The sequence below is a fragment of the Sphaerotilus natans genome (assembly GCF_900156335.1).
Classification (GTDB): domain Bacteria; phylum Pseudomonadota; class Gammaproteobacteria; order Burkholderiales; family Burkholderiaceae_C; genus Sphaerotilus; species Sphaerotilus natans.
The window spans coordinates 56459-168013 of record NZ_FTMZ01000006.1; the positions used below are offsets into that span (position 1 = coordinate 56459).

A 111555-nucleotide genomic window follows, 5' to 3' on the forward strand; every position below is an offset into this window, starting at 1 on the left:
CCGAGGTGATCCGCTGCGGCCAGGTCCCTGACGAGACGCTGCGCGGGCGCGCTCGCCTGGAGCTGGTCAACCGCACCTGCGCGCTGATGCTCGAGCAGCTGCACACGGTCGATCCGCAGGACACGCCGACGCTGGAGACGCTGGCCCGGCAGATTGGTACCAGCGCCCGCACGCTGGGCTATGCCTTCCAGTCGGTGCTGGGCCTGTCACCGATGCAGTACCTGCGCACGCTGCGCTTCAACCTGGTGCGCGGCGAGCTGCGCCGCAGCCGCCAGCGCGAGAGCATCTACGACATCGCCACCCGGCATGGCTTCTGGCACTTCGGCCATTTCTCGGTCGACTACCGGCGCCAGTTCGGCGAGCGGCCCTCGGACACGCTGGCACGGGTCAGGCCGATGGACAACTGAGCCGCGCCCGCCGGTGGGCGGGGCTCGGACTCACTCCGGCTCGATCCTGGCGGCGCGTACCACCCGGCCCCAGTGCTGGATCTCGTCGGCCAGCAGCTTCGCCTGCTCGGCAGGCTGGCTGGCACGGGCCTTGACACCCAGCTCGCGCAGCCGCTCGACCACCGCCGGCTGCGCCAGCGCCTGGGTGGCAGCAGCACGGAGGCGCTCGATCGCGGCCGCGGGCGTGCCTGCCGGCGCGGCCAGCGCGTTCCAGCTGTCGACGCTGTAGTCGGCCACGCCCTGCTCGATGACGGTGGGCACCTCGGGCAGGCTGGCGAAGCGCTGCGTGCCGGTCACCGCCAGCAGCCGGATCGTGCCGGCCTTGAGCTGCGGCAGCAGCGGGCTGAGGATCTCGAAGGCGACATCGATCTCGCCGGTGCGCAGCGCGTTGATCACCGCCGGCGAGCCCTTGTAGGGAACCACCAGCGCGTCGATGCCGGTGCGGGCCTTGAACAGCTCGGCGCTCAGGTGCTGGGTGCTGCCCACCGCGATCGTGCCGATGGTCAGCCGGCCCGGCTGGCTGCGGGCGTGGGCGAGCAGCTCCTTCAGCGTGCCCTGGCGCGAGTTCGCCGGCACCGCCAGCCCCAGCTCGAAGAAACCCAGCGTGGTGATCGGCAGCAGCTGACGCTGCACGTCGAAGGGCAGCTTGCGCACCAGATGCACGCTCACCGCGGTGGCGTTGCTCATCAGGAGCAGCGTGTGGCCGTCGGGCGGCGCGCCCAGCACCGCCTGGGTGGCGACGATGCCGCCCGCGCCGGGGCGGTTGTCGATCACCACCGGCTGGCCCAGCAGCGGCGCCATCGCCTGGCCGACGGTGCGCGCGGTGACATCGGCCACGCCGCCTGGGGCGAAGGGCAGGATCAGCGTGACCGGGCGCGAGGGAAAGTCGCTGGCGCGGGCGGCGGGGAGCCACGGCGCGAGCGCGCCGGCGGCCAGGATCTGGCGGCGGGAAAGGCGGTTCAAGGTCTGTCTCCGAAGAAGGAATGTTCTGTGCGGATCGATTGTCACCAGCCGCAGCCGGGCAGGCCAGCCGCGCCGCGCACTGTCAGCTATCGCATTCCGGCATGACCGGGCCGATCGCTCTGCGGGATCTCCCCGGGGCCTGTCCATCGCGAATCCTCGCGATGTCGCAGGCCAGCACCCGCGCCGGCGCTTGCAAGAACGGGATAACGCGCCGGGCAGGCGCTCCCTAGCATCGACCTCGTCGGGCTGCAAGCCTGCCCAGGAGATGATTCATGACCCTCGTCAGACCCCTCGCAAGAAGTCCGGTCGCCGCGCGCGCCGGCCAGGTGGCAGCCGCCGCGCTGCTGGCCTGCACCGGCCTGGCCCAGGCCGAGCTGCCGGTCGAGCAGCTGCGCACCGAGCCGCTCGCGCCGGCCACGGCCGAGCGCATCTACCTGACCGATCCGGTCATGCCGCACCTGGTCGACGGCCGGGTGCTGGTGATCGACGGCCAGAAGATGAAGAAGCTGGCGGTGATCGGCTCGGGCTTCTCGGGCCTGACCGCGCTCTCGCCCGACCGCCAGTGGCTGTATGTGGCCACGACCTACCACAGCCGGCTGCAGCGCGGCGAGCGCACCGACGTGGTCGAGGTCTACCGCACCGATGACCTGAGCTTCTCGCACGAGATCGTCATCCCGCCGAAGCATGTGCAGGGCTTGATGATCAGGGCGCTGATGCAGCCCAGCGCCGACGGCCGCTTCCTGCTGATCCAGAACGCCACGCCCGCGACCTCGGTCACGGTGCTGGACACCCAGACGCGCCAGGTGACGGCGGAGATCGCCAATCCGGGCTGCTGGGGCGCCATTCCATGGCCGACGGCCAGCCTGCGCTTCTCCAGCATCTGCGGCGACGGCACGGTGCAGACCTTCGACCTGGACGCAGCCGGCGCCAGCGCGGGGTCGAGCCGCAGCGTGCGCTTCTTCGACCCGGACAAGGACCCGGTCTTCATGCACTACAGCCTGAGCGGCAGCACCATGACGATGCTGAGCTTCCACGGCACGGTGCACCGCATCACGCTCGACGGAAACGCGCCCAGCTTCGCGCCGACCTGGAACTTCGTGTCCGACGCCGACCGCAAGCAGGGCTGGCGGCCGGGCGGCTTCCAGCTCTTCGAGGTGGTCGGCGAGCGGCTGGTCGTGGGCATGCACGCCAAGGGCTTCGAGGGCACGCACAAGAACCCGGCCGAGCAGCTCTGGACGGTCGATCTGGCCGCGAAGCAGCGCGTGGCGCGCACGCCGGGCTTCGGCACGCTGTCGATGACCCGCACCCGCGAGGCCGCGCCGAAGCTGGTGCTGCTCAGCGGCCTGGACAACACGCTGCGGGTGCTCGATCCGGCCCGTCCGGCCTCGATGCGCAAGCCGCTGAAGGCCTCCGAGCCGATGGGCGAGACGCCGGTCTACCTGGAGACGCACTGAGATGGGCGCAGACCTTCTTCCTGCGCTCGACCCGGTGATCGGCCACACCGCGGCGGCCAGCGTCGGCGCGCTGCTGCTGACCGGCGCGCTGGCCAAGCTGCGTGACGTGGCGCTGTTTCGCGCCACGCTCGACAACTACCGGCTGCTGCCCGATGCGGCGCTGGGCGCCGCCACCATCGCGCTGCCGCTGGCCGAGCTGGCCGCCGGCGCGCTGATCCTGCCCGCCGCCAGCCGCGCGGCCGGCGCGCTGCTGGCCCTGGCGCTGCTCGCGCTGGTGACCGGCGCGGTGGCCTGGCGGCTGACGCGCGGCGGCGGCCCGATCGACTGCGGCTGCGGCGGCAGCACCGAGGTGCCGCTCTCCGGCGGCCTGATCGCCCGCAACGCGGTGCTGATGCTGCTGACGCTGCTGGCCGCGCTGCCGGCGATGGATCGCCCCACCGTCTGGCTCGATGCGCTGGCCACCGTGCTGGCGACGCTGTTCTTCCTGGGCCTGTACCAGACCGCCAACCTCTGGCTGGCCCACCACCCCAAGCTGCTCGAACTGAGGAACGCCCCATGACCGACGCCCTCGTCATTTCCAACATCGTCCTGTGGGTAGCCGTGCTGGCCCTGCTGGTGGCGGTGATCGCCCTGTCGCGCCAGATCGGCATCCTGTACGAGCGCATCGCGCCGATGGGCGCGCTGATGATGGACACCGGCCCGAAGGTCGGCGAGGCCGCGCCGGTCTTCGACCTGCCCAGCCTGGGCGGCGGCCACGTCGCGGTCGGCGCGCCGGCCGCGCGGGCCACGCTGCTGTTCTTCCTGTCGCCGACCTGCCCGGTGTGCAAGAAGCTGCTGCCGGTGCTGCAGTCCATCCACGCCGCCGAGTCGCGCACGCTGGATCTCGTCTTCGCCTCCGACGGCGAGATGCCCGAGCATGCCGAGTTCCGCCAGCGCGCCGGCCTGGGCGCCTTCCCCTATGTGCTCTCGGCCGAGCTGGGCATGAGCTGGCGCATCAGCAAGCTGCCCTACGCGGTGCTGATCGACGAGCGCGGCATCGTGCGCGGCAAGGGCCTGGTCAATTCCCGCGAACAGATCGAGAGCCTGCTGACCGCCCGTGACCTGGGCCTGGTCTCGGTGCAGGACTACATGGACCGCAAGATCGCCAAGGAGATCGCATGACATCGCTCTGGAACTGGCTGGACCGCGCCGCCGAGCGCCGCGCCCGCCGCCTCGCTCAGACCACCTCGCGCCGCAGCGTGCTCGTCGGCGTCGGCCGGGCGCTGGTCGCCTCGGCCTTCACGCTGCCGGTGCTGCCCTTCGATCGCACCGGCCAGGCGCTGGCCGCCGGCGCCCACGGCGCTGGCGCCAAGAAGAAGGGCCCGCCCACCGACACCGACTGCGACTACTGGCGCTACTGCTCGGTCGACGGCTTCCTGTGCTCGTGCTGCGGCGGCTCGGCCACCAGCTGCCCGCCCGGCAGCACCGCCTCCAAGGTGGCCTGGGTCGGCACCTGCCTGAACCCGGCCGACGGCAAGAACTACCTCGTCAGCTACACCGACTGCTGCGGCCGCACGCCCTGCGGCTCGTGCTTCTGCAACACCAACCACGGCGACCGCCCCGGCTACCGCCTGGGCGTGCACAACGACGTGAACTGGTGCATGGCCAACGACAGCTCGGTCTATCACTGCACCGTCTCCGTCATCGTCGGGGTGGCGGACTGATGCGGGCGCGCGCTTTCCCTTGCGGATCCGGGCGCGCGCTGGCGGGCGCCGTGCTGGCCGCCGTGCTGGCCGGGCCCGTCGCGGCACAGACCGCCACGCCGGCCGCACGCGGCGCCGAGATCTTCGCCAGCGTCTGCTTCGCCTGCCACGGCGCGCAGGGCCAGGGCACCGCCGGCATCGCGCCGGCGCTGGCCGGGCCGCTCTCGCCGGCGCTGGCGCGCCCCGAAGGGCGTGGCTACGTGCTGCGGGTGCTGCTGCACGGCCTGAGCGGGCGCATCGTCTCGCAGGGCCAGACCTTCGTCGGTGCGATGCCCTCGCAGGCGGCGCTCTCCGATGCCGATCTGGTCGCCCTCGGCACCCATCTGACCGCGCTCAACGGCCAGACGGGCGCGCCCTTCGATGCCGCCGAGGTCGCCACGGCCCGGGCCGAATCGCCCGCCCCCTCGCACAAGGCGCTGCGCGAGCTGCGCGCCCGGGTGATGCCATGAAGCGGATGCTGCTGTGCTGCATGGCGCTGGTGCTGGCGGCCTCGGCCCGCGCCGGCTCGCCCGAGGCGCAGACGCGCCTGCAGTACCTGCAGCACTGCATGGGCTGCCATCTGGAGGATGGCAGCGGCGCGCCCGAGCGCGGCGTACCCTCGATGCGCGGCCAGCTCGGGCGCTTCCTGTCGGTGCCCGGCGGGCGCGAGTTCATCGTCCAGGTGCCGGGCGTGATGAACTCCGGCCTGTCGGACGCCGACATCGCCCGGCTGATGAACTGGCTGCTGCCGCGCCTCTCGGCCGAGACGCTGCCCGCCGGCACCGCGCCCTACACCGAGGCGGAGATCGCCCGGCTGCGCACCACCCGGCCGCTGGACGTGCCGGCGGCGCGCCAGGCGCTGGTCGATCTGCTGCAAACCCGGGCTGCGGCGCGCTGACACCCGCCCCTACACTGCGGGCATGATGTGCGCCGCCCCTGCCCCCGACGCTGCCGCCGACCTCGGAGCGGAGCTGCTGCGCCTGCAGCGGCTCTGGCGCGAGCGGCTGCTGGGCGGGGCGGGCGCGACCCGCTGGCGGCCCGGCCGCGAGATCGCCGCCGAGCTGCTGCTGCACCTCGACGACGAAGCCGCCTGCTGGCATCTGGCCGCCGACTGGCTGCGCGATCTGCTCGATGCCGACCGGGTCGATGCCGGTCCGGGCGGCTTCATCGATGCCGCGGGCAGCGCGCGCGGCTATCTGCCCCAGGCCGAGGTCCAGCGTGAGCCAGGACTGCTGCCGACGGTGATGGGGCTGCGCTTCGATGCCGCCGATCCCGGCCTGCAGGCGGTCTGGCGCTGCCCGGGCAGCCTGCCCATGCGCGAAGTCGCCCAGGAACGCACGATGAGCGCAGCGCTGCGCGAGCGCATGCTGGCGCAGGGCACACGCGCCAAGCTCGCGCTGCCGCTGCGCGCGGGCACGCAGGCGATAGGCCTGCTGTGCGCCGACTGGCGCCAGCCCGATCCGCGCTGGAGCGACAGCACCTGCCAGCAGCTCGGCGACTGGGCCGCGCAGGCGCTGGGCCCGCTGCTGGCCGAGGCGCGGCGCCTGGCCCGCCATCCCGTCGATGCGGAGCATCCGGCGCTGCCGGTGCTGACGCCCGCCGAGCTGCGGGTGGCGCGGCTGGTCGCACGCGGGCTGAGCTACAAGGAAATCGCCCGCCAGCTTGACCGCTCGGTGGCGACGATCGACCACCAGACCCGCCGGCTGCGCGAGAAGTTCGGCGTGCATTCCAACGCGCGGCTGATGCCGCTGCTGGATCGGGCCGGGTTTTCCCGCTGACGAATCCTCGCGATGGTCGCGCGGGGTGTGCGCTCCGACACTGCCGGCGATCCCGAACGACATCGCCGCAGGAGACTCCCGATGAGCACGCCCCCCCTGACCCGCCCGCCCCGCCAGATCGCCCCGACCCTGGCCAACCTCGTCGCCGGCCAGCCGGTCCACAGCCCCGAGACCTTCGCCTCCATCTCGCCCTCGACCGGGGAGGTGCTGGCGCAGGTGCCCGTTAGCACGCCCGAGCAGATCGATGCGGCGGTGGCGGCAGCCCGCGCGGCGCAGCCGGCCTGGGCGGCGCTGCCGGACGCCGAGCGGGCCGCGGTGCTGAACCGCGTCGCCGACCTGCTGAAGGAACATGCGGCGCTGCTGGCCGACTGGATCGCCCGCGAGCAGGGCAAGCCGCTGGGCGGCGTCGGCCCCGACCAGGTGCCGGGCGCGCGCTTCGAGGTCTGGGCCTGCGAGGGCTGGACCCGCGCCACCGCCGCGCTCTCGCTCGGCACCGAGGTGGTGTTCGAGGACGAGACGCGCCGCGACGAGCTGCAGCGCCTGCCCCACGGCGTCATCGCCGCGATCGCGCCGTGGAACTGGCCGCTGATGATCGCCATCTGGCAGATCGTGCCGGCGCTGCGCACCGGCAACACCGTCGTCATCAAGCCCTCGGAATACACGCCGGCGGGCACGCTGGAGATGGTGCGGCTGATCTCGGCGGCGCTGCCGCCGGGCGTGCTCAACACCGTCAGCGGCGCCGGCCCCGTCGGCGCGCGCCTGGCCGCGCATCCGCAGGTCGACAAGGTGCTGTTCACCGGCTCGGGCCCGACCGGCGAGCGCATCGCCGCCCAGGCCGCCACGCGGCTGATGCCCGTCACGCTGGAGCTGGGCGGCAACGACGCCGCCATCGTGCTGCCCGACGCCGACCCGGACACGATCGCGCCCGGCCTGTTCTGGGGCGCCTTCCTGAACATGGGCCAGACCTGCGCCTGCATCAAGCGGCTCTACGTGCCCGATTCCCTGCATGACGCGCTCGTCGAGCGGCTGCGCGCGCTGGCCGAGGCGCTGCCGATGGGCGACCCGCTGGCCGAGGGCACCGCGATGGGCCCGGTGCAGAACCGCATGCAGCTCGACAAGATCGGCCGGCTGCTGCGGCTGGCGCGCGAGGCCGGCGCCACGGTGGTCTGCGGCGGCGAGCCGCAGCCCGGCCCGGGCCTGTTCCATCCGCTGACGATCGTGACCGGCCTGAAGGACGGCGACGCGCTGGTCGACGAAGAGCAGTTCGGCCCGGTGCTGCCGGTGATCCGCTACCGCGACGGCGATCTGGACGGCGTGGTGGCCTCGGCCAACCGGCTCGACCTGGGGTTGGGCGCCTCGGTCTGGGGACGCGACGCGGCCACGCTGCGCGCGGTGGCCGAGCGGCTGGAGGCCGGCACCGTCTGGATCAACCAGCACGGCAGGGTCCACCCGATGGTGCCCTTCGGCGGGCACAAGCGTTCGGGCTCGGGCGTGGAGTTCGGCCTGGAGGGCCTGCGCTCGCTCACCCGCACCCGCGTGATCAGCCTGTGCAAGTGAAGCCCGCGGGCTGACCCGGCCCGCCCAGGCGCGCCGAGATCTCGGCCGCCGCCTCGCGCACCGCCCGCGCCGCGGCCGAACCCCAGTCGGCCGACAGCCGGTCCTGGTGGTCCAGCGCGGTGATGACCACCGCCGGCTGGCCCTCGTGGTCCAGCGCCGGCGCGCTGAAGGCGTTCACGCCCGGAATCGGCCGGCCGTGGGCGCGGCCCAGGCCGTGCTCGGCCATCTCGCGGCGCGCGCTGGCCAGCTCGGCCTCGACCTCGGCGGCGGGCGCCAGCGCCACCGCGCTCTCGCCCAGCGGCCCGACGCCGAAGGCCAGCACCTCGTGCACCCGCTCCGGCGGCAGCACGCCCGCGAAGGCCCGCCCGGTCGCGGTGCCCAGCACCGACATCACCGTGCCCACGCGCATCGCCACATGCAGCGGCTGGCGCGCCTCGTGCAGCCGCACCACCGTCGGCCCCAGATTGCCCCAGACCGCCAGCGCCACCGCGTGGCCGGTCGCGCGCGCCAGCTCCTCGGCCACCGGCTGCGCCGCGCGCAAGGGATCGAGCTGGTGCAGGCAGGCCAGGCCGAGCTGCAGCGCCGCTGGCCCCAGCGCATAGCGCCCGCTCAGCGCATCCTGCTCGATCAGCCGCAGCCGCCCGAAGCTGACCAGATACGGGTGCGCGCGCGAGGCCGGCAGCCCCGCCTGCGCCGCCAGATCCTTCAGCGACATCGGCCCGGGGCTGCGCGACAGGGCCAGCAGCAGCCGCCCGCCCACCTCGACCGACTGCACCGCACGCTGGCCGCGCTCCTCGTCGTCGCCGTCCTTGTCCTGTCTCGACATCGTGTCGTCTCTCCTTCGTCGGCATGGATTGGAACCGATGTGGGCCGTGGCCGGCATCGCATTCTCGTTTGTACCTAGGCAATTCATTTGCCAATGGCGAATCATCACCCTACACTGCCGCCCAGCGATTGCAAACAGCAAATCAGTTCGCCAATAGCAAACTTTCAGCCCCACAAGGTCCCCGCGATGAACACCCCGACGAAGAAGTTCGCCTCCCAGGCCGATCTCGAGGAGAAGAAGGTCACCTTCGAGCAGATCTCCGAGCACGCCTGGGCCTACACCGCCGAGGGCGACCCCAACACCGGCGTCATCATTGGCGATGACGCGGTGCTGGTGGCCGACACCCAGGCCACCCCGGCGATGGCCGCCGACGTGATCCGCCGCATCCGCGAGGTCACCGACAAGCCGATCAAGTACGTCGTCATGACGCACTACCACGCGGTGCGGGTGCTGGGCGCCAGCGCCTACATGGCCGAGGGCGGCCAGCAGATCCTCGCCAGCCAGGACACCTACGACCTGATCGTCGAGCGCGGCGAGTTCGACAAGGCCAGCGAGATCGGCCGCTTCCCGCGCCTGTTCCGCAATGTCGAGACGGTGCCCGCCGGCCTGACCTGGCCGACGATGACCTTCAGCGGCAAGATGACGCTGTGGCTGGGCAAGCTCGAAGTGCAGCTGCTGCAGCTCGGCCGCGGCCACACCAAGGGCGACACCGTGGTGTGGCTGCCGGGCGAGAAGACACTGCTGTCGGGCGATCTGGTCGAGTTCGATGCCACGCCCTACGCCGGCGACGCCTACTTCCAGGACTGGCCCGGCACGCTGGACAACATCGCGCGGCTGCAGCCCACGCAGCTCGTGCCCGGCCGCGGCCCGGCGCTGAAAGGCGCCGAGCAGGTGCAGCAGGGCCTGACGGTAACGCGCGACTTCATCCGCGACGTCTGGGCGAGCGTCAAGGCCGGGGCCGACGCGGGGCGCGACCTCAACGCGGTCTACCGCGAGACCTACGCCGCGCTGCAGCCCAAATACGGCCGCTGGGTCATCTTCGACCACTGCATGCCCTTCGACGTGACCCGCGCCTACGACGAGGCCACGCAATACCCCGATCCGCGCATCTGGACCGCCGAGCGCGACATCGAGATGTGGAAGACGCTGGAAGGCTGAGCGCCCGCACCGCTCGACGCCCCACGGAGGAGACCCCGACATGCACTCGACCTACAGCTATCCGAAGTTCGACGCGCCGCGCGCGCCCGAACTCGACGCCGCGCCCGGCACCGCCCACCGTCCGGTGGTGGTGGTCGGCGCCGGCCCCGTCGGCCTGAGCGTGGCCATCGACCTGGCGCAGCGCGGCCAGCCGGTGCTGCTGCTCGACGACGACGACACCGTCAGCGTCGGCTCGCGCGGCCTGTGCTACGCCAAGCGCACGCTGGAGATCCTCGACCGGCTCGGCTGCGGCCAGCCGGTGGTGGACAAGGGCGTGACCTGGAACGTCGGCCGCACCTTCCTCGACACCGAGGAGGTGTTCAACTTCGACCTGCTGCCCGAGGCCGGCCACGAACGCCCCGGCATGGTCAACCTGCAGCAGTACTACCTGGAGGAATACCTCGTGGCGCGCGCGCGCGAGCTGCCCGGCCTGGAAATGCGCTTTCGCCACAAGGTGACGCAGGTCGAGCCGCATGGCGCCGGCGCCACGCTGCAGGTCGAGACGCCGCATGGCGCCTTCACGCTGGCCTGCGACTGGCTGGTGGTGTGCGACGGCGCGCGCAGCCCGATCCGCTGCCTGCTCGGCCATGACATCGAGGGCCGCATCTTCCAGGACCGTTTCCTGATCGCCGACGTGGTGATGAAGGCCGACTTCCCCGCCGAGCGCTGGTTCTGGTTCGACCCGCCGTTCCACCGCGGCCAGAGCGTGCTGCTGCACCGCGAGGCCGACAACGTCTGGCGCATCGACTTCCAGCTCGGCTGGGACGCCGACCCGGACGAGGAGCGCAAGCCCGAGCGCGTGATCCCGCGCATCCGCGCGATGCTGGGCGACGAGCGGCCCTTCGAGCTGGAATGGGTCAGCGTCTACACCTTCCAGTGCCGGCGCATGACGAGCTTCCGCCACGGCCGGGTGCTGTTCGCCGGCGATTCGGCGCACCAGGTCAGCCCCTTCGGCGCGCGCGGCGCCAACTCGGGCATCCAGGACGCCGACAACCTGGGCTGGAAGCTCGCCGCCGTGCTGCGCGGCCACGCGCCCGATACGCTGCTCGACAGCTACCACGCCGAGCGCGCCTTCGCTGCCGACGAGAACCTGCTGAACTCGACCCGCTCGACCGACTTCATCACGCCCAAGAGCGCGATGTCCAGGCGCTTCCGAAACGCGGTGCTCGGGCTGGCGCGTGAGCATGCGTTTGCCCGCGCGCTGGTCAACTCGGGCCGGCTGTCGGTGCCGGCCACGCTGGGCAGCTCCGATCTGGTGACGCCGGACCGCCCGGGCGAGGACTTCGAGGGCTGGATGCTGCCGGGCGCGCCGATGGATGACGCGCCGGTGGCGGTGGACGGCCAGCCGACCTGGCTGCTGCGCCAGATCGCGGACGGCGACTTCACGCTGCTGGTCTTCGGCGACGCGCCGGTGGTGCTGCCGGACGATCTGCCGGTGCCGGTCGGCCTGCGCCGGGTGCAGCGCCCGGGCAGCGCCGCCGCGGCCGGCGACCTGATCGACACCGAAGGCCACCTGACTCGCCGCTACGACGGCCGCCCGGGCACGGTCTACCTGCTGCGCCCGGACCAGCATGTGGCCGCGCGCTGGCGCGCCTTCGACCTGGAGGCGCTGCGCGCGGCGCTGCGCCGCAGCCTGGCGCTGCAGTGAAACGCACGGAGAACGACACCATGAGCACGCTGATCACCCGTCCGAACTTCGGCGAACCCGGCCGCCGCGACCGCCACGCCTTCTCGCCCGGCGACGACTTCTACGAGTCGCTGATCGAGACCCACCGCGACCTCGACGACGAGCGCAGCCAGATGCTCAACGCCCGGCTGGTGCTGCTGCTGGCCAACCACATCGGCGACCTGCGCGTGCTGCGCGAGGCGCTGGCCGCCGCCCGCCAGGGCGTCTGAAGAAAGACCTCACCATGAAGATCGACCTGATTCGCCGCACGCTGCTGAGCAGTGCGCTGACCGTTGCTTCGCTGGGCGCGGCGCTGCTGCCCGCCGCCGCGCAGGCCCAGGACAGCAAGCCGCTGGAATGGGTGGTGGGCTACGCCGCCGGCGGCGGCTCCGACGCGGTGGCGCGCACCGTCGCCGAGGCGATGGGCAAGACCCTGGGCCGCAGCATCGTCGTCAGCAACAAGCCAGGCGCGGCCACCAACATCGCCGCGGACTACGTCGCCAAGTCGAAGGACTTCGGCCACATCATGCTGACGGCCGACTTCGCCACGCTGGCGGCCAACCCCTCGCTGTTCGCCAAGCTGCCCTACGACGCCGAGCGCGACTTCGTGCCGGTGGGCCTGCTGGCGCGCTTTCCGATGATCCTGGTGGTCAACCCGGCGCTGCCGGTGCGCAGCTACAAGGACTTCCTCGCCTGGGCGCGCGCCAACCCGGAGGCGCTCAACTACGCCTCGGCCGGTCCGGGCAGCCCGCACCATCTGGCCGGCGAGCTGCTGCGCGAGCGCACCGGGCTGAAGATGCAGCATGTGCCCTACCGGGGCGCCGCACCGGCGGTACAGGACCTGATCGGCGGGCGCGTGCCCTTCGCGCTGATGGACAGCGCGAGCGTGCAGCCGCATCTGCTCTCGGGCAAGCTGCGCGGCATCGGCGTGGCCTCGCCGGCGCGGCTGAAGACGATGGCCGACATTCCGACGCTGGCCGAGCAGGGCCTGGGCGGCTTCGAGGCCTACGCCTGGCAAGGGCTGGTGGTGCCCAGCGGCACGCCGCCGGAGACGGTCGCGCAGCTGCACCGCGCGCTGCAGCAGGCGCTGGACTCGACGATGGTCAAGGCGCGCTTCCAGACCCTGGCGCTGGAGGCGCTGCCCGGCACCCCGAAGCAGATGGCCGACTACGCCCGCGTCGAGCGCGAGCGCTGGGGCCGGCTGATCGCCGCCAACAACATCCGGCTGGACTGAAGCCCGGCCGCCCGAACACGCAAGGAGCAGGACATGAACACCCCCCGCCCGCTGAAGATCGACCGCATCCACCATGTGGCCTACCGCTGCAAGGATGCCAAGCAGACCGTCGAGTGGTACGGCCGCATGCTGAAGATGGACTTCATGCTCGCCATCGCCGAGGACCGCGTGCCCTCGACCAAGGCGCCCGACCCCTACATGCACATCTTCCTGGACGCCGGCAGCGGCAATGTGCTGGCCTTCTTCGAGCTGCCGACGCAGCCCGAGATGGGGCGCGACCCCAACACCCCGGCCTGGGTGCAGCACATCGCCTTCCGCGTCGCCGACCGCGAGACGCTGCTGGCCTACAAGGCGCATCTGGAGGCCGAGGGCGTCGAGGTGCTGGGCGTGACCGACCACGGCGCCTTCCACTCGATCTACATGTTCGACCCCAACGGCCACCGCGTCGAGCTGGCCTGCCCGGACCCCGAGGAGGCCGACATGCTGCGCCGCATGGACGAGGTGAAGTGGAAGATGCTCGAGGACTGGAGCCTGACCAAGCGCGCCCCGAAGCACGCCGCCTTCTTCCACGAGCGCGAGTTCAAGCCCGCCGCGGAGGCCACCCGATGAACGCCACGCCCCTCTGGCTGCAGATCGACGAGACGCACGACCCGGCGCTGCAGAGCTGGGTCGCCTCGGCCAACGATCCGGCCACCGATTTCCCGATCCAGAACCTGCCCTTTGGGCGCTTTCGCGAGCCGCGCGACGGCGACTGGCGCATCGGCGTGGCCATCGGCGACCAGGTGCTGGACCTGCGCCGCGCCCGCCTGATCGACAGCGCCGACATGAACCGGCTGATGCGGCTGGCCCCGGAGCCGCGCCACGCGCTGCGTCTGGCGCTGTCGCGCGGCCTGCGCGAGGGCAGCGCAAGCCAGGCGGCCTGGACCGAGGCGCTGGTGCCGATGAGCCAGGTCGAGCTGGGCCTGCCCTGCCAGGTCGGCGACTACACCGACTTCTACATCGGCATCCACCACGCCACCCGCGTCGGGCGCCTGTTCCGGCCAGACAATCCGCTGCTGCCCAACTACAAGTGGGTGCCGATCGGCTACCACGGCCGCGCCTCCTCGCTGATCCCCAGCGGCCAGGATTTCCGCCGGCCGAACGGCCAGTCGATGCCGCCGGGCGCCACCGAGCCGCGCTTCGGCCCCTGCCAGCGCCTGGACCACGAGCTGGAGCTGGGCGTGCTGATCGGCCGGCCGAACGTGATGGGCGAGCCCATCCCGATCGAGCGCGCCGAGGAGCATGTCTTCGGACTGACGCTGTTCAACGACTGGTCGGCGCGCGACGTGCAGGCCTGGGAATACCAGCCGCTCGGCCCCTTCCTGTCGAAGAACTTCGCCAGCACGCTCTCGCCGTGGGTGGTGACGCTGGAGGCGCTGGCGCCTTTCCGCCAGCCCTTCACCCGGCCCGAGGGCGACCCGGCGCCGCTGCCTTACCTCGACTCGGCGCAGCAGCGCGCCTCGGGCGCGATCGACATCGGCCTGGAGGTGCACCTGCAGACCGCCGCGATGGCCGAGCGCGGCCAGGCGCCGGCGCGCATCGCCCGCTCCAACTTCGCCTCGGCCGCCTACTGGACGATCGCGCAGCTGGTGGCGCACCACACGGTGGGCGGCTGCAACCTGCAGCCGGGCGATCTGTTCGGCACCGGCACGCTCTCCGGCCCCGGCGAGGGGGAGGGCGGCTCGATGCTGGAGCTGACCGAGGGCGGCAAGCGTGCCCTGGAGCTGCCCGGCGGCGAGACCCGCACCTTCCTGCAGGACGGCGACACCGTCATCCTGAAGGCGCGCTGCGAACGCGCGGGGGCCCGCGCCATCGGCTTCGGCGACTGCCGCAGCACCGTCCTGCCGGCGCCCGGCCTGGCCCCGGCCGCAGTTTGAACGTTCAAACTGGCGCTCGGCCCGGTGCGGCCGCCTGCTCGCGCAGGTGGTCGACGAACTGCCGCGCCGCCACCGACAGGCCGCGGTAGGAGCGCATGCACAGCACGAACTGGCGCCGCGCCCAGGCGTCGCTCAGCGGCCGGGTCACCAGCCCGAGCGACTGCACCTGCGTCGTCACCGCCTCGCGCGGCAGCAGCGCGATGCCCAGCCGCGCGGCCACAAGCCGGCAGGCCGCGTCCACGCCCGACACCCGGATGCGCTGGCGCAGCGTGCCGCCGGCCTCCTCGGCATAGCGCTGCATCCGCCGCTCCATCAGCGACGGCGCCACGCAGATCATCTCGTGGCCCAGCGTCTCGGCGAAGGCGATCGGCCCGGTCTCGCGCACCAGCGGATGCGAGGCCTCGGCCACCAGATGCACGCAGTCGCTGCGGTAGGGGTCGCTCTCCAGACCCTTGAGGTCGGCCACATCCCACAGCACGCCGAAGTCGGCCGCGCCCTCGTGCACCCCACGCACGATCTCGGCGCTGATCTTCTCCTCCAGCCCGACCCGCAGCTGCGGATGCCGCGCCAGGAAGTCGCCCAGGTCCTCGGCCAGGAATTCCGCCAGCGCCGACAGGCTGGCCAGCACCTGCACGCTGCCCTGCACGCCCGTGGTGAACTCGCCCAGCTCGGCGTGGGTGCGCTCCATGCGGCCGAGGATGTCGCGCGCCTGGCGCAGCAGCACCTCGCCCGCCGGCGTGGGCTCGAAGCGGCCGCGGCTGCGCATCAGCAGCGGCAGGCCGAGCTGATCCTCCAGCAAGGCCAGCCGCTTGCTGATCGCCGAGGGCACGATGGCCGCGCGCTCGGCGGCGCGCACCATGTTGCCCTCCTCGCAGACGATGGCGAACAGGTGCAGCGAGACCGGATCCAGCAGGCGCTTCATGGTGTCTCTCCGGATTCCGGGCAAACCCGGATAAAAAGTTCCAATTGGGAAATTATCACCTTCCCAAATACCGCCAAAGCACGAACAGGAATTCCATAGCATCGATGCCATTGCTGGAGATCGATGTCCATGAACTTTCCGTCTTCCCTGCCCGCGCGGGCCGTCATCCGAGAGGTCGGCCTGCGCGATGGCCTGCAGAGCATCCGCACCCTGGTGCCGACCGCGCACAAGATCGAATGGGTGCGCGCCGCACACGCCGCCGGCCAGCGCGAGATCGAGGTCGGCTCCTTCGTGCCGCCCAGGCTGCTGCCGCAGCTGGCCGACACCGCCGAGGTGCTGGCCTTCGCCAAGACACTGCCGGGCCTGCGGGCCTCGGTGCTGGTGCCCAATCTGAAGGGCGCCGAGCGGGCGATCGCGCAGGGCGCCGACCTGATGATCCTGCCGCTGTCGGCCAGCCATGCCCACAGCCTGGCCAATCTGCGCAAGACGCCCGACGAGGTGGTGGCCGAACTGGCGCGCATCCGCGCCGCGCGGGATGCCGCCGGCTCGTCCTGCCTGATCGAGGGCGGCGTCGGCACCGCCTTCGGCTGCACGATCCAGGGCGAAGTCAAGCCGGCCGAGGTGCTGCGGCTGATGCAGGCGCTGCTGGACGCCGGCGCCGACCGCGTCAGCCTGGCCGACACCGTCGGCTGGGCCGATCCGGCCGCCGTGGCGCGGCTGTGCGAGCAGGCGCTGCGCCTGGCGGGCGAGCGCTTCTGCTGCGGCCACTTCCACGACACCCGCGGCCTGGCGCTGGCCAATGTGCACGCGGCGCTGCAGCAGGGTGTCGCCCGCTTCGATGCCTCGCTGGCCGGCATCGGCGGCTGCCCGCACGCCCCCGGCGCCAGCGGCAACGCCACCACCGAGGATCTGGCCTTCATGCTGGAGTCGATGGGCATCGACACCGGCCTGGACCTGGAGGCGCTGCTCGCGCTGCGCCGGCAGGTCGCCGGCTGGATCGAGGGCGAGCCCACCCACGGCAGCCTCTGGCGCGCCGGCCTGCCGTCCACCTTCGCCCGCCGCGCCGCGCGCTGACGCCGCCCCCTCCCCCTTTTCACGAGCCGTCATGACCGACACAGCTTCCGCTTCCTCACTGCCGCTGGCCGGCATCCGCGTCATCGAATTCACCCACATGGTGATGGGCCCGACCTGCGGCATGATCCTGGCCGACCTCGGCGCCGAGGTCATCAAGGTCGAGCCGCCCGGCGGGGACAAGACCCGCCGCCTGCCCGGCCTGGGCATGGGCTTCTTCCGCACCTTCAACCGCAACAAGAAAAGTGTGGTGCTGGACGTGCAGACGCCCGCCGGGCTCGAATCGGCGCGTGCGCTGGTGGCCAGCGCCGACGTGGTGCTGGAGAACTTCCGCCCCGGCCTGATGGCGAAGCTGGGCCTGGACTACGCCACGCTCTCGGCCGAGCACCCGGCGCTGATCTACGCCTCGCACAAGGGCTTCCTGCCCGGCCCGTATGAAAAGCGCCTGGCGCTCGACGAGGTGGTGCAGAACATGGCCGGCCTCACCTACATGACCGGCCCCAAGGGCCGCCCGCTGCGCGCGGGCACCTCGGTCAACGACATCATGGGCGGCATGTTCGCCGCCATCGGCGTGCTGGCCGCGCTGCAGGAGCGCGCCCGCACCGGCCGTGGCCAGGAGATCCAGAGCGCGCTGTTCGAGAACTGCTGCCTGCTCGCCGCCCAGCACATGATGCAGTTCCAGATGTCGGGCGAGGTGCCGCCGCCCTTCCCCTCGCGCGTGTCGGCCTGGAGCGTCTACGACACCTTCACGCTGGCGGGCGACGAGCAGCTCTTCATCGGCGCCGTCAGCGACAAGCAGTTCGAGGCGCTGTGCCAGGTGCTCGGCCGCGACGACCTGCGGACTGACCCGCAGATGGCCACCAACGCGCTGCGTGTCGAGCGCCGGCCCGAGCTGGTGCGCACGCTGGGCGAGACGCTGGCCTCGGTGCAGGCCGAGGCGCTGGTGCCCCGGCTGGAGGCCGCCGGCATCCCCTACGCGCCGGTGGTTCGCCCGGATCAGCTGGTCGAGGACCCGCACCTGATCGCCAGCGGCGGCCTGGTCGACATGGTCAACGACGACGACAGCACCAGCCAGGTGGTGCTGCTGCCGCTGCTGCTGGGCGGACGCCGCCCCGGCGTGCGCATGAAGCTGCCGGCCATCGGCGAACACACCCAAGAAGTGCTCGGCAGCCTGCCGCGCTGAGCGCCGACCCCTGCACGACAACACCCGAAGACACGCATGCCCACCCGATTCCTGTCCCGCCGCCGCATCCACCGCCTCGTGCTGGGCGCGACGCTGGCCGCCGGCGCCGCCCTGCTGCCGCCCGGCGCCCAGGCCCAGTCTGCCGCCCCGCTGCGGGTGATCCTGCCGATCGGCCCCGGCGCGGGCGTCGACGTGATCATCCGCTCGGTCCAGGGCGCGCTCAGCCGGGCGCTCGGCGGCCAGCCGGTGATCATCGAGAACCTGCCTGGCGCGGGCGGCATCACCGGCACGCAGGCGCTGGTCAAGGCCGCGCCGGACGGCAACACCATCGCCTTCATCTCGAACAACCACGCGGTCAACCCCAGCGTCTTCCCGAAGCTGCCCTACGACAGCCTGAACGACATCACCCCGATCAGCATCGTCGGCGGCTCGCCCTTCGTGCTGGTGGTCAATCCGGCCAAGGTGCCGGCCAGGACCGCGAAGGAACTGCAGACCTTCCTGAAGGCCAAGCCCGACGCGCTGAACTACGCCTCCTCGGGCAACGGCACCATCATCCATCTGGCCGGCGAGATGTTCGTCGATGCCGCCGGCGTGAAGATCCGCCACATCCCGTACAAGGGCATGGGGCCGATGATCACCGACATCATCGCCGGCCAGGTCGAGATGGGCGTGGGCGCGCTGGGCGCGGTGCAGAACCACCTGCGCAGCGGCGCGCTGCGCGCCATCGGCGTGACGGGCCGGCAGCGTTCGGCCTCGCTGCCGGAGGTGCCCACGCTCGCCGAGCAGGGCTTCCCCGAGGTCGAGGTGTCGGGCTGGTTCGCCGCCATCGCCCCCAAGGGCCTGCCGCCCGCCCAGCTCAAGCGACTGCATGACGCGCTCGCCGTCGCCTTCAACGACCCCGAGGTCAAGGCCGGCTTCGCCAAGCGCGACGACCTGCTGATGCTGACCTCGCCCGAGGCCGCCGCCCAGTTCCTGCGCACCGAGCAGGAGCGCTACGGCCGCCTGGTGCGCAAGGCCGCCATCACCCTCGACTGAAACCCACCGCCAGGAATTTCCATGCCCGACCTCTTTGACAATCCCATGGGCCTCATGGGCTTCGAGTTCGTCGAGTTCGCCTCGCCCGTCGCGGGCGTGCTCGAGCCGCTGTTCGAGCGGATGGGCTTCTCGCTCGTCGCGCGCCACCGCTCGAAGGATGTGGTGCTCTATCGCCAGGGCGACATCAACTTCATCGTCAACCGCGAGCCGCGCAGCCTGGCGGGCTACTTCGCCGCCGAGCACGGGCCCTGCGCCTGCGCGATGGCCTTCCGGGTGAAGGACGCGCACCGGGCCTACGCCCGCGCGCTGGAGCTGGGCGCGCAGCCGGTGGACGTGCCCACCGGCCCGATGGAGCTGCGCCTGCCGGCCATCAAGGGCATCGGCGGCGCGCCGCTCTACCTGATCGACCGCTTCGAGGACGGCAAGAGCATCTACGACATCGACTTCGAGTTCCTGCCCGACTACCAGGCCTTCGAGCATCGCCATCCGGCTGGTCATGGCCTGCGCCTGATCGACCACCTGACGCACAACGTCTACCGCGGCCGCATGGCCTTCTGGGGCGGCTTCTACGAGAAGTTGTTCAACTTCCGCGAGATCCGCTACTTCGACATCCAGGGCGAATACACGGGCCTGACCAGCCGCGCGATGACCGCGCCCGACGGCCTGATCCGCATCCCGCTCAACGAGGACGCGGGGCGCGGCACCGGCCAGGGCGGCCAGATCGAGGAGTTCCTGATGCAGTTCAACGGCGAGGGCATCCAGCACATCGCCCTGCTGACGGACGATCTGGTGGCGACGGTGGACGCGCTGCAGCTGGCCGGCGTGCCGCTGATGACCGCGCCCAACGACGTGTACTACGAGATGCTGGGCGAGCGCCTGCCCGGCCACGGCGTGCCGGTGGCCGACCTGCAGGCACGCGGCATCCTGCTCGACGGCTCGACCGCCGGCGACTCGCCGCGCCTGCTGCTGCAGATCTTCAGCCAGACGCTGCTGGGCCCGGTGTTCTTCGAGTTCATCGAGCGCCGCGCCGACGAGGGCTTCGGCGAGGGCAACTTCAAGGCGCTGTTCGAGTCGCTCGAACGCGACCAGATCCGCCGCGGCGCGCTGGCGGCCGAGGAGCTCGCATGAGCGGCTCCTACCGCCTGAACGGACAGGCGCCCCGGCTGGCCGCCGAGGTCTTCGTCGCGCCCGGTGCGCACCTGGTCGGGCAGGTGGAGATCGGGCAGGCGTCGAGCGTCTGGTTCGGCGCGGTGCTGCGGGGCGACAACGCGCCGATCACGCTGGGCGCGCGCTGCAATGTGCAGGAAGGCGCGGTGCTGCACACCGATCCCGGCTTCGCGCTGCAGATCGGCGACGAGGTCACCATCGGCCACCAGGCCATGCTGCACGGCTGCCGCATCGGCGCGGGCTCGCTGATCGGCATCCAGGCGGTGGTGCTCAACGGCGCCGTCATCGGCGAGGAATGCCTGATCGGCGCCGGTGCGCTGGTGCCCGAGGGGCGCGAGTTCCCGCCGCGCTCGCTGATCCTGGGCACGCCGGCCAAGGTGGTGCGGCCGCTGACCGAGGCGGAAGTCGCCCGTCTGCGCCAGAGCGCGGCGCTCTACGCGGAGAAGGGCCGCCAGTTCGCCACCGGGCTGGAGCCGGAAGATGGACGGCTGGTTTGAACGTTCAAACTTCGCTCGCCAGGAACATCTCCCACCCACCTCGACCGCTGAAACAAATCGCTGGCTTGTGGTGCCGGCGGCCCGGCGCAAGAATGCCCGATCCTGTCCCTGACGATTTCCTTGTCCATGAAGACCTGCATTGTTGGCGCCGGCGCGATCGGCGGATTCCTCGGCGCGCGCCTGGCGGCGTCCGGCGTGCCCACCAGCGCCCTGGCGCGAGGCGCTACGCTGGCGGCCCTGAACGCCCACGGCTGGCGGCTCGACAGCGCCGACGCCAGCCTGCGCACCCAGGCCCCGGTAGCCGCCGCCAGCGACCGCGCCGAGGCGCTCGGCGTCCAGGATCTCGTCATCCTCGCGGTCAAGGCCCAGGCGCTGCCGGCCCTGGCGCCGCAGCTGGCCGCGCTGATCGGCCCCGACACGGTCGTGCTGACGATGATGAACGGCGTGCCCTGGTGGTTCTGCGCAGACCATCCGCAAGTGCCCGGCGGCCGGCTGGAAAGCGTCGATCCGGGCGGGGTGATCGCCGCGGCGCTGCCGGTGGCGCAGGTGCTCGGCGGCGTGGTCCATGCCAGCGCCGCCACCTCCGAGCCCGGCCGGGTGCAGCACCGCATGGGCCGCGGCCTGATCGTCGGCGAGCCCGCCGGCGGCCCGAGCGCGCGCGCCGAGGCGGTGGGCGCGCTGCTGCGCCAGGCCGGCTTCGACACCACCGTGTCGGCCGACCTGCGCCGCGAGCTCTGGTACAAGCTCTGGGGCAACCTGACGATGAACCCGGTCAGCGCCCTCACCGGCGCGACCATCGATCAGGTGCTGGCCGATCCGCTGGTGCGCGAGTTCTGCAGCCGCGCGATGCGCGAGGCCGCGCTGATCGGCGAGCGCATCGGCTGCCCCATCGACCAGGGGCCGGAGGAGCGCCACGCGGTCACCGCAAGGCTGGGGGCTTTCCGCACCTCGATGCTGCAGGACGTGGACGCAGGCCGGCCGATCGAGCTCGATGCCATCGTCGGCGCGGTGCGCGAGATCGGCGGCCATGTGGGCATGGCCACGCCGTCGATCGACGCGCTGCTGGGGCTGGCGCGGCTGTTCGCGCGTCAGCGCGGGCTGTATCCGGCGCAAGGTTGAGCACATGGCTGAGCCTCGTGCTGGGCACGCCTCAATCAGAAACGTCCAGGATTTACCCGGTTAAATCCTGGACACATTCGACTCCCTAGGAAAAACCCGGCAGGGGTGGAACGGTTCTACCCCTTGCGCTGGGCCTTCAGTCTCGTCAGACCGATCGATAGCAGATTCGCCAGATCTACCAAATCCGGCGTGCTTCCTAATCCCGCATCGGTGCCGATGCGGATCTCGATGCCACCGTCTTCCGCCACACGCACCCAGCCCACATCAAGATCATCCAGGCGGACAGGCTGCGTCTTCAGGGGGTGGAACCGTTCCACCCCCTGCCCCAGCCCGCGACTGTCCGAAGCCTTCGATGTCAGCCGCTCGAAGATCTGCCGGGCAGAGAAAGCATCAGGCGATGTTCTCAGCGACTGGGCTATCGATCGCACATGCTCCGGGTCGCTCGCCAGCGCATCGGCCAGGGGTTTGGCCCAGCGAAACTGCAGCTGCAGCGGCGAGGGAAAGGCCTCGATGACGAAGGCCGGCAATGCGGCCAGAGCCAGTGCCTTGCCCAGTGCGCTCAGATCAACGCCGATCGCCTCCGCCAGCTTGCGATTCGACGGGAAAAGCCCGCCGTCCAGCGCCCGGCGATACATCATGCCTTGCTCCCAGGCCGACAGATCCTTGCGCGACCGGTTCTCGCGCTCCATCTCGACGAAGAGCGTCTGGTCATCCAGATTGTCGATGACGGCCAGCACCGGCAGGCACAGCTCCCGGCAAGCCTGCAGACGACGATGGCCGAAGACCACTTCGTAGCGAGCGCCACCGTCGCCCTCCTCCCGACTGACCGGTCTGACCTTGATCGGCTGCACATTGCCGCCCGCATCCTGGATCTCGCTGCGCAGCTTCTGGAAGTCCGTGCCCGACAAGCTGTGGGGGTGCCGGTTGGCATACCGGCTGGGCCGGATCAACCCTGGCTCGATGAGCCGCGCGGCCTTGGCACCGTCCCATTGCTGCAGCTCTTCCAGGGCCTCGTCGAGCCGGCCACGCAGAACATCGGTCTGTCGGGCCCGCTCGCGCAAGGTCTCGTTCTCGCGCAGCAGCTCGGAGCGGGTGTCGTTGGCAAAAGCCATCAAGGCACCCGGCGCAGTCTTCGGCCGGGGCGTGAATGCGGGCAAGGTAGCCGGGCTTGTGTCGGTGCTGTCCGCGTTCGATCCTGGCAGCTTGCTGAAATCGAGGCGTGCCGCCTTGTCGAGCAACTTGCTGTTCTTCATCGCATCAGCTCCTCATCAAGGCTTCATCTGTTCCAGCTGAGCGGCCCAGACCGCGACGATCTGCTGCTCGATGAGTTCGCACATGCGGTCGAAGGCATCACGGGCCCGGGCGAAGGTACGTGCGTTGATCGACCCACGTGGCAGGTCATAGACTGTGCCGAACTCGGCCGAGGCCGTGGCCGCCACCGAGGTCTTCGGAATCTCGATGGGCAGCACCTTCTCGGTGTAAGCCTCCAGCACCCACTGGCGCACCACCGAGCTGGCCGCATCCGAAGGCTCCACCCGCGACAGCAGTACGTCGATGAACTCGAAGGTCTTGTCCTGGCCGCGGCTGCGGATCAACTGATTGCACAGGTCGCTGAACAGATCCCAGAACTGCGCCGACGAAGCGAAGTCCAGCGCGGACGGTGGCAGCGGCATGATCACGCCGTCAGCCGCCATCAGCGCATTGATGGTCACATAGGACAGTGCGGGCGGTGTGTCGATCAGGATGACGTCATAGTCCATGCGTGCCTTGTCGAGACCGCGGTCCAGGCAGCGCCAGAACTCGAAGCCCGGGTCGCGAGTCTGCCGAGCTGGCAGCGCGAATTCAGCGCCAAAGAGCAGGGGAGCCGCACAGACCAGATCGATGCCAGGCCAGTAGCTGCTGCGCACCGCGTAGTCCAGATCCTCCTGCTCGCCGGAGAACAGCAGCATCGCGGTATGCTCATGATCGACTTCCGCATCCGGCAGCACACCGAACAGCGTGGTGGCCGAGCCTTGCGGATCGAGATCGACCACCAGCACCCGGTGTCCTCGCATCGCCAGGCCTTGCGCCAAGGTCACTGTCGAAGTGGTCTTGGCGACGCCGCCCTTGAAGTTGGCCACCGTGATCGTTGTTCCTGCGGCCTCGGCAGGGCGCATGTGGTCCTGTCGAAAATCGCGCACCCAGGTGCGTGCGTCCTCCATCGACCATTCCCGGCGATTGCCAACCATGCTGCCGCCTGGAAGATCACCACGCGTCAGACGGTAGGCAATCCTGCTCTTGTCGACGCCACAGAGCTCGGCCAGCTGTGCCGCGCTCACAGGAGGGGCCTGCTTGATCGAGGCCGGTGGCAGCATTGCGGCCCTGATCTGGCCCATCATCGCTGCGATTCGTGCCGCCTGAGTCTCGATGTCTGCCAGCGACTGTCTCTTGATCGGTGAGCTGTGAATGCGAATGGCGTCTGCAGGAGAGGCGAGCTTGCTGTGCATCTTCCGTGTCCTCGTGTTGTGCATGCGGGATGTCTTCAGGGTCCATGACCAGGTCGTCTCGCAGGGAGATTAATAAAGATTCAATCTCTTCAAGAGATTAAGCCGGATTCATGATGGAAAAAGTCTTTTTCAATCAATGACTTGCTGATGCCGTTCGACGGCATGTGTCCAGGATCTTCCCGGATTTGTCCAGGATCTTCCCGTTTCCGTCCAGCTTTTTCCCGGGAAGTGTCCGGAAATCAACCGGATCGATCCTGATCGGATCCGATCGGGACGGACGCAAGCACCCTGTCTTTCGAATCGTGATCCGCGTCATGTGTCCGTACTTTACCCGCTCCGCTGCAGGCTATCCGGCATCCGACTGTCCAGTCTTTACCCGTATGCAGGATCAGCGCTGTCGCGACGGCATGGCCTCGACTGTCCAGTTTCTACCCGGATGATCTGATGTGGCTGGAGACCAGGAAACCGGGGCGGTGAAGGCGGTCGACGCGCCGCAGGCGTGGGTTTGTGTCCAAAGGGCTGCGGACATATGATGTCTGTCCCTCCGCCCCCGCACTCCATGAACCCGCTCGATCCCCGGGATCCGGCCGAAGGCCCGGAACTTCGCAAGCCGCACGAGATGATCGTGATGATCCCGCGATCGAAGCGGGTCACGCTCACCGGCCGTCGCCTGTACAACGCGATGCTGCAGGTGGCGCAGGCCCGGCTGGCGGCGATGGACGCGATGCCGCAGGCCGATTTCATGTTCGAGGCGCCGCTGCCGGCGCTGCTGCGCACCACCGGCTCCAGTGGCGAGGACCGCACCGCAGCCAAGCGCTATCTGCGCGAGATGCGCGGCCTGGAGGTCGACTGGGAGTCGACCGCGCCGGGCGACGGCGTGAAGTGGCGCGGCTTCTCGATGCTGTCGGAGGTGGCGATCGAGGTCAGGAATGGCGAGAACTGGGTGTCCTGGTCCTATCCCCCCTCGATCATGACGGTGCTGCGCGAGCCGCAGCGCTGGGCCTCGATCGATCTGGATGTGCTGGCGCGGCTGGGCACCTACACCGCGGTGGCGCTGTACGAGATCTGCGCGCGCTACCGCGACAACCCGTCTGGGCTGACCAGCCGCAAGCCGGCGGCCTGGTGGTCGGATGCGCTCAACCAGGCGCCGGGTGGCGCCGACCGGCGCGAGTGGCGCAAGTTCAAGTCCGAGCGGGTACGTCCGGCCATCGAAGAGATCAACCGCGAGACCGATCTCGAGGTCGAGCTGATCGAGCACAAGCAGGGCAGGGCGGTGGTGGAGGTGCAGTTCGCGGTGCGGCGGCGCCTGGCGGCATCGCGAACCGGCGCGGGCCTGCCCGAGCCGGTCGATGCGAATCTGGTGCTGCGGGCCGAGTCCCTGGGCATTCGCGAGATCAAGCTTGAAGGCCTGCTGACCGAGTTCAGCGACGAGCGCGTGCGCCAGCAGCTCGAGGTGCTGGAGCGGCGAGTGGCCAACAACCGGCTCTCGCCGCTGGACAACGCCTATTCCTATCTGCGCACGCTGCTGCGCACCGAGACGGTCGCCGCCACCGGCACATCAGCCCAGCCCGCGCAGCCGCTGCCTGCATCGCCCCCCCGGGTGGCCGAGCTGGTGCGGCCGGCTGGCGAGCGCGACATGCCGCCAGCGGCCGGGAGCGCACCGACGGCCGGTCGAGTCGAGATCGATCCCGAGGTCCAGGCACGATGGCTGAACGCTCGCATCGCCGAGGTCCGTCAGGAGCTGGTGATGCTCGCGCCCGAGGAGCGCAAGGTCTGGGTCGACCGGGCGATCCAGGAGCTCTCCGCCAAGGGCTCGCTGAGCGCGATCATCGTGCGCCGGGCCTCCCAGGGCGATGTGCTGCACGGCCTGCTCGGCTCGGTGGTGGTGCGGCTGTATGCCAGCGCGACGCACGGCGAGAACTGGAATCAGCCGCCGGCGTCGCTGCTGCTGCCCTTGCCTTGAGGCGGGCTGGGTTCAGCGCGCGGGGGTGGGGCGGGGCCGGCTTTCGATGAAGTTGCGGATCGACCAGATCTCGTCCGGACTCAGCCGGCCTTCCCAGGGCGGCATGTGCACGACACCGGCGCGGACCTTGCCCTCGTTGACCGAACGCAGGTAGTAGCGGTCGACATCGTCGCGGCAGTGGGTCTGCAGCGCGGGATCCTTCAGCCGACGGCAGAAGCTGTCAAGCCGGCGCAGGTCAGGCGCTTCGGCGATCGGGTTGACCGCCTCCTCGCCGTGGCATTCCGCGCAGTGCTGGCGGTAGCTTTGTCGCCCGGCCTCGATCACCCGGCTGTCTCCGCGCAGCAGGTTGACGCCGGGCGCCGGCTGCTCCTGGCCCAGCGCGCTGCCGAACGCGACCAGCAGCAGCCCCAGCGTCAGGCTCATGGGCATGAGGTGTCGCGGCATCTCACCAGCCCTCCGGGCAGCCCCGGCAGCCCTGCAGATGGGCGTCGGGAAAGATGGCGAAGCGCAGAACCGCGCCGTCCAGGTCCGCATCCTGCAGATTGCTGCCGACGAACTTGGTCTCCTGAAGATCGGCTCCGACCAGCTTCGCGCCGACCAGCCAGGTGAAGTTCATCCGCGCGGCCTCGAGGTTGACGGCCGAAAGGTCGGCACCGCTCATGTCGGCACGGAAGACGCGCCCCATTTCCAGGTTCGCGGCCACCAGCGTGGCACCGCGGAAAGAGGCCCCGGGCGCATTCAGCGCGTAGGCCTGCACGCCGGTGAGGTCGGCACCGTCGAGCTTGGCTCCGGCCAGATTGGCGCTGCGCAGCTTGGCACGGGCGAGCTTCGCGCCACTGAAGTTCACGCCACGCAGGTCCTTGCCCACCAGGTCGGCATGGCGCAGGTCCGCGCCGGGACAGTGCGCATAGGGCCAGAGGTGGCAGCCGTTGATGACGGTGACCACCGGCTCGGCCGACGGCTGTGACCGGGCCGGCGCGGGTGCCAGCCCGGCGCCGACCGCCAGCGTCACCGCCATCGGCAGCAGGGCGAGTCGACCCCGCGACCGCCGCAGCGACGCGGGCCTCACTTGGCGGCCACCTTCTGCGCCGCGCGCGGCAGCTTGAAGACCCAGTAGCTGCCGCCCTGGGTGACCTGGCGGGTCAGCTCGGCCATGTCGCCGCCCCACAGCGGCACCGCGCCGCCATAGCCCGAGGACAGGCCGATGTACTGCTCGCCGTCCTGCTCCCAGGTGATCGGCACCGAGACCACGCCCGAGCCGGTCTGGAACTTCCACAGCTCCTTGCCCGTCTTCGCGTCGAGGATCTTGATGTAGCCGTCCGACGTGCCGGTCACCAGCAGGCCGCCGGCGGTGGTCATCGTGCCGGCCCACAGCGGGAACTTCTCCTTGTGCTCCCAGGCGATCTTGCCGGTGACCGGATTGATCGCGCGCAGCGTGCCGACATGGTCGTCATACAGGCGCTTGATGCGGAAGCCCTGGCCGAGGTAGGCCGAGCCGGCCTTGTAGGTCAGGTTCTCGGTCCAGTAGTCCATCGCCCAGTGGTTGCCGGGAATGTAGAACAGGCCGGTGTCGGGCGAGTAGGACATCGGCATCCAGTTCGTGCCGCCCAGGAAGGGCGGCGAGACGAACACCGCCTTGCCCTTGTCGCCACCGGCGGTCGGCAGCGGCGGGCGCTGGCCGGCGACCTCGTTGGGTCGGCCGGTCTTCAGGTCGATGCCGGTGGCCCAGGTGATGCCGTCGACGAAGGGCCAGGCACCGATCAGCGCGGTCGGCTTGTTCGGGTAGCCGGCGCCGGTGGCCAGCTTCTCGCGGTCGGTGACATAGAAGAAGCCGTTGCGATCCGCGTGTGCGCTGGCCTTGACCTGCCGGCCGGTCTTCGGATCCTTGTAGTCGAACAGCACCACCGAGTTGTTGCCGGAGAAGTCCCAGGCGTCGTTCGGCGTGTGCTGGTAGAAGCCCTTGAGCTCGCCGGTGGTGGCGTCCACATAGGCTTGGCCGGAGGTGAACAGGCTGTCCCAGTTCTTCGGGTCGTCCCCTTCCTTCGTGCGCTTCCAGGTGTTCCACGGCGCGGGGTTGCCGGCACCGATGACGATGGTGTTGGTCTCCGGGTCGAATGCGGCCGACTGCCACGGCGCACCGCCGCCGTGGTGCCAGGCCTCGACCAGGTTGCCGTCCTTGTCGCGCGGCCAGCTCGGCGCCTTGGCGTCACCCGTGGTCGTGCTGTCCTTGCCGTTCAGGCGGCCGGTGTGGCCTTCGACGAACGGACGGGCCCAGACTTCCTCGCCGGTGTCGGGATCGCGGGCGTACAGGTAGCCGACCACGCCGAACTCGTCGCCCGACGAGCCGTGGATCAGCAGCACGCGCCCGTTCTTCTCCTTGACGATGTTGGGAGCGCCCGTCATCGTGTAGCCGACCTTGTGGTCGGCGAACTTCTCGTTCCAGACCACCTTGCCGGTCGCGCGGTCGAGCGCGATCATGCGTGCGTCCAGCGTGCCGAAGAAGACCTTGTCGCCATAGATGGCCGCGCCGCGGTTGACCACGTCGCAGCAGGGGCGGATGTCGTCGGGCAGACGGTGCTCGTACATCCAGAGCTGCTTGCCGGTCTTCGCATCCAGCGCGTGGAAGCGCGAATAGGAGCTGGTGACGTAGATCACGCCGTCATGCACCAGGGCCTGCGCTTCCTGGCCGCGCTGCTTCTCGCCGCCGAAGGAGAAGCTCCAGGCCGGCACCAGCTGGTCGACGTTGCGGGCGTTGATCTGCTTGAGCGGGCTGTGACGCTGCGTCTTCAGGCCCAGACCGTAGTTCAGCACGTCCTGGCCGGTCTTGTCGTCGTTGGCGATGTCGTTCCAGCTGACCGGCTTGACGGCAGCCGCAGGCAGGCTGGCCAGGCCGAGCATCAGCGCGGCGCTGGCAGCGGCCACGGCGTTCATGGCGGGAAAACGGGTCATGTTGTCTCTCCTCGTTGTCGGACCGGGCCAGTCTAGGAAGTGAGGAGCCTGCTTCCCCGGGAGCGCTTCCCGAGGCGGCCGGGAGATCTTCCCGAGGACGGTCGGCACCGAAGGCATGTGAATTGCTTGATTGACGATGACGGCATCAAGGCGGCACGAAGAGGTCGGATGCCAAACGAAGAAATCCGAAGAAACCCGAAGGAGACAAGCGATGATCCGAATCCTGCTGCTCGACGACCATGCGGTCGTGCGCGCTGGCTACCGCCAGCTGATCGATGCCGAGCCGGACATGCAGGTGCTGGCCGAGGCGGCCACCTCGCCCCAGGCCTGCGAGCTGCTCTCCCGCACCGGGGTGGATCTGGCGGTGGTCGACCTGAGCCTGCGCGGTGACAGCGGCATCGAGGCGATCCGTCGGCTGCGCGAGCGTCGGCGCGCCCTGCGGGTGCTGGTGTGCAGCATGCATGCGCATGAGGGCTACATCACCCAGGCGCTGCGGGCCGGTGCGTCGGGCTATCTGACCAAGGACAGCGAGCCCGAGGAGATGCTGCAGGCGATCCGCCGGGTGATGGCGGGCCGCACGGTGCTGCCCCCCGGCCTGGCGACGCTTTTGCCTTTGCCGGACGACGACCTGCCGACCCGGCGTCAGCTCGAGCAGCTCACCCCGCGCGAGTTCGAGATCCTGCGGCTGATGTCCGAGGGCCTGCTGATCGATCAGGTCGCCTCGGCGCTGCGCATCAGCGAGAAGACGGTCCACAACACCATGTCGCTGGTGCGCCAGAAGCTCGAGGAGCGCAGCGACTTTCGCCTCTGCCGTCTCGTTCTGGAGCAGGGTGTGGTGCGGCTGTGAGCACGTCCGGAGCCTTGCCGGAGCTGTCTCGGCTGGTGATGCGGCGTGCCGCGAAGGTCGGTCTGGTGGCGGTGCTGCTGGCCCTGCTGGTGGGGCTGCTGCGCATCGACGAGGCGATCGAGGAGGAAGTCGACGCGGCCATGCAGCTCGCCGAGATGAGCGCCCGCCTGGCCCGCCTCGAGCCGCTCGACGACGCCGGCGTGCTGGCTGCGCTGCGCGCCCAGCAGCAGGGCGGCCTGCGCCATCTGACGCTGACGATCCGCGACGAGTCCGGCCGTGCGCTGCTGGCCCCGGATCCGCCAGCCGCGCCCGAGGGGCCGCTTGACCTGCTGGCCGATCTGCACCGACGCTGGAGCGAGGAGGCGCCGGTGCGCAGCGTCAGCTGGACCCTGCCGCGACCGGATGGCCGCCTCTGGATGCTGACCCTGCAGGCCTCGCCCGAGGGCGAGCGCCGCGAGGCGCTGGCCGACATCGGCGGGGTGTTCCTGGTGCTGCTGGGCTGCATCGCCGGACTGCTGCTGGTGATGCGGCGCAATGTGCGCCGCTCGCTGGCGCCGCTGGACGATCTGCTGGCGGCGATCGATGGCATCGAGCATGGCCGGCTCGCGCCGGTGCGGGCGCTGACGGCGATGCCGACCCGCGAGCTCGACCAGATCGCCGCGGCGCTGCGTCAGCTCGCCGGTGCGCTCGACGAGGCGGAGTCGCGTCGCCGGCTGCTGAGCCAGAAGATGCAGACGCTGCAGGAAGACGAGCGTGCCCGCCTGGCGCGCGAACTGCACGACGAGTTCGGCCAGCATCTGACTGCGCTGCGCTTCGATGCCGCCTGGCTGGCGCGCCAGCTCGCCGACCAGCCCCGGCTGCTCGAGGTGGTGCAGGGCATCTCGCGCCACTGCGGCGAGGTGCAGCGCGACATTCGCGATCTGCTGGTGCAGCTGCGCCCGCTCGGCCCGGTGATGGACGGCCGTGAGGAGCGGGTGGCACCACAGCGCCTGCAGGAGCTGCTCGAGGCGCTGGTGCGTGGCTGGCAGGTGCTGCATGACGGCCGCGAGGGTCGGCCGGCACGGGATTTCCGCCTGGCCCTGCACATCGACGCGGCCGCGCCGGCGCTGCCGCGCGAGCTTGCGCTGGCGGTGTACCGGCTCAGCCAGGAGGCGCTGACCAATGCCGCCCGCCATGCCCAGGCGACGCGGGTGGCCTTGACGGTCGACATCGACGCGCAGGCGGTGTGCTGGTCGGTCGAGGATGACGGTGTCGGCCTGGGTGATCCGGCCGCGGCGATGCAGCGCGGCAACGGGCTGGGCGGCATGCAGGAGCGCGTCTGGGCGCTCGGTGGACAATGGCGGCTCGCGTCGGACGGCGGCACCTCGGGGCTGCTGCTGCAGGCGCGTCTTCCCCTGTTCCGTGCCGACGCCGATCCGCCCTCATGATCTCTTCCCGCCTGCATCTCGCGATCGCCGATGACCATGCCGTCGTCCGTCTGGGCTACCGGCGCCTGCTCGAGGGCGAGCCCGATCTCGAGGTGGTGGCCGAATACGCCGATGCCGACCAGGCCTGGGCCGACCTGGCGCTGCGCCACCCCGGCGAGGTCGACCTGCTGATTCTCGATCTGTCGATGCCCGGGCGCAGCGGCCTGGACCTGCTGCGCCAGCTCGCCGAGTCCTGTCGCTGGCTGAAGGTGCTGGTGTTCACGATGCATGACACGCCGGCGCTGCGTCAGCAGTGCCTGCGTGCGGGCGCGGCCGGCTTCCTGGGCAAGTCCAGCGATCCGGAGGCGCTGGTCGAGGCGGTGCGTCGCATCGCCCGCGGTCTGCCGCCGCCGGGCCAGCCCGAGCGGCCTGCGCCTTGCGGCCTGCCGCATGAGCAGCTGACGCCGCGCGAGCACGAGATGCTGCTGCTGATGCTGTCCGGCCATCCGCTCGAACGCATCGCGCGCGAGATGAATGTCAGCGACAAGACGGTTTCCAACTATCAGACGCTGATCCGCCAGAAGCTCGGCGTGGCCAGCGCGCTGGAGCTGATCCGCTACGGCCAGCAGCACGGCCTGATGCCCTGAGGGGGGCTGGACGCCTGGTGCTGGAGCACTGCTTCAGTTTGGAGCAGTCCGATCGGTGCCTTCCCTGTGTCGGGAATTTTTCCCTGTCCGCCATGCCGGCGCAGGCCTAACTTGTCGGGCATGTTCCACCCGAACGAGATGCTCGCGATGATTCAGCCGATCCGATTTTCCTCTTCCCGCCCGTTGGCCTTGAAGTCGCTGGGCTCTGCCCTGCTGCTGGCCACGCTGGCTGCGTTGCCTGCGCAGGCCCAGACGGCCTTCATTTCGAGCGAGAAGGACCACAAGCTGACGGTGCTGGACCTGAAGACGCAGGCGGTGACGGGCACGATCGCCACGTGCAAGCGGCCGCGCCACATGGTGCTGACCGACGGGGGCCGGCAGCTGCTGGTGGCGTGCGGGGACTCGGGCCAGGCCGATCTGATCGATCTGGCGACGCGCAAGTCGGTGAAGAAGATCGGGCTGGGGGATGACCCGGAGATCTTCGACCTGACGCCGGATGGCAAGACGCTGTATGTGTCGAACGAGGAAGACGGCGTGGTCGGGGTGATCGACGTGGTCAGCGGCAAGCGCAGCGCCGAGATCAAGGTGGGCGAGGAGCCGGAGGGCGTGCTGGTGAGCCGGGATGGGCGGACGGTGTACGTGACCTCGGAGGTGGCGAGCCTGGTGCATGTGATCGACGCGGCCAGTGGCAAGGTGACGAAGAACATCAAGGTGGGCAAGCGGCCGAGGCGCTTTGCGCTGACGCCGGACGGCAGCCAGCTGTGGGTGACGAACGAGCTGGGGGCAAGCGTGACGGTGATCGGGACGAAGGATCACGAGGTTGTGGACACGATCCGGTTCGAGGTGAAGGGCGCCCGCGCGGCGGACATCACGCCGGTGGGCATTGCCATGAGCGCGGACGGCAAGCGGGCGTTCGTGGGGCTGGGCAAGGCCAACCATGTGGCCTTCGTGGACGTGGGGAGCCGCAAGGTGACGGACCTGGTGCTGGCGGGCAAGCGGGCGTGGGGTCTGGGGCTGAACAAGGCGCAGGACCGGCTGCTGGTGGCCAACGGGCTGTCGGATGACCTGACGATCATCGACGTGGGCGCGGCCAAGGCGCTGAAGACGGTGGCGGTCGGGCGTGTGCCGCACAGCGTCGTCGTCGTGGAGTGACCGAGGGCGGCTGGCCGGTTTGAACGTTCAAACCGGATGGCTTGCACATGCGGTCAGCCAGGCTCGCCACCCGCCAAAGCGGGTGATGTCGGTCGCGCCCTCCAGCGCGGCCGGCTCACAGATGAAGCCGGGCACCACGCTGCCGTTGGCCAGCCGGGTCTTGCCGATGCCCAGCGGCGCGGGAATCGCGGCGACGAAGCTGCCGAACTCCCGGGCCGGCAGCTCCCACACTTCGACCTCGATCGCGCGGCTCAGCGGGTCGCCCGGGGCGTGGACGAGCGCGGGGCGCAGCAGGCGCTGGCCGGCGGGCGTGACGATCGGCGGCAGCGCGTACAGGCGGTGATCCGGCGTGGTGGTGGTGCGGGCGATCAGGCGCGCGCCGCGGCTGGTGAGCTGGCTGTTGAGCGGCTGGCCTTCGAGGTGGGCGCCGCAGACGGCCACGCGCAGCTGGCCCGAGGGCACGGCCGGCACAAGCGGCTGCGCAGGCGGCAGGGGCTGACCGGTGGCGCCGAGCGTCGCGGCACACCCCTGCAGCGAGGCCTGCCAGCGGCGCGCCAGATGCAGCAGCGGAACGTCCTGGTGGGCCGGCGCGCACAGCGTCACGCCGTGCGGCATCGGCACGGCGGCCCCGGGCCGCTCGACGAAGCCGGCCGGCACCGCGACCGCCGCCCAGTCCAGCAGGTTCATGAAGTTGGTGTACAGGCCCAGCTCGCTGTTGCGCGCGATGGGCTCGGCCAGCATGGCCTCGATCGTCGGGTGGGTTGGCGCGGTGGGCGTCATCAGCGCGTCGACCTGACGCCAGATCTGCGCGGCCTGGCGCTGCAAGGCTTTCAGCCGGTACTGGGCGGCGAAGGCGTCGGCGGCCAGCGGCCGGGCGCCGCCCAGCGTGATCTCGCGCGTGACGGGGAAGACGGCGTCCGGCTGCGCGTCGATGAAGGCGCGAATGGCCTGGTAGCGCTCGGCCACCCAGGGGCCGCCGTAGAGCAGGCGGGCGGTCTCCAGCAGCGGCGCGATGTCGAGCTCGACGATCTCGGCGCCCAGGCCGCGCGCGTGCTCGACCGCGTCGGCCCAGGCTCGGGCGTCGACCGCGCTGCCGCAGAAGTCGAGCTGGTCGGCGCGCGGCACGCCGATGCGCGGTGCGGCCAGTGCACCGAGGTCGACGCCGTGCGGCTCGGCCGGACGGGCGTAGGCGTCCTCGGTGTCGAAGGCGGCGGCCACCGAGAAGACGCGGTGCGCGTCGTCGGCTGTCAGCGCGAAGATCGAGACCGTGTCCAGCGTGCGGCAGGCCGGCACCACGCCGCGCGCGCTCAGCAGGCCCAGGCTGGGCTTGAGGCCGACCAGGTGGTTGAAGAAGGCCGGCACGCGGCCGGAGCCTGCCGTGTCGGTGCCGAGCGAGAAGCTGACCTGGCCGAGCGCCACCGACACCGCCGAGCCCGAGCTGCTGCCGCCCGAAACAAAGGCCGGATCATGGGCATTGCGGCAGGCACCGAACGGCGAACGCGTGCCGTTCAGCCCGGTGGCGAACTGGTCGAGGTTGGTCTTGCCGATGGGCAGGGCGCCAGCCTCGACCAGACGCTGCACGACGAAGGCCGAGGCCGCGGGCGTGTAGGCATAGGCCGGGCAGCCGGCGGTGGTGGGCACGCCGGCCAGGTCGATGTTGTCCTTGACGGCGAAGGGGATGCCGTAGAGCGGCTTGCCGGCGGGGCCCTGCGCCATCAGCGCGCGAGCCTGCTCGCGCAGCACGTCGACGTCGCGCACGGTGATCCAGGCGTGGTGCGGGTCGTCGCCGATGCGCCGCAGCACCTCGACGACCACGTCTTCGGGCGTGACGGCGCCGTCCTGCAGGGCCTGGCCCAGGCTCAGCAGGTCGAACGACAGGGTGGAGAGATCGGTCGGGCTCATGGCGGTGGCGGGCTCGTGGTTCATTGCAGGATGGCGACGGTCTGGCCGGCCTGCACGGCGCTGCCGGCCGGGCAGCTCAGGCGCAGCACGGTGCCGGCGCGCGGCGCGGTGATCGGGAATTCCATCTTCATCGACTCGACGACCAGCAGCGTCTGCCCGGCCGCCACCGTGTCGCCCTCGGCCACCAGCCGCTGCCAGACGCTGCCCTGCACCGCGCTGGCCACGGCCTGGGCACCCTCGGGCAGCATGTCTTCGGGCGGCGGCACGGCGGCCGCGCTGTCCTCGGCCAGGTACTCGGCCTGGCCGGCGGCGCGCCAGCGCTCGCGCTCGGCCTCGAAGGCGGCCTGCTGGCGGGCCTTGAAGGCGGCGATGCTGTCGGCCTCGCGGGCCAGGAAGGTGCGGTAGTCCTTCAGGCGGAAGGTGGTTTCCTCGATGCGCAGGCTCGCGCGGCCGAGCGGGAAGTCCTGCCGCAGCCGCAGCAGTTCCTCCTCGCTGACGGGGTGGAACTGCAGCTGGTCGAAGAAGCGCAGCAGCCAGGGCTGGGCGAACTCGGGCGCGGCGCCCTCGCCGTGGCGCCAGCGGTTCCACATCTGTACCGTGCGGCCGACGAACTGGTAGCCGCCCGGCCCTTCCATGCCGTAGACGCAGAGGTAGGCGCCGCCGATGCCCACCGCGTTCTCCGGCGTCCAGGTGCGCGCCGGGTTGTACTTGGTGGTGACCAGGCGCTGGCGCGGATCCAGCGGCGTGGCCACCGGTGCGCCGAGGTAGACGTCACCCAGGCCCATCACCAGGTAGCGGGTGTCGAAGAACATCCGCTGCACCGCGTCCACGCTGTCGAGGTCGTTGATGCGGCGGATGAACTCGATGTTGCTCGGGCACCAGGGCGCGTCCGGCCGCACCGACTGCATGTACTTCTCGATCGCCAGCCGGGTCTGGCTGTCGTTCCAGGCCAGCGGCAGGTGCACGATGCGGCTGGGCACGTCCATGTCGTCGACGGCCGGCAGCTGCGCCTCCTCGTCCTGCAGGATATGCAGCAGGGCGTCGCGGCTCAGCAGCGCCGGGTCGAAATGCAGCTGCAGCGAGCGGATGCCGGGCGTCAGGTCGATCAGGCCGGCCAGCTCGCCGCGGGCACGCCGGGTCTGCAGCGCCTGCATCAGCACGTGCACGCGCAGGCGCAGCTCGATGTCGAGCACCAGCGGGCCGAACTCGACCAGCAGGTAGCGGTCACCGGCCTGGCGGATGACCATGGCCGGCACGTCCTCGCGCGCCGGGTCGTTCAGCAGCACCGGGCTGCGGCAGGCCTGGGCATCGTCCTGAGGCGCCGCAGGCAGGCAGGGCGCGTCGTGCTGCGTCTCGGTCTCGGCCAGCCAGGCCAGTGCGGCCTCTTGCTGCGCGCTGCGCGCCTGGGCCTGCTGCAGGCTCAGACGGTGGAAGCGCACCGTGTCGCCCGGGCGCAGCTGGCCCAGCTTCCACAGCTCGGCGTCGACCACCACGCCGGGGCAGACGAAGCCGCCCAGGCTGGGACCGTCGGGGCCGAGGATGACCGGCATGTCGCCGGTGAAGTCGATGGCGCCGACCGCGTAGGCGTTGTCGTGGATGTTCGACGGATGCAGGCCGGCCTCGCCGCCGTCGGACCGCGCCCACCGCGGCTTTGGGCCGATCAGGCGCACGCCGGTGCGGCTGGAGTTGTAGTGCACCTGCCAGTCGGTGCCGAAGACCATGGCGATGTCTTCTGGCGTGAAGAAGTCCGGTGCGCCGTGCGGGCCGTAGAGCACGCCGATGTCCCAGTGGTGGCCGATGGCCGGGCGCAGCGCAGGTGGCGCACTGCGCCCGGCCACGCCCTGAGCGACGGCAGCCTGCGGCGCCAGCAGGTGCACCATGTCGCCCACCCGCAGCGCGCGGCCCGCATGGCCGCCGAACTGGCCGAGCGTGAAGGTGCTGCGGCTGCCGAGGTAACGGGGCACGTCGATGCCGCCACCCACCGCGATGGTCAGCCTGCAGCCGCTGTCGGCCAGTCGACCCACGGCCAGTACGCCGCCGGCCGGCACCGCCAGCGCCTGCCACATCGGCACGGGGCGGCCGTCGAGCGTGACGGGCGCCGGTGCGCCGGTCACGGCCACCACCGCCGCGGTGTGGAAGCGCAGCGTGGGGCCGGCCATCGTGCATTCCAGCGCCGCTGCGTCCGCTGCGTTGCCGACCAGTGCATTGGCCACGCGGTGGCCCCAGGCGTCCATCGGGCCGGAGGGCGGCACGCCCACGTCCCAGTGGCCCAGGCGTGCCGGCCAGTCCTGCACCGTGGTCTGCACGCCGCCGTCCAGCACCTCGAAGGCCTGTGGCCGGTGGCTGAGCGTCGACAGCCAGCGCGTGGTCTGGCGGCCGGCGGCGAAGACCGGGTCGGCGACGATCTGGCGCAGATAGGCCAGATTGGTCTCGAAGCCGGCCAGCCGGGTGTCGGCCAAGGCCTGGCGCAGGCAGACCAGCGCCTCGTCGCGCGTCGGTGCGGTCACGATGAGCTTGGCCAGCATCGGGTCGTAATGCGCGCTGACCTCGGTGCCGCGCTCGACCCAGCTGTCGACCCGCAGCACGGCGCCCGGTCCGGCCTGGGCGCCTTCGGGCCAGCGCAGTTCGGTCAGCACGCCGGTGGCGGGCTGGAATCCGCGAGCCGGATCCTCCGCATACAGCCGCACCTGAATGGCCGCGCCCTGCGGCCGCGGCTGCAGCGTGGCCAGCGGCGGCAGATCACCCGCGGCCAGGCGCACCATCCACTCGACCAGATCGACGCCGCAGACCTGCTCGGTCACGCCGTGCTCGACCTGCAGCCGGGTGTTGACCTCCAGGAACCAGAATTCGCCGCTGTCGGCGTCCAGCACGAACTCCACCGTGCCGGCGTTGCGGTAGCTGACCTGCTGCGCCAGGCGCACCGCGGTGGCCTGCAGTGCCTGGCGCTGCGCCTCGCTCAGGCCGGGCGCGGGCGTTTCCTCGATCACCTTCTGGTTGCGGCGCTGGGCCGAGCAGTCGCGCTCGCCCAGCGCGATCACGTCGCCGCGGCCGTCGCCGAAGATCTGCACCTCGACATGGCGGGCCCGCTCGACGAACTTCTCCAGGAACAGCCCCGCATCCTTGAAGTTGGCCTGGGCCAGGCGCTGCACCGCGCCGAAGGCTTCCGTCAGCTCGGCGTCGTCCCGCACCAGGCGCATGCCGATGCCGCCGCCGCCGGCCGTGCTCTTGAGCATTACCGGATAGCCGATGCGCGCGGCCTCGGCCATGGCCTGGGCCGGATCGGCCAGCAGTCCGGAGCCCGGCAGCAGCGGAACGTCGCAGGCCTCGGCCAGCGCGCGGGCGCTGTGCTTGAGGCCGAAGGCGCGCATCTGGTCGGGCGTCGGGCCGATGAAGGCCAGGCCCGCGTCCTCGCAGGCCTGGGCGAAGCCGGGGTTCTCGGACAGGAAGCCGTAGCCGGGGTGGATGGCCTGGGCGCCGCAGCGCCGGGCGATGTCCAGCAGCCGGTCCTGGCGCAGGTAGCTGTCGGCGGCCAGGGCCGGGCCGATGCAGAAGGCCTCGTCGGCCTCGCGCACATGCCGCGAGGCGAGGTCGGCCTCGGAATGCACGGCCACGCTGGCGATGCCCAGGCGCTTGAGCGTGCGAATGATGCGGCAGGCGATGGCGCCGCGGTTGGCGATCAGGACCTTGGTGAACATGGGCTTCAGGCTCCGTCCCAGATCAGGAACTCGACCGGCGTCGGGTCGTAGGCGTTGCAGGGGTTGTTGAGCTGCGGGCAGTTGGACACCAGCATCCAGACATCGCGCTCGGCGCGCAGCTCGACGTACTTGCCGGGCGCCGACACCCCGTCGGCGAAGGTCAGCCCGCCCTCGGGCGTGACCGGCACGTTCATGAAGAAGTTGATGTTGGGCACCAGATCGCGCTTGCCCAGCCCGACGTCGGCCTGGGCCAGGGCCAGCAGGTAGTTGTCGCGGCAGCTGTGCATGAACTTCTTCTGCAGCGCATAGCGCACGGTGTTGCTCTCGGCCGCGCAGGCGCCGCCGAGCGTGTCGTGGCGACCGCAGGTGTCGGCGACGAGGGTCAGCAGCGGCCGTCCGGTGTTGCTCATCAGCACCGAGCCGGTGCTCAGGTAGAGGCTGCCCTGGGCCAGCAGGGTCTCGGTGGCGCTGTAGTGCTCGGCCGGGTCGTGGCGGTCGTAGAAGATGACGTCGACAGCCTGGTTGCCCATCAGGTCGACGATGCGCAGGGTCTGGCCGGCACGGATCTCGGTCAGCCAGGGCTCGCCGGCGGCTTGGCGGTGGCGCCGGACGGCCTGAGCGGGGTCGAGGTCGCTCTCGACGAGGGAGGAGGTTGCGGGAGGGATGACGATCGGGTCAGTCATGTCGGTCATGTCGGTCATGGCGGTCTCCGGGGCCGGGGTCAGCACAGCGCGAACACGTCGCTGTTGTGGTGGGCCCGGGCGCATTCCGGGCGGAAGTTGCGGCAGAGGTCGTCGGCCGGTGCCGGCCCGCGGCGCCAGGCGGCGATGCCGACCTTGGCCGGCGCGTAGGCGGGGCGCGGGTCCAGCGGATGCGGCGCGGTGCTGATGGCGACGATCACGTCCATGTCCAGGCGCAGCTCGACCATGGCGCCGGCCGGGCTGTGGTCCGCGTGGAACTGGAAGCGGCCGGCCGCGTCGACGCTGACCTTGCTGAACAGGTTGACCGGCGTGATCAGGTCGCGCGCGCCCAGGCCGTGCTTGCCGATCTCGATCAGCAGGCCGTCCTGGCCGCTGCGGTGCATCGCGTTGCGGGCCGTCTCGTAGCGCCGTTCGCCGTACTTCGCGGCCATGCGGCGGCTGTCGAGCAGCAGGCCGAAGGGGTCGTGCCAGCCGAGCGTGTCCTCGGTGATCGAGGCCATCGCGCGGCCCATGTCGCTCATCAGCACATGGCCGCGGCGGTAGTGGGCGGTGTGCTGGGCCTTCAGGCTGTCGGGCGCGTTGTAGCGTTCCAGCCGGTCGTGCGCGGCGTACAGCAGCACCGAGCAGTTGGCCCCCGCATCGAGCGCGACGAAGCGCAGCGCCATGCCGCGGCTCAGGCGCCAGCTCCAGTGGCCGCCGCCAGGCACCAGCTCGCTGAAGACGACCCGGTCGGCCGGCAGCTCCGGCGCGAAGCGGCGCCAGTGCGCCGGCGCGTCCACCGGTACGGCCGGCGGCGGGTTGTCCAGGGTGTGTTCGGGATGATGTGCGGACATGGCTTCTCCTTCCGAGGCCCCCGGCGGGCGGCCTCCGGCAAGTCGTTCGGGATCGGGTCGGATCAGGTCGGATCGGGAATCAGGGGGCGGCAGAGGCCGACAGGCGCTCGAGCAGCTCGTGATCGGTGTCCATGCCGGTGGTGGCGCGGATGCGCTCGAGAATGCGGCGCTTGAGCGCGAGGAACTCCGGCGCGTGCTTCATCTCCGGCTGGCGCCGCGCCGGCAGCGGCACCTCGAAGACGGTGTCGATGCGCCCGGGGCGCGGCGCCATCAGCACCACCCGGCTGCCGAGGTAGATCGCCTCCTCGACATCGTGGGTGACGAAGACCACCGTGGTGCGCTCGAGCCGGTGCACATGCGCGATCAGCTCGTGCATCACCTCGCGGGTCTGCGCGTCGAGCGCGCCGAAGGGCTCGTCCATCAGCAGCACGCCCGGGCGGCTCATCAGCGCCCGCGCGATCGCCACCCGCTGCTGCATGCCGCCGGAGAGCTGTGCCGGCCAGGCCTCGGCCACCGCGCCCAGGCCCATCAGCCGCAGCAGCGCGTCGGCGCGGCCGCTGGCGGCCTCGACCTCGGCGCTGGTGCGCTCGCCGGTGTGCACGCGCAGCTGGCGGCAGAAGCGGATGTTCTCGCGCACCGACAGCCACGGGTAGAGGCTGTAGTGCTGGAAGACCATGCCGCGCTCCGGCCCGGGGCCGTCGACCGCGCGGCCGTCGACCTTCAGCTCGCCGCTGTCATGGTGCTCCAGGCCGCCGATGCAGCGCAGCAGCGTCGACTTGCCGCAGCCGGACGCGCCGACGAAGGTGACGAACTCGCCCGCCTCGATGCGCAGGTCGATGCCCTGCAGCACGTCGATCGCCGCGCCCTCGTAGCGCTTGCGCAGGCCGCGCACCTCGATCTTCGGCAGCTTTTCCGGGTTCTCTGTCTTCTCTGCTGGATTCGGGTTCATGGCTTCAGCCCCTCAGATGCAGCCAGGGAAAGGCGCGCCGGTGCAGCCAGCGGAAGGCCTGGTCGCTCAGCAGCCCGATCAGTCCGATCAGCAGGATGCCGGCGAAGATCTTGTCGGTCTGCAGGAAGCGCTGCGCCTTCAGGATCGCGTGCCCCAGGCCGGACTGCGCCGCGACCAGCTCGGCCACCACCAGATAGGTCCAGGCCCAGCCCATCGTCACCCGCAGCGTGTCGAGCAGCGCCGGCCGCGCCGAGGGCAGGATCACCCGCTCCAGCAGCTCGACGCGGCTGGCGCCCATCGTCTGCGCCGCCTCGATCTGCGCCATCGGCACCCGGCGCACATCCTCGGCCACCATCAGCACCATCTGGAAGAAGGTGCCGATGAAGATGATCGCGACCTTGGACGACTCCTCGATGCCGACCCACAGCATCACCAGCGGGATGAAGGCCACCGCCGGCATGTAGCGGATGAAGTCGGTCAGCGGCTCCAGCAGCGCCTGCACCGCGCGGAAGCTGCCGATCAGCAGCCCCAGCGGCAGCGCCACCAGCGCCGACAGCAGGAAGCCGGCGAGCACCCGCCCGACGCTGGCGCCGATGTCGCCGGCCAGGCCGCTGTCCCACCAGCCCGCCGCGCGGCTCCAGACCTGGCCCGGCGAGGGCAGGAAGATCGGGTCGGCGCCGGCCACGCTGCTCAGCAGCCACCAGGCCAGCAGCGGCAGCACCAGCCCGGCCAGGGCCAGCAGCGCATGCAGCCGCCGGGGCAGCGCCGCGCGCACCCTCCACAGCGACATCGTTCTCGTGCTCATGGCGTGGCCTGCCGGTTCAGCGCTTGAGCGCCTCGGCCAGCAGGCTGGCGTCGATGCCGCGCGCCGGGTCGGCGCGGCCCTCGATCAGCTTGTTGTCGTTCAGGAACTGCAGCACCGTCGGCGCCACGCCCAGTAGCGAGCGCGGCTGGCTGGCGTCGGCGAAGGCTTCCTGGTTGAGCCGGGCATCGAAGAAGCGCGTGCCGGGCAGGAAGACCTTGTAGTCCTGCGGCTTCATCTCGACCACCTTGCCCATGATCGCCGCAGCCTCGTCCGGATTCGACTGGATGAAGGCCACCGTGTCGAACCAGGCTCGGATCATGCCGACCAGATCCTTGCGCTTGGCGGCGATGGCCTTGTCCTGCGCGACCAGCAGGTCGGGAATCAGGCCGGGCAGGTCCTTGGAGGTGAACAGCGCGCGGCCCTTGCCGCTGGTCTCGATCTGGTGGATCCACGGATTCCAGACCACCGCCGCCTCGACCCGGCCGCCGAGGAAGGCCGCCGCCGCGTCGCCGGCCGACAGGTTGACGATCTTCACGTCGCTCGCCTTCAGGCCGTTCTTCGCCAGCGCGTTGACCAGCACGAAATGCGAGACGCTGTACTGCTCCAGTGCGATCGACTTGCCCTTCAGGTCGGCGAAGGCGCGGATCTTCGGGCTGACGACCAGCGCGTCGTTGCCGGCGGAGTTGTCGTTGACCAGGATGGCCTTGACCGGAACGCCCTTGGCCAGCGGGCCCATGGTGTCGGACCAGGTCTGCGAGTTGGCGTCGAGCTGGCCGGCCGACAGCGCCGAGATCGAGTCGGTGTAGTTCGGGAACCAGACCAGCTTCACGTCGGCGCCGTGCTTCTTGAAGAAGCCCTTCTTCTCGGCGACATACCAGGCGACCCAGCCCGGCCAGTCCGAGACGCCGACCTTGACTTCGGCCCGGGCGGGCAGCGCCGCCAACAGGCCGCTGGCGGCCAGCACGCCGGCGACAAGGCCGGAGGTCACGCGGGAGAGAAAAGCAGGCATTCGGGGCTCCAGGCTGAAAAAGGACACGATCCGGGGAGGCCACCTCGACGCAGAAGTGTTCCTCCCGGGCTTTTGTCCCGCCGTGGAGCCTGAGTGCCGTCGCGGCAGCTGCCGCGGGCACTTGAGGCCGGTCGCTCTCGGACCAGACAGGCCTGCCGCATGGTAGGCCTCGGAACCCTAGCGACCCTTCGGTCTGACGAACCGCGCTGCGGTCGCCTCCTGAACAGACCCAACGCAAGCGGCGTGCCTGAGGCGTGCGCCGCGAACCCGGTTCAGCACCGCACCATGCCTGCGCAGCGAGGGGCGGGTGATGGGCATCTCCGGTGCGTGCAGGCACCGGGCTTGTGCGGTCTGGTTTGAACGTTCAAACCGGATCGCCCGGTGCAGGTTCGCCCAGGGTCTTGAGCAGCTGCTCCAGCCCTTGCGCGAAGGCCTCGCGGTGCTGGGGCGCGACCTCCAGCGAGAGCTGGATGCGGCCGTCGCGGCGGCGGTAGTAGCCACGTGCCTCGGCGCTGTCGTAGACCTGATGCGCCGGCCAGGCCTTGGCGGCTTTTTTCTCTGTCTTCTCTGCGGGCGTGGCATCGCGGGTCTGGGCACGCAGCTCGCGCACCCGGTCGAGCAGCCAGCGCACCGGCAGGTCGTCCGGGTTGGTGGCGAACTCGGTGGCCAGCTCCAGCGCCGCGGCCTCGCCGCAGGCCTCATGCAGCCGGTGCAGCTCGTAGGCGACCCGCGAGCCGAACTTCTGCGGATGCGCGCGCACGAGTTCCAGCACGCCGGCCGGCAGCTTGGCGTAGGCGCGCAGGAAGGTCATCATCGACTTGTGGAAGCCGCCGCGCCGCGCCAGCTCTTCGGCGGTCTCGCCGTCGGCCAGCAGCTTCTCGTGGAACATCGCGCGGTCGTAGTCGGACTGCTGCTCGCGGCCCTCGTTCTGCTCGTAGCCGAACCAGGCCGCCTCGCGCAGCGACAGGCCCTCGTGGATCTCGGCCAGCAGCGTGTCGAGCGCGCCGTGCACCCGGCAGGCCTGCACCCGCGTCCAGCCGTCGCAGATGATGTAGCGCCCCGGCGTGTCCGGGTTCGGGATCACATGGATCGGATCGTGCTGCCCCTGCGCGCGCAGGTCGTCGGCGCGCTCGCGGATCATGCGCTCGGTGTAGATCTCGCGCGGCGCCAGCGGGTGGGCGTCGATCAGGTCGACAGCCAGATGCACCAGCCGGCGCCCGGCCGGCGCGGCCGAGCGCGGCGCGTTCGAGAAGGCCGGCATCGGCATCAGCGGACGGCCGTCGTTCGGGAGGATGAGTCTCTGCTTGGTCATGATGCGGTGCGGCGGCGGGCGGCGGCCAGGGTCAGGATGCGGCCGTGCAGGTGCTCGGCGAACAGGCGGTATTCCTTCGAGGGATGGCAGGTGGGCTTCTGCAGCGTCAGCGGCAGGTAGCTGTCGAGCGACTTCGGGAATTCCTCGGAGGCCGAGATCGCGCAGGGCGCGATCAGGTCGCGGTACTGGTTGAGCTGCGTCTGCATCCGGCCGATGCGCGCGAGCTGCGGCGCGTAGTGGGTCGGCAGGATGATCAGCTCCGGGCGCACATGGTAGGCGGCGTCCAGGCCGTCGATCTCGCTCATCAGCTTGGTCAGGCCCTTGACGCTGAAGGCGTCGAGCCGGATCGGTGCGATCACCAGATCGGCCGCGGCGATCGCGGCGGTGCTGGTGAAGCTGACGCTGGGCGGGCAGTCGAAGACGATCACGTCGTAGACCGACAGGTCCAGCCCCGGCGTGCTGCCCGCCAGCGAGGCGGCGATCAGCTGCCGCAGGTAGAGCTCGCGCTGGCCCTTGGCATTGGCCAGCGCCGGCTCGATGTCGCCCAGGAAGGTGTCGGCCGGGATCAGGTGCGGCCCGTGCTCGCCGAAAGGCTTCTTGATCACGCCCTGGGGCATCGCGCGCACCGGCTGGTTGCGCTGGCGGCCTTCCAGGAAGGGCATCAGCACCGAGGCGAAGGTGTCCTGCACGATCGCAGCCGACGTCACGCCGTAGGCCTCGGCCTCGTCGAGCGTCAGGTCGGGCTCGTAGCCCATCAGCTGGGTGGCGTTGGCCTGCACGTCCAGATCGACCAGCAGCACCCGCAGGCCCAGCAGCTGCAGGTGCAGCGCGGCCTCGACGCTGGTGGTGGTCTTGCCGGTGCCGCCCTTGATGACATCGACGGTGATGACGATCGGGCCGCTGCCGGCCGCCGGCGCCTTCACGTAATGCTGCGCGCGGCGCCACTGCGCCAGCTGGAACAGCGTGTCGGGCGAGAACACCCGCACGGCCGGCGCGCCCGGCGTCAGGTCGGAGGCGCGTCGCACCGCGATGCCGGCATGGTCGGCATAGCCGCGCAGCGTGTTGTCGGTGACGCCGAGCAGCGTGCCGGCGGCACGCAGCCGGTAGAGCAGGCTGTCGGCCTGGGCGAAGGTGGATCGCAGAGTCATGGCCCGTCGGATCTTGGGAAGAGACGATGGGCCGGAATGTAGATGATCACTCTGTTGAATGCAATGTTCATTGGTAGGCAAATCATTTGAATCAATGTTTTTACATAACAATGAGTTTTGATCGAAAAATAACCAAGGCCGATTTCCGGTCATCAAGAATACTAACGGCAATGCGATTGCACTCTCACTCTGCACTCTGGTTTCCAGCCTCGCACGAGGACGAGGCCTGCACGCCCGGGGCCTCAGATTCAGATCCTCTGCACGAACTCCGCCACCGCCGGACGCGGCCGGATCGGCCGGCTGCGCCGCGGCGTGCCCAGGCTGATGAAGCACACTGGCTGCTCGCCCTCGGCCAGGCCAAAGGCCTGGTGCATCAGCGGCGTGTGCAGCGCCCGCCCGCTCGACAGGCCGCTGCCGAAGCCGCGTGCGCGCGCCGCCAGCAGCAGGTTCTGCACCGCGCAGCCCAGCGAGAACACCCGCTCGAAGGCGGGAACCTCCGGATCGTCGGCGCGCAGGTCGACGATCGCCAGGATCAGCACCGGCCCGCGAAAGGCCTTGATCCGCGCATCCTCGAGCTGATCGGGCCGCGCCTGTGGATCGCGCTGGCGCAGCGCCTCGACGAAGACTTCGGACAGGCGCTGGCGCGCTGCCTCGCCCAGCACCAGGAAGCGCCAGGGGCGCAGCTGGTGGTGGTCGGGTGCGGCAGCTGCGGCGGCAAACAGCGCCTCCAGTTCGGCCTCGTCCGGCCCGGGCGCCTCCAGATGCTTCGGGCCGGTGTGCTGGCGGGTGTGGATCAGGGCATCGCACATGTCGATCAGGGCGGTGTCATCGCTCACGGGTGGGCTCGGCTCAAGGGGAATCGGAGCAGCGTAACGGACTGCGCTTCAAGCTGCCACTGGGCATCCCGGCAAGAAGAGCCACTCAGAGCCACTCCCGCTTTGCCGTTGGCCCGGTTTTTTCTGGAAAAAAACTGTCAATGATAATGAAACTTATCATTGACGAACTTCAATTCAAGGCGTTGCAGCCAAGGCGATCCGTCAGGCGCAGCGCATCGCCAGTGCAGCCAGTTCCTGCGTGTCCAGCACATAAGCCGGGTTGTCCTTGAGCTGCTCGACGGCCAGATCGACGAAGGCGCGCACCCGCCGGGGCAGCGCGGTGCGGCTGCCGTAATAGACATGCAGGTCGATCGGCGCGCAGACCTGATCGAGCAGCACCGGCACCATGCGGCCGCTGCGCATCAGCGGTGCGGCCGCAAAGCTGGCCACCTGCGCGATCACCTGACCGGCGAGTACCGCCTGCAGCTCGAGTTCGCTGTCGTTGGTGGCCAGTGCCGGCACCATCTCCATCTCGCGTGTCTCTGGCTCGCCGCCGGACGGGAGGAACCACGGGAGGGTGCGGCCGGTCGAGGGATGGCGGAAGACGCTGCAGCGGTGCTGCTGCAGATCCTCGACCGTACGCGGAACGCCGTGGCGGGCCAGGTAGGCCGGCGAGGCCACCATGACCAGCTGGACCGGAAACAGCAGCCGTCCGACCACGCCCTCGTCCGGCGAGCGCCCCATGCGAAAGCCCACGTCGACGCGGTCGCGCACCCAGTCGCCCAGGCCGTCGTCAAGCTGCACGTCGGGCTGGATGCCCGGGTGGGCGCGGCAGAAGGTGTCGAGCAGCGGCACCAGCAGCGTCGCGAACGACGAGCGCGGACCGACGATGCGCAAAGGGCCGGCGATCTCGTCCTTGGCCTCCCGGGTGCTCAGCAGCGCGCGCTCCAGCGTCGCCAGGGCTGGGCGGGTGCGTTCGAGGAAATGCTGGCCCTCCTCGGTCAGCGCTAGGCGGCGGGTGGTTCGGTGCAGCAGCCGCACGCCCAGGTGCTGCTCCAGCTGGGCGATGGCCTGGCTGGCGGCCTGCGGGGTCACGCCCTGCGCCTGGGCGGCTTGGCGGATGCTGCCGAGCTCGACGGCCCGGGCGAAGGTGGACAGTGCACGCAGTTCATTGATGGGCATGGGGCAGATTATCAAGTTGCACTTGCGGGTCCAGCAAGGCCGGCTGGACTGGCGCCGGCGGGGCGGTCTGCCTAGAGTGCTCTCCTCTGTCTCTCGACGCCTTGTCCACCCCTTGCCTTGCAGGATCTGCCATGACACGACTGAACATCAACGGCCGTGAACGCACGCTCGATGTCGATCCGTCCACGCCGGTGCTCTGGGCCCTGCGCGACGCGCTCGGCCTGACCGGCACCAAGTTCGGCTGCGGCGCGGCGCTGTGCGGCGCCTGCACCGTGCATGTCGACGGCCAGGCCACCCGCTCCTGCGTGACGCCGGTGGCCGCGGTCGAGGGCCGGCGCATCACCACGATCGAGCAGGTCACCGACGGCAGCGACCCGGTCGGCCGTGCGGTGCGCGAGGCCTGGGTCAAGCACGATGTCGCGCAGTGCGGCTACTGCCAGTCCGGCCAGATCATGAGCGCCACCGCCTTCCTGAAGTCCCGGCCGCGCGGCAAGCCGCCCACCGCGGCCGAGATCGACGCCGCGATGGCCGGCAACATCTGCCGCTGCGGCACCTATGCCCGAATCCGCGCCGCGGTGGCTGACGCCGCCCGTTCCCTGGCCTGACGCAGGACTCCGCCCCATGCTGATCGAGCACCTCCCCGAACTGCCGCGCGCGCTGCAGCACCTGGCCGAGCGCGATGCCGCGCACGCCGACACCTCCGCCGCCCTGCCCCGGCGCGGCTTCCTGAAACTCGCCGGTCTGGGCGGCCTGGCGCTGGGCCTGGGCCCGCTGGGCGTGGCCGACGCCCTGGCGCAAGGCGCCGCCTCCGCCGCCGGCCTGAAGCCGACGCAGCAGCCCGCCTCCTTCGTGCAGATCGCGCCCGACGGCGGCGTGACCGTGACCCTCAACCGGCTGGAATTCGGCCAGGGCATCGGCACCGGCCTGGCGATGGTGCTGGCCGAGGAGCTCGACGCCGACTGGTCGCGGGTGCAGGTGCGTCACGGCAACAGCGATCCGGCCTACGCCGATCCGCTCTACGGCATGCACCTGACCGGCGGCTCGACCGCGATGAAGCACAGCTATCCGCAGTACCGCGAGCTGGGTGCCCGCGCCCGTGCGATGCTGGTGGCCACGGCCGCCGCGCGCTGGAAGCTGGATGCGGCGCGGCTGCGCACCGAATCCGGCCAGGTGATCGCGCCGGACGGCCGCCGCGCCGGCTACGGCGAGCTGGCCGAGGCCGCGATGGCGCAGCCGGTGCCGGCCGCCGTCACGCTGAAGGATCCGAAGGACTTCCGCCTGATCGGCCGCGCCACCGGCCGGCTCGACGCCCGCGCCAAGAGCAGCGGCCAGCAGGACTTCGGCATCGACGTGAAGCGGCCGGGCCAGCTGACCGCGGTGGTGGCGCATCCGCCGGTGTTCGGCGCGCGGCTGGCCTCGCTGGACGACAGCGCGGCGCGGGCGGTGCGCGGCGTGCGCGCGGTGCTGCGCGTGCCGGTGGCCGCCGGCGGCGAGGGCGTCGCGGTGGTGGCCGACGGCTACTGGGCCGCCCGGCAGGGCCGCGACGCGCTGAAGGCCGCGTGGGCCACCGAGGCGGTCGAGAAGGTCGACAGCACCCGGCAGCGGGCGCAATACCGCGCGCTGCTCGACCAGCCGGGCCCGCGCGCCTTCGACGCCGACCTGGCGCCGCTGGCCACCGCGCCGCACCGCATCGAGGCCGAGTTTCACTTCCCCTACCTGGCGCATGCGCCGATGGAGCCGCTGAACTGCACCGTGCAGCTCGGCGAGGCCCAGGCCGAGATCTGGACCGGCACGCAGTTCCCCGGCGGCGACGCCCGGGCCGCTGCCCAGGTGCTGGGCCTCAAGCCCGAGCAGGTGCGCATGAACGTGCAGATGGCCGGCGGCGGCTTCGGCCGGCGCGGCGTGCCGTCGAGCGACTTTGTGGTGCAGGCCTGCGCGATCGCCCGGGCGGCCCGCGCCGCCGGCCTGAGCGCCCCGATCCGCACCGTCTGGAGCCGCGAGGACGACATCAAGGGTGGGCAGTACCGCCCGATGCATGTCCACCGTGCCCGCATCGGCTTCGACGCCCAGGGCCGGGTGCTGGCCTGGGACCATGCGCTGGTCGGCCAGTCCATCGTCTCGGGCACCTTCTTCGAGGGCATGGTCAAGAATGGCATCGACCCGACCGCGATGGAGGGCATGCGCGAGCCCTACCCCTTCCCGATGCGGCTGACGGTGCACCACCCCAAGGTGAACGTGCCGGTGCTGTGGTGGCGCAGCGTGGGCTCGACCCACACCGCCTTCGTCATGGAGACGCTGGTGGACGAGATCGCGCGCACGACGAAGCAGGATCCGGTGGCCTACCGCCTGGCGCTGTTCGGCGACCAGCACCCGCGCCACCGCGACGCGCTGAAGCTGGCGGTCGAGCGCAGCGGCTACGGCCGGCGTGCGCTGCCGGCCGGTCGCGCCTGGGGCGTGGCGGTGCATGAATCCTTCTCGACCGTCGTGGCCTGGGTGGTCGAGGCCTCCGTCCAGGACGGCCGCGCGGTGCTGCACAAGGCGACCGCCGGCGTGCACTGCAACCTGGCGGTCAACCCGCGCAGCATCGAGGCGCAGATCCAGGGCGCGGGCGTCATGGGCCTGTCGATGTGCCTGCCCGGCGCGGCGATCACGCTGAAGGACGGCGTGGTCGAGCAGAGCAACTTCGGCGACTTCGTCGTGCCGCGCCTCACCGACACGCCGGAGTTCGCGGTGCACATCGTGCCCAGCGCCGAGCCGCCCACCGGCATCGGCGAGCCGGGCCTGCCGCCGCTGGCGCCGGCCTTCGCCAACGCCGTGGCGCAGCTCGTGGGCCGGCCGGTGCGCGAGCTGCCCTTCGCGCTCGCCTGAGGACCGGCACGATGGACGATCTCGACACCCAGGTGCTGCGCACCGCGCTGGCCTGGCAGGCCGCCGGCACCTCGCCGGTGCTGGTGACGGTGGCGCGCACCTGGGGCTCGGCGCCGCGCCCGCCGGGCTCGCTGATGGTGATCGACGGCCGCGGGCGCACCTGGGGCTCGGTCTCGGGCGGCTGCATCGAGGACGATCTGGTGGCGCGCGTGCGCGAGGGCGGCCTGGCCGCCGTCTGCGCCCGTGGCACGCCCGAGGTGCAGCGCTACGGCATCTCGGCCGAGGAGGCGCACCGCTTCGGCCTGCCCTGCGGCGGCACGATCGAGCTGGTGCTCGAGCCGGTGAGCGAGCGCAGCCGCCTGGCCGAGCTGCTCGCGGCGCTGGACGCGCGGCGCAGCGTCGAGCGCCACCTCGATCTGGCCCGCGGCGAGGTCCGGCTGAGCGAGGGGCGCCCGGATGGCGTGCCCCGGCTCGACGCGGCGACGCTGACGAGCTGGCACGGCCCGAGCGCGCGACTGATCCTGATCGGCGCGGGTGATATCGCCGACTTCATCGGCCGCATGGCCCCGGCGCTGGGCTTCGAGGTCTGGGTCTGCGATCCGCGCGAGGAGCGCCGCGCCGCTTGGCAGCTGCCCGGCGTGACGCTCAGCGCCGAGATGCCCGACGACCTGATCCAGCGCCTGAAGCCCGATCGCCGCACCGCGGTGGTGGCCCTCAGCCACGACCCCAAGCTCGACGATCTGGCGCTGATCGATGCGCTGCAGTCCGAGGCCTTCTACGTCGGCGCGATCGGCTCGCGGCGCAACAGCGAGACGCGCCGCGCCCGCCTGCGCGAGCACTTCGACCTGGGCGAGGCCGCGCTGGGCCGGCTGCACGGCCCGGCGGGCCTGTACATCGGCAGCCGCACGCCGGCCGAGATCGCGCTGTCCATCCTGGCCGAGGTGGTGGCGGCGAAGAACGGCGCGAGGCTGCCCGCCGGCGCCGGCGTGGCCGGCGGCAAGGCCCAGGCCGAGGCGACGGTGTCGCCGACGTGAGCGCGCCCGTCCAGGCCCTCGTGCTGGCGGCCGGTCTGGGGCGCCGCCTGGGCGGTCGGCCCAAGGCGGCACTGGAAATCTCAGGCCAGAGCCTGCTGGCGCGGCTGGTCGCGGCGCTGCGCACCGCAGGCGTGGCCGAGGTGGGCGTGGTCGTCGGCGGGCCGCACCAGGCGGTGCTGACCGCGCTGGCCGAGCGCTGTGGCGCGGGCATCATCCCGCACCGGCTGCCGACGCCCGATCTGATCGACTCGCAGCGCCGGGCGCTGGAATGGCATCAGGCCGAGAGGCCGGACGCCGATCTGCTGCTGACGGTGGCCGACCTGCCCTGGCTGACCGCCGCGGATCTGTCCGGCCTGCTCGGCGCCTGGCGTGCGCGCCCGGCCGGCACCGAGGCGATGCGCCCGGTGGTGGCCGGCACGGTCGGCCACCCGCTGCTGCTGGCGGCGCCGCTGGCCGCCCGGCTGGCGGCCCAGGGCGCCGGCGTGCGCGAGGGGCTGGCGGCGCTGGGCGTGCGCCCGCAGCCCTGGCCCTGCGCCACGCGCGGGCCGGTCGAGGATCTGGACACGCCCGACGACCTGGCGCGACTGCGCCAGGCGCTGGCGCCGGTGCGGGTGGACTGGCCCGACCGATGATCGGCGCATCCGGCCTGTCAGTTCACGCCGACCGCGCCGCCGGACTCACAGCCCCTTGGCCTTCAGCGCGGTGTCCAGCCGGCTGAACACGCGGCGGGCGTTGCCCTCGAACACCGCGTAGCGCTCCTCGTCGGTGAGGTTCTCGGTGGCGTTGACGTAGCGCTTGGTGTCGTCGTAGTAGTAGCCGGTCTGCGGATCGATGCCGCGCACCGCGCCGATCATCTCGGAGGCGAACAGGATGTTCTTCACCGGGATCACCTGGGTCAGCAGGTCGATGCCCGGCTGGTGGTAGACGCAGGTGTCGAAGAAGATGTTGTTCATCAGGTGCTCGTCGAGCAGCGGCTTCTTCATCTCCTGCGCCAGACCGCGGAAGCGACCCCAGTGGTAGGGCACCGCGCCGCCGCCGTGCGGGATCAGGAACTTCAGCGTCGGGAAATCCTTGAACAGGTCGCCCTGCAGGCACTGCATGAAGGCGGTGGTGTCCGCGTTCAGGTAATGGCTGCCGGTGGTGTGGAAGCAGCTGTTGCAGCTGGTCGAGACGTGGATCATCGCCGGGATGTCGTGCTCGACCATCTTTTCATAGATGGGGTACCAGTGGCGGTCGGTCAGCGGCGGGCTGTTCCAGTGGCCGCCCGACGGATCCGGGTTCAGGTTGATGCCGACGAAGCCGTAGTCCTTGACGCAGCGCTCCAGCTCGGGGATGCAGGTCTTCGGATCCACGCCCGGCGACTGCGGCAGCATCGCCGCGCCGATGAAGTTGTCCGGGAACAGCTGGCTGACGCGGTAGCACAGCTCGTTGCAGATCGCCGCCCAGGTGCTGGAGGTCTCGAAGTCGCCGATGTGGTGCGCCATGAAGCTGGCGCGCGGGCTGAAGATGGTCAGGTCCGAGCCGCGCTCCTTCATCAGGCGCAGCTGGTTCTTCTCGATGGACTCGCGCAGCTCGTCGTCGCTGATCTTCAGCGCCTTGGGGTCGGGCTTCTGGCTCGGGTCCTTCAGCGCGGCGATCTGCAGGTCGCGCCAGGCGCCCAGCGCGGCCGGCGCGGTGGTGTAGTGGCCGTGGACGTCGATGATCAGGGGTTTGGCTTGGCTCATGGGGCGCTCGGTGAAAAGGCGGGAGAAAGGGGCGGACGCGGGGGCCGTGATCAGGCCGGCTCCATGCCCTGGCGGCGCTTGGCGGCGACCGTCTCGGGCGACGTCATGAAGTCGAGCATCGCGCGCACCGCCTCGGGCTGCGTGCAGGTGGCGGCGATGGCGGCCGAGAAGATGGTGGTGATCTGGATCGCGTCGGGCAGCGGGCCGACGATGTCGATGCCCTCGACGTGGATCAGCTCGCTGAGCTGCTGGAAGCCCAGCTCGACCTCGCCGGCGGCCACCAGCGAGCCCACCGGCGTGCCCGGCGGCGGCGTGACCAGTCGCGCGGCCACCTCGGCGGCGATGCCCCAGCGCTCGAACAGCCGGGCCAGCGCCACGCCGCTCGGGCCGGTGGAACAGCTCACGCTGCGCGCGGCCAGCACGGCGGCGCGGACGCTGTCTTCGCTGGACAGGTCGGGGTGCGCGGCACCGGTACGCACCGCCACCGCCACGCCCGAGCGCACCAGATCCACCCGGCTGCCGGGCTGCACATGGCCGGCGGCCATCAGCTTGTCGATCGCGTCCGAGCCGAGGATGACCACATCGAAGGCCTCGCCCGCGGCGACGCGCCTGGCCGCGTCCACGCCGCCCACCGAGGCGATCTCGGCCGGCTGGCCGCTGCGGCCGGTCCAGTCGGCGACCAGCTCGGCCAGCAGCTGGCGGGTGGCCATCGAGGAAATGCCCTTCACGGGCGGCAGCGCGCGGCAATCGGAGGTCATGCGGAATCCTGAGGGAGACTGCGCGCATTCTCGGCACCCACCGCCATGCCGGCCAGAGTCGGCGGACACTAGCAGCTATCTTCTCTTGGCATGACTGATCCGGGTTGGCCCGGATGCCGCTCAGCCCGTCACGGTGCTGCGCAGGCGCTGCATGCGCTCCTCGGTGCGCTCGCGGGTGCCGGCCGGCACCTTGCCGGTAATGGCCACCGCGGCCGGCGCGGCCAGCATGCGCCGGGTGCAGTCGCGCACCGCGTTGGCGTCCACCGCCTCCAGCGCCGCCAGCCACTCGGCGCCGCTGCGCACCCGCCCGAGCGCGAACAGGTCGAGCGCGGCCGTCTCCAGCCGGTGCTGCGCGCCCTCGCGCTGGCGCACCGCGCGCACCGCGATCTGGTTGCGCGCGCGCAGCAGGTCGGTGTCGCTGACCCGCTCGGCCTGGGCCTGCAGCAGCGTGACGATCTCGTCCTGGCAGGCCTCGAGATGCTCCGCCGTGGTCGAGGCCTCCAGCACGAACTGCCCGGCCAGATCCGACTGGTCGGCCGAGCAGCCGGCGTAGTAGACCAGCCCCAGGCGCTCGCGCACCCGGTCAAGCAGCGGCGAGCTCATGCCCTCGCCCAGCACCGCTGCGGCCATCACGCCGGTGGCGGCCTGGGGGTCGAAGCGGTCGGGCAGCGGGAAGCCGGCGACCAGATGCGTCTGGCTGGAGCCCGCCTGGCGCTTGCTCTTGACGCCGCCGACCCAGCTCGGGGCGCCCACGGTGTTTGGCGTGCCGGCGGGCATGTCGCCGAAGACCGCCTCGACCTCGCGCGTCACCGCCTGCAGATCGACCGGGCCGGACACCGCGACGACCAGATTGCTGCCGGTGTACTGGCGCGCGACATAGCCGGTCAGCTCGTCGCGGCTGAAGCGCTCGATGTTGCGCCGCCGCCCGATCACCGGCTGCGCCAGCGCATGCTTGCCGAACGAGGCCTCGTCGAAGAGCTTGAAGGCGGTGGACAGCGCGTCGTCCTCGTCCTCGATGTATTCCTGCAGGATCACCTGGCGCTCGCGCTCCAGCTCGGCCTCGGGAAAGCTGCCGTGGCGCACGATGTCGCCCAGCATGCGCACGAAGGTGGCCGCGTCGCGCGCCAGCCCGCGCATGTGGTAAGCGGTGTGGTCCTTGTCGGTGTGCGCGTTGACCTCGGCGCCGAGCAGCTCGGCCTCCAGGTTGATCTGCTGGCAGTCGCGCGTCGCGGTGCCCTTGAAGGCCATGTGCTCGACGACATGGCTGATGCCGTTGAGCCGCGCGCTCTCGTGGCGGCTGCCGGTGCGCACATAGATGCTGACATTCGTGCTGGCCAGATGCGAGGGGCGCACCGCCAGGATGCGCACGCCGTTGGGCAGGACCAGGACCTCGGTGTCGTCGTCGCCGCAGGCCGGGCGGGGGAGGGAATGGGTCATGGGGGGATTGTGCCGGGTGCACGCGGCATCATTCGGACATGAACATGGACCTGCCGGATTTCTGGAGCTTCGACCGTCGCCGCGATGCGCACCGCATCGCCTGCCGCACCCTGGCTTGGTCGGGCCCTCACGCCTGGCCAGGTCCCGGCCGCGCGGAACCGGCGCTGCCGGCCGGTGGCGGGGTCTACCTGATGACCTTCGAGCACGCTCAGGGCTTCATCCTAAGATCGGCCGGCGTGTCGAGCTCGATCCGACGCCGGCTTCGCGAGCATGAGCGCGAATTCCTGCGGGGCCACTACACGGTGCTGGATCCCGAGGCGGCTCGCCAGGGCCGGCGCCGCGAGCTCTGGCATGGCTGGAGCCATGCCCGCGACCACCCCGAGCAACGCGATCGGCATCTTCCCCGAATCCAGCAATGGGCGCGGGCAGAGATGGCAGCCTGTCGTCTGTTCGTGGCTGCGCGGCTGGGTGAACCGGACGAGCCGCTGGATGCCCGCCTGCGCGAGCGCATCGAATTCGCGATCCTGCATGCGGCCTATGCGTCGCGCCAGCCCTGGGGCGATCTGGTGGACGGGGGCATGCACCTGCGGGGCCGCTTCAATGCGGAGATGCCGATCCGGCTGATCAGCAAGGCGCCGGCGTCCATCCTGGGTTTGCCGCCAGAAATGGAAATATGACAGCATGATCTGATGAGAATCGTCACCTGGAACTGTGCTGGCGCACTGCGCCGCAAGCGCGCCGCGCTGGAGGCCTTGAGCGCTGACGTGCTGATCGTGCAGGAGTGCGAGAGCCCGGCCGGCAGCGCCGACCGGAGCTATCGCGACTGGGCAGAGCGACACGCCGTGCTCTGGGTCGGGCAGAGCCGGCACAAAGGGCTCGGCGTCTTCGTCCGGCCGGGACTCAGGCTGGAATCGGTCGCGCTGGATGATGGCGGGCTGATGCAGTTTCTTCCGTGTCGGGTCGAGGGCATTCCACTGCTGGCAGTCTGGACCAAGGACGCGCCCTCATCCGACCGGCACGGCTACATCGGACAGCTCTGGCACTGGCTGCGCCGACATCCGGATTTTCTGCGCGAGACACGGGCCCTGCTGGCGGGCGACTTCAACAGCAACGCCATCTGGGACAGGCAATACCCAGGCTGCAGCCACAGCGATGTGGTACGCGTGTTGGAAGCCCTGGGACTGCACAGCCTCTACCACCGGATTTGCGGAGACGCTCAGGGCGGGGAAAGCACGCCGACCTTCTTCCTCCAGCGCAATCTTGCAAAGCCGTATCACATCGACCATGCCTTCCTGTCGGCTGCGTTGCTCGATGGGGCCCGCCTCCAGATCGGGAGCCCTGCCGACTGGCTGGACCTCAGCGACCACATGCCGCTGGTGCTCGATCTGGCCGATTCAGGCTGACTCCACCTCCAGCGTGCAGTCGCAGCCGATGCCCGCGGCGATCAGCCGGCGGGCGCTGCGGCGCAGCAGCGGGGCGGCCGGGCGCAGCCAGACGGGCAGCGGCGCGTGCTGGCCGGTGAGCAGGCCGCAGACATAGCGCGCGGTGCCCTCGTTCCATTCGAGCATGCGGCAGGCGCCGTCGCGGCGCTGGCTGGCGAGCATGCCGACCGGGCAGGGCTCGGTCAGGCAGCACAGGCCGCAGCCGTTGCAGGGCTGGCCGGGGGCGGGCTTGCGCGGCGCCTCCGAGCGGATCTCGATGACGCGGCGATCGGCGGCGGCGGTGTCGTTCATCGCGCCAGTGCAGCACGGCCGGCCGGGCGCGGATGGGCCGAAAAGCGTGCCCTGCCCTGCCGCTTCAGTCGCAGGTGCCGTCGTCGGCGCAGCCGCCCGGGCCCTGGTGGAACACCAGATCGGCCACCGGCTCGCCGCCTACCAGGTGCGAGGCGATGATGCGGTCCATGTTCTGCGGCGTGACGTTGTAGTACCAGGTGCCGTCGGGCTGGACGCACAGCACCGGGCCGCCCTTGCAGGCGGCGAAGCAGCTCACCCGGCTGCGCTTGACGCGCAGCTCGCCGTCGTTCAGGCCGGCGGCCTTGAACTTCTCTCCCAGGCTGTCGAACAGCGCCTGGGCCTGGCCGTCCTGGGTGCAGCGCGGGCCGGTGCAGACCAGTAGGTGGCGGCGGTAGGCACCGATCTTCGGCTTGACGGGCGTCTCGCTCATGCCTCGCTCTCCAGCGGTTCGTCCAGCGTGGCGCGGATGTAGTCCACCGGCAGGCGGTGGCGCGCGGCGAGCTGCTCGGCGCTCGCGCCGGCGGCGTGCTCGGCCTGCAGCGACGCCAGCCAGCCGTTCAGGCCGGTCGAGAGCGAGCGCCCGGCCTTCTCGCCGTCGCGGGTGGCGCCGCCCTCGTCCATGTCGTACTTGTTGGCGTAGCCGCGCGGCGTGACCATCAGCCCGTCGCGCACGAAGGTGCTGCTGTTGCCGATCAGCACGGTGCTGAGCATGCCGATGTCCTGCTCGGCCATCTGGTCCAGCGTCGTGAAGACGATGCTCTGGCGGCGGCGGTAGGCGCTCTTGACGATGGCCACCGGCGTGTCGGCGCGGCGGTGGCGCAGGAACAGGCGCTGCGCCTCGACGATCTGGCGGGTGCGTCGGCCGCTCTTGGGGTTGTAGAGCGCGACGACGAAGTCGGCCATCGCCACTGCGTCGAGCCGGCGCGCGATCACCGGCCAGGGCGTGAGCAGGTCCGAGAGCGAGATGGCGCAGAAGTCGTGCGTCAGCGGCGCGCCGACCAGCGCCGCGCAGCTGTTGAGCGCCGAGGCGCCGGGCACGATCTCCAGCGCCACGTCGCCCTCGGGCGTCCAGCCGGCCTGGAACAGCACCTCGTAGGTCGGCCCGGCCATGCCGTAGACGCCGGCGTCGCCGCTGGAGATCAGCGCGACCTTCTTGCCGGCGCGCGCCGCGTCCAGCGCGCTGACGGCGCGGTCGAGCTCCTCGGTCATGCCCTTGCGCACCACCTCCTTGCCGTCGAGCAGGTCGGCGACCAGCTTGATGTAGGTGACGTAGCCGACGACCACGTCGGCCTCGGCGATGGCGCTGCGGGCGCGCGCGGTCATGTGCTCGACGCTGCCGGGGCCGATGCCCACCAGCATGATCTTGCCGGCGGGCGGGTCGGCGGGGGCGGCGCCAGGGGGAAGGATCGGATCGTTCACGGGGTCTCCGGTTCGGGGGATTCAGGGGGGTGGGCCGCGCCGCGCATCGCCGCCACCGACACGGTGGCGTGGCGCCCGTCCGGCCCGCGCAGGCGGTGCTTCTCGACGACGAGCGCGCGCAGATCGTCGGCGCGGCCGGCGGCCAGCAGCGCGGCGGCCTCGCTGACCGAGGGCGTGCCGGTGTGGCGGCGCACCGTCTCGGACGGGTTGGGCACCGCCACCTGCGCCAGCACCTCCGGCGCATGGAAGACCGGCGTCCAGCCCTCGGCGCGGCACAGCGCGAGCAGGCCGGCCTCGTCGGCCTTCAGCGTGATGCTGGCGACCGCGGCCACATCGCGCCAGGCCGCACCGACACGCGCCAGCGCCTCGGCGATGGCCTGGCGCAGCGTGGCCTCGGGCGTGCCGCGGTCGCAGCCCAGGCCGAGCGCGAGGCGCGGCCTCACGCCGGGCCCTCCAGCGGCGGCCGATAGACCACCAGCCGCTCGGCCCAGCGCGTCCAGACCTCGGGTGCGATCTCGGCGTGCGTCACCCAGAGCACCGCCCGGTGACGCGCCGGGTCGACATCGTCGAAGCAGCTCAGGCGCTCGATGCTGGCCGGCAGCGGCGTCGGCCGGGTCCACCAGTCGGGGCGGCCGGCCTCCTGCACGAAGGCGATCGGCTCGCCGTTGACCACATGGGCCGAGACGCGGGTGATGTTGATCTTGGGCGCCTCGACCCGCCAGCCCAGCTCGCGGCCGAGGATGTCCACCGGGATCGTGCGGCCGACGTCCGAGGCGGTAGTCACCACCGGCGTGGCACCGATCAGTCCGGCCACCTGCTCGGCCATCGCGTTGGCGCCGCCGACATGGCCGGAGAGCACCGGGATGACGAACTGGCCGACGTCGTCGATCACCGTCACGCCCGGATCGACGTCCTTGTTCTTCAGGTGCGGCGCGATCAGCCGCACCACCGCGCCCAGCGACACGAAGAAGACCAGCTGGTCGAAGCCCTCGAACAGCGGCGCGATCTCGTCGCGCAGCGCGCCCTCGTAGGCGCGCACCGGGTTGCTCGCGCCGGCAAAGGCCGCGGCGAACTTGGCCGAGGCGCAGATCGACGCCTGCGGCAGCTGGCGTGCCAGCGCCGCAGCCTGCGCCGCGCCGTGCCGGGTGATGGCGACGATGCAGACCCGCGCGTCGGCAGGAGAAACGGACGGGACAGCGCTCATGAGGCGACTCCGGGGGACGATTTCTTCAGGCAGCCGCGGATGCGCTCGCCGCGCACCCGGTGCGGGCTGCGCACGATCATCAGCGAGAGGTAGCTGACCTTGCGCTCGCGCAGCGCGCGCAGCGCCTCGGGCGTGTCGGCGACCTGCTCGTCGGGCGCGCCGCAGCGCTCGACGAAGCTGGCGTGGCCGAGCAGCTCGCGCCGCTCCAGCCAGTCGAGCAGCTCGCCGATCAGCGGCTTGACCTTCAGCAGCACCAGGGTGTCGAAGTCGGCCAGCAGCCTGTCGATCGCCGAGACGCCGTAGGCGGCCGGCACCAGCGCCACCGTGTCGTCCTGCTCGCACAGCGGCAAGCCTTGCGTGGCGCAGGCGGCGGTGAAGGCGTTGACGCCGGCCACCACCTCGACCGGCAGCTCGACGCCGTTGGCTTGCGCCAGCGCGCGCAGCGTGCGCGCCAGGTGGCCGAAGGTGGCGTAGGTGCTGGCATCGCCCTCGACCAGAAAGAGCACGTCCTGCCCGGCGCGCAGCTTGGGCCAGACGACTTCCGCGGCGCGCAGCCAGGCACGGGCGAGCTTGTCGCCGTCGTGCGTCATCGGGAACAGCAGGCTCTGGTGATCGTCAGGCGGCACCAGGCCGGCGCGCGCGACGATGTCGAAGGCGTAGCTGGGCGTTCTGGTGCTGCGCGCCGGGTAGACCCAGGCGGTGTCGGCGCGCTCCAGCAGCGCCCAGGCGCGCCGCGTGATCAGGCCGGGGTCGCCAGGGCCGAGACTCACGCCGTGCAGCGTGCCGATCCGGTTCAAGCTCATGCTCATGCGATCTCCTTGCGGGCGCAGACGATCCACACCGGGTTCTCCGCGGCCATGCGGTGCATGTCCAGGATCGGGCGGCTGCGCGCGGCCTGCAGCTGCAGCACGTCCCAGTCGATGGCATCCAGCGCCTTGAGCGCCTGCGTGGCCACGGCCAGGTTCTCCAGCGTCACGAAGTTCATCACCAGATGCCCGCCCGGACGCAGCCGGCGCAGGCACAGCGCGATCAGGCCCGCCAGCTCGCCGCCGGAGCCGCCGATGAAGACCGCGTCCGGGTCGGGCCAGGCCTCCAGGCCGTCGGGCGCACGGCCGTGCACCAGCGTGTGGTTGGAGACGCCAAAGGCATCGCGGTTGGCACGCGCGATCGCCACATCGGCCTCGTTCTTCTCGATGGCCCAGACGTGGCCGTGCGGGCACAGCCGCGCCGCCTCCAGCCCGACCGAGCCGGAGCCTGCGCCGATGTCCCACACCTGGCTGTCGGCGCGCAGCTGCAGGCGTGCCAGCGACACCGCGCGCACCTCCTGCTTGGTGATCAGACCCTTGTCGGGCTGACGCTGGTGGTAGTCGCGGTCGGCCAGGCCGAAGCGCACCGGATTCGGGCGCGGGCGCACCCGCCACAGCAGCACCACGTTCGGATCGGCGAAGGCCTCGGGCGAGGCTTCGGCCACCTCGGCCGGCGTCAGGTCGGCGCGCACCCGCTCCTCGGGCTGCAGCAGCCGCTCGGCCACCGCCATGCGGAAGTCATCGCCCTGCCCCTCGGCCAGCAGCAGCCGGGCGATGCGCGCGGGCGTGTTCTCCGGGCGGGTCAGCACCAGCAGGCGGTCGTGCGCGCGCAGCGCCTGCGCCAGCGCGTGCAGGCCGTGCGTGGGCGGCGCGCCGACCTGCCATTCGCCCGCGTCCCGAGCGTGGATGGAGACGATCCTGGCGTCCTGCCAGACCAGCCCGACGCGGGCGCAGGCCAGCTGCAGCGTCGAGACATTGGGCAGCACCTCGAGGGCCTGCACGCACAGCCGCGCCGCCAGGAAGCCGGCGATGCCGTGGCACAGCGGGTCGCCGGTGGCCAGCACCACCACCTTGCGGCCCGCGTCACGCGCGGCGCTCACCCAGCCGGGCACTGCGCTCAGCTGCCCGGTCAGGTCGAGCCGCTCGGCGTCCGGGCGGATCTCGGCCTCCAGCCGCGCGAGCGTGCGCGCGCCACCGATCACCAGATCGGCGGCACGCAGATGCGCCCGCGCGGTCGCGCCCAGGCTGGCCGCGCCGTCGTCGAGCACGCCCAGGACGCGGCAGGGATTGGGATCCGGAAAGACCTCGGTGTTCATCAGCATTCCTTGTCAGCGGACCGAGCTCGCCTCGGCGAGCTTGCGGCCCTCGAAATCGCAGACCAGCACCCGCAGGTGGAAGCGCTGGCCATAGCGCTCCGGCGCGGTCAGCGTGGCCACCACCTTCTGCGCCAGCGCGGCGTGAAATTCGTTCAGCAGCCCGAGCGCCTCCATGCGCTCGGCGGCGAAGCGCGCGGTCTCGGCGGCGGCAATGGCAGCGCACTCCTCGGGCGGCGCGCCGATGCCGGCGGCCAGCTCGGCCAGCAGGCCGGTGTCGACCTCGGCACGGTTGGCGTGGGTGATGGTCTCGCCCTGGGCGATCTTGGTCAGCTTGCCGACCATGCCGCCGATCACCACCTCGCGCAGGCCCTGCGCCACCGCCTCGTCGAGCGCGTAGCGCAGGAAGTCGCCCATCTGCACGAAGCAGGCGGCGGGCAGCTCGGCGCGCTCGCGCATCGCGAACTGCTCGGTGCGCCCGCCGGTGGTCAGCACGACGACGCCGTGCCCCAGCGTCGCGGCCACCTGCACGCCCTGCACCACGCTGGCGCGGTAGGCGGCGGTCGAATACGGCTTGACGATGCCGGTGGTGCCGAGGATCGAGATGCCGCCCAGGATGCCCAGGCGGGCGTTGAGCGTCTTCCTGGCCATCTCCAGGCCCTGCGGCACCGAGATCGTGACCGCCAGCCCGACCTCGTCGAGCAGGCCGGCGGCGACCTCGCGCACATTGGCCTCGATGTTGGCGCGCGGCACCGGGTTGATCGCCGGGCCGCCCACCTCCAGCCCCAGCCCGGCCATCGTCACCGTGCCGACGCCGAAGCCGCCGTGCAACGTCACCGCGCCCGGGCGCGTCGCGTCGATGCGGACATCGGCGGTGAGGTGCGCGCCGTCGGTGCAGTCCGGGTCGTCGCCGGCGAACTTGACGATCATCGCGTGGGCGGCGCGATCGGTGCTGGCGCCCTCGCAGCGGCCGTCGTGCACGACGAAGCGGACCCGGTCGCCGTTGGGCAGCAGGCTCTCGACCTCCAACGGCACCGCGCCGTGCACCAGCCCGAGCGCGGCGGCGCGCGCCGCGGCGGCCGCGCAGGCGCCGGTGGTGAAGCCGGTGCGCGTGCCGCGCCGGGCGGTCTTGTCCATCATGCGCTGGCGGCCTTCTGCCGCGCCTCGGCCAGCGACAGCAGCGCGTGCACGGCCGCCACCACCAGCGTCGAGCCGCCCTTGCGGCCACGGATGACGATCCACGGCACCTCGGTCAGCCCGGCCATCAGGTCCTTGGACTCGGCCGCCGAGACGAAGCCCACCGGCATGCCGACCACCAGCGCCGGGCGCGCGCCCGCCTCGCGGATCAGCCGCACCAGCTCGATCAGCGCGGTCGGCGCGTTGCCGATGCCCACGATCGCCCCCTCCAGCCGCCCGAGCCGGTGCGCCTTGCGCATCGCCTGCACCGCGCGGGTGCTGTCCTCGGCCTGGGCGCGGGCGATCACGTCGGCGTCGCTGATGAACTGGTGCGTCGTCATGCCGAAGTGCGCCAGGCGCGGCCTCGACAGGCCCGAGCAGATCATCTCGACATCAGCCACCACCGGCGCGCCGCCGCGCAGCATCGCCTGGAGGCCCGCCTCGACCGCATCCGGGTGGAAGTCGGTCAGGCCGTTGAACTCGAAGTCGGCGTTGGCGTGGATCATGCGGCGCACGATCGGCCACTGCGCGGGCGTGTAGCGGTGCGGACCGGCCTCGGCGTCGATGATGGCGAAGCTGTCGTGCTCGATCGCCTGGCCGGCGCGGGTGAGCTGCTCGGTGACGGTGTTGACGGTGCTCATGCCAGGGCCGGGGCGTGGGGATGGGCGTGCGTGTGCTCGTGCGAATGCCCGTGGCCGAGGTCGTGCGCGATCTCGCGGAAGCGGCAGCCGTCGCAGGGCAGGCGGCTCTCGGGCGTGCCGGCGCGCAGGTCGGCCACGCGCTGCTCCAGCAGCTCGAAGATTTCTTTCTCGAAGCCGAAGTGCGTCGAGGCGGCGAAGCGGATCTGCGGGTACTGCGCGCGCAGGTGCTCGACCTGCCGCGCGATGCGCTGCATCAGCGTGCCGGTGTAAAGGTAATACGGCAGCACGACGATCTGGCGCATGCCGATCAGCGCCTGGCGCTGCACCACCCGCTCCAGGCGCGGGAAGGTGATGCCGGTGAAGGCCAGCTCGACCAGCTCGTGCTCGCCCTCCTCCTGCAGCCAGCGCGCCATCTTGGCCATGTCGCCGTTGGCGGCGCGGTCCGACGAGCCGCGCCCCAGCAGGATCACGCCGGTGGTGGTCGGGTCCGGCATGTCCAGCGTACTCATCGCCTTGCGCAGCCGGCGTTTCAGGATCGCCAGGATGGGATCGCAGGCGGTGAGGTGCGGGCCGTAGAGGAATTCGGTGCCCGGACAGTGCGCGCGGGCGTGCTCGATGGCTTCGGGGATCTCCATCTTGACGTGGCCGGCGGCGTTGAGGATCAGCGGCAGCACCAGCACGCGGCGCGACTCGCGCGCGGCGGCGATCAGGCCGTCGTGCAGCGAGGGCGACGCGAACTCGATGAAGCAGACCTCGATGCGCCAGCCCGGCTGGCGGGCGCGCCACTGCGCGACGAACTCGCGGATCTCGGCGTTGCCGGATTCCTCGCGCGAGCCGTGGCCGACGAGCAGGATGCAATCTGGGTGGGAAGTCATGCGGAGGCCTTGCGGAAGCGGTGGGTGAAGCCCGGGTCGTAGAGCTTCGACGTGACGAGGTCCGGCCAATGACGCGCGCCCAGCGTGGGGCTGGCGAGGATCATGGCCTGGCTGACGATGCCGGCGTCGCGGCAGCGCTGCTTGATGTCGGAAAGCGTGCCGCGCACGATGCGCTCCTCGCCCGGCCAGCTCGCCTTGTGGACGACGACGATGGGCGCGTCTTCCGGCCAGCCCGCCGCGCGCAGCCCGGCCTCGACCTTGTGCAGCAGCGTGATCGACAGGAAGATGCACAGCGTGGTGCGGTGCGCCGCCAGCGCGGCGAGGTCCTCGCCCGGCGGCATCGGGGTGCGGCCCTCGACGCGGGTGAAGATGACGCTCTGCGTCACCTCGGGCAGCGTGAAGCTCTCCACCGCCGCCGCGGCCGAGGCCATGGCCGAGGACACGCCCGGCACCACCCGCACCGGCACGCCGGCGGCGTCGAGCGGCTGCACCAGCTCGATCAGCGCGCCGTAGAGCGCCGGATCGCCCGTCTGCAGCCGCACCACCGTCTCGTGCTCGCCGGCCTGCCGGATCAGCCAGGCGGCCATCTGCGGCAAGGTCATCGCCTTGCTGTCGGCGATGACGCAGCCCGGCGGCGCCCAGCGCGTGGCCGCCTCGTTGACCAGCGAACCGGCGAACAGGATGGCGCCGGTGCGCTCGATCAGCGCGCGGCCCTTGACGGTCAGCAGCTCCGGGTCTCCGGGGCCGGCGCCGACGAACCAGACGGTGCCGCGCATTCAGGCCGCTCCGGCCAGCGTCAGGCGTTCGTCCAGACAGACCCGGGCCCAGCGCTGCGAGTGCAGCATCGACGTGCCCCGCACGATGGCGAGGGTGACCAGCGGCTCCAGCGCCACCACGCTCAGATAGGACGCGGCGAATGCGCCCCAATCGGCCAGCGACACCGCCTGCTCGCCGTTGGCCAGCCAGAAGCCGACCATCAGCGTGACGCCGGCGTAGTAGGCGCCATCGAGCTTGAGCAGCGCGGCCAGGCCCGGCGTGCCTTCGCCCAGGCGACGGCCCAGCGTGTGGTGCACTGCCAGCAGCGGCACGATCAGCGACAGCGCGTTGACGGCCAGATGCACCAGATCCTGCGGCTCGAACAGCAGGCCCTGCAGCAGCAGGCCCAGCGCGAAGCCGAACAGGGTCGGCAGCAGGCCGAACAGCACATAGACGGGCATCGCGCCGACGAAGTGCAGCTCGGACGGCCCCACCGGCAGGTGGAAGCTCTCCATGAAGACCGAGAAGAAGACCGCCGCCAGCAGCGTGCGCAGCCACAAGGCGGGACGGCGCATCAGCGCTGGTGCGTGTGCGGCCAGCAGGCCGACAGCGGCCACATTGGCGGCCATGATCTTGGCATCGGACAGGAAGCCGGGTTCGATGTGCATCGTGAAATCTCCGTGGGCAGGGGTCAGGGGACGGGTCAAGGAAAGAAAGGCGGACAGGCAGGCGCGAGTCGGCCCGGCACGGGGCCGCCAGGGCTCCGCGCGCATCGGCGCAGGTGCGTCGGGAAGGACGCGGCCTCAGCCGCCGGGCGGCGGCGTGGCCGGGTCGAACAGCGCTGCGATCGCGCTCGGGTTCGACGGGAAATAGAGGTGCAGAAAAGAGGCGTGCAGCCGGCCCAGGCGCCAGACGGCCTCCGGCCGGCCGTGGTCGCGCTCGGCGCGGGTCTGGCCGACGGGGGCCAGCGGGCTCTCGAACTGGCCGTGGTGGAAGGTGTGGCCGCGCACCGTGCCCTCGGGCAGGTCGGCCGCGTGCATGCCGAGGTTGACCAGGCGCGGCTGCATCCAGCCCTCGCCCGGCAGCAGGCCCCACATCGCGGCGCGTCGGCCCGCCAGATCGCTCAGGCCGTCGCCCAGCGCGAGCAGGCCGCCGCACTCGGCGACGATCGGCCGGCCGCTGGCGTGGAAGGCACGGATCGTGTCGCGGGTGCGGGTCGCCGCCTCCAGCCGATCCAGATGCAGTTCCGGATAGCCGCCGGGCAGATAGAGCGCATCGGCCTGGGCCGGCACCGGCTCGTCGGCCAGCGGCGAGAAGAAGGCGATGCGCGCACCGAGCTGCTCCAGCACGTCGACATTGGCCGGATAGAGAAAGGCGAAGGCGTCGTCGCGGGCGATCGCCACGGTGCGCCCGGCCAGCCGGCGCGGCGGGGCCTCGGCCTCGACCGGCGCGATGAAGCGCACCGGTGCGGGCCGCGGCGGCGCAGCCCGTGCGACCACGTCGGCCGCCGCTTCCAGCCGGCGCTCCAGGTCCGGCAGCTCGGTGGCCTGCACCAGGCCCAGGTGGCGCGAGGGCCACTCCAGCGCCTCGCAGCGCGGCAGCGCGCCGAACGCGACGATGCCCGGTGGCAGACTCTCGATGACCATGCGCGCATGGCCTTCGCTGCCGACGCGGTTGGCGATCACGCCGGCGACATCCAGCCCCGGCCGATACAGCTTCAGCCCCAGCGCGATGGCCCCGAAGGTCTGCGCCATCGCGCTGGCGTCGATCACCGCCAGCACCGGCAGCCCGAGCCGCTCGGCCAGCGCGGCGCTCGAAGTGCTGCCGTCGTGCAGTCCCATCACGCCCTCGACCAGGATCAGGTCGACTTCGCCGGCGGCCTGCCAGAGCAGTTCGCGGCAATGGTCCTCGCCGCCCATCCACAAATCGAGCTGCCGGCACGGCGCGCCGCTGGCGTGCGCGTGCACCATCGGATCGATGAAGTCGGGGCCGGTCTTGAACACCCGCACCCGCAGGCCCTGGCGGCGCCAGTGGCGGGCCAGGGCGGCCGTCACCGTGGTCTTGCCCTGGCCGGAGGCCGGCGCGCTGACCAGCAGCGCGGGGCAATGGCGGTCGGGCCGCCCGGAAGAAGTCTTGGTCGTCATGCCTGTCGGCCGCACGCCCCGTGCGGCTGTCGCGAGAGAATCGCTGGCGGCATCGGGCGGGGGTCGGACGGGACAGGACCGGGGCCGGTCCTGCACGGGCTCCGGTGGAGTCCCGTGTCGTCCGGCCGCCGCCCTCCGCGGTGCCAGTGCGCATGCTTCAGGCCGGTATCCGGGCTCGCGAGTGCAGGGGTCGCCCTGCCGATCGGGTCGCCTTCCCGGAAGCCATGGCTCCAGTGGCATCGTGACCTGATCTTCTCTCGCTGACCGTTGCGGGGGCAGCGCCGGCTTTTCACCGGCTTCCCGTTTAAATCCGGTCGTTCGTCACGAACCGGATCACCTGCAGCAGCGTGCAGTCTATCAGCTTCGGCGGCACGGGCGCCAGTCCTCGTGCGTACCGGATCGCCTGCTGCAAAAGAACGGAAAACCCACGCAAATCCCGCCATGGCTGCGGGAATGCGCATGATCGAATCACTGCGCCCTGACCCCGACCTGCCGCCGTCGATGACCGGACGGGAGTCGCTGTCCTTTCTGTCCAGAACATTCGGAGCCCGTCCATGGCGCTGGTGACCAAGCATCGAGAGACTGTTCATGAACCCGTGGCCGCACCGGTCGTCGCACGCGGCGTGACCCGCACGATGGCCCGCGATGCCGAGGCCGGCCGCAAGCGCGCGCGAACGCTGGCCAAGCAGCAGCAGGTCGCCGAGCGGGTGGCCAGCGCATCGAGCCAGCTCTCTGCCGGCATCAATGAGGCGGCTTCCGCCTCCGAGGAACTCAAGCGTGCGGCCGACCAGATCGCCAGCGGCGCCGAGGAAGCCTCGGGTGCGGCACAGGAATCGCTCGCCGCGATCACCCAGGTCAGTGCCTCGATCGCCCGCCAGCTGTCGGCGGTCAACAATTCGCGCGCCAAGGCCGACAGCATGCAGGCCACCACCAGCCGCATCGATGCCGAGGTGCGTGCCACGGTGGCGAATGTCACGCTGGCGGCGCGCCGCCAGGCCGAGTCGGTGCAGCGCGTGGCCGAGCTCGAGCGCCAGGCGGCCAACATCGGCGACATCGTCAAGGCGGTGGCGCGCATTGCCGACCAGACCAACCTGCTGGCCCTGAATGCCGCCATCGAGGCCGCGCGTGCCGGCCAGCACGGCAAGGGCTTCGCGGTGGTCGCCGATGAAGTGCGCACGCTGGCCGAGACCAGCGAGAAGAGCGCCAAGCAGATCCAGGATCTGGTCGGCCAGATCCAGGGCGAGGTCAAGGCCATCGCTGCCGGCATCAACCAGTCGTCCGAGACAATCGCCGGCGAGGTCGAGAAGAGCGAGCAGATCCTGCGCCAGCTCGACCGGGTGCGTCATGACGCGGCTGACATCGTGGCCGGGGCCGGAGAGATCTCCGCCGCAGCCCAGCAGGCCAGCGTGGCCTCGCAGCAGGCGCTCAAGGGCGCCGAGCAGATCGCCGCGGCCGCCGCGCAGCAGTCTTCCGCCTGCGAGGAGGCCGCCAAGACGGTCGACGAGCAGAGCGCGGCGCTGTCCGAGTGCGAGCAGACCTCGCAGAACCTGTCGGAGATCGCCGACGAGCTGAAGAACTCCTCGGACATCGGCAAGAGCGCCGAGGAAGTCGCCAGCGCCGCCGAGCAGCTCGCCGGTGCGGTGCAGGAAATCAACCGCTCGGCCGCGCAGATCATGGTGGCGCTCGACGAGATCCGCAAGGGCGCGCAGACCCAGGCCTCGGCCACCGCCGAGTCCGCCGCGGCGATCACGCAGATCGAGCGCGGCGCGCAGATCGCCTCCGAGCGGGCGCAGAACGCCCGTGAGCGCTCCAGCACGATCCGCGCCCTGATGATCGACAACAAGCAGATGATCGAGGGGCTGGTGAGCAGCATCTCGGACAGCGTGGCCGCCACCCGCACCAGCCTGCAGCAGATCAAGGAGCTGGAGCTGGTCAGCCGCAAGATCGACAAGATCGTCGATGCCATCACCCAGGTCTCGATCCAGACCAACATGCTGGCGGTCAATGGCTCGATCGAGGCGGCGCGCGCCGGCGAGTATGGCAAGGGTTTCGTGGTGGTGGCCACCGACATCCGCAATCTCGCGCACGACTCGGCCGAGAATGCCGATCGCATCAAGGATCTGGTCAAGGGCATCCAGGACCAGATCGCCACCGTCGGCCGCGACCTCGGCGAGATCGCCACGGCTGCGCTGGCCGAGGTCGACAAGACCCGCTCGATCACCGCCAACCTGTCGGCCATGGAAGGCGATGTGGTCGAGGTCGAGAAGGGCAATGTCGAGGCGGCCGAGTCGGCCCAGGAGATCGTCTCGGCCCTGTCGCAGGTGCGAGTGGCGGTCGATCAGGTCTCCGCTGCGGCCCAGGAGTCCGAGAAGGCCGCCGAGCAGGCTTCGGCCGCGGCGCGCCAGCAGTCTCAAGGCGCCGAGGAGCTCTCCGCCGCGATCGAGGAGATCGCCTCGCTGGCCGACGAGCTGCAGAGCAACTGAGATGGAGTCGCTCCACACGGTCGCCGATGGCGACGAGATGCGGGCGGCCGGGCAGACGCAGCAGTTCGTCACTTTCAGCGTCGCCGGCGAGATGTTCGCGGTGCCGATGGCGCCGGTGCAGGAGATCATCCGTGTGCCGGATGTCGCACGCATGCCGCTGACGCCGCCAGCCCTCGAGGGTCTGGCCAACCTGCGTGGCCGGGTGCTGCCGATCATCAGCCTGCGCCGGCTGTTCGGCACGCCTGAGCGCGACAACGATGACGCGACCCGCGCGCTGGTGATCCACATCGGCCAGTCGCTGGGCTTCGTCGTCGACCGGGTGGCCAGCGTCATCAGCGTCGATGCCAGCGAGATCGAGCCTGCGCAGGTCGTGCAGTCGGTGGTGCAGACCGACTGCCTGACCGGGGTGATCCGCCGCGAGGTGCCCGATGGCCATGGCGGCCATCGCGGTCTGCTGCTGATCATCGACTTTGCCCGGCTGGTCCAGCAGCACCTCACCCGGATGATCCCGTCGCGCGAGAGCGGCGTGGTCGGCGGCTCGCGCAGCGCCGACGGGGGCGATCCCGCCGACTCGGCCGAACCCGGCCAGGGCAGCGGCGAGCTGCGGCTGGTCAGCTTCACGGTGGCGGCGCAGGAATATGCGCTCGACATCGCCGACGTGCAGGAGATCGTCCAGGTGCCGGAGACGATCACCGCGGTGCCCGGGGCGCCGGGTCATGTGCTCGGGCTGATCTCGCTGCGTCGGCGACTGCTGCCGCTGGTGAGCCTGCGTTCGCTGTTCGCGCTGGCGGATGCCGAGCTCGACGAGCATCACCGCATCGTCGTCGTGGCGCTTCCTGGGGGTGGGCAGATCGGCCTGGTCACCGACACCGTCAAGGAAGTGCTCAGCGTGCCGCGCAGTCAGGCCGACACCATGCCGGGCATCCTGGCGCGCGATGCCGACCTGCAGGAGTTCTCGGCGATCTGCAGGCTCGACGGTGGCCGCCGGCTGGTCTCGATCATCGCCACCGACCGGCTGCTCGGCATGGACAGCGTGAGAGAGGCCCTGCAGCTGGGCGCCTCGGGGGTTTCCGGGTCTTCAGACCGATCCGGATCGGCCGATTCACTCTCCAGCCCGGACGCATCGATGAACAGAGCGATGAACAGCATGACTGCCCATCCCGATGACGAGGACGCCCAGGTCGTCATCTTCCGCCTTGGCGCGGAGGAATTCGGCGTGCCGATCATGAGCGTGCAGGAGATCGTGCGCCTGCCCGAGACGCTCACCCGCGTGCCGCGCACGCCCGACTTCGTCGAAGGCGTGATCAATCTGCGCGGCACGGTGCTGCCGGTGATCGACCAGCGTCGGCGCCTGGGCATGGACGCGATCGAGCGCAATGACCGCCAGCGCATCATGGTGTTCACGCTCGGCGGCCTGCGCACCGGCTTCATCGTCGATTCGGTGGCCGAGGTGCTGCGCATTCCGCGCCAGAACATCGCCCCGGCGCCACAGCTCTCCGACGAGCAGATCCGCCTGATCGGCCGGGTCGCCCGGCTCGATGGTGACCGCCGCCTGGTGCTGCTGATCGACCCGACGCAGCTGCTGGCGGCCCGTGAGGTGCGCGCCATCGAGTCGCTCGAGCCTGCGGGCGAGTCGCGTGCCGCACCGACGATGGCGCGTGCAGCCTGAAACACGAGGAGTGTGATCGACCATGTCTGGCAAGGTTCTCGTCGTCGATGATTCGGCGCTGATGCGCCGGCTGCTCTCGGCTGTGCTGACGCAGGCCGGCTGGACGGTCGCCACTGCCCGCAACGGGCTCGAGGGCGTGGAGCAACTGATCGAGTGGCAGCCTGATGTCGTCACGCTCGACATCAACATGCCCGAGATGGACGGGCTGACTGCGCTGTCGCTGATGATGCAGGCGCGGCCCACGCCGATCGTCATGGTCTCGTCGCTGACCGAGAAGGGCGCGCAGGCCACGATGGAGGCGCTGGCGCTCGGCGCGGTCGATTTCATCGCCAAGCCGGGCGGCACCATCTCGCTGAGCATCGACGACATCCAGGCACTGCTGCTGGAGAAGGTGCGCACGGCCTCGCGCATCCGGCTGCGGCCAGGCCGGCCTGCGACCGCGATGCCCGCGCCGGTGCAACGCGCTCCGCGCCCCGCGCTGGCACGGCCAGCACCCGCGAGCCCCCGCACGATCGCGAGTGCACCCGCATCGCCCGCCCCGCTGCGCGGCAGCGCGGGTCGCTGTCCGGGCCTGGTGCTGATCGGCATTTCCACCGGCGGGCCGCGCACGCTCGAGGATGTGCTGCCTCAGCTGCCGGCCGACTTTCCCTGGCCGGTGCTGGTGGCCCAGCACATGCCGCCGAACTTCACGCTGGCCTTCGCGCAGCGCATGGACCGCATGTGCGCGCTGGAGGTGGTCGAGGTCGGCGAGCCGATGCCGCTGGAGCCCGGGCGCATCCACATCGGCCGCGGTGGCACCGATCTGGTCGTGGTCGAGCGGCTCGGGCGTCTGGTCGCGCAGCCCCGGCCGGAGTCTCCTTCGCATCCCTGGCATCCGTCGGCCGACGTGATGGTCGAAAGCGCGATGCGGGTTCTGCCGGCCTCGCAGCTGGTGGGCGTGCTGATGACCGGCATGGGCTTCGACGGCGCCCAGGCGATGGCCGAGCTGAAGGCTCGGGGTGGGCGAACGATCGCCGAGGCCGAATCGAGCTGCGTCGTCTTCGGCATGCCCTCCGAACTGATCCAGCGCGGGGGCGCCAGCGTGGTGCTGCCCAGCCAAGACGTGGCCCGGCAACTGCGCACCTGGGTGCAGCGCCTGGCCTGAGAACCCATTCATCCAAGCCAACGACACGGGCCACAGGGGACACCGCATGGGACTGAGAAAGAGCAACACGCCGGATCCGCTGCGCGAGGTCGTCGACCGCGACTTTCCGCGTCATGTCGACGGGCTGGTCGCCCAGCTGCGCGGGGGGGACGCCGAGCAGCGTCGCTGGGCGGTGCGCGACCTGAGCGGTCATCCGCAGGCCGCGGCGGCGCTCGGCGCCCAGCTGCTGGTCGAGCGGGATGCAGCGGTGCGCGAGGCCCTGTTCCTCGCGCTTGGCACGATGGCCAGCGACGAGGCGGTCAGCGCGCTGCTGCCGCTCTTGCGCAGCGAGGACGCCCGGCTGCGCAATGGCGCCATCGAGGTGCTGTCAGGCCTGCCGAAGGTGGTGGGGCCGCGCATCTCGGCGCTGCTGCTCGATGCCGACGTGGATGTGCGCATCTTCACCGTCAACCTGCTGGGCGAGCTGCGCCATGAGCAGGTGACGCAGTGGCTGCAGCAGGTGCTGCTGTCCGACCGGGAGGTCAATGTCGTGGCGGCCGCCATCGAGGTCATGGCCGAGACCGGCCAGCCCGAGCACATCGACGCGCTGCGCGAGACCCGCCGGCGCTTTGCCGATGATCCCTTCATCGGCTTTGCTGCCGATGTGGCGATCGAGCGCATCCGGGCCTCATGACGATGCCCGCCCCCGCGAAGGACAGGCCGATGAAAGCCGCCACCGCCCCCGCGATCGTCCAGCCGACGATCAGCGATGCGGACTTCCTGAAGTTCCGCGAATTCTTCTATCGCAAGACCGGCATCCACTTCGAGGAAAGCAAGCGCTACTTCGTCGACAAGCGCCTGATCGAGCGCATCGAGGCCACTGGCAGCGACAGCTTCCGGGCCTATTTCATCGCGCTGCGCTTCGAGGCCGATGGCCGCGAGCTGCAGCAGCTGGTCAACCTGATGACGGTCAACGAGACCTACTTCTTTCGCGAGAGCTACCAGTTCGACTGCCTGGTCAACGACATGCTCGACGAGGTGGTCCGGCGCAAGCGCAAGGGCAGCCGCATCCGGATCTGGTCCATTCCGTCGTCGACCGGCGAGGAGCCCTACTCGATCGCGATCTATCTGCTCGAGCGTTGGCGCCATATCGACGACTACGAGGTCGAGATCCTGTCCTCCGACATCGACACCACGGTGCTGGCGGCGGCCGAGCGTGGCGTCTACTCGGCCCGCTCGGTGGCCAATCTGCCCAAGCATTACCTGGACAAGTATTTCCGGCGCCTGTCCGACAACGAATACCAGATCTCGCGCGATCTGGTCGCTGCGGTCGACTTCAGCCGCGTCAATCTCAGCGATGCGGCCGACACCCGGCGCTTTCGCGACATCGACGTGATCTTCTGCCGCAACCTGCTGATCTATTTCGACGATCTGTCGCGCCGTCTTGCCGCCGAGGCGATGTACGACGCGCTCAACCCCGGCGGATTTGTCTGCCTGGGGCATTCGGAGTCGATGAGCCGGATTTCCTCGCTCTATGCCGTGCGCCGGTTCCCGGACGCGATGGTCTACCAGAAACCCCTCCCCGGAGACCGCCCATGAAGCACATCCTCGTGGTCGACGACGCCGCGACCGTGCGCATGTACCACCGCAAGATGCTCGGCGATGCCGGCTGGAGCGTCGACGAGGCCGTCAACGGGCTGGAAGCGCTCGAGCGGGTTCTTGCCCTTCCGCCAGGCCAGTGCTACGACCTTTATGTCGTCGACATCAACATGCCCAAGATGGACGGATATACCTTGGTGCGTGAGCTGCGGAGGCTGTCCCAGACCGCCCAGAAGCCCGTCCTGATGGTGTCGACCGAGGCGCAGATGCATGACGCGGTCGCAGCCGAGGAGGCGGGTGCCAATGTCTACCTCATCAAGCCGGCGCGACCCAAGGAGCTGGTCCTGACGGCGGCCTTGATGATGGGCGATGCCGAGACGGCACGCCGCGTCGCTGCTGGTCACACGCAGGGAGTCAGTGCATGAATTCGACCGAACTGCTTGAACAGTTCATCTTCGAGGCCAGAGAGTGCCTCGAACGCATCGGCCAGCGTTTGCTCGATGTCGAGAAGTCCCCCGACGACACGGAGCTTCTCAACGACCTGTTCCGTCAGGTCCACACGCTCAAGGGCAACTGCGGTCTGTTCGAGTTCAAGGCGCTGGAGCGTGTGGTCCATGCCGGCGAGGATCTGCTGGATCGGGTGCGCAATGGCCAGTTGACCTACGGTCCCGCCATCGCCGACACCTTGCTCGAGTCGATGGATTTCACCGCCGAGCTGATCGACACGATCGCGTCCCAGGGTCAGCTACCTGCGCATGCAGACGAGCGAGCCGGGCCGATCGCCCAGCGTCTGCGCCAGCACATGGGCATGCCTGCGGCGCCTGCAGCCCCCAGCGCCGGTTCCCTTGCGGTTCAGCCGCGGAACGCGGATGCATCCATTCCGTCGCCTGCACCGCTGCCGGCCTGGACCGCGCGCATTCCCGAGGCGGCTCGCCAGGCAGGACGCATCGCGGTGCGCTACCAGCCCGAGCCCGACTGCTTCTTCAAGGGTGAGGACCCCTGGCATCACGCCCGACTGACCCCGGCGCTGCGCCATCTCTCGGTCGAGGCTCGCCAGCCCTGGCCGACGACGGACGATTTCGACTGCTATGCCTGCAATCTCGATCTGGTGATCCTCAGCGATGCCACTCAGGCCGAGGTCGCTGCGCATTTCCGCTACGTGCCCGAGCAGATCGAGTTGCTGGAGATGCCGGCGCCTGCGGGCGCCCCGGTGATGCCGGTCGCACCGATGGTGCGCAGCGAGGCGGATGGATCGCGCGACGCGGCTCCGTCGATCGATGCGGCCGACGAGCACGAGGCGCTGATGCTCAGGCGCCTGCAGCAGATCTGGGACGACCAGTGCCGGCTGCTGGGCCGTGCCGGCGTGGCCGCGGGCACGGTGGCCGCCACGCGTGCGACGCTGCAGAACCTGCTGAGCTGCATCGACGACGAGGCTGCGCGCAGCGCGCATGCCGCGCTGGCCCTGCTGCCGCCAGGGCCGGCGCCGCTGCTGCAGTGGGCGCGCCAGCATCGGCCTGGCTGTGCTGCGGCCGGGCAGGCCGATCAGCCGCCGCTGACTGCATCGGGCGGCACATCTTCGGAGCCGGCCGTCGGCAGTCCGACTGCGCAGATTGTGCCGCGCGGGTCGGCGGGCCAGGGGGGTCAGGCGAGCGACGAGCCCGGCTCGCCCGAACGCGGCCAGAAGGTGCTGAAGGTCTCGCAGGACAAGATCGACCGGCTGATGGAGCTGATCGGCGAGATGGTGGTGGCCAAGAACGCCCTGCCCTATCTGGCCACGCGCGCCGAGACGGTGTTCCAGCAGCGCGAGCTGGCGCGCGAGATCAAGGCGCAGTACTCGGTGATCAACCGCATCGCCGAGGACATGCAGCACGCGATCATGCAGGTGCGCATGCTGCCGGTCGGGATCATCTTCCAGCGCTTCGGCCGGCTGGTGCGCGACATCGGCAAGAAGCTCGGCAAGGACGTCTCCCTGGTGGTCGAGGGCGAGGAGACCGAGGCCGACAAGAACGTCATCGAGTCGCTGGCCGACCCGCTGATCCACATCCTGCGCAACAGCCTGGACCACGGGCTGGAGACACCGGATGTACGCGTGGCCAGCGGCAAGCCGCCGCAGGGCGTGCTGCGGGTCTCGGCGCGCCAGGAAGGCGACCGCGTCGTGCTGACGATCAGCGACGACGGCGCCGGCATCGATACCGAGCGAGTGCGGGCCAAGGCCGTCGAGCGCGGCCTGATCCCGGCCGATCGGGCCTCCTCGCTCAGCGATGTCGAGGCGGTGCAGCTGGTCTTCCTGCCGGGATTCTCCACGGCCGAGTCGATCTCCGACCTGTCCGGGCGCGGCGTGGGCATGGACGTGGTGCGCACCGCGGTCGAGCGCATCAACGGCCAGGTCGAGCTCGAGAGCGAGCGCGGTCGCGGCACCATGGTGCGGCTGACGCTGCCGCTGTCGATGGCGGTGACCAACGTGATGATGATCGAGGCTGGCGGGCGCCACTTCGGCGTGCCGATGGACCTGATCGTCGAGACGGTGCGGGTGCCGGCCGAGGAGATCCACCACTTCAAGCGATCGCAGACGACAGTGCTGCGCGGGCGCATCGTGCCGCTGCGCGCGTTGTCGGAAATGCTCGGCATGGACCAGCCTCCCCTGCCCAACAGCGACGGCGAGCTGGCGGTGCTGGTGGTGAGGCTCGGCAGCGAGAGCATCGGCCTGCTGGTCGACAACTTCCACGGCACCTCCGACATCATTCTCAAGCCGCTCGAGGGCGTGCTGGCGGGCATCACCGGCTTTGCCGGCACCGCGCTGATGGGCGATGGCAGCGTGCTGATGATCCTCAACCCGAAGGAGCTGGTCTGATGGGCATCCGCTACCTGAAGAAATCCGCCACGCTGCAGGGCCGAATCAGCGCCGAGGAGGCCGAAGCGCTGCAGCAGTGGCTCAAGTCGCAGCCCCGGGCGGCCGTTAACGTGGGCAAGTGCGAGCACATGCATGCTGCGGTGCTCCAGGTGCTGCTGGCCATGCGGCCCCGGGTGACGGGAACGCCGGCCGACCCCTGGCTCCAGGCGGCCCTGGCACCGCAAGCCTCGTCATGAGGCGAGCACAGCCACAGCCGCCGTCGTGCCTAGCCGACTTTTTTCATGAACCGCAGGGGGCTCCCCGATGAAACACGTCTTTTTGGTCGACGACTCCGCCACGATGCTGATGAGCCTGAAGGGCACGCTGGAGATGAGCGGCTTCAAGGTCGACACCGCCGGCGACGGTCAGGCGGCACTGGATCGCATCAAGTCCGGCCTGAAGCCCGACCTGATCATCACCGACATCAACATGCCCCGCATGGACGGCATCCAGCTGATCCGCGAGGCGCGCAAGCTGCTGCGCTTCACCCCGATCCTGGCGCTGACCACCGAAAGCCAGCAGGGCAAGCGCGACGAGGCCAAGAAGAACGGGGCCACCGGCTGGCTGGTCAAGCCGGTCGGCGGCTCCGATCTGGTCAAGGTCATCAAGCAGGTGCTGCCCGGAGCCTGAGCCCGACCGCCCGCCAGAACGTTTCACTTTCCTCTGCGCATGCAGCAGCGAGCCGGCAGTACGCACGAGCACACCATGAACCAGAGAACGGACACGACCTCGCCTCCGCATGTCGCCCCACCGGCATGGCGCCGACTGAATGCCCGTCATGCCGTGCTGGGCGGTCTGGGGCTGCTGACCGCCGCGGTGCATCTGACCTGGCCAGGACTGGTCAGCTCGGAAACGGCCTTCACGCTGATCGGCGGCCTGGTCACCGGTCATGCTCTGGGACGCTGGGCCGGCCCGAGCGGCCGGGTCCGGCAAGACCGAGCCGCCGACGTCATCGCGCAGGATATCGGCACGCTGCGCCAGGCCTTCGGCATTCTCGAGGCCCAGGTCAAGGCGACGATCAAGACCTCGGAAGATGCGGTGATGTCGATGATGGAGCGCATGCAGCGGGTGCATGCCACCGTCATCCAGCTGCATGAGCGGGTCGATCAGGCGGTCGGGCGATCGCACAGCCTCTCGGCGGAGACCCTGTCGCGGGCGAGCCAGCACACCGCGGCCGTCAGCGCGCTGGCCGAGCATCAGAAGAGCGTCGAGCAGGGACGCGACGAGAGCGTGCTGCGCGTTCGGGCGGTGGCCGACCAGGTCCGTGCGCTCATGCCGCTGGCCGAACTGATCTCCAACATCTCGCGCCAGACCAATCTGCTGGCGATCAATGCCTCGATCGAGGCTGCGCGCGCCGGCCAGGAGGGCGCAGGCTTCAAGGTGGTGGCGGCCGAGGTGCGCAATCTCTCGACCCAGACCGCCGAAGCGGCGCAGAAGATCACCGAGGGCATCGCCCATGCCGCCGAGCAGATCGACCTGCAGTCGGCTGCCCGTTCCGCCGGCGGTGACCGAGGCCCTTCGTCCAGCACCGCCGAGCAGCTCGACGAGATCGCCAGCCACATCGAGACCATGAGCCGCACCCTGGGCGATGTCGTGCCCTATCTGGGTGATCTCTCCTCCAGCATGGACAGCACCATCCGGGTGATGACCCAGGACGTGATCGACACGCTGGGCGATATGCAGTTCCAGGACATCAATCGCCAGATGCTCGAGCAGGTCAACATGGCGCTGGTGGGCATGTCGGAGCACTTCTCCCAGCTCTACGAACTGCTCGACGGCGATGCGCCGCCGCCGCCCGTCCAGCTCGAGCACCTGATCACCCGCTGGAGCGAGAACTATGTGATGCACAGCCAGCGCAAGGCCCATGCCCAGGCCACCGGCGGCGCTGGCGTCTCGGGCTCATCGGGTTTCGTGCCATCTCGCGCGCAGCCCGAGCTGGCTGCGGTCAGCGAGCCGGCCGGGCCCAAGATCGAGCTGTTCTGAACTTGTAGATCCTGCCCTTTATCCCGGAGGAGACGATGCAGACCATCCTGGTGGTGGAGGACTCGGCCACGATGCGCCAGAGTCTCCAGAACACGCTCGAGATGAGCGGCTACGCGGTCGTGCTGGCGCCAGAAGGCCAGACGGCGCTGACGCGGCTGCAGTCCGGGCTGCGCCCGGACCTGATCATCACCGACATCAATATGCCCTGCATGGACGGCATTTCCTTCATCGTCGAGACGCGCAAGCTGCTGCGCTTCACCCCGATACTGGCCCTGACGACCCGCGACCAGCAGGCCAAACGCGATCAAGCCAAGAACATCGGTGCCACCGGCTGGCTGATCAAGCCGGTCGGGGGCAGCGAGCTGATCCGGCTGATCAAGCCCTTGCTGCCCCCGCAGAATCCGTCCGGTCGAGCCTGATCAGCCGCGGCGGTTGCGCTGGCGATACTGGTCGGCCACCACCGCCGCGACGATGATCGCGCCCTTGACCATCTCCTGGTAATAGGCGTCGATGCGGATGAAGGTGAAGCCGGAGGTCATCACGCCCAGGATCAGCACGCCGATCACGGTGCCGGTGATGCGGCCCAGGCCGCCGGCCAGCGAGGTGCCGCCGATCACGACCGCGGCGATCGCGTCGAGCTCGTACATCACGCCCATGCCGGACTGGCCGGAGACGGCGCGTGCGGCGGTCACCGTGCCGGCGATGCCCGCCAGCAGGCCGGCGATCGAGTAGACCCAGATCAGGTGGCGGTTGACGTTGATGCCCGAGACGCGTGCCGCCTGGCGGTTGGCGCCGATCGCGTAGGTGAACTTGCCGAAGCGGGTGTAGCGCAGCACCACATGGAAGATGGCCGCCAGCACCAGGAAGATGATGACCGGATTGGCGCCTGCGCCGATCCATGCGAAGTCGTCGGTCAGCATCGACACCGGCATGCCGTTGGTGAACCACTTGGCAAAGCCCCGTGCGGCCACCATCGTGCCCAGCGTGGCGATGAAGGCGGGAATCGCGGTGTAGGCGATCAGCGCGCCGTTGATCAGTCCGACGATCAGGCCGACCGTCGCGCCGGCCAGGACCGGCCAGATGATCGGCAGGTCGGTCAGGTGCGGGAAGATCGCGCGGGGGAAATCCGACACCTGCGCCAGGCTGGCCGAGACAACCGCGGCGGCCGCCACCACCGAGCCCGAGGACAGGTCGATGCCGCTGGTGATGATCACCAGGTTGACGCCGATGGCGATGATGCCGATGACCGCCATCTGCAGGATGATGATCTGCAGGCGATCGACATTCATCAGGAAGCTCTGGCCGTTGACCCACCAGCCCAGGCCCTCGAACAGCAGGCAGATGCCCATCAGCACCAGGAAGATGCTGGTCTCGGGGGGCCACTTGCGCTTGGCCGGCTTGAAGGTCATCGACTGTGCGCCGACAGTCGCGTTGGTGCTTGCCATGAAGGTCTCCGCTTCGGTGATTTCGTTGATCTCGTTGATGTTCGTGTGCCGGGAATTCAGCGCGAGGCCAGGTCCATGATGGTCACCTGATCGGCCTGCGCACGGTCGACGATGCCGGTCATGCGGCCCTCGTGCATGACCATGACCCGGTCGCTCATGCCGAGCACCTCGGGCATTTCCGAGGAAATCATCAGCACCGCGACGCCCTCGCCCGCGAGCTTGCTCACCAGGCGGTGGATTTCGGCCTTGGCGCCGACGTCGATGCCTCGTGTCGGCTCGTCGAGGATCAGGATCTTCGGGCGGGTCAGCAGCCAGCGCCCGATCAGCACCTTCTGCTGGTTGCCGCCGGAGAGGTTCTGGATGACCTCTTCCAGGTTGGGCGTCTTCACGCGCAGCGTGCGGCTCATTTCCTCGCAGTCGCGCTTGAGCGCGGCCTCCTGGACGAAGCCGAACTTGACGTAGCGGTCGTGCAGCACGGCCGTCTCCATGTTGGAGAGGATGTCCAGGATCAGGAAGCAGCCGGTGTCCTTGCGGTCTTCCGTCAAGAAGGCCATGCCGTGCTTCATCGCGGTGGCGGGCGAATCGATCTTCACCGCCTCGCCGCGGATCGCGATCGTGCCGCCGGTGGCCGGCACGACGCCGAACAGCGCCTCGGCCACGTTGGAGCGGCCTGAGCCGACCAGGCCCGCCAGGCCCAGGATCTCGCCGGCACGCAGGTCGAAGCTCACGCCCTCGAAGATGCCCTCGACCTTCAGGTCCTTGACGGACAGGACCACGCTGCCGATCGGCACCTCTTCCTTGGGGAACATCTGCGTGATCTCGCGCCCGACCATCATGCGGATGATGTCGTCGCGGGTCACGTCCTTCGAGGCGTGGGTGCCGATGTACTTGCCGTCGCGGAACACCGAGAACTCGTCGGCGATCTCGAACAGCTCGTTCATCTTGTGCGTGATGTAGACGATGCCCTTGCCCTGGCTGCGCAGCTGCCGAATGATGCGGAACAGGTGGGCGACCTCCTTGTCGGTCAGCGCCGAGGTCGGCTCGTCCATGATCAGCACGTCCGAGTCGAAGGACACCGCCTTGGCGATCTCCACCATCTGGCGGCTGGCGATGGACAGGCCCTGGATCTCGGTCTCGGGATCGAGGTCGATGGCCAGGCGGTCGAACAGCGCCTGGGTGCGCCGGCGCATCTCGGCATGGTCGACCAGGCCGAGGCGATTCTTGGGCTCGCGGCGGATCCAGATGTTTTCCGCGATCGTCATGAAGGGCATCAGGTTGAGTTCCTGATGGATCATCGCGATGCCGCGGTCGAGCGCGTCGAGCGGACCGCGCAGCGCGACCGGCTGGCCCTTGATGCGGATCTCGCCCTGGTCGGGCATGTAGACGCCGGCAATGATCTTCATCAGCGTCGACTTGCCCGCGCCGTTCTCGCCCATCAGCGCGTGCACCGTGCCGGCGCGCAGGCTGAACTGCACGTTGTCGAGTGCGACGACGCCGGGAAAGGCCTTGCGGATGCCCTGGATCGCCAGCAGCGGCGGTGCGGCAGAAGGTGCGGCCGCATCGGGCCGCTCGACGGTGGCGGTGTCGGACATCGGGGTCTCGCGGGGTTCGGATCGGGGGGAAGGACAAGGGCGTCGGGCGGCACGCGGGCCGCCCGGGATCAGCGCTGCGGCGCGATCAGTTCTTGCCGGCGTACTTGCTCAGGTTTTCCGGCGTGACCAGCTCGAAGGGCACGTTGACGAAGCGGTCGACAGGCTGCTTCTTGATCAGCTTGAGCGCGGCGTCCACCGAGCCTGCGCCCTGGCCGGCGGCGTTCTGGAACACCGTGACCTTCAGCTCGCCGGCCTTCATCGAGGCCAGCGCGTCCGGGGTGGCATCGATGCCGGCCACGATGCTCTGCGGCGTCCACTTCTTGGCGGCCTTCAGCGCGTTGATCGCGCCCAGCGCCATCTCGTCGTTGTTGGCGATGATGGCGTCGAACTTCATGCCCGACGACAGCCAGTTGGTGGTGATGTCCTGCGCGGCGGTGCGGCTCCACTTGCCCTCGCGCTTGTCGGCGATCTTCAGGCCCGAGCACTCCTTGGTCTTGACGACATCCTCGATGTCCTGGGTGCGGGTGCGCGCGGCCTCGTTGGAGAGTTCGCCCATCAGCACCAGCACCGTGCCCTTGCCGCCCAGCAGCTTGCAGACCTGCTGGGTCTGCAGCGTGCCCGAGACCTTCTCGTCGGAGGCGACGAAGGCCACGCCGGCGGGCAGCTTGGCGAAGTCGGCCGGCTTGCGGTTGACGTAGATCAGCGGAATCTTGGCGTCGGTCACCATCTTGGTGATCTTCGGCGTCACGTCGGTGTCGACCGGGTTGACGATGATCGCGTCGAACTTCTGCGCGATCATGTTCTGGATCTGGCTGAGCTGCTTGCCCACGTCGTTGCCGGCGTCCTCGAGCTGGGCCGAGGCACCGGCCTTCTTGGCCGAATCGTTGATGCCGTTGCGCAGGATGGTCAGGAAGGTGTCGTCGAAGGCCGCCATCGTCACGCCGATCTTCTGGGCGTGGGCCATGGGGGTGGCCAGCGTGCCTGCAACTGCAACAGCCATCAGCATCTTCTTCATCTCTGTCTCCTCGTCGAAGTCGGCGCCCTGGGCGCCATCCGGTTGGGTGGGTGAGCTCGTGACCGGCCTGTGTCCCTGCGCGGGCCCTGGTGTCTGTCTGCGGGCACCGTGCTGTTTGTCCGGCACGGTGGCAACTGTAGCTTCAAGCGCTAGAATTTTGGAAACACATTTCTAAGTGAATACACCTAAGGAATTGTTTTTCCGTCGCTTCTAGACTGAGCGCCAACTTCCGCACAAGCCTGCGCATCAGCGCATCAGCGTTTGTATTTGCCTTCGCAGCCTTCGGGCTGCCTCCACCTCAGGCCGGACACCTTTCATGAGCATCCTGAACTTCCCCGCCGGGCGCCGCATCGACCTGGCCTGCCTGGGCCGCGTCGCGGTCGATCTGTACGCGCAGCAATTCGGCAGCCGCCTGGAGGATGCACGCAGCCTCCAGATGTACCTGGGCGGCTCCTCGGGCAATGTCGCGTTCGGCGTGGCGCGCCTGGGGCTGAAGACCGCGATGGTCTCGCGCGTCGGCAATGACCAGATGGGCAATTTCCTGCGCGAGACGCTCGAGCGCGAAGGCTGCGACACGTCGGCGCTGCAGACCGACCCCGAGCGCCTGACCGCGCTGGTGCTGCTGGGCCTGAAGGACCGCGACACCTTCCCGCTGCTGTTCGTGCGCGAGAACTGCGCCGACATGGCGGTGCGCGCCGACGAGATCCGCGAGGACTTCATCGCCGAGTGCCGCGCGCTGGCCCTGACCGGCACCCACCTCTCGACGCCGACCACCCGCGAGGCGGCGCTGACCGCGCTGGGCTACGCCAAGAAGCACGGCACGGTGCGCATCCTCGACATCGACTACCGCCCGGTGCTGTGGGGCCTGACCTCGCGCGGCGCCGGCGAGAACCGCTACGTGCCGGACGCGCGTGTCACGCAGCAGCTCCAGCAGGTGCTGGGCGAGTTCGACCTGCTCGTCGGCACCGAGGAGGAATTCCTGATTGCCGGCGGCGTGCCCGGCGACCTGATGGCCTGCCTGCGCGCGGTGCGTGCGGTCTCCGGCGCGGTGCTGGTGGTCAAGCGCGGCGCGCTGGGCTGCTGCGTCATCGAGGGCGACATTCCGGCCGAGATCGACCACGCGCCGACCTTCCGCGGCGAGCGCGTCGAGGTGCTCAACGTGCTGGGCGCCGGAGACGCCTTCCTGTCGGGCCTGCTGGCGAGCCTGCTGCGCGGCCAGGACTGGCTGGAGGCCACCCGCACCGCCAACGCCTGCGGCGCCATCGTCGTCTCGCGCCACGCCTGCTCGGCGGCGATGCCCACGCCGGCGGAGCTGGCGCACTGGTTCTCCGGCAGCCGCAACCCCAAGGTCGATGCCGACCGCGATCTGGCGCACCTGCACCGGGTCAGCCCGGCGCGCGCCGTCTGGGACGAGCTGTGCGTGATGGCCTTCGACCACCGCAGCCAGTTCTATGACCTGGCGCGCGAGGCCGGCGCCGACGAGTCGAGGATCCCGGCGCTGAAGCAGCTGCTGGTGAAGGCGGCCGAGCAGGTGGAAGTCAGCCACCAGCTCCAGGGCCACACCGGCGTGCTGATCGACGGCGGCGACTACGGCCAGGACGCGCTGGCCGCCGCCACCGGCCGCGGCTGGTGGGTGGGCCGCCCGGTCGAGCTGCCGGGCTCGCGCCCCTTGCGCTTCGACGGCACCCGCTCGGTGGGTTCGGCGCTGATCCACTGGCCGACCGAGCAGGTGGTCAAGTGCCTGGTGCACTACCACCCGGACGACGCGGTGGACCTGCGCCTGGAGCAGGAGCAGCGCGTGCTCGAGCTCTGGGAAGCCACCCGCGAGAGCGGCAACGAGCTGCTGCTGGAGATCATCGCCCCGAAGGCGATGACGGCTGCCGGCACCGAGGACGAGGTGGTGCTGCGCGCGGTCAAGCGCTTCTACAACCTGGGCGTGCGGCCGGAATGGTGGAAGCTCGCGCCGATGAGCGTCGAGGGCTGGAGCCGCCTGGCCGCGCTGGTGGCCGAGCGCGACGGCCACTGCCGCGGTGCGGTCATCCTGGGCCTGAACCAGCCGCTGCAGTACCTGGCCGACAGCTTCGCGCAGGCCACCAACCCGATCGTCAAGGGCTTCATGGTCGGGCGCACGCTGTGGGTCGAGGCCTCGCTGAAGTGGTTCGCCGGCCAGATCGACGATGCGGCCTTCATCGACGAGGTGGCGCGCAACTTCGCCACGCTGGTCGAGGCCTGGAAACGCCGCCACGACGGCCGCCACGCCGCCGCCGCCTGAACGCTTTTGTTCCCCAGAATTCCCGAGCGAGATCGATGATGGACAGGAAGACCGTGAGACTGACCGTGGCCCAGGCGCTGGTGCGCTATCTGGCCGCGCTGAAGGCGGAAGTCACCCAGCCCGACGGCCGCACCGAGGTGCTGCCCTACTGCGGCGGCGTGTTCTCGATCTTCGGCCACGGCAACGTGGCCGGCCTGGGCGAGGCGCTGCAGGCCGAGAAGGCGGTGCTGCCGACCTTCCGCGCCCACAACGAGCAGGGCATGGCCAACGCGGCCATCGCCTACGCCAAGACGAACTTCCGCCAGCGCATCATGGCGGTGACCTCCAGCATCGGGCCGGGCGCGACCAACATGGTCACCTCGGCCGCGCTGGCGCATGTCGCCCGCCTGCCGGTGCTGCTGCTGCCCGGCGACGTCTTCGTCAGCCGCCTGCCCGACCCGGTGCTGCAGCAGGTCGAGAGCTTCGAGCAGGGCGACCTCAGCGCCAACGACTGCTTCCGCCCGGTGACGCGCTACTTCGACCGCATCACCACGCCCGAGCAGCTGCTGGTGGCGCTGCCGCGGGCGATTGCAGTGATGACCGATCCCGCCCAGTGCGGCCCGGTCTGCCTGGCGCTGCCGCAGGACGTGCAGACCTTCGCCCACGACTGGCCGGAGGACTTCTTCCAGCCCGAGGTGATCCGCTTCCGCCGCCCGCCGGCCGAGGCGCGCGAGCTGACTGCAGCCGCCGAGCTGCTGAAGTCGGCCAGGAAGCCGCTGATCGTCGCCGGGGGCGGCGTGCTCTACAGCCAGGCCTGGGACGCGCTGCGCGACTTCGCCGAGGCCCACGGCATCCCGGTGGCCGAGTCGCAGGCCGGCAAGGGCAGCCTGGCCTGGAACCATCCGCTCAACCTGGGCTCGATCGGCGTGACCGGCTCGCCGGCGGCCAACCGCCTGGCCGAGGACTGCGATCTCGTCTTCGCCGTCGGCACGCGGCTGCAGGACTTCACCACCGGCTCGCATGCGCTCTACGCCCACGCGAAGCTGCTGAGCCTGAACGTGCAGCCCTTCGACGCCGGCAAGAAGCGCGGCCGCATGCTGGTGGCCGACGCCCGTGACGGCCTGGCCCAGCTCGGCGCCGCGCTGGGCGCCTGGACGGCCGACGCCGCCTGGACCGCGCAGGCGCGCGACCTGGCCGCCGGCTGGGTGGCGCGCGTCGCCGAGCTGACGCTCAACACGCCCGCCGCCGGCACCCTGCCCTATGACGCCGAGGTGATCGGCGCGGTGCGCGAGTCGGCCGCCGACATCGGCCTCGATTCGGGCGCCAGCGACATTGTCGTCTGCGCTGCCGGCACGCTGCCCGCCGAGCTGCACAAGCTCTGGCGCTCGGGCGTGCCCGGCAACTACCACATGGACTACGCCTACTCGTGCATGGGCTACGAGGTCGCCGGCGGCCTGGGCGCGAAGATGGCCCGCCCCGAGCGCGAGGTGATCGTCATGGTGGGCGACGGCTCCTACATGATGCTCAACAACGAGCTGGCCACCTCGGTCATGCTCGGGCGCAAGATCATCGTCGTGCTGCTGGACAACCGCGGCTACGGCTGCATCGAGCGGCTGCAGGTCAAGTCGGGCGGCGCGAGCTTCAACAACATGCTCGACGACTGCATCCCCGAGGGCGGCGTGCCCTCGGCGATCGACTTCGCGATGAACGGCCGCTCGCTGGGCGCCGAGTCCGTGCACGTGCGCGACGTCGCCGAGCTGCGCCGCGAGATGGCGCGCGCGCGCCGCGCCACCCGCAGCCAGGTGCTGGTGATCGACACCACGCACCACCGCACCACCGGCGACGGCGGCGCCTGGTGGGAGGTCGCCATCCCGCAGGTCTCGCAGCGCCCCGAGGTCGAGGCCGCGCACGCGCGCTACCTCGACGCCAAGAAGAAGCAGTTCAACTGAAACTGAACCACCGAGCTGCCCGCCCGAAGATTTCCGACCCCTCGCAGACCGCATTCACTGCTTTTCGATTAGGAACCCCACCATGTCCTGGAACGTCCGCATCGGCATCAATCCCCTGTCCTGGATGAACGACGACCTGCCCTCGCTGGGCGGCGAGACCCCGCTGGAGACGGCGCTCTCCGAAGGCCGCGAGATCGGCTACGCCGGCTTCGAGCTGGGCAACAAGTTCCCCAAGGACGGCCCCGGCCTGAAGGCCAAGCTCGACGAGTTCGGCCTGGTCTGCGTCTCGGGCTGGTATTCCGGCTTCCTGGCCGAGGTGCCCGCCGGCCAGACCGACGCGCAGGCCGTCGCCGCCGAGATCGAGCGCGCCCAGGCCCACCTGCGCAAGCTGCAGTACAACGGCGTCAAGGTGGTCGTCTACGGCGAGTGCGCCGGCACCATCCAGGGCCAGATCGACACCCCGGTGGCCAAGCGCCCGAAGTTCAAGGACGAGGCCGCCTGGGCCGGCTACGCCGCACGCCTGAACGCCTTCGGCCAGCACCTGATCGAGACCTACGGCATCAAGCTGGCCTATCACCACCACATGGGCGCCTATGTCGAGAGCCCGGCCGACGTGGACAAGCTGATGGCCCTGACCGATCCGGCCAAGGTCTTCCTGCTGTTCGACACCGGCCACGCCTACTTCGGCGGCGCCGCCGACCCGGTCACGGTGCTGAAGAAGCATGTCGGCCGCGTGGTGCACGTGCACTGCAAGGACGTGCGCGCCCAGGTCATCGCCAAGGCGCGCAACGAGAGCTGGAGCTTCCTCAACGGCGTCATCAACGGCACCTTCACCGTGCCGGGCGATGGCGTGATCGACTACGACGCCGTGCTCTCGACGCTGCACGATGCCGGCTACGAAGGCTGGCTGGTGGTCGAGGCCGAGCAGGATCCGGCCGTGGCCCCGAGCTACGAGTACGCCAAGAAGGGCTACGACACGCTGCGCGCCATCGTCGATCGCATCGACGCCACCGCGGTCTGACCCCGCCCGCAGGAGCCGACATGCCCCAGTCTCCCCTGCTGGTCAAGGCCGCCGACGGCCGCCAGATCTGCGACATCACGCCCGAGCGCGCCGGCTGGACGCACGTGGGCTTTCGCGCGCTGCGCCTGCAGGCCGGCGAGCACGAGTCGCTCGACACCGGTGCGCGCGAGCTCTGCCTGGTCGTGCTGACCGGCACCGTCGACGTGCAGGTCGGTGGCGCGACGCACGCGGGCCTGGGCTCGCGCGAGAGCGTCTTCGAGGAGAAGTCGCCTGACGCGCTCTACGTGCCCGGCGGCGAGGCGGTCGTCATCACCGCGCGCGGCGCGGCGGAGGTGGCGCTGTGCACCGCCCCGTACGAGGGCGGCAAGTCGGTGCGCCGCATCGACGGCAGCACCATGCGCCGCAGCGTGCGCGGCCAGGGCAGCAACACCCGCTACGTCTGCGACGTGCTGATGGCCGACGACCCGACCGCCGATCACCTGCTGGTGACCGAGGTCATCACGCCGGGCGGCCATTCGAGCAGCTACCCCCCGCACAAGCACGACCGCGACGTGCCGCCGGAGGAGACACTGCTGGAGGAGACCTACTACCACCGCCTCAACCCGCCGCAGGGCTTCGCCTTCCAGCGCGTCTACACCGACGACCGCAGCCTCGACGAGGCCTGCGTGGTCGAGGACCACGACGTGGTGATGGTGCCGCGCGGCTACCACCCCTGCGTGGCGCCGCACGGCTACGACCTGTACTACCTCAACGTGATGGCCGGTCCCGGTCGCGCCTGGCATTTCAAGAATGACCCGGCGCACGAGTGGATGCTGCAGACCCCGCCCAAGGCCTGATCCGAGCGGTCTCAGGCCGCCTCGGCCTGCAGCCGGAAGTCGCCGACCAGCTCGCCGAGCCGGTCGGCCTGCTCGGTCAGGGCGCTGACCGCAGCGGCGGTCTGCTCGGCCATCGCCGCGTTCTGCTGCGCCACCGCGTCGAGCTGCTGCAGCGCCCCGCGCGTCTGCTCCAGCCCGCCCATCTGGCCGCTGGCCTGCTGCGAGATGGTCGTGATCAGGCCGAAGACCTGCTCGATCGAGCACATCAGCGCCTGCGTGCTGTCGCCGGCCAGGCGCACCTGCTGCGAGCCGGCGGCCACCTTGTCGAGCGAATCGCCGATCAGCGACTTGATCTCGCGCGCGGCCTGGGTGCTGCGCTGCGCCAGGCTGCGCACCTCGCCGGCCACCACCGCGAAGCCGCGGCCCTGCTCGCCGGCCCGGGCCGCTTCCACCGCGGCATTTAGCGCCAGGATGTTGGTCTGGAAGGCGATGCCGTCGATGATGCCGATGATGTCGGAGATCTTGCGCGCGGCCGTCTCGACCTCGCCCATCGTCGACACCGCCTGCGAGACGGTGCGCCCGCCATGGGTCGCCACCTCGCTGGCCGAGCGCGCCAGCTCGTCGGCCTGGCGGGCCGAGCCACCGGTCTCGGTGACCGAGCCGCTCAGCGTGTCGAGCGTGCCCAGCGTCACCTGCAGCGTCGCTGCGGCCTGCTCGGCGCGCTGGCTCAGGTCCTGGCTGCCGCTGGCGAGCTCGCCGCCGGCCAGGCTGATCGATGCCGCGGCCTCGTGCACGCCGCTGACCATGCGGTTCATCTGCTGGCGCAGATCCTCGAGTGCCTGCAGCACCTCGCCGATCTCGTCGGCGCGGCCCGGCGGGATCGGCCGCGACAGGTCGTGCGAGGCCATCTGCGCGGCGGCATCGACCGCCTGGCGCAGGCCGCGGCTGATGTCGCGCGTCAGCCAGGTGCCCAGTCCGGCCGCCACCAGCAGCGCAAGCACCGCACCGCCGAGCAGCACCTGGCGGGCCTGCGTGGCCACCGGTGCGGCCGCCTCGGCCACCTGGCGCTGCGCGGCATCATCCCAGTCGCTGAGCGTGCGCAGCGCCTGCGTCCAGGCGACCAGTTTCTCTTCCTGCTTTTCCTGCTCGTAGCTCATCGCGACCCGGATGCCGAAGGCCACCGCCGCCTCGCCGCGGCTGGCGTACTCCTTGCGCGCCTGCGCGATGATGATCACGGCCTGGTCCTGGGCGGCGCGCGCCGCGTCCAGCAGCTTGCGCCCTTGCGGATCGTTCACGGTCGTGCGCGCCTGGTCGAAGGCCGCAGTGCAGGTCTTCACCTGTCCTTCGAGATTGCGGTAGAGCGCCTCGATCGAGGTGGGGTCCGCGGCGGCGAAGCTGCGCAGCGTCGAGCCGTAGGCCTGGGCGCAGCGCTCGAGGTCGCGCACCATGCGGCTGCGCTCGGCTTCGGCGCCGGCCAGACGCACCAGCGTGCGATCAAGCATCTCGATGCGCTGCAGCGCCAGGCCGCTCAGGGCCAGCAACAGCAGCAGCATCGCGGCAAAACCCAGGGCCAGCCGGTGGGACAGACGCAGGCCGGAGGGGGGCGGGCGATGAGGATGGAAGGTCATGGCATGGAGCAGTCCGACCGACGCCGGCTGCGAAGCGGCAGAGTGTCTGATTGGACCGAATGACGGTTTTTTGCATCTCATGAAATCACTTGCGGAAACCGCGCATTCCCATGCCGGTTCGGCACGAAGCGGAAATTTCCGATCAAAAAGTGAGAAAAATGACGTGGCGTTGACAGCGCGCTGGCAGGCCGTGCTTTCTCCGGCAAAATAGTTGGTACCAATCTGTTTTGCTGCCTGGATCGCTGTTTCCCCGGGCTTGTCCCGGATGATGCGCCGTCTGCCCAGCCTTTTCTTTCACGCGCTTGCCACCTCGCTCCTCTGGCTGCTCGGGGGCCTGATGGCGTCAGTGCCTGCGCTGGCGTCCACCCCGGTCGATCTTTCGTCCTGGCCGGACCACAGCCTCGATCTGACCGAGTCGATGCAGGTGCTGCAGCAGCCGGCTGCAGCGGTTTCGGCAGATGCCGCCGTGCTGGGTCAGCCCGGGTGGCGTCCTGCCACGCTGGCGCAGCGTGACGGGCTCTGGAAGAACGCCACCGTCTGGCTGACCGGCCTGCTCACGAATGCGTCGGCGCAGCCTCAGCACCGGCTGATCGTGATGCGAGGCTGGCGCATCGCGGATCTGCAGATGCAGGTGCTCGATCCGGCCTCCGGCCAGATCCTGCAACAGCAGAAGGGGGGGCTGGAGCGGCCTCAGCCTTTGGCCGCGTTCGCCGGAACCGATCTGGTGCTGCCACTGACGCTGGCTCCCGGCGAGACGGTGCGCCTGCTTCTGCGGCTTCAGGACCGCAATGTGCCCCCGACGGTCGTGAAGGCGTGGCCGGAGTCCCTCTACAGGCAGCACGAGGCCAGCTCGATGCTGCTCGAGACGGTCACGGTCACCGCGGCGGCAGTCCTGGGCCTGCTGATGCTGTCGACGAGACGGTCTCGCTTCTGCCTGCTGGGCGGCTGGGTGCTGGCGGTGGCTGTCTTCGACGCGGCGTTCCGGGGGCAGCTCTGGGCTCATCTGCTGCGTGACCACCGTGACTGGCTGCTTCCGCTGATCGCCTTGTCGGGGGCGCTGACCAGCCTGCTGTTCTCCCTGGCCTCGCTGCGGCTGCTGAGGCTGTGCCACCGCGAAGGCTGGAGCGGTGCGCTGCTGCTGACCGGCATGCTGGCGGTGCTGTGCGCGCTGGCCGTGCCGATGGTCGACAACTATGCCCAGCCGCTCCGGGCCGTCAACCTGCTGGTGATGCTCGGCGTGCTGCTCTGGCCGCTGGCGATCTGGCGTCGTCCGCTCGTGCGGCCCGAGCTGCGTGCCATCCAGATCAGCCTGACGCTGTGCTTCGTCGGCATGCAGAGCTACCTGCTGCTGATGCACAGCCACAGCTGGCTGCCCGTCACACCGGACCTGCTCAAGACCCTGGCCTGGATCGATTACATGGCGATGCTCTGTGCACTGCACATCTGTGCCGTCAGCTGGCAGGTCGACCGCCGTCGCCGCCATCTGGAGCTCGAGTTCCTGGCCCTGAACGATGCGCTGACCGGCCTGCCCAACCGGGTGCAGGGCATCGAGCAGCTGCAGCAGGCCCTGCGCTCGGCCGAGGCGAGCCGATCCGGATCGGGTGTGGGCGTGCTCTGCATGGACCTCGATGGCTTCAAGCAGATCAACGACACCTACGGTCATGCCCTGGGCGATCAGCTGCTGTGCGCGGTGGCCCGGCGGCTCGCGGACCAGGTCGGGCACCGGGGCATGGTGTGCCGGCTCTCCGGTGACGAGTTCATGGTGGTGATCACGCAGGCGGGTCCGGCGGGCGAGCACGCGCTGCATCTGGCCGCCCAGCTGGCCCGGCATGTCGAGCAGCCCTTCGACCTGGACGGGCGGGTCATTCCTGCGGCCATGTCGATCGGGGTGGCCTGCTCGCCGCAGCACGGTCGCCGCGCCGAGCTGCTGATGCGCCATGCCGACGCCGCGCTCTATGAAGCCAAGCGTGCCGGTCGGCGCCAGCCCTGCCTGTTCTCTCCGCCGATGCTGGCGCGCCTGACCGAGCACGAGCGCATTCGCTCCGCCCTGCATCAGGCGCTCCAGGCGCTGCCGGGCGGGTTCTCTCTGCTGTACCAGCCTCAGCGCTGCCTGGCCGGTGGTCGGATCGTGGCGGTGGAGGCGCTGCTGCGCTGGCGCCCGAGCGCCGAGGCGTCGGAGATCGGTCCGGACCGATTCATCCCGGTGGCCGAGGAAAGCGGCCTGATCGGGCCCTTGGGGGAGTGGGTGCTCAACGAAGCCTGTCGTCAGGCGCTGTCCTGGCCGGATCTGGTGATGTCGGTCAATGTGTCCTCGGTCCAGTTCAGGATGGCGGACTTTCCTCAGCAGGTTCGCCGCACCCTGGCCCGCAGTGGCCTGCCGGCCCAGCGCCTGGAGCTGGAGCTGACCGAGTCGGTGCTGATCGGCCACGAGGACGAGGCCCCGCGCTGGCTGACCGAGCTGCGCGCCATGGGCGTGCGCCTGGCGATCGACGACTTCGGCACAGGCTACTCCAGCCTGTCCTACCTGCACCGCTTTCCGGTGCATCGGCTGAAGATCGACCGCAGCTTCATGCGGCAGATGGAGTCGGTCGATCCTGTGGGCGAGGCTGCGCTGGTGGCCTCCATCCTGCAGATCGCCCGCCAGCTCGGGCTGGAGACGGTGGCCGAGGGGGTGGAGTCGCCCGCCACGCTGGCGCGGCTGACCCTGATGGGCTGCGATGCGGTGCAGGGCCATGCGATCGCACGGCCGATGCCCGCCGAGGCGATGGGCCGCTGGCTCGAGGCGCAGTCGGCCCGGCCACTGGTGGCTGACGCGAGCGCCTGAGCCGCAGATCGATCAGCACCGGATCATGATCGGAGCTGCGGAACTCGTCGGCCGCGTACAGCGAGGCCTGCAGGCCGGCGCTCTTGAAGTTGATGTTGTAGTCCAGCGCGGCCGGCTCGTCGGCGTTGATCGCCCAGTGCTGCGCCCGCACCACCTGTGCCGCCATCGAAGCGCTGGCCAGCGCATGGTCCAGATAGCCCCAGCGGCCGTCGAAGGCATGGCTGGAGGCCTGGGCGCCCTCGTCGCGAGCGATCAGATCGGTCCAGCCGCTGGCGGTGAAGGCGGTGACCGCCTCCTCGCGGGCATAGGCGTTGAGGTCGCCGATCACCAGCAGGTCGGCCTCGCCGGTGGCGGTCGGATCGGTGGCCAGCCACTGGCGCAGCGCGACCGCGGCGCGACGGCGCACCTGGGCGCATTCGCCCTGGCCGTCGCCGGCGTCCGGCGTGTCGCAGGCGCTGCCCTTGCTCTTGAGGTGACTGACCGCGACGACGAAGCGCGCGCCGTCGGTCTGCTCGAAGGCCTGCGCCAGTGCCGGGCGGTTGCGCTCGCTGGCATCGCCGCCGCGCACGAACTCGGCGCTGTCGAGCACCGCGGTGCGGCCGACCGGCTTCACCCGGGCCGGGCGATAGATCAGCGCGACCTTGATCGCGTCGCTGCCGAGGCGGTTGGGCGTGCCCAGCCGTGCATCGACATCCAGCGCGGCCCAGGTGCCGGGCGCACTGGCGGCATCGAGTGCGTCGACCAGCGCCCGCAGCGCGCTGCCCAGCCCGTGCCCGTCGTTCTCGATCTCGATCAGGCCGACCACGTCGGCATTCATGCGACCGATCGCCGCCACCGTCTTGGCCCGCTGGCGTGGGTATTCGATCGCGAACTGGGCGGCCTGGGCGGCCGCGCCGCTGACATCGGAGCCCGCGCCGCGACAGGCCATGCTCGTGCCACCGACACCGCCGGTGCAGCCGGCGACGTTGTCGAAGAAGTTGAGCACGTTGAACGAGGCCACGCGCAGCGTGCCCTGGGATGGTGGCGCATGGGTCGGGCGCGGATTCGTCGGCTGGAAGGCCGGCAGGCTGCCGCCGAGCGCGCCGATCGGGCGCACGCGCCAGGCATTGCCGCTGGCGCTCGCACCGGCCCAGGTCCAGGTCATGACGCCGACCACGCCGCTGACACTGTCGCCGCCGCGCAGGGTGTTGGTGGCCGACAGCGGCAGGCCGCCGCGGGCGAACAGGATCGGGTCGTCGTTCTGGGCGTTGCGCGCATCGTCGAGGATCAGCCGGTCGAGCTGCTGCGCCTGCAGCAGCGCCTGTGCGGCCGCGCCGGGCGGATGGGTCTGGGTCGGCTGGATCTGGCGGCCGGCCGAGCTCAGCAGCACCTGGCCGAAGCGCGCCAGCTGGTAGTGCTCGGTGACCTGCAGCGTCTGGGGCAGCCGCACCAGCATGCCCTCGAGGCGCTCGGCCTCGTCGGCGCTGGCGAAGGGCAGTCGCAGGTCGGTCGGCGCGACCGTGCCGCTGCCGCAGGCCACCAGCGTGCCGGCCTGCGCGGAGAGCTGGGTCTGGCCCTGGAATTCCGACACCGTGCCGGTCACCCGCACTCGCTGGCCGACGCTGACCTCGTCGCGGTCGGCGTTGAAGACGAAGATCGCGTCCGAGGTGGCGGCGTCGCCGTCGCCCTGCTCGTCCTGCAGGTAGAAGCCGCGCAGGGCCGGCGACGGTCCCTCGAAGTCGCCGACGACGATGCCCTGGACGGTGACGGTCGCGCCGGCCAGAGCGGTGGCGGCACCCCGGCCCTGGATCGCCGGTGCGGCGGTGAAGGGGGAGGCGCAGGCGGCCGACTGCGCCACGGCCGGCAGCGTGGCGGCCGACAGCAGCAGCGCGGGCCAGGCCAGGCGCAGGCCGGTCGCGAGGCAACGAGCAAGCGGTTTCATGCGCACATCCTGGTGGAAGCCTGTGGCAAGAATCGGATGGGCTCAGGCTGGGCAGCGTCCGTGAGCTTCGGTGATCCGTGCAGACTTCAGATCGGCCCGAGCGCCCGGGCCATCAGGGGCTCAGGTCATCAGCCCGAACAGCAGCGTGCAGGCCAGGGCCAGCAGCTGCAGGCCCAGGACCGAGCCCCGGAACGCGAACACGGAACGGGCTGGCCGGTTGCGGCGGGCGGTGACAGGCAGCGTGGACATCGCGGACTCCTGATTCCTGGGGCACGGTGACAGGATCTCACGATCGGCCCTGGCGGTGACAGGCGCGTGAAGACCGCGGGACGGCGCGATGACGCACCGCCGGCTGCGCTTCAGTCCGTCCGGAAATCCGCATCGCCTCAGCTTCCGATCACGCCGCCGTCGTCCTTGCGGATCACCACGGTGGCCGAGCGCGGCCGGCCGGCGCCGTCGGGCCAGCGCGAGAGCTTCATCGGGTCGGCCGGATCGCTGCGCTCGCTGGGCGATTCGCCCGGGTGCTGGATGTTGACGAACATCGTGCGCAGGTCGGGTGTCATCACCACACCGGTCACCTCGCAGCCGGCCGGGCCGAGCAGGAAGCGGCGGATCTCGCCCTGGGTGGGGTCGCAGGCCAGCATCTGGTTGTTGGGCAGGTTGGCATAGTCGCCCTTGCCCAGCGTCGAGGTCGACACGTCGGTCTGGATCCACATCGTGCCGCGCGGGTCGATCCACAGGCCGTCGGGGCTGCCGAAGGTGTCGCCGCGGATGTTGCCCCGGGCGTCGGCACGCGCCAGCGTGGCGTCGCCTGCCAGCACGAAGTGGTTCCAGGCGAAGCGGCGCGCGTCGAGATCGCCGTCTTCCTTCCAGCGGATGATGTGTCCCATCGTGTTGTTGGCGCGCGGGTTGGCCGCGTCCACCGCCGGCTGGTTGTTGCCGCCGCGGCTGGAGTTGTTGGTCAGCGTGCAGTAGACCTCCTTGCTCACCGGGTCGACGGCAGTCCATTCCGGGCGGTCCATCTTCGTCGCGCCGAGCCGGTCGCTGGCCTGGCGTGCCTTGATCAGCACCTCGCCCTGGTCGGCGAAGCCCTGAGCCGCGGTGAGCGGACCCTGGCCATGCACCAGCGGCAGCCATTCGCCGCGGCCGTCGGCATCGAAGCGGGCCACGAACAGCGTGCCGTGGTCGAGCAGCTCGCGGTTGGCGGCTGCGCCGCCCGGCTTCATCGCGTCGCGGCTGACGAACTTGTAGAGGTACTCGAAGCGCGCATCCTCGCCCATGTAGACGACGGCGCGGCCGTCGGCGGTCAGCGCGAGCGCTGCGCCTTCGTGTGCGGCACGGCCCAGCGCGGTGCGCTTGATCGGCGTGGATGTCGGGTCGGCCGGATCGATCTCGACCACCCAGCCGAAGCGGTTGAACTCGTTCGGATGCCGGCTGGCGTCGAAGCGCTCCTCATGCTCGTGCCAGCGGTAGGCGGCGCCATTGCCTTTCTTCAGGCCCCAGCGCTTCTGGTGCGCGTCGGGCTGCTCGGGGCCCTCGAAGTAGTTGACGAAGTTCTCCTCGCAGGTCAGGTAGGTGCCCCACGGGGTGGCGCCGTTGCCGCAGTTGTTGAGCGTGCCCAGCACGGTGCGTCCGGCCGGGTCGGCGGCGGTGCGCATCAGCGCATGGCCGGCGGCCGGACCGGTCAGCGCCATCGGGGTGGCCGCGGTGATGCGGCGTGCGTACCGCGACGGCGACACCACCGACCAGGCCGCGCCCTGACGCTGCACCTCGACCACCGACACGCCGTGCGCGGCGATCGACTTGGCGACCTTCTCGGCCGACCAGGTCTTCATGCCGTCGGCGTGCAGCAGCCCATCGTCGACATACTCGTGGTTCATCGCCAGCAGGCCGCGTGCCGAGCCGTCGGCGCCGCTGCCGAGCGGGAAATAGTGGATGCCGTCGTGGTGCATGCCGGCCTGCAGCGCCTGCTCGGCCGCGGTGTTGCTGGCGTCCAGGCGGAAGGCGGGCTGGCCGGCGGTCGCGCCGACCGGATCGCCCCAGCGGTACAGCACCGAGGCGGTGTAGCCCGCAGGCACCACTACCTGGTCGACCGCGCGCATCGGCACCGAGGCGAAGCCGATGCCGCGGCCGGCCGATGCCGCGCCCAGACCCAGGCTGGCGCAGCCCCCCAGACCGCCGAGCAGGCCGGCGGCCACGCCGCCCAGGCCGCCGCGCAGCAGCAGGCGGCGGGTCGGGCTGGACATCTCGTGAATGCTGGGGTTGGTGCTGCGGTTGGAGTCTTCCATCCGCGAAAAGTCCTTGGCCATCGTGTCCTCGCAGTCAGCGTCGCTGGGCGACAGAGTGATGCGGCACATCGTGAACACGGGTCATGAAAGTGTCATGACATGACGCGATGGCGCACGGGTGCGCCAAGGCTCGAGATTTTCCCTGAATGTGGGCATCCGGCAACATCGTGACGGGATCATGAAGTTTCATGTCCGATTTCACTATCATCGCTGGATGATCTTCTGGCGTCGTCACAGCTTCCGTCTCGTCAGCGCGGCCATCGCGCTGCTGATGATGGTCGCGCTGGCGCCGACGCTGTCGCGCCTGCTGGCCGCCGCCGATCCGGTGCGCGCGGCGATGCTGGCCGAGATCTGCTCGGCCACGATGCCGGCATCCTCGCGCACCGATGCCGGCGCGATCGGCATGACGGACGCTGCCGGCGGCAACCACTGCCCGGCCTGCCTGAGCCCGGCCCTGGGCGCCTTGCTCCCCGAGCCGGACCGCCGCGCCGACTACCGCCTGCTCGAGCCCCTGCCTGTGCCGGTGCTGCGCATCGACTTCGTGCCGGATGCGGCGGCACATCACCCTCCTCTGCCCGCCCGGGCCCCGCCTGCGCTCGTCTGAGCGCGAACTGATCCGACGCATTCACGCCAGCGCGCACCATCGAGCGTGCCGCGCCATGGCCGCAGCACGCCCGCGGCGGCGGCTGCACATCCGTCGATCGTTCTCCATCCCGCCTGAATCCTGCTCTGGCCGCACCTGCACGGTGTAGCCCGGCTTGCGCTCGTCCGGCCTTCGTTCCGGTCGCGACGGGCTGCCGCTTTTTCTTGCGAATTTCCGTTCATGCCTGCCATCACATTCACCATCTCGCCGGTGCCGTTCCAGAAGAAAACGCTGCCGTGGCTGTGCGCGCTGATGCTGCTGCCGCCAGTGGCTGCAGCGCAGGCGCAGGACCCCGCCGCGGCCACGGCCGAGGCGGCCACGCCGCGCTTCGACATCGGCCGCATCGACGTGCGCTCGGCACGCCGCCCTGCGCTGTCGGCCCGGCAGCTGCTGACCTCGGTCGACACGCTGCACCGCGACGTGATCGAGCCCCAGCCGGTGCAGACCACCTGGGAGCTGTTCAGCCTGGTGCCCGGGGCACTGCTGACCCCCTTCCAGCAGGGCACCACATCCGGCAAGGTCTCGCTGCGTGGCTTCAACGGCGAAGGCGAGGTCAACGCGGTCAAGCTGCTGATCGATGGGGTACCGGCCAACAGCCACAACGGCAACATGCCCTACATCGACAGCGTCTTTCCGCTTGAGCTGGAGTCGGTCGAGGTGGTGCGAGGCACCAGCGATGCCCGTCACGGCCTGCATGCGATCGCCGGCAGCATCGACCTGCGCACCCGCCAGGGCGGCCAGGGCAGCACGGTTCGACTGGGGGGGGGCTCGTTCGGACAGCGCAGCGTGGAGCTGGCGCATGCCGGTGCCCTGTCGGCTGACGGTGTCAGCCTGAATCTCTTTGCAGGTCGCAAGACCTCGGACGGCTGGCGAGACCATGCCGCATCGACGCGCCAGGCGCTGTCGCTTCGCCTCGGCCATGCCGGCGACGGCTGGACCCGCAGCCTGAGCCTGCGCTACTTCGAGCATGAGGCCGACGAGCCGGGCTATCTCGTGCGCAGCGTGGCGCAGAGCGCGCCGTCGAGTTCTCCCGCCTATGTCGCCACGGACGGCGGCCGTCGCCACACCGTGCAGGCGGCGGTGCAGCTCGAGGGGGCGCTCTCGCCCGAGCTCAGCTCGAGCAGCCGCTTCCATGTCAACCGCTTCTCGGATGATCGCTGGGTGCGCTTCTCGGCCTCGGTCTCCCAGCAGGAGCGCCTGACCAGCGAGACCCAGGTGGGCGCCGCCACCACGCTGAGCTGGCGTCCACGGATGCTGGCGAGCCGTGCCGGTCTGCATGATCTGGCGCTGCAGGGCGGCATCGACATCGAGTCGCAGGACAACATCAGCCAGCGCTACGCCACCGTCGAGCGGGTGCGCGGCACCCAGACGCGCGATCAGGCCTACACCCTGCATGTCGCTGGCGTGCATGCCCAGGCGCTGGTGCAGCCCACGCCCGCGCTGCGGCTGGTGCCGGGCTGGCGACTGGACCGGGTGGCTGGCCATTTCACCAATCGCCTGACTGGTGTCGAGTCACCGGTCAACGACTACGGCACCATCAGTCAGCCCAAGATGAGCCTGCTCTGGCAGGTGCAGCCGCAGCTTGCTTTGCATGCCAACTGGGGGCGTACCTTCCAGATCGGCACCGAGGCGGCCGCCTACAAGATCCCGCCGCGCCAGGCTGACCTGAAGCCCTCGATCAACGAGGGCTGGGAGGCGGGCCTGCGCTTCACCCCGGACGAGGCGACCACGCTGCGCCTTGCGGTGTGGCAGCAGACCGCCACCGACGAGGTGCGCCGGCGCCTGAACGATCCGAGCGGCGATTCCGACAACATCGGCGCCACCCGCCGCCGTGGCGCCGACCTGCAGCTGCGCCTGCTGCCCGCCGCGACGCTGGAGCTGTGGAGCGCGCTGACGCTGCAGAAGGCGATCATCGTCACCCCCGACCCGTCGGCGCCGGCCACCCAGGGCAAGGAGATCGACCATGTGCCGCGCCGCATGGTGCAGGCTGGCGTGAACTGGATGCCGAACGAGGTCTGGCGCCTGTCGGCCGAGCTGCAGTCGCAGGGCGACTACTTCCTGGAGCGCACCAACAGCACCGGCCGCTTCGGTGGCTTCACCGTGCTGAACCTGGGCACGAGCTGGCAGTTCTCGCCGCGGCTGCGGCTGGAAGCCTGGGTGCGCAACGCCACCGACCGCCGCACCGAATATGTCTGGCATGACGGCACGCAGTCGCTGCATTCGCCGGGCGCACCACGCAGCGTGTCGTTCGCGCTGCGGAGCGATCTGTGAGCGCGGTCTCGCCACGCGCGCGCCGCGTGTGGCTGCAGATCCACAAGCTGCTGGGTCTGGCGCTGGGGCTGTGGTTCCTGCTGATGGGCGTGACCGGCAGCCTGCTGGTCTATTACCGCGGCCTGGATGCCCTGCTCGATGCCCGGCTGCGCGAGCAGCCCGGCGTGAGCGCGCCCGCGAAGATCGCCGAGGTGCACCGCACGCTGGTCGCGGCCCATCCGCAGCGCGGCACCGGCTGGCGCATCGAGGTGCCGTCTCGGCCAGGCGAGCCGGTCACCGCCCGCTTTCTCAAGCCGGTCGAGACGCAGGGCGCCTACTTTGCGCCGCTGCTGGCCACCACCGACCCGAGTGGCCGCACGCTGCTCGCCAACCGCTTCTGGGGCCAGACCCCGGGCACCTGGATCTACGACCTGCATTTCTCGCTGCTCGGCGGCGAGCTGGGCGTGAAGGTGGTGGGCTGGGGCGGCGTGGCGCTGGCGGTCTCGCTGATCAGCGGTCTGGTGATCTGGTGGCCGGCCCGCGGGCGTTGGCGCCAGGCACTGCGGCTGCGCCGGGGCGTGTCCACGGTGCGGCGGGTCTACGACCTGCACACCGTCTTCGGCGCGCTTGGTGCAGTGCTGCTGCTGATCCTGGCCCTGACCGGCTCGGCTCTGGCGCTGCCGGACTGGGTCAAGCCGATGATCGCCAGCGTCTCGCCGCTGACGCCGATGCCCCGACCCGCCGTGCCGCCCCCCACGGAGACGGCGGGTCCGCGACTGGATGCCGACGCCGTCATCGCGCGGGCGGTGCAGGCCTTCCCTGGTGCCCAGGTGCTCTGGATCGACACGCCGGCCACCGACGGCGGGCTTTACCGCATCCGGCTGCGCCAGCCCGGCGAGCCCGGAGACCGTTTTCCCGACACCCTCGTCTGGATCGAGGCCAGCCGCGGCGAGATCGTGGCCCGCCGCGATCCGCGCCATTTCAGCGCTGGCGACACCGTCTGGCAGTGGATGCATCCGCTGCACAGCGGCGAGGGCTTCGGCCCGGTCGGCCGCTTGCTCGTCTGCCTGTGCGGCGTGCTGCCGGTGCTGCTCGCCGTGACCGGTCTGTGGCGCTGGCTGGACAAGCGCCGGGCGCGCCGCCGAACGGCGGCCCGTCAGATTCTTCTCCACCCCGTTTCTTGAAAGACCTTTTCCATGACACCGTTCCATCGCTCCGCCCCGACCCTGCTGAAGCTGTCTCCTCTGGCCCTTGCCGCATTGCTCGGCGCCTGCGGCGGTGGCAGTGACGACACGGGCAGCACCACGGCTCCTGCTGCGACCACCCAGTCGGTCGCGATCGACTTCGCCGCCACCGTCGGCTCCACCGTGCTGAACATTGGCGACTGCGCCAGCACCACCGTCAGCGGCGTGGCCACCCGCAATGGCGTCGCGGTCGATGCCCGCCTGACCGACCTGCGCTTCTATGTCTCGAACCTGAAGCTGCTCAAGGCCGACGGCACCGCGGTGGCGGTCACGCTCGACGAAAGCATCTGGCAGGCCAAGGCCGGCGACGACACCATCGCGCTGATCGACTTCGAGAACGGCACCTGCACCAACAACAGCGGCGGCACGGGCGGCACCAACACCCGCATCACCGGCAGCGTGCCGGCGGGCAGCTATGTCGGCGCGGTCTTCACGCTGGGCGTGCCTTCGTCGTGGAACCACAGCAACCCGGCGCTGGCCACCACCCCGAAGCCGATCGACAGCAGCGTGCCCGGCATGGCCTGGTCCTGGCAGGCCGGCCGCAAGTTCACCAAGATCGAGCTGAGCCCCGTCAACGCCACCACGCCTGACACCTACACCGGCGGCGTGCAGATCATCAATGCCGATGGCACCCAGGCCACCACCACCACGGCCGGCGTGACGACCGCGACCGCCAACACCAGCGTCTTCCCGTATCACCTCGGCTCCACCGGCTGCGTCGCCGATGCGGCCGCCACCGGCACCGGCGGCTATACCTGCACCAGCCCGAACCAGTTCGATGTGCGAGTGGCAGCCTTCAACCCGACCAGCCAGCGCCTGACCGTCGACCTGCAGGCCCTGTTCGCGGGCAACAACGTGACGCAGAACACCACTGGCACCGCGGGCGGATGCATGTCCTCGGCCAGCGATCCGCAGTGCACCGCGATGTTCACCATGCTGGACGGCGTGAAGTCGGGCGGCACGGTCTTCCGCGCGATCGCGAAATGATCGCCGCAGGCCGCCGTCTCCTTGCGGCCTGCGCCGCCCCGCTTGCACTGGCCGCAGCCCTGGCGACAGGGTTGCTGGGCGGCTGCTGCGGCGGCGGCACGCAGGCGACCGACACCGGACTGAGCACCGGATCCTGGACCTGGCGGCTGCCTGCCGGCTTTCCGGTGCCGGTGGTGCCCGCCGACAACCCGATGAGCGAGGCCAAGGTCGAACTCGGACGCCATCTCTTTCATGACAGGCGCCTGTCCGGCAATGGCACGCAGGCCTGCGCGAGCTGCCATCTGCAGTCGCTGGCCTTCACCGACGGCCGGGCCACTTCGCTGGGCTCGACCGGCGAAGCCCATCCGCGCAACGCCCAGCCGCTGGCCAATGTCGCCTACAGCCCGCTGCTGACCTGGGCGAACTTCTCGCTGACCTCGCTGGAGCAGCAGATGCTGGCGCCGCTGTTCGGCGACAACCCGGTCGAGATGGGCGTGACCGACCGCAACCAGGCCGAGGTGCTGGCGCGTCTGCGCCAGGATCCCGACTACCGCAGCCGCTTCGCCCAGGTGTTTCCCGGCCAGGCCGAGCCGATCCAGTGGGACAGCGTCATCAAGGCCATCGCAGCCTTCCAGCGCTCGATCATCTCGGGCAACAGCCGCTTCGACCGGGCCCAGCGCGGCGAGCTGCTGCTCAGCGCGGCCGAGACCCGCGGCATGAACCTGTTCAACGGCGAGAAGGCGGAGTGCTTCCACTGCCACGGCAGCTTCAACTTCAACGATCAGGTCAATCACCTCGGGCTGCGTCTGGTCGACACGCCTTTCCACAACACCGGTCTCTACAACATCGACGGCCGGGGTGGATTTCCGGCACCCAACCGCGGCCTCTTCGAGCTCAGCGGCAAGGCCGAGGACATGGGCCGGTTCCGCGCGCAGACGCTGCGCAATGTCGCGGTGACCGCACCCTACATGCATGACGGCTCGATCGCGACGCTCGAGGAGGTGCTCGACTTCTACGCCGCCGGCGGCCGGGTGATCGCCAGCGGCCCGCACGCGGGCGACGGCCGTGCCAACCCCTACCGCAGCGATCTGGTAGGCGCCATCGCGCTGACCGCGCAGGACAAGGCCGACCTGGTGGCCTTCCTGCGCACGCTGACCGACGAGAACCTGCTGACGGACCCGGCCTATGCCGATCCGTTTGCCTCACGATGAGAACGACGATGCCCCGAAGCCCGATGCGGACCAGCTGGCCACGGCCGGCATGGCTGGCTGGCGCCCTGCTGCTGTCGCTGGCCGGTGCGCAGGCACACGAGCGCGAGTCCGACGAGGCGCTGGAGGCGCCCGGATGGAGCGTGCGTGCGGCCGCGGCCCTGTCGGCCATGGCCGCCCGCGAGGCCTGGCCCGTGGCCCGCCGCTCCGGCGTGCTTGGCAGTGGCATGACGCTCGACGAGCAGCGTGGCCTGCGCCTCGAGCATGCGACGGTCGGTGCGGCGCTGCGGCTGGATCCGACCGACATGACGCGGCTGCAGGCCAGCGTCGACATCGGCCGCCATGGCGATGGCACGACCCATGTGGAGACCGCCCGGCTCGACGGGCAGCGCGAGCTGGCCTCCGGTGCCCGCATCGGCCTGCGCGCCGGGCGCATGACTGTGCCGCTGGGCAGCATGATCGACACGGCGGGTCACCTGGACCGCTTCGCGCAGATGCCGCTGGTGCGCCAGGCGGTGTCGGATGGTGACTGGATCGACGATGGCGTGGTGCTGCACTGGCAGGGCGATGTGCATGGCCCGGACGATGCGACGGTGCTCGAGCGGATCGAGGTCGGCGGCTGGCGGGCCCAGGCCCTGCCCGGCTCGGCCGAGAGCGGCATTGCGCCCGGACTGCAGCTTCGGCTGCGCCGGGGCGACTGGCGCCTGGAGGCCGGTGCGATCCATCTGCAGCCGCGCAACCGCGGTGCCCATGCGGCCAGCACCCGCAGCGGCCACACCCACGCCGCCCCCGACTGCAGCCGCAGCCTGATCGGCGTGACCTGCTTCGATGGCCGCAGCACGGTGGCATCGGTCAGCCTGCGCTGGCAGCCGGACGCCAGCCCGCTGGGGCTGACGCTGGCCACGATGGCGCAGCGCGAGCGCGGCCAGCTTGCCTCCGCCAGCGGCACGGCCGACTACCGTGGCCTCGTCACCGGAGGCTGGATCGAGGCCGACTGGCAGGTCCGCCCGGACTGGACGCTTGCGCTGCGCGCCGAGCGGCTGGCCAGCGACCACCGCCTGATCGGGCCTGGTGCGACCGGCGTGGCGGCCGATGCCGCGCTGACGCCGAACCAGCCAGCCTGGCGGCTGGCCGTGTCGGCCGGCTGGACACCGGCTCCAGGCTGGCAACTGCTGGCCGAGACCGGCACCGAACGCGCCGAGCCGGCGGCCGGTCGTCGTCCGGTCTGGGCGGGGCTGCGGCTGATCTGGCAAGGCCGGCACACCGCCGAGCTTCCTTTCTGAAGTTGCATCCGACAGTTCATGGAGACCGAGATGGCCCCTCTTTTTGTCCTGAAGCGTGCGCTGCGGCGCCAGGATGAGCACACGTGCTGTGCACCCGGACCGCTGCCGCCGACCTTCGCGGGCGTGGTCATGATCTCCGGGAAAGACCCGCACGGCCTTGCGGTCACTGATTCACTCACCTTCGCACCCCTTCCCCATGGAGGACAGACCGATCTGTCCCATACTTTTCAGCAACAACCTGAGGAAAGACGAATGTCCCTGAAGCACTCTCTTCGCGCCCTCGTGGCCTGCACCGCGCTGTTCACGGCCACCGGCGCCGCACTCGCCCAGGTCACCGTCAAGGATCCCTGGGTCCGCGCCACCGTTGCCCAGCAGAAGGCCACCGGCGCCTTCATGCAGATCACCAGCACCGAACCGGTGCGGCTGGTCGAGGCGAAATCCGCTGCTGCGAAGATCGTCGAGATCCATGAGATGCGCATGGAGGGTGACCGGATGATGATGAAGGCGATCGACGCGCTGGACATCGTCCCGGGCCGGGCCCTGGAGCTCAAGCCGGGCAGCTATCACGTCATGCTGATCGACGTGGTCAAGCCGGTGAATGCCGGCGACAAGGTGCCGCTGACGCTGGTGATCGAGGGCCGCGACGGCAAGCGCAGCGCAGTGGAGGTGAGCGCCGAGGCCCGGGCGATGAACGCGGCCCGGCCGGCTGCAGCCGCCCCCGAGCACAAGCATCAGCACTGAAGTCGCTGACTGCGCCGGACGACCGACCTCCAGATGCACTGGCGAATCCACCGACGCCTGATCAGCAGCATCGCCATCCTGGCGGTGCTGCTGAACGCGCTGGTGCCCTCGCTGTCGCAGGCCTTCGCGGCAAGCCACCGCTCCAGCCAGGACCGGGCGGGCGGCTGGGTCGAAATCTGCGCGTCCAATGGCGCCGTCTGGATTCTGCAGGCTCCGGACGGCCGAGTCCTTGAACAGACATCCACTCGGCCGGACGATGTTCCTGGGCCGCTGCACGAAGCCTGCGCCTACTGCCTGACGCATGCCGGGTCCTTCGGCCTGCTGCCGGTGGCTGGCCTGCCCGGTGTGTCCGCTCAAGCGGTGGGCGCGGCGCCGTTCTTCTTTTTCTCGACCTTCTCTGACGACGAGCCGGGCTGGATCCGGCCCGCTCCGCGCGCTCCTCCGTGCCGTTGAACTGAGCATCACCCGCACGCCGTGGCGATCTGCCCGGCGCTGTGGTCCCGATGTCTTGTTCCCTGATCCCGATGCCCTCGCGACCTGTCTTCCGGCTCCGCTCCGGCAGACCGGTCCGGGCCTTCTCGATTCACGGTCCGTTCTCCGGGAGTAGCGCCATGCCGCGCATCCGTCTCTTCATCGCCGCCCATCTGGCGGCCGTCCTGTCTCTCTACGCGCTGGCCGTGCACATCGGCGACGGCTGGGCCAGTCCCCCGATGCCGGCCCTGGCCGGGTCGTCAGCCGTCGTGGCTCGCCAGCCGGACCGCAGCCCGGATCCTTCATTCTCGTCTGCGCTGCTGGCGGCACCTGACCCCGCGGACACCCTTCGCACGGCCGACCATGACCTGGTGCGCCGATCAGCCCTTCAGGATCTGCAGTCCCCCTGGGACCGCGATCAGCACGCCAACGCCCTCATCTCCGGAAAGTGACGATGCACACCCACACCCCTACCCGAACTGCTGAGGCCCCGCTGTCGTGGTGTGGCACGGACCGCGATCTGTACAGGCGAGGCGAACAGATCATTCGGCCCGGCCGGATGAGCATGCCGATGGTGGTGGTCTCCGGCGCGATGAGGCTGGACCTGCCTGGCGAGGACGACAGTGCCATCACGCTGGCCCTGCCCGGCGATCTGCTGGGTGTCGAGGTGCTGTTGGGTCAGCTGCCTCGCAGCCGGGGCGTGGCCTTGGTGGCCACCGAGGTGGCGCTGCTCGGCCCCGTGCCTCAGGACCAGTGGCTTGCGCTGCTGGGACGGCAGCTGCTGTCCGCGCGGCAGCGCCAGATGCACCTGGCACGACTGCGGCACGGCGCCGCTGCAGACCGTGTCGAGACCCTGCTGGGTCTGCTCGAGGGGGTGCAGCTGCCCCGGCTCACCGACATCGCGGCCCTGACCGACCTGGCGCCCGAGACGGTGTCACGGCACCTGTCCGGGCGCCGTCGCGCCTTGCAGGACCTGCCGAGCGGACAGGTCCCGGGCAGAGTCGCGGTCAGTCCGCCGTCTGCAGCGTGCCGCGGCGCATCTGGTCGCGCTCCAGCGACTCGAACAGCGCCTTGAAGTTGCCCTCGCCGAAGCCCTCGTCGCGCTTGCGCTGGATGAACTCGAAGAAGACCGGCCCGAGCAGCGGCTGGCTGAAGATCTGCAGCAGCAGGCGCGGCGTGCCGCCGGCGGTGTAGCCGTCGAGCAGGATGCCGCGCGTCTGCAGCGCGTCCACCGGCTCGCCGTGGCCGGGCAAGCGCTCGGCGAGCATCTCGTAGTAGACCGCGTTGGGTGCGCTCATCAGCGGCACGCCGGCCATCTGCAGCGCGTCCACCGTCGCGATCAGGTCGTCGCAGAGCAGCGCCACATGCTGGATGCCCTCGCCGTTGAACTGCATCAGGAACTCCTCGATCTGGCCGCCGCCCTGGCGCGCCTCCTCGTTGAGCGGGATGCGGATCAGGCCGTCGGGCGCGGTCATCGCCTTCGAGGTCAGGCCGGTGTACTCGCCCTGGATGTCGAAGTAGCGGATCTCGCGGAAGTTGAACAGGTGCTCGTAGAAATGCGCCCAGTAGGCCATGCGGCCGCGGTAGACGTTGTGCGTGAGGTGGTCGATCAGGCGCAGGCCGTGGCCGACCGGGCGGCGCTTCGCGGCATCCTCGAATTCGGGCAGGAACTCGAAGTCGATGTCGTAGATGGACTTGCCGTCCTCGAAGCGGTCGATCAGGTAGAGCGGCGCGCCGCCGATGCCCTTGATGGCCGGCAGGCGCAGCTCCATCGGGCCGGTCGGGATCTCCACCGGCTGTGCGCCCAGCTCCAGCGCCCGGGCATAGGCGCGGTGTGCGTCCTTCACGCGGAAGGCCAGGCCGCAGGCGCTGGGGCCGTGCTCGGCGGCGAAGTAGGTCGCCAGGCTCCTGGGCTCGCGGTTGACGATGAAGTTGATCTCGCCCTGGCGGTAGAGCACCACGTCCTTGGAGCGGTGGCGGGCGACGAGCGAGAAGCCCATTCGCTCGAACAGCGGCTCGAGCACGCCGGCGGTCGGCGCGGCGAACTCGACGAACTCGAAGCCGCACAGGCCCATCGGGTTGTCGAACAGGTCGGTACGGGGGGAGGACAGGGGCGTAGTAACGGAAACGGGAGCGGAAACGGTCGGGTCAGCCATGACAGGCTCCTTCGGCGGAGGTCGGGACGTGCAGGGGCGAACGCGAACGCGCGGGCCGCATCGGCCGCGTCGATCACGACGACGGGAACAAGGACAGGGGGAAGCCGCGAGGGCGGCTCAGGCGCACGAAGGCGGCGAGCACGGCACGCCGCGCACGCTGCGGGCGAGGTGATCACCGATGACCAGCTGGAAGCAGCCGTCGAAACCGTGAAGGCGGAAAGGCATGGGCTGAATCTAGTCGATCCGGCAGGGGCTGCCTAGAGGGCTGACCAGCAGGGCTCAGGCACCGCCCATGCGCCGGCGGCGCTCACGGCTGTTGGCCAGATGGGTGCGCATGGCCGCGCGTGCGGCCTCCGGGTCGCTGGCGGCGATCGCGTCGCAGATGCTGTCGTGCTCGGCGTTGACCCGGCGCAGGTAGTGGCGCCGCTCCTGCTCCTGTTCCGGCGTGCTCTGCCCGTCCAGGCGCGAGCGCGGGATGATGGTGCGTCCCAGCGTGCCGATCAGCTCGGCGAAGTGATGGTTGCCGGTGGCGCGAGCGATCGCCAGGTGGAAGTGGAAGTCGGCCTCGACCGCGTCGCGGCCGGCCTCGATCGCGGCGGTGACCTCGGCCAGCGCGGCGCGCATCGCGGTCAGGTCGGCCTCGGTGCGGCGCTGCGCGGCCAGCGCGGCCGCTTCGGTCTCCACCCCGATGCGCAGCTCCAGCATCGCGATGACATCGTGCAGCGTGGCGACCTGCTCGGGCGCGATGCGAAAGCCCGGTGCCTCGCCCAGACCGAGCACGAAGGTGCCGATGCCGTGGCGCGTCTCGACCAGGCCGCTGGCCTGCAGCCGCGAGATGGCCTCGCGCACCACGGTGCGACTGACGGCGAACTCGGCCATGATCGCCGCCTCGGTGGGCAGCTTGGTGCCGGGGGGGAGCTGGCCGTCGCGGATGCGCTCGCCGATCGACGCGACCAGTTCGAGCGCGAGGGTGCGGGGGCGGCGGCGTTCGGCGGGCGGGTGCAGCGACATGGGTTCGGAGATGGACGGAAAAACGGTCGACTTTACCGCGTGCGGCCCTCGCCTCGGCTGACAGCCGGGCGGCCGAGCGTCGAGCCGCGCACGATCACCCGCGCGGCGATCAGCTCATGGCCGCTTCTGGCGGCCGGATCGCCGCCGATGCGCGCGATCAGCCGGCGCATCGCGCGCTCGCCGGTCTGCTCGCTGCCGCTGTCGACGGTGGTCAGCGCCGGGCTGGTGTAGCGGCCGTAGACGATGTTGTCGAAGCCAGCGATCGAGACGTCGTGGGGCACGGCCAGGCCCAGTGCCTGCGCCTGGCCGAGCAGGCCCAGCGCGATCAGGTCGTTGTAGGCCACCACCGCGTCGGGTGCGTCCGCGCTCAGCAGCACTTCGGAGGCGATGCGCTCGCCCTCGTCGGCGCTGGCCTCGTTCACATCATGGCGGTGCAGCTCGGCCCCGCTGCCCTCGAAGGCCTGCTGCAGCCCGAGCCAGCGCTCCTGGCTCCAGCGGGCGCCGGAGAATCCCACATAGCGCAGGCGCCGATGGCCGAGCTCGCGCAGGTGGCGACCGAGCATCGCGGCGGCGGCGCGGTTGTCGATGCCGACGCTGCTGCAGTCCTGCTGCGCCGGCGGCCCGCCGTAGTAGACCACCGGCATGTCCGAGGCACCCAGCCAGGCCCGCGCCTCGTCCGACAGCCGCGCGCTGACGATCAGGCCGTCGACCCGCCGGCTCAGCGCCTGCAGCGTCGGCAGCTCCGGCGCCAGACCCTCGGCGATGTCGGCGAACAGCAGGTTCAGCTCCGCCTCGGCCGCCGGGCGCGAGGCGCCGCGGATCAGGCTGGTGAAGTGCGGGTTGCGCACATCCAGCACCACGATGCCGACGTTGCCGGTGCGGCCGGTGATCATGCCGCGCGCCATCGGGTTGGAGCTGTAGCCCAGATCACGCACCGCCTGCGCCACCCGCTCCTCCACTTCACGGGTGAAGCGCTGGCCGCCGTTGAGGAACTTCGACACCGTCGCGGTCGACACGCCGGCCGCCTGGGCGACATCGCGGATCGTCGAGGCACGGCGGCGTCCGGCCCCCTCGGGCGCGGCGATGGGCGTTCTGGAATTCACTGTCATGACGCAGATTCTATCGTCCAGGTAAAACGTTTATTCCCCGCACATGACAGGATACGTTCCTAGTGAATACCCTTGCAACGATTTGCTTGACCCTCATGGAAGGTTAAACGTTTAATCACTGGTACGACATCCGACCATTGCGACACTGACCTGAGGAGACAAGCATGTCCAGACTGAATGCCGTTCTTGCTGCCGCCGCGCTGGCCGCACTGACCCCGCTGGCCCAGGCGGTCGACTTCCGCTCGGCCGACATCCACAACTCCGACGACTATCCGACCGTGGCGGCCGTCAGGCACATGGGCCAGCTGCTCGAGCAGAAGAGCGGCGGCAAGCACAAGATCAAGGTCTTCAACAAGGGGGCGCTGGGCACCGAGAAGGAGACGATCGACCAGCTCAAGATCGGTGCGCTGGAAATGGCCCGCGTCAACATCAGTCCGATGAACGGCATCTGTCAGAAGACCCTGGTACCCACCATGCCCTTCCTGTTCAGCTCGATCGAACAGATGCGTCGCACGCTCGACGGCGTGGTCGGCGAG

Annotated in this window: 104 protein-coding genes, 1 pseudogene and 2 riboswitches (2 of these 107 only partly in view); of the genes and pseudogenes, 60 read left to right on the forward strand and 45 right to left on the reverse strand. The window is 70.4% G+C overall.

Features of this window, described 5'->3' with window-relative positions; genetic code table 11:
* Positions 1-407, forward strand: partial view of a helix-turn-helix domain-containing protein gene (locus BW996_RS07445; protein ID WP_139330789.1) — the end only. 574 nt of this gene lie to the left of the window's left edge; the window shows 407 of its 981 coding nt (coding positions 575-981); the start codon falls outside the window, past its left edge; it ends in the stop codon at positions 405-407.
* A gap of 30 nt (positions 408-437) precedes the next feature.
* Here BW996_RS07445 and BW996_RS07450 read toward each other — a convergent pair whose 3' ends face one another.
* Positions 438-1409, reverse strand: a complete 972-nt coding sequence (locus BW996_RS07450) for a Bug family tripartite tricarboxylate transporter substrate binding protein (RefSeq protein WP_037482309.1) — start codon at positions 1407-1409, stop codon at positions 438-440.
* A 272-nt stretch (positions 1410-1681) separates the two neighbouring features.
* Here BW996_RS07450 and BW996_RS07455 point away from each other — a divergent pair, with 272 nt between their 5' ends.
* From BW996_RS07455 to BW996_RS07490, 8 genes are all read left to right on the forward strand, one after another.
* Positions 1682-2863 (forward strand): amine dehydrogenase large subunit, encoded by a 1182-nt coding sequence (locus tag BW996_RS07455; protein WP_037482311.1) that lies wholly within the window; start codon positions 1682-1684, stop codon positions 2861-2863.
* A gap of 1 nt (position 2864) precedes the next feature.
* Positions 2865-3422, forward strand: coding sequence for a MauE/DoxX family redox-associated membrane protein (locus tag BW996_RS07460; RefSeq protein ID WP_037482314.1), 558 nt, complete (start codon positions 2865-2867; stop codon positions 3420-3422).
* Complete coding sequence (mauD, locus tag BW996_RS07465) at positions 3419-4024, forward strand: methylamine dehydrogenase accessory protein MauD (protein ID WP_037482315.1); 606 nt, start codon at positions 3419-3421, stop codon at positions 4022-4024. Before BW996_RS07460 ends, mauD begins: the two co-directional genes overlap by 4 nt.
* A complete protein-coding gene (locus BW996_RS07470; RefSeq protein ID WP_037482317.1) occupies positions 4021-4566 on the forward strand; it encodes a methylamine dehydrogenase light chain in 546 nt (181 codons plus the stop codon). Before mauD ends, BW996_RS07470 begins: the two co-directional genes overlap by 4 nt.
* A 50-nt stretch (positions 4567-4616) precedes the next feature.
* Positions 4617-5054, forward strand: coding sequence for a c-type cytochrome (locus BW996_RS07475; RefSeq protein WP_051631961.1), 438 nt, complete (start codon positions 4617-4619; stop codon positions 5052-5054).
* Complete coding sequence (locus tag BW996_RS07480; protein WP_037482320.1) at positions 5051-5482, forward strand: c-type cytochrome; 432 nt, start codon at positions 5051-5053, stop codon at positions 5480-5482. Before BW996_RS07475 ends, BW996_RS07480 begins: the two co-directional genes overlap by 4 nt.
* Before the next feature lie 22 nt (positions 5483-5504).
* The gene (locus tag BW996_RS07485; protein ID WP_037482321.1) at positions 5505-6362 is read left to right on the forward strand and encodes a helix-turn-helix transcriptional regulator; all 858 of its coding nucleotides are present in this window, start codon (positions 5505-5507) and stop codon (positions 6360-6362) included.
* A gap of 81 nt (positions 6363-6443) precedes the next feature.
* Entirely contained in the window at positions 6444-7919 is a 1476-nt protein-coding gene (locus BW996_RS07490) for an aldehyde dehydrogenase family protein (RefSeq protein ID WP_081838127.1), read from the forward strand.
* Here BW996_RS07490 and BW996_RS07495 read toward each other — a convergent pair.
* A complete protein-coding gene (locus BW996_RS07495; RefSeq protein ID WP_037482324.1) occupies positions 7903-8745 on the reverse strand; it encodes an IclR family transcriptional regulator in 843 nt (280 codons plus the stop codon). The two genes, BW996_RS07490 and BW996_RS07495, sit on opposite strands and share 17 nt — an antisense overlap.
* A 186-nt stretch (positions 8746-8931) precedes the next feature.
* Here BW996_RS07495 and BW996_RS07500 point away from each other — a divergent pair, with 186 nt between their 5' ends.
* Genes BW996_RS07500 through fahA form a run of 6 tightly spaced genes read left to right on the forward strand, consistent with a single transcriptional unit; the run spans position 8932 to position 14758 of the window.
* Positions 8932-9903 (forward strand): MBL fold metallo-hydrolase, encoded by a 972-nt coding sequence (locus BW996_RS07500; protein ID WP_037482326.1) that lies wholly within the window; start codon positions 8932-8934, stop codon positions 9901-9903.
* Between the two features lie 40 nt (positions 9904-9943).
* Positions 9944-11590: an FAD-dependent oxidoreductase gene (locus BW996_RS07505; RefSeq protein WP_037482329.1), complete on the forward strand. Its 1647-nt coding sequence runs from the start codon at positions 9944-9946 to the stop codon at positions 11588-11590.
* Between the two features lie 20 nt (positions 11591-11610).
* On the forward strand, positions 11611-11838 hold the full coding sequence (locus BW996_RS07510; protein WP_037482330.1) for a DUF2783 domain-containing protein: 228 nt from the start codon (positions 11611-11613) through the stop codon (positions 11836-11838).
* Between the two features lie 14 nt (positions 11839-11852).
* Complete coding sequence (locus BW996_RS07515) at positions 11853-12842, forward strand: Bug family tripartite tricarboxylate transporter substrate binding protein (RefSeq protein WP_139330790.1); 990 nt, start codon at positions 11853-11855, stop codon at positions 12840-12842.
* 51 nt (positions 12843-12893) lie between these two features.
* Complete coding sequence (locus BW996_RS07520) at positions 12894-13451, forward strand: VOC family protein (RefSeq protein WP_037482384.1); 558 nt, start codon at positions 12894-12896, stop codon at positions 13449-13451.
* Positions 13448-14758: a fumarylacetoacetase gene (gene fahA, locus BW996_RS07525; RefSeq protein ID WP_037482332.1), complete on the forward strand. Its 1311-nt coding sequence runs from the start codon at positions 13448-13450 to the stop codon at positions 14756-14758. The genes BW996_RS07520 and fahA overlap by 4 nt, the downstream gene beginning before the upstream one ends.
* Positions 14759-14762: 4 nt before the next feature.
* Here fahA and BW996_RS07530 read toward each other — a convergent pair whose 3' ends face one another.
* A complete protein-coding gene (locus BW996_RS07530; protein ID WP_037482335.1) occupies positions 14763-15680 on the reverse strand; it encodes a LysR family transcriptional regulator in 918 nt (305 codons plus the stop codon).
* Between the two features lie 129 nt (positions 15681-15809).
* Here BW996_RS07530 and BW996_RS07535 point away from each other — a divergent pair, with 129 nt between their 5' ends.
* The 6 genes from BW996_RS07535 to BW996_RS07560 all read left to right on the forward strand — a co-directional run bounded on the left by BW996_RS07535 (position 15810) and on the right by BW996_RS07560 (position 21752).
* Positions 15810-16754 (forward strand): hydroxymethylglutaryl-CoA lyase, encoded by a 945-nt coding sequence (locus BW996_RS07535; protein WP_037482386.1) that lies wholly within the window; start codon positions 15810-15812, stop codon positions 16752-16754.
* Positions 16755-16785: 31 nt separating this feature from the next.
* Positions 16786-17934, forward strand: a complete 1149-nt coding sequence (locus BW996_RS07540; protein WP_037482338.1) for a CaiB/BaiF CoA transferase family protein — start codon at positions 16786-16788, stop codon at positions 17932-17934.
* A 36-nt stretch (positions 17935-17970) separates the two neighbouring features.
* Positions 17971-18969 carry a tripartite tricarboxylate transporter substrate binding protein gene (locus BW996_RS07545; protein WP_037482341.1) on the forward strand — a complete coding sequence of 333 codons (999 nt, stop codon included), beginning with the start codon at positions 17971-17973 and terminating at the stop codon, positions 18967-18969.
* Between the two features lie 21 nt (positions 18970-18990).
* The gene (gene hppD / locus BW996_RS07550) at positions 18991-20097 is read left to right on the forward strand and encodes a 4-hydroxyphenylpyruvate dioxygenase (RefSeq protein WP_037482343.1); all 1107 of its coding nucleotides are present in this window, start codon (positions 18991-18993) and stop codon (positions 20095-20097) included.
* Positions 20094-20633: a gamma carbonic anhydrase family protein gene (locus BW996_RS07555; protein ID WP_037482345.1), complete on the forward strand. Its 540-nt coding sequence runs from the start codon at positions 20094-20096 to the stop codon at positions 20631-20633. Before hppD (BW996_RS07550) ends, BW996_RS07555 begins: the two co-directional genes overlap by 4 nt.
* A 126-nt stretch (positions 20634-20759) precedes the next feature.
* Entirely contained in the window at positions 20760-21752 is a 993-nt protein-coding gene (locus BW996_RS07560; protein WP_037482347.1) for a 2-dehydropantoate 2-reductase, read from the forward strand.
* Positions 21753-21868: 116 nt separating this feature from the next.
* Here BW996_RS07560 and BW996_RS07565 read toward each other — a convergent pair whose 3' ends face one another.
* Together BW996_RS07565 and BW996_RS07570 are read right to left on the reverse strand one after the other, a co-directional pair.
* On the reverse strand, positions 21869-23005 hold the full coding sequence (locus tag BW996_RS07565; protein ID WP_051631963.1) for a ParB/RepB/Spo0J family partition protein: 1137 nt from the start codon (positions 23003-23005) through the stop codon (positions 21869-21871).
* Positions 23006-23020: 15 nt separating this feature from the next.
* Complete coding sequence (locus BW996_RS07570; RefSeq protein ID WP_081838128.1) at positions 23021-24238, reverse strand: ParA family protein; 1218 nt, start codon at positions 24236-24238, stop codon at positions 23021-23023.
* Positions 24239-24797: 559 nt separating this feature from the next.
* Here BW996_RS07570 and BW996_RS07575 point away from each other — a divergent pair.
* Positions 24798-26201 (forward strand): replication initiation protein, encoded by a 1404-nt coding sequence (locus BW996_RS07575; protein WP_037482349.1) that lies wholly within the window; start codon positions 24798-24800, stop codon positions 26199-26201.
* Between the two features lie 12 nt (positions 26202-26213).
* On the opposite strand, the gene BW996_RS07580 is transcribed toward BW996_RS07575, so the two are convergent.
* The 3 genes from BW996_RS07580 to BW996_RS07590 are packed head-to-tail and all read right to left on the reverse strand — an operon-like array spanning position 26214 to position 29132.
* Positions 26214-26630, reverse strand: a complete 417-nt coding sequence (locus BW996_RS07580; RefSeq protein ID WP_175619097.1) for a c-type cytochrome — start codon at positions 26628-26630, stop codon at positions 26214-26216.
* A gap of 16 nt (positions 26631-26646) precedes the next feature.
* On the reverse strand, positions 26647-27219 hold the full coding sequence (locus BW996_RS07585; RefSeq protein ID WP_037482351.1) for a pentapeptide repeat-containing protein: 573 nt from the start codon (positions 27217-27219) through the stop codon (positions 26647-26649).
* A 47-nt stretch (positions 27220-27266) separates the two neighbouring features.
* On the reverse strand, positions 27267-29132 hold the full coding sequence (locus BW996_RS07590; RefSeq protein ID WP_076458834.1) for a methanol/ethanol family PQQ-dependent dehydrogenase: 1866 nt from the start codon (positions 29130-29132) through the stop codon (positions 27267-27269).
* A 229-nt stretch (positions 29133-29361) separates the two neighbouring features.
* Here BW996_RS07590 and BW996_RS07595 point away from each other — a divergent pair, with 229 nt between their 5' ends.
* From BW996_RS07595 to BW996_RS07610, 4 genes are all read left to right on the forward strand, one after another.
* Entirely contained in the window at positions 29362-29997 is a 636-nt protein-coding gene (locus BW996_RS07595; protein ID WP_051632297.1) for a response regulator, read from the forward strand.
* 14 nt (positions 29998-30011) lie between these two features.
* Positions 30012-31424 (forward strand): histidine kinase, encoded by a 1413-nt coding sequence (locus tag BW996_RS07600; protein WP_162178010.1) that lies wholly within the window; start codon positions 30012-30014, stop codon positions 31422-31424.
* Entirely contained in the window at positions 31421-32050 is a 630-nt protein-coding gene (locus BW996_RS07605) for a response regulator transcription factor (RefSeq protein WP_037485737.1), read from the forward strand. The genes BW996_RS07600 and BW996_RS07605 overlap by 4 nt, the downstream gene beginning before the upstream one ends.
* A 147-nt stretch (positions 32051-32197) precedes the next feature.
* The gene (locus BW996_RS07610) at positions 32198-33202 is read left to right on the forward strand and encodes a PQQ-dependent catabolism-associated beta-propeller protein (RefSeq protein WP_037485768.1); all 1005 of its coding nucleotides are present in this window, start codon (positions 32198-32200) and stop codon (positions 33200-33202) included.
* A 27-nt stretch (positions 33203-33229) separates the two neighbouring features.
* Here the strand turns inward: BW996_RS07610 and atzF are convergent, their stop codons facing one another.
* The 11 genes from atzF to BW996_RS07665 all read right to left on the reverse strand — a co-directional run bounded on the left by atzF (position 33230) and on the right by BW996_RS07665 (position 47553).
* Positions 33230-35104 (reverse strand): allophanate hydrolase, encoded by a 1875-nt coding sequence (gene atzF / locus BW996_RS07615; RefSeq protein ID WP_037485740.1) that lies wholly within the window; start codon positions 35102-35104, stop codon positions 33230-33232.
* A 20-nt stretch (positions 35105-35124) separates the two neighbouring features.
* Positions 35125-38799 carry an urea carboxylase gene (gene uca / locus BW996_RS07620; protein WP_037485742.1) on the reverse strand — a complete coding sequence of 1225 codons (3675 nt, stop codon included), beginning with the start codon at positions 38797-38799 and terminating at the stop codon, positions 35125-35127.
* A gap of 5 nt (positions 38800-38804) precedes the next feature.
* Positions 38805-39491: an urea amidolyase associated protein UAAP2 gene (locus tag BW996_RS07625; protein ID WP_375132213.1), complete on the reverse strand. Its 687-nt coding sequence runs from the start codon at positions 39489-39491 to the stop codon at positions 38805-38807.
* Between the two features lie 29 nt (positions 39492-39520).
* Entirely contained in the window at positions 39521-40333 is an 813-nt protein-coding gene (locus BW996_RS07630) for an urea amidolyase associated protein UAAP1 (protein WP_051632299.1), read from the reverse strand.
* Between the two features lie 79 nt (positions 40334-40412).
* Positions 40413-41282, reverse strand: coding sequence for an ABC transporter ATP-binding protein (locus BW996_RS07635; RefSeq protein WP_051632300.1), 870 nt, complete (start codon positions 41280-41282; stop codon positions 40413-40415).
* Positions 41283-41286: 4 nt separating this feature from the next.
* Positions 41287-42087 (reverse strand): ABC transporter permease, encoded by an 801-nt coding sequence (locus BW996_RS07640; protein ID WP_037485743.1) that lies wholly within the window; start codon positions 42085-42087, stop codon positions 41287-41289.
* 16 nt (positions 42088-42103) lie between these two features.
* Positions 42104-43075 (reverse strand): ABC transporter substrate-binding protein, encoded by a 972-nt coding sequence (locus BW996_RS07645; RefSeq protein WP_245801906.1) that lies wholly within the window; start codon positions 43073-43075, stop codon positions 42104-42106.
* Positions 43076-43155: 80 nt separating this feature from the next.
* Positions 43156-43288, reverse strand: a riboswitch (guanidine-I (ykkC/yxkD leader).
* A 172-nt stretch (positions 43289-43460) separates the two neighbouring features.
* On the reverse strand, positions 43461-44408 hold the full coding sequence (locus BW996_RS07650; protein WP_051632302.1) for a ParB/RepB/Spo0J family partition protein: 948 nt from the start codon (positions 44406-44408) through the stop codon (positions 43461-43463).
* Complete coding sequence (locus BW996_RS07655) at positions 44405-45556, reverse strand: ParA family protein (RefSeq protein WP_051632303.1); 1152 nt, start codon at positions 45554-45556, stop codon at positions 44405-44407. Before BW996_RS07655 ends, BW996_RS07650 begins: the two co-directional genes overlap by 4 nt.
* 248 nt (positions 45557-45804) lie before the next feature.
* On the reverse strand, positions 45805-46392 hold the full coding sequence (locus BW996_RS07660) for a nitroreductase family protein (RefSeq protein ID WP_241462057.1): 588 nt from the start codon (positions 46390-46392) through the stop codon (positions 45805-45807).
* Between the two features lie 201 nt (positions 46393-46593).
* Positions 46594-47553: a LysR family transcriptional regulator gene (locus tag BW996_RS07665; RefSeq protein ID WP_037485748.1), complete on the reverse strand. Its 960-nt coding sequence runs from the start codon at positions 47551-47553 to the stop codon at positions 46594-46596.
* Between the two features lie 131 nt (positions 47554-47684).
* Between BW996_RS07665 and BW996_RS07670 the strand changes: the two genes are divergently transcribed.
* Genes BW996_RS07670 through BW996_RS07685 form a run of 4 tightly spaced genes read left to right on the forward strand, consistent with a single transcriptional unit; the run spans position 47685 to position 52087 of the window.
* Positions 47685-48158 (forward strand): (2Fe-2S)-binding protein, encoded by a 474-nt coding sequence (locus BW996_RS07670; protein ID WP_037485749.1) that lies wholly within the window; start codon positions 47685-47687, stop codon positions 48156-48158.
* 16 nt (positions 48159-48174) lie between these two features.
* Positions 48175-50421 carry a xanthine dehydrogenase family protein molybdopterin-binding subunit gene (locus BW996_RS07675; protein WP_037485753.1) on the forward strand — a complete coding sequence of 749 codons (2247 nt, stop codon included), beginning with the start codon at positions 48175-48177 and terminating at the stop codon, positions 50419-50421.
* Positions 50422-50432: 11 nt separating this feature from the next.
* Positions 50433-51455 (forward strand): XdhC family protein, encoded by a 1023-nt coding sequence (locus tag BW996_RS07680; protein ID WP_076458820.1) that lies wholly within the window; start codon positions 50433-50435, stop codon positions 51453-51455.
* Positions 51452-52087: an NTP transferase domain-containing protein gene (locus BW996_RS07685; RefSeq protein ID WP_051632188.1), complete on the forward strand. Its 636-nt coding sequence runs from the start codon at positions 51452-51454 to the stop codon at positions 52085-52087. Before BW996_RS07680 ends, BW996_RS07685 begins: the two co-directional genes overlap by 4 nt.
* Positions 52088-52132: 45 nt before the next feature.
* Here the strand turns inward: BW996_RS07685 and BW996_RS07690 are convergent, their stop codons facing one another.
* The 3 genes from BW996_RS07690 to BW996_RS07700 all read right to left on the reverse strand — a co-directional run bounded on the left by BW996_RS07690 (position 52133) and on the right by BW996_RS07700 (position 55374).
* The gene (locus BW996_RS07690) at positions 52133-53161 is read right to left on the reverse strand and encodes an amidohydrolase family protein (RefSeq protein ID WP_037484688.1); all 1029 of its coding nucleotides are present in this window, start codon (positions 53159-53161) and stop codon (positions 52133-52135) included.
* Positions 53162-53229: 68 nt separating this feature from the next.
* Complete coding sequence (locus BW996_RS07695; protein ID WP_241462041.1) at positions 53230-53937, reverse strand: substrate-binding domain-containing protein; 708 nt, start codon at positions 53935-53937, stop codon at positions 53230-53232.
* Between the two features lie 120 nt (positions 53938-54057).
* On the reverse strand, positions 54058-55374 hold the full coding sequence (locus tag BW996_RS07700) for a M16 family metallopeptidase (protein ID WP_051632189.1): 1317 nt from the start codon (positions 55372-55374) through the stop codon (positions 54058-54060).
* 38 nt (positions 55375-55412) lie between these two features.
* Between BW996_RS07700 and BW996_RS07705 the strand changes: the two genes are divergently transcribed.
* Together BW996_RS07705 and BW996_RS07710 are read left to right on the forward strand one after the other, a co-directional pair.
* Complete coding sequence (locus tag BW996_RS07705) at positions 55413-56051, forward strand: hypothetical protein (protein ID WP_139330792.1); 639 nt, start codon at positions 55413-55415, stop codon at positions 56049-56051.
* Between the two features lie 12 nt (positions 56052-56063).
* On the forward strand, positions 56064-56777 hold the full coding sequence (locus tag BW996_RS07710) for an endonuclease/exonuclease/phosphatase family protein (protein ID WP_037484586.1): 714 nt from the start codon (positions 56064-56066) through the stop codon (positions 56775-56777).
* On the opposite strand, the gene BW996_RS07715 is transcribed toward BW996_RS07710, so the two are convergent.
* From BW996_RS07715 to BW996_RS07775, 13 genes are all read right to left on the reverse strand, one after another.
* Positions 56769-57107, reverse strand: a complete 339-nt coding sequence (locus tag BW996_RS07715) for a hypothetical protein (RefSeq protein WP_037484589.1) — start codon at positions 57105-57107, stop codon at positions 56769-56771. The two genes, BW996_RS07710 and BW996_RS07715, sit on opposite strands and share 9 nt — an antisense overlap.
* 64 nt (positions 57108-57171) lie before the next feature.
* Positions 57172-57537 carry a (2Fe-2S) ferredoxin domain-containing protein gene (locus BW996_RS07720; protein WP_037484591.1) on the reverse strand — a complete coding sequence of 122 codons (366 nt, stop codon included), beginning with the start codon at positions 57535-57537 and terminating at the stop codon, positions 57172-57174.
* Positions 57534-58466 carry a precorrin-3B C(17)-methyltransferase gene (gene cobJ / locus BW996_RS07725; protein WP_076458836.1) on the reverse strand — a complete coding sequence of 311 codons (933 nt, stop codon included), beginning with the start codon at positions 58464-58466 and terminating at the stop codon, positions 57534-57536. The genes BW996_RS07720 and cobJ overlap by 4 nt, the downstream gene beginning before the upstream one ends.
* Before the next feature lie 56 nt (positions 58467-58522).
* Complete coding sequence (locus BW996_RS07730; RefSeq protein WP_051632190.1) at positions 58523-58969, reverse strand: cobalamin biosynthesis protein; 447 nt, start codon at positions 58967-58969, stop codon at positions 58523-58525.
* Positions 58966-59730 (reverse strand): cobalamin biosynthesis central domain-containing protein, encoded by a 765-nt coding sequence (locus BW996_RS07735; protein ID WP_076458823.1) that lies wholly within the window; start codon positions 59728-59730, stop codon positions 58966-58968. The genes BW996_RS07730 and BW996_RS07735 overlap by 4 nt, the downstream gene beginning before the upstream one ends.
* Positions 59727-60539 (reverse strand): precorrin-2 C(20)-methyltransferase, encoded by an 813-nt coding sequence (gene cobI / locus BW996_RS07740; RefSeq protein WP_241462042.1) that lies wholly within the window; start codon positions 60537-60539, stop codon positions 59727-59729. The genes BW996_RS07735 and cobI overlap by 4 nt, the downstream gene beginning before the upstream one ends.
* Positions 60536-61852: a precorrin-6y C5,15-methyltransferase (decarboxylating) subunit CbiE gene (gene cbiE / locus BW996_RS07745; RefSeq protein ID WP_139330793.1), complete on the reverse strand. Its 1317-nt coding sequence runs from the start codon at positions 61850-61852 to the stop codon at positions 60536-60538. The genes cobI and cbiE overlap by 4 nt, the downstream gene beginning before the upstream one ends.
* Positions 61853-61864: 12 nt before the next feature.
* On the reverse strand, positions 61865-62989 hold the full coding sequence (locus BW996_RS07750) for a cobalt-precorrin-5B (C(1))-methyltransferase (RefSeq protein ID WP_037484599.1): 1125 nt from the start codon (positions 62987-62989) through the stop codon (positions 61865-61867).
* Positions 62986-63666: a precorrin-8X methylmutase gene (locus BW996_RS07755; protein ID WP_037484601.1), complete on the reverse strand. Its 681-nt coding sequence runs from the start codon at positions 63664-63666 to the stop codon at positions 62986-62988. The genes BW996_RS07750 and BW996_RS07755 overlap by 4 nt, the downstream gene beginning before the upstream one ends.
* Complete coding sequence (locus BW996_RS07760) at positions 63663-64541, reverse strand: sirohydrochlorin chelatase (protein ID WP_037484602.1); 879 nt, start codon at positions 64539-64541, stop codon at positions 63663-63665. The genes BW996_RS07755 and BW996_RS07760 overlap by 4 nt, the downstream gene beginning before the upstream one ends.
* On the reverse strand, positions 64538-65317 hold the full coding sequence (cobM, locus tag BW996_RS07765; protein WP_037484604.1) for a precorrin-4 C(11)-methyltransferase: 780 nt from the start codon (positions 65315-65317) through the stop codon (positions 64538-64540). The genes BW996_RS07760 and cobM overlap by 4 nt, the downstream gene beginning before the upstream one ends.
* On the reverse strand, positions 65318-65965 hold the full coding sequence (locus BW996_RS07770; RefSeq protein WP_037484605.1) for an energy-coupling factor ABC transporter permease: 648 nt from the start codon (positions 65963-65965) through the stop codon (positions 65318-65320).
* A gap of 135 nt (positions 65966-66100) precedes the next feature.
* Positions 66101-67441, reverse strand: a complete 1341-nt coding sequence (locus BW996_RS07775; protein WP_037484607.1) for a cobyrinic acid a,c-diamide synthase CobB — start codon at positions 67439-67441, stop codon at positions 66101-66103.
* A gap of 143 nt (positions 67442-67584) precedes the next feature.
* Positions 67585-67797: riboswitch (cobalamin riboswitch) on the reverse strand.
* Between the two features lie 198 nt (positions 67798-67995).
* Between BW996_RS07775 and BW996_RS07780 the strand changes: the two genes are divergently transcribed.
* From BW996_RS07780 to BW996_RS07830, 11 genes are all read left to right on the forward strand, one after another.
* On the forward strand, positions 67996-69924 hold the full coding sequence (locus tag BW996_RS07780; RefSeq protein ID WP_037484609.1) for a methyl-accepting chemotaxis protein: 1929 nt from the start codon (positions 67996-67998) through the stop codon (positions 69922-69924).
* A 1-nt stretch (position 69925) separates the two neighbouring features.
* Positions 69926-71593: a chemotaxis protein CheW gene (locus BW996_RS07785; RefSeq protein ID WP_037484611.1), complete on the forward strand. Its 1668-nt coding sequence runs from the start codon at positions 69926-69928 to the stop codon at positions 71591-71593.
* A 22-nt stretch (positions 71594-71615) separates the two neighbouring features.
* Entirely contained in the window at positions 71616-72737 is a 1122-nt protein-coding gene (gene cheB / locus BW996_RS07790) for a chemotaxis-specific protein-glutamate methyltransferase CheB (RefSeq protein WP_037484613.1), read from the forward strand.
* Between the two features lie 46 nt (positions 72738-72783).
* Complete coding sequence (locus tag BW996_RS07795; protein ID WP_037484615.1) at positions 72784-73410, forward strand: HEAT repeat domain-containing protein; 627 nt, start codon at positions 72784-72786, stop codon at positions 73408-73410.
* A 29-nt stretch (positions 73411-73439) separates the two neighbouring features.
* Positions 73440-74315, forward strand: a complete 876-nt coding sequence (locus BW996_RS07800; protein WP_051632191.1) for a CheR family methyltransferase — start codon at positions 73440-73442, stop codon at positions 74313-74315.
* Positions 74312-74740, forward strand: coding sequence for a response regulator transcription factor (locus BW996_RS07805; protein ID WP_051632192.1), 429 nt, complete (start codon positions 74312-74314; stop codon positions 74738-74740). The genes BW996_RS07800 and BW996_RS07805 overlap by 4 nt, the downstream gene beginning before the upstream one ends.
* On the forward strand, positions 74737-77166 hold the full coding sequence (locus BW996_RS07810) for a chemotaxis protein CheA (protein ID WP_037484618.1): 2430 nt from the start codon (positions 74737-74739) through the stop codon (positions 77164-77166). Before BW996_RS07805 ends, BW996_RS07810 begins: the two co-directional genes overlap by 4 nt.
* Positions 77166-77402: a hypothetical protein gene (locus BW996_RS07815; protein WP_037484620.1), complete on the forward strand. Its 237-nt coding sequence runs from the start codon at positions 77166-77168 to the stop codon at positions 77400-77402. Before BW996_RS07810 ends, BW996_RS07815 begins: the two co-directional genes overlap by 1 nt.
* Before the next feature lie 67 nt (positions 77403-77469).
* The gene (locus BW996_RS07820) at positions 77470-77835 is read left to right on the forward strand and encodes a response regulator (RefSeq protein ID WP_037484623.1); all 366 of its coding nucleotides are present in this window, start codon (positions 77470-77472) and stop codon (positions 77833-77835) included.
* 75 nt (positions 77836-77910) lie between these two features.
* Positions 77911-79188 (forward strand): methyl-accepting chemotaxis protein, encoded by a 1278-nt coding sequence (locus tag BW996_RS07825; protein ID WP_162178001.1) that lies wholly within the window; start codon positions 77911-77913, stop codon positions 79186-79188.
* A 35-nt stretch (positions 79189-79223) separates the two neighbouring features.
* Positions 79224-79607, forward strand: coding sequence for a response regulator (locus BW996_RS07830; protein WP_037484628.1), 384 nt, complete (start codon positions 79224-79226; stop codon positions 79605-79607).
* Here BW996_RS07830 and BW996_RS07835 read toward each other — a convergent pair whose 3' ends face one another.
* From BW996_RS07835 to BW996_RS07845, 3 genes are all read right to left on the reverse strand, one after another.
* Positions 79608-80633: an ABC transporter permease gene (locus tag BW996_RS07835; RefSeq protein WP_037484630.1), complete on the reverse strand. Its 1026-nt coding sequence runs from the start codon at positions 80631-80633 to the stop codon at positions 79608-79610. It lies immediately after the preceding gene.
* 56 nt (positions 80634-80689) lie between these two features.
* On the reverse strand, positions 80690-82225 hold the full coding sequence (locus BW996_RS07840) for a sugar ABC transporter ATP-binding protein (RefSeq protein WP_037484633.1): 1536 nt from the start codon (positions 82223-82225) through the stop codon (positions 80690-80692).
* Between the two features lie 85 nt (positions 82226-82310).
* The gene (locus BW996_RS07845) at positions 82311-83240 is read right to left on the reverse strand and encodes a sugar ABC transporter substrate-binding protein (RefSeq protein ID WP_037484635.1); all 930 of its coding nucleotides are present in this window, start codon (positions 83238-83240) and stop codon (positions 82311-82313) included.
* A gap of 316 nt (positions 83241-83556) precedes the next feature.
* On the opposite strand from BW996_RS07845, the gene BW996_RS07850 reads away from it, so the two are divergent.
* The 4 genes from BW996_RS07850 to iolB all read left to right on the forward strand — a co-directional run bounded on the left by BW996_RS07850 (position 83557) and on the right by iolB (position 89297).
* Positions 83557-85512 (forward strand): bifunctional 5-dehydro-2-deoxygluconokinase/5-dehydro-2-deoxyphosphogluconate aldolase, encoded by a 1956-nt coding sequence (locus tag BW996_RS07850; RefSeq protein ID WP_037484637.1) that lies wholly within the window; start codon positions 83557-83559, stop codon positions 85510-85512.
* A gap of 38 nt (positions 85513-85550) precedes the next feature.
* Positions 85551-87440, forward strand: coding sequence for a 3D-(3,5/4)-trihydroxycyclohexane-1,2-dione acylhydrolase (decyclizing) (iolD, locus tag BW996_RS07855; protein ID WP_037484702.1), 1890 nt, complete (start codon positions 85551-85553; stop codon positions 87438-87440).
* Positions 87441-87522: 82 nt separating this feature from the next.
* Complete coding sequence (gene iolE / locus BW996_RS07860) at positions 87523-88461, forward strand: myo-inosose-2 dehydratase (protein ID WP_037484639.1); 939 nt, start codon at positions 87523-87525, stop codon at positions 88459-88461.
* 20 nt (positions 88462-88481) lie between these two features.
* Entirely contained in the window at positions 88482-89297 is an 816-nt protein-coding gene (gene iolB, locus BW996_RS07865; protein WP_037484640.1) for a 5-deoxy-glucuronate isomerase, read from the forward strand.
* Positions 89298-89308: 11 nt separating this feature from the next.
* Here iolB and BW996_RS21645 read toward each other — a convergent pair whose 3' ends face one another.
* Entirely contained in the window at positions 89309-90904 is a 1596-nt protein-coding gene (locus BW996_RS21645) for a methyl-accepting chemotaxis protein (protein ID WP_051632193.1), read from the reverse strand.
* On the opposite strand from BW996_RS21645, the gene BW996_RS21650 reads away from it, so the two are divergent.
* Entirely contained in the window at positions 90903-91115 is a 213-nt protein-coding gene (locus BW996_RS21650) for a hypothetical protein (protein ID WP_162178002.1), read from the forward strand. The genes BW996_RS21645 and BW996_RS21650 overlap by 2 nt on opposite strands.
* Positions 91116-91241: 126 nt before the next feature.
* On the forward strand, positions 91242-93728 hold the full coding sequence (locus BW996_RS07875; RefSeq protein WP_162178003.1) for an EAL domain-containing protein: 2487 nt from the start codon (positions 91242-91244) through the stop codon (positions 93726-93728).
* 10 nt (positions 93729-93738) lie between these two features.
* On the opposite strand, the pseudogene BW996_RS22090 reads toward BW996_RS07875, so the two are convergent.
* The 3 genes and pseudogenes from BW996_RS22090 to BW996_RS07885 all read right to left on the reverse strand — a co-directional run.
* Positions 93739-95649: pseudogene (locus BW996_RS22090) on the reverse strand (ExeM/NucH family extracellular endonuclease); the annotation flags it as partial.
* 120 nt (positions 95650-95769) lie between these two features.
* Positions 95770-95898 carry a hypothetical protein gene (locus tag BW996_RS22380; RefSeq protein WP_259373313.1) on the reverse strand — a complete coding sequence of 43 codons (129 nt, stop codon included), beginning with the start codon at positions 95896-95898 and terminating at the stop codon, positions 95770-95772.
* A 137-nt stretch (positions 95899-96035) separates the two neighbouring features.
* Positions 96036-97958: a PhoX family protein gene (locus BW996_RS07885; RefSeq protein WP_139330801.1), complete on the reverse strand. Its 1923-nt coding sequence runs from the start codon at positions 97956-97958 to the stop codon at positions 96036-96038.
* Between the two features lie 193 nt (positions 97959-98151).
* Between BW996_RS07885 and BW996_RS07890 the strand changes: the two genes are divergently transcribed.
* The 10 genes from BW996_RS07890 (at position 98152) to BW996_RS07935 (ending at position 107818) form a co-directional block, all read left to right on the forward strand.
* The gene (locus BW996_RS07890) at positions 98152-98541 is read left to right on the forward strand and encodes a DUF2946 family protein (protein WP_037484645.1); all 390 of its coding nucleotides are present in this window, start codon (positions 98152-98154) and stop codon (positions 98539-98541) included.
* A 219-nt stretch (positions 98542-98760) separates the two neighbouring features.
* Positions 98761-100851, forward strand: coding sequence for a TonB-dependent receptor (locus tag BW996_RS07895; protein ID WP_051632195.1), 2091 nt, complete (start codon positions 98761-98763; stop codon positions 100849-100851).
* Positions 100848-102014 carry a PepSY-associated TM helix domain-containing protein gene (locus BW996_RS07900; protein ID WP_037484647.1) on the forward strand — a complete coding sequence of 389 codons (1167 nt, stop codon included), beginning with the start codon at positions 100848-100850 and terminating at the stop codon, positions 102012-102014. Before BW996_RS07895 ends, BW996_RS07900 begins: the two co-directional genes overlap by 4 nt.
* 12 nt (positions 102015-102026) lie before the next feature.
* Positions 102027-103061, forward strand: coding sequence for an MbnP family copper-binding protein (locus BW996_RS07905; RefSeq protein WP_081838256.1), 1035 nt, complete (start codon positions 102027-102029; stop codon positions 103059-103061).
* On the forward strand, positions 103058-104251 hold the full coding sequence (locus tag BW996_RS07910) for a methanobactin export MATE transporter MbnM (protein WP_037484649.1): 1194 nt from the start codon (positions 103058-103060) through the stop codon (positions 104249-104251). The genes BW996_RS07905 and BW996_RS07910 overlap by 4 nt, the downstream gene beginning before the upstream one ends.
* A gap of 8 nt (positions 104252-104259) precedes the next feature.
* On the forward strand, positions 104260-105531 hold the full coding sequence (locus tag BW996_RS07915; RefSeq protein WP_139330795.1) for a TonB-dependent receptor: 1272 nt from the start codon (positions 104260-104262) through the stop codon (positions 105529-105531).
* Positions 105532-105549: 18 nt separating this feature from the next.
* Positions 105550-106272: a copper chaperone PCu(A)C gene (locus tag BW996_RS07920; RefSeq protein WP_310732049.1), complete on the forward strand. Its 723-nt coding sequence runs from the start codon at positions 105550-105552 to the stop codon at positions 106270-106272.
* Between the two features lie 33 nt (positions 106273-106305).
* Positions 106306-106725, forward strand: coding sequence for a DUF2946 domain-containing protein (locus BW996_RS07925; protein ID WP_051632198.1), 420 nt, complete (start codon positions 106306-106308; stop codon positions 106723-106725).
* A 158-nt stretch (positions 106726-106883) separates the two neighbouring features.
* Positions 106884-107195, forward strand: a complete 312-nt coding sequence (locus BW996_RS07930; protein ID WP_037484654.1) for a hypothetical protein — start codon at positions 106884-106886, stop codon at positions 107193-107195.
* A 107-nt stretch (positions 107196-107302) separates the two neighbouring features.
* The gene (locus BW996_RS07935) at positions 107303-107818 is read left to right on the forward strand and encodes a Crp/Fnr family transcriptional regulator (RefSeq protein ID WP_139330796.1); all 516 of its coding nucleotides are present in this window, start codon (positions 107303-107305) and stop codon (positions 107816-107818) included.
* Here BW996_RS07935 and hppD (BW996_RS07940) read toward each other — a convergent pair.
* From hppD (BW996_RS07940) to BW996_RS07950, 3 genes are all read right to left on the reverse strand, one after another.
* Positions 107751-108818, reverse strand: coding sequence for a 4-hydroxyphenylpyruvate dioxygenase (hppD, locus tag BW996_RS07940; RefSeq protein WP_037484659.1), 1068 nt, complete (start codon positions 108816-108818; stop codon positions 107751-107753). The genes BW996_RS07935 and hppD (BW996_RS07940) overlap by 68 nt on opposite strands.
* A 360-nt stretch (positions 108819-109178) precedes the next feature.
* Positions 109179-109910: a FadR/GntR family transcriptional regulator gene (locus BW996_RS07945; protein ID WP_037484662.1), complete on the reverse strand. Its 732-nt coding sequence runs from the start codon at positions 109908-109910 to the stop codon at positions 109179-109181.
* Positions 109911-109942: 32 nt separating this feature from the next.
* Positions 109943-111019 (reverse strand): LacI family DNA-binding transcriptional regulator, encoded by a 1077-nt coding sequence (locus tag BW996_RS07950; RefSeq protein ID WP_051632199.1) that lies wholly within the window; start codon positions 111017-111019, stop codon positions 109943-109945.
* Between the two features lie 164 nt (positions 111020-111183).
* Between BW996_RS07950 and BW996_RS07955 the strand changes: the two genes are divergently transcribed.
* On the forward strand, positions 111184-111555 hold the beginning of the coding sequence (locus BW996_RS07955; protein WP_037484665.1) for a TRAP transporter substrate-binding protein. Its footprint extends 597 nt past the window's final position; only the first 372 of its 969 coding nucleotides appear in the window; its start codon is at positions 111184-111186; the stop codon falls past the right edge of the window.

Excerpts from the sequence above, each read along its gene's own strand:
- BW996_RS07720 (WP_037484591.1), bottom strand. The coding sequence starts at position 57,537 with ATGAGCGAGACGCCCGTCAAGCCGAAGATCGGTGCCTACCGCCGCCAC.
- BW996_RS07915 (WP_139330795.1), top strand. The coding sequence starts at position 104,260 with ATGCCCCGAAGCCCGATGCGGACCAGCTGGCCACGGCCGGCATGGCTG.
- BW996_RS07470 (WP_037482317.1), top strand. The coding sequence starts at position 4,021 with ATGACATCGCTCTGGAACTGGCTGGACCGCGCCGCCGAGCGCCGCGCC.
- BW996_RS07715 (WP_037484589.1), bottom strand. The coding sequence starts at position 57,107 with ATGAACGACACCGCCGCCGCCGATCGCCGCGTCATCGAGATCCGCTCG.
- BW996_RS07780 (WP_037484609.1), top strand. The coding sequence starts at position 67,996 with ATGGCGCTGGTGACCAAGCATCGAGAGACTGTTCATGAACCCGTGGCC.
- BW996_RS07950 (WP_051632199.1), bottom strand. The coding sequence starts at position 111,019 with ATGACAGTGAATTCCAGAACGCCCATCGCCGCGCCCGAGGGGGCCGGA.
- cobM (WP_037484604.1), bottom strand. The coding sequence starts at position 65,317 with ATGCGCGGCACCGTCTGGTTCGTCGGCGCCGGCCCCGGAGACCCGGAG.
- BW996_RS07735 (WP_076458823.1), bottom strand. The coding sequence starts at position 59,730 with ATGAGCGCTGTCCCGTCCGTTTCTCCTGCCGACGCGCGGGTCTGCATC.
- BW996_RS07575 (WP_037482349.1), top strand. The coding sequence starts at position 24,798 with ATGAACCCGCTCGATCCCCGGGATCCGGCCGAAGGCCCGGAACTTCGC.
- BW996_RS07515 (WP_139330790.1), top strand. The coding sequence starts at position 11,853 with ATGAAGATCGACCTGATTCGCCGCACGCTGCTGAGCAGTGCGCTGACC.
- BW996_RS07555 (WP_037482345.1), top strand. The coding sequence starts at position 20,094 with ATGAGCGGCTCCTACCGCCTGAACGGACAGGCGCCCCGGCTGGCCGCC.
- BW996_RS07920 (WP_310732049.1), top strand. The coding sequence starts at position 105,550 with ATGGAGACCGAGATGGCCCCTCTTTTTGTCCTGAAGCGTGCGCTGCGG.
- mauD (WP_037482315.1), top strand. The coding sequence starts at position 3,419 with ATGACCGACGCCCTCGTCATTTCCAACATCGTCCTGTGGGTAGCCGTG.
- BW996_RS07905 (WP_081838256.1), top strand. The coding sequence starts at position 102,027 with ATGACACCGTTCCATCGCTCCGCCCCGACCCTGCTGAAGCTGTCTCCT.
- BW996_RS07535 (WP_037482386.1), top strand. The coding sequence starts at position 15,810 with ATGAACTTTCCGTCTTCCCTGCCCGCGCGGGCCGTCATCCGAGAGGTC.
- BW996_RS07755 (WP_037484601.1), bottom strand. The coding sequence starts at position 63,666 with ATGAGCACCGTCAACACCGTCACCGAGCAGCTCACCCGCGCCGGCCAG.
- BW996_RS07665 (WP_037485748.1), bottom strand. The coding sequence starts at position 47,553 with ATGCCCATCAATGAACTGCGTGCACTGTCCACCTTCGCCCGGGCCGTC.
- BW996_RS07815 (WP_037484620.1), top strand. The coding sequence starts at position 77,166 with ATGGGCATCCGCTACCTGAAGAAATCCGCCACGCTGCAGGGCCGAATC.
- BW996_RS07510 (WP_037482330.1), top strand. The coding sequence starts at position 11,611 with ATGAGCACGCTGATCACCCGTCCGAACTTCGGCGAACCCGGCCGCCGC.
- hppD (WP_037484659.1), bottom strand. The coding sequence starts at position 108,818 with ATGGGCCTGTGCGGCTTCGAGTTCGTCGAGTTCGCCGCGCCGACCGCC.
- BW996_RS07455 (WP_037482311.1), top strand. The coding sequence starts at position 1,682 with ATGACCCTCGTCAGACCCCTCGCAAGAAGTCCGGTCGCCGCGCGCGCC.
- BW996_RS07805 (WP_051632192.1), top strand. The coding sequence starts at position 74,312 with ATGAAGCACATCCTCGTGGTCGACGACGCCGCGACCGTGCGCATGTAC.
- BW996_RS07760 (WP_037484602.1), bottom strand. The coding sequence starts at position 64,541 with ATGACTTCCCACCCAGATTGCATCCTGCTCGTCGGCCACGGCTCGCGC.
- BW996_RS07850 (WP_037484637.1), top strand. The coding sequence starts at position 83,557 with ATGAGCATCCTGAACTTCCCCGCCGGGCGCCGCATCGACCTGGCCTGC.
- iolD (WP_037484702.1), top strand. The coding sequence starts at position 85,551 with ATGGACAGGAAGACCGTGAGACTGACCGTGGCCCAGGCGCTGGTGCGC.
- BW996_RS07605 (WP_037485737.1), top strand. The coding sequence starts at position 31,421 with ATGATCTCTTCCCGCCTGCATCTCGCGATCGCCGATGACCATGCCGTC.
- BW996_RS07490 (WP_081838127.1), top strand. The coding sequence starts at position 6,444 with ATGAGCACGCCCCCCCTGACCCGCCCGCCCCGCCAGATCGCCCCGACC.
- BW996_RS07585 (WP_037482351.1), bottom strand. The coding sequence starts at position 27,219 with ATGGCGGTGACGCTGGCGGTCGGCGCCGGGCTGGCACCCGCGCCGGCC.
- cheB (WP_037484613.1), top strand. The coding sequence starts at position 71,616 with ATGTCTGGCAAGGTTCTCGTCGTCGATGATTCGGCGCTGATGCGCCGG.
- BW996_RS07480 (WP_037482320.1), top strand. The coding sequence starts at position 5,051 with ATGAAGCGGATGCTGCTGTGCTGCATGGCGCTGGTGCTGGCGGCCTCG.
- BW996_RS07595 (WP_051632297.1), top strand. The coding sequence starts at position 29,362 with ATGATCCGAATCCTGCTGCTCGACGACCATGCGGTCGTGCGCGCTGGC.
- BW996_RS07770 (WP_037484605.1), bottom strand. The coding sequence starts at position 65,965 with ATGCACATCGAACCCGGCTTCCTGTCCGATGCCAAGATCATGGCCGCC.
- BW996_RS07800 (WP_051632191.1), top strand. The coding sequence starts at position 73,440 with ATGAAAGCCGCCACCGCCCCCGCGATCGTCCAGCCGACGATCAGCGAT.
- BW996_RS21650 (WP_162178002.1), top strand. The coding sequence starts at position 90,903 with ATGGCATGGAGCAGTCCGACCGACGCCGGCTGCGAAGCGGCAGAGTGT.
- BW996_RS07890 (WP_037484645.1), top strand. The coding sequence starts at position 98,152 with ATGATCTTCTGGCGTCGTCACAGCTTCCGTCTCGTCAGCGCGGCCATC.
- BW996_RS07895 (WP_051632195.1), top strand. The coding sequence starts at position 98,761 with ATGCCTGCCATCACATTCACCATCTCGCCGGTGCCGTTCCAGAAGAAA.
- fahA (WP_037482332.1), top strand. The coding sequence starts at position 13,448 with ATGAACGCCACGCCCCTCTGGCTGCAGATCGACGAGACGCACGACCCG.
- BW996_RS07670 (WP_037485749.1), top strand. The coding sequence starts at position 47,685 with ATGACACGACTGAACATCAACGGCCGTGAACGCACGCTCGATGTCGAT.
- BW996_RS07590 (WP_076458834.1), bottom strand. The coding sequence starts at position 29,132 with ATGAACGCCGTGGCCGCTGCCAGCGCCGCGCTGATGCTCGGCCTGGCC.
- cobI (WP_241462042.1), bottom strand. The coding sequence starts at position 60,539 with ATGAGCATGAGCTTGAACCGGATCGGCACGCTGCACGGCGTGAGTCTC.
- BW996_RS07565 (WP_051631963.1), bottom strand. The coding sequence starts at position 23,005 with ATGAAGAACAGCAAGTTGCTCGACAAGGCGGCACGCCTCGATTTCAGC.
- iolE (WP_037484639.1), top strand. The coding sequence starts at position 87,523 with ATGTCCTGGAACGTCCGCATCGGCATCAATCCCCTGTCCTGGATGAAC.
- BW996_RS07635 (WP_051632300.1), bottom strand. The coding sequence starts at position 41,282 with ATGAACCCGAATCCAGCAGAGAAGACAGAGAACCCGGAAAAGCTGCCG.
- cobJ (WP_076458836.1), bottom strand. The coding sequence starts at position 58,466 with ATGCTGGTGGGCATCGGCCCCGGCAGCGTCGAGCACATGACCGCGCGC.
- BW996_RS21645 (WP_051632193.1), bottom strand. The coding sequence starts at position 90,904 with ATGACCTTCCATCCTCATCGCCCGCCCCCCTCCGGCCTGCGTCTGTCC.
- BW996_RS07650 (WP_051632302.1), bottom strand. The coding sequence starts at position 44,408 with ATGACCAAGCAGAGACTCATCCTCCCGAACGACGGCCGTCCGCTGATG.
- BW996_RS07500 (WP_037482326.1), top strand. The coding sequence starts at position 8,932 with ATGAACACCCCGACGAAGAAGTTCGCCTCCCAGGCCGATCTCGAGGAG.
- BW996_RS07825 (WP_162178001.1), top strand. The coding sequence starts at position 77,911 with ATGAACCAGAGAACGGACACGACCTCGCCTCCGCATGTCGCCCCACCG.
- BW996_RS07775 (WP_037484607.1), bottom strand. The coding sequence starts at position 67,441 with ATGACGACCAAGACTTCTTCCGGGCGGCCCGACCGCCATTGCCCCGCG.
- BW996_RS07945 (WP_037484662.1), bottom strand. The coding sequence starts at position 109,910 with ATGTCGCTGCACCCGCCCGCCGAACGCCGCCGCCCCCGCACCCTCGCG.
- BW996_RS07530 (WP_037482335.1), bottom strand. The coding sequence starts at position 15,680 with ATGAAGCGCCTGCTGGATCCGGTCTCGCTGCACCTGTTCGCCATCGTC.
- BW996_RS07625 (WP_375132213.1), bottom strand. The coding sequence starts at position 39,491 with ATGACCGACATGACTGACCCGATCGTCATCCCTCCCGCAACCTCCTCC.
- BW996_RS07560 (WP_037482347.1), top strand. The coding sequence starts at position 20,760 with ATGAAGACCTGCATTGTTGGCGCCGGCGCGATCGGCGGATTCCTCGGC.
- BW996_RS07485 (WP_037482321.1), top strand. The coding sequence starts at position 5,505 with ATGATGTGCGCCGCCCCTGCCCCCGACGCTGCCGCCGACCTCGGAGCG.
- BW996_RS07820 (WP_037484623.1), top strand. The coding sequence starts at position 77,470 with ATGAAACACGTCTTTTTGGTCGACGACTCCGCCACGATGCTGATGAGC.
- BW996_RS07680 (WP_076458820.1), top strand. The coding sequence starts at position 50,433 with ATGGACGATCTCGACACCCAGGTGCTGCGCACCGCGCTGGCCTGGCAG.
- BW996_RS07925 (WP_051632198.1), top strand. The coding sequence starts at position 106,306 with ATGCACTGGCGAATCCACCGACGCCTGATCAGCAGCATCGCCATCCTG.
- BW996_RS07795 (WP_037484615.1), top strand. The coding sequence starts at position 72,784 with ATGGGACTGAGAAAGAGCAACACGCCGGATCCGCTGCGCGAGGTCGTC.
- BW996_RS07675 (WP_037485753.1), top strand. The coding sequence starts at position 48,175 with ATGCTGATCGAGCACCTCCCCGAACTGCCGCGCGCGCTGCAGCACCTG.
- BW996_RS07695 (WP_241462041.1), bottom strand. The coding sequence starts at position 53,937 with ATGACCTCCGATTGCCGCGCGCTGCCGCCCGTGAAGGGCATTTCCTCG.
- BW996_RS07785 (WP_037484611.1), top strand. The coding sequence starts at position 69,926 with ATGGAGTCGCTCCACACGGTCGCCGATGGCGACGAGATGCGGGCGGCC.
- BW996_RS07495 (WP_037482324.1), bottom strand. The coding sequence starts at position 8,745 with ATGTCGAGACAGGACAAGGACGGCGACGACGAGGAGCGCGGCCAGCGT.
- BW996_RS07710 (WP_037484586.1), top strand. The coding sequence starts at position 56,064 with ATGAGAATCGTCACCTGGAACTGTGCTGGCGCACTGCGCCGCAAGCGC.
- BW996_RS07830 (WP_037484628.1), top strand. The coding sequence starts at position 79,224 with ATGCAGACCATCCTGGTGGTGGAGGACTCGGCCACGATGCGCCAGAGT.
- BW996_RS07705 (WP_139330792.1), top strand. The coding sequence starts at position 55,413 with ATGAACATGGACCTGCCGGATTTCTGGAGCTTCGACCGTCGCCGCGAT.
- BW996_RS07630 (WP_051632299.1), bottom strand. The coding sequence starts at position 40,333 with ATGTCCGCACATCATCCCGAACACACCCTGGACAACCCGCCGCCGGCC.
- atzF (WP_037485740.1), bottom strand. The coding sequence starts at position 35,104 with ATGAGCCCGACCGATCTCTCCACCCTGTCGTTCGACCTGCTGAGCCTG.
- BW996_RS07840 (WP_037484633.1), bottom strand. The coding sequence starts at position 82,225 with ATGTCCGACACCGCCACCGTCGAGCGGCCCGATGCGGCCGCACCTTCT.
- uca (WP_037485742.1), bottom strand. The coding sequence starts at position 38,799 with ATGTTCACCAAGGTCCTGATCGCCAACCGCGGCGCCATCGCCTGCCGC.
- hppD (WP_037482343.1), top strand. The coding sequence starts at position 18,991 with ATGCCCGACCTCTTTGACAATCCCATGGGCCTCATGGGCTTCGAGTTC.
- iolB (WP_037484640.1), top strand. The coding sequence starts at position 88,482 with ATGCCCCAGTCTCCCCTGCTGGTCAAGGCCGCCGACGGCCGCCAGATC.
- BW996_RS07640 (WP_037485743.1), bottom strand. The coding sequence starts at position 42,087 with ATGAGCACGAGAACGATGTCGCTGTGGAGGGTGCGCGCGGCGCTGCCC.
- BW996_RS07505 (WP_037482329.1), top strand. The coding sequence starts at position 9,944 with ATGCACTCGACCTACAGCTATCCGAAGTTCGACGCGCCGCGCGCGCCC.
- BW996_RS07835 (WP_037484630.1), bottom strand. The coding sequence starts at position 80,633 with ATGGCAAGCACCAACGCGACTGTCGGCGCACAGTCGATGACCTTCAAG.
- BW996_RS07875 (WP_162178003.1), top strand. The coding sequence starts at position 91,242 with ATGGCGTCAGTGCCTGCGCTGGCGTCCACCCCGGTCGATCTTTCGTCC.
- BW996_RS07700 (WP_051632189.1), bottom strand. The coding sequence starts at position 55,374 with ATGACCCATTCCCTCCCCCGCCCGGCCTGCGGCGACGACGACACCGAG.
- BW996_RS07845 (WP_037484635.1), bottom strand. The coding sequence starts at position 83,240 with ATGAAGAAGATGCTGATGGCTGTTGCAGTTGCAGGCACGCTGGCCACC.
- BW996_RS07570 (WP_081838128.1), bottom strand. The coding sequence starts at position 24,238 with ATGCACAGCAAGCTCGCCTCTCCTGCAGACGCCATTCGCATTCACAGC.
- BW996_RS07750 (WP_037484599.1), bottom strand. The coding sequence starts at position 62,989 with ATGATGGACAAGACCGCCCGGCGCGGCACGCGCACCGGCTTCACCACC.
- BW996_RS07935 (WP_139330796.1), top strand. The coding sequence starts at position 107,303 with ATGAGCATGCCGATGGTGGTGGTCTCCGGCGCGATGAGGCTGGACCTG.
- BW996_RS07545 (WP_037482341.1), top strand. The coding sequence starts at position 17,971 with ATGCCCACCCGATTCCTGTCCCGCCGCCGCATCCACCGCCTCGTGCTG.
- BW996_RS07610 (WP_037485768.1), top strand. The coding sequence starts at position 32,198 with ATGATTCAGCCGATCCGATTTTCCTCTTCCCGCCCGTTGGCCTTGAAG.
- BW996_RS22380 (WP_259373313.1), bottom strand. The coding sequence starts at position 95,898 with ATGTCCACGCTGCCTGTCACCGCCCGCCGCAACCGGCCAGCCCGTTCC.
- BW996_RS07655 (WP_051632303.1), bottom strand. The coding sequence starts at position 45,556 with ATGACTCTGCGATCCACCTTCGCCCAGGCCGACAGCCTGCTCTACCGG.
- BW996_RS07580 (WP_175619097.1), bottom strand. The coding sequence starts at position 26,630 with ATGCCCATGAGCCTGACGCTGGGGCTGCTGCTGGTCGCGTTCGGCAGC.
- BW996_RS07910 (WP_037484649.1), top strand. The coding sequence starts at position 103,058 with ATGATCGCCGCAGGCCGCCGTCTCCTTGCGGCCTGCGCCGCCCCGCTT.
- BW996_RS07930 (WP_037484654.1), top strand. The coding sequence starts at position 106,884 with ATGCCGCGCATCCGTCTCTTCATCGCCGCCCATCTGGCGGCCGTCCTG.
- BW996_RS07885 (WP_139330801.1), bottom strand. The coding sequence starts at position 97,958 with ATGGCCAAGGACTTTTCGCGGATGGAAGACTCCAACCGCAGCACCAAC.
- cbiE (WP_139330793.1), bottom strand. The coding sequence starts at position 61,852 with ATGAACACCGAGGTCTTTCCGGATCCCAATCCCTGCCGCGTCCTGGGC.
- BW996_RS07460 (WP_037482314.1), top strand. The coding sequence starts at position 2,865 with ATGGGCGCAGACCTTCTTCCTGCGCTCGACCCGGTGATCGGCCACACC.
- BW996_RS07810 (WP_037484618.1), top strand. The coding sequence starts at position 74,737 with ATGAATTCGACCGAACTGCTTGAACAGTTCATCTTCGAGGCCAGAGAG.
- BW996_RS07540 (WP_037482338.1), top strand. The coding sequence starts at position 16,786 with ATGACCGACACAGCTTCCGCTTCCTCACTGCCGCTGGCCGGCATCCGC.